Origin of the sequence: Marinomonas algae, assembly GCF_047525555.1 — a bacterium.
GTDB lineage: Bacteria > Pseudomonadota > Gammaproteobacteria > Pseudomonadales > Marinomonadaceae > Marinomonas.
Genome location: NZ_JBLIXK010000005.1, coordinates 1 through 115,343, shown reverse-complemented (window position 1 = coordinate 115,343; position 115,343 = coordinate 1). Strand labels below are relative to the sequence as shown.

Here is a 115,343-nt window from a genome sequence, read left to right as displayed (position 1 = left end):
GAAAGAACAAGGTTAAACAGCATTAATAAATCACACTGAGAAAAAATAATCAGTGAATCAAAAATAGAAAAAGGGGAACAACAATGACCAGTAAGTCTATTCAACAAGGCGAGTTTTATGAGTTAGAGGTCGATTCCGACCTCAAACAAAGCTCGGCATATAACGACGATTTAGCACCAACGAAAATCAAAGATCGTACTTGGAATAAATGGAATATCGCCGCGTTATGGGTTGGTATGTCAATTTGTGTACCGACTTATACATTAGGTGGTGTATTAACCGCTTACTTTGGTCTTTCCGTGATGGAAGCCCTTTTTACCATTTTGATTGCTAATGTGATCTTGTTGGTTCCACTAACATTGAACGCGTACCCAGGCACTAAATTTGGTATTCCTTTCCCTGTGCTATTGCGATCGTCGTTCGGCATTGTGGGTTCCAACATACCTTGTCTGATTCGTGGCTTTGTGGCCTGTGGTTGGTTCGGTATTCAAACCATGTTTGGTGGCTTGGCAATTCATTTATTCTTGTCTGCGATTTCTTCTGGCTGGGCAAGTTTAGGCGGCGTTGGTGAAGTGATTGGCTTCTTCGTATTCTGGGCGCTGCAAATGGTAGTGGTTATTCGCGGTTCTGAATCCATCAAATGGTTAGAGACTTTGTCTGCTCCACTATTGTTGATCGTCAGTGTTGGCTTGATGCTTTGGGCTGGCGGTAAAGTGTCTGTATCTGAAGTGCTTGCCATTCCGGCAAACCGCCCTGAAGAAGCGGGCTTTATGGGCTATTTCTTTGGTGGTCTAACAGCAATGGTTGGCTTCTGGGCAACCTTGTCTTTGAACATTCCTGATTTCAGTCGCTACGCAAAAACTCAAAAAGACCAAGTGATTGGTCAGATCATCGGCTTGCCTGTCACTATGTTCTTCTTCGCTGCTTTGGGTGTGATGTTGACAGCTGCTTCAACAACCTTGGTTGGCGAAACCATTTCTGACCCAATTTCTCTGATCGGTAAAATTGATAGCCCATTCTGGGTAGCAATTGCGATGGTTCTGATCATTATCGCAACGATTTCAACAAACACAGCGGCGAACATCGTTTCTCCAACAAACGACTTCCAAAACATCGCACCGAAATACATTAACCACACTCGTGGCGTTCTACTGACTGGTTTGGTCGGTATTCTGCTTATGGGTTGGGAACTGCTTAAGAAAATGGGCTGGTTGGAATCTGATGTGAGTGTTGAAAGCATGTACTCAAACTGGCTGTTGGGTTACTCAAGCTTGTTGGGGCCAATTGCAGGCATCATGATTGTGGACTACTTCTTCATCAAGCGTCAGCATTTGGATTTGGTCGCACTTTACACACCAAATAGCTTATACCCATCTTTCAACGTGGCAGGTTTAGCGGCTTTCGCCATTCCAGTTGCTATCACCATTCTTGCTTTAAACGTATCAGCATTAAGCTGGTTCTACAGCTACGGCTGGTTTACAGGCGCTTTCACTGGTGCCGTTGCTTATTTCCTACTTGCCAACATGCAAGCAGGCTCAGCAAAACAAGCTAGTGCAATGTCTTCTTAATGGTTTGTTCATCAGCGGCACCTCTGTGTCGCTGATTTTTATTATTAATAACCCCATTCATTTTTATTTAAAGAGGCGGCCATGAGTCTACTAATTAAAGGTGGCACTATCGTCACTCACGAAGAAACCTTCAAAGCGGATATTCTTTGTAAAGACAACAAAATCGTCGAAATTGGTAGCATTAGCAATATACCAAAAGACGCAGAAATCATTGATGCCACTGGCAAACTTATTATGCCGGGCGGTATCGATCCACACACTCACATGCAACTTCCTTTCATGGGAACTGTGGCGAAAGACGATTTCGCTTCTGGCACTGTCGCGGCCTTAGCTGGCGGCACCACAACCATTATCGATTTCGTGATTCCAAACCCTCAACAATCGTTATTGGAAGCCTACAAACAATGGCGCGAATGGGCAGAAAAAGCCCATTCCAACTACACCTTCCACGTGGCGATTACTTGGTGGGAAGACAGTGTTGCAGAAGAAATGGAAATCTTGGTGAAAGACCATGGTGTGAACAGCTTTAAACATTTCATGGCATACAAAAATGCCATTATGGCCACAGACGATATTCTCGTCTCAAGCTTTACTAAGTGCTTAGAATTAGGCGCTGTACCAACGGTTCATGCAGAAAATGGCGAGTTGGTGTATCACTTACAAAACAAATTGATGGCGGAAGGCATGACTGGCCCAGAAGCACATCCTCTCTCTCGTCCACCATCTGTAGAAGGCGAAGCGGCTAATCGTGCGATCAGTATTGCCAATACATTGGGCGCGCCAATCTATCTAGTACATGTCTCCACAGAAGAAGCCGTGGATGCAATTCGTTATGCGAAAAACAATGGTCAAACCGTCTTCGGTGAAGTCTTAGCAGGGCATTTAACTGTTGACGATAGTGTTTATCAAAACCCGGATTGGGCAACGGCGGCTGCGCATGTGATGAGCCCTCCATTCAGACCCAAAAAACACCAAGATGCGTTATGGCATGGCGTACAAAGCGGCACTTTGCAAACCACAGGAACCGATCACTGTGCTTTCTGTGCCGAACAAAAAGCCATGGGGAAAGACAATTTTGCCATGATTCCAAACGGCACCGCGGGCGTAGAAGAACGCATGATGGTGTTATGGGAAAAAGGCGTGAACGAAGGCAAAATCACACCGAACGAATTTGTGGCGCTCACTTCCACTAATACGGCGAAGGTTTTCAATATGTACCCAAATAAAGGCTGTATTCGTGTTGGCGCGGACGCGGATTTGGTCATCTGGAACCCAGAAGCTACCAAAACCATTTCTGCCAAAACTCATCATTCCAATATTGAACACAGTATCTTTGAAGGGATGGAAATTCATGGTGTGCCTGAAACAACCATCTGTAATGGCAAATTAGCGTGGCATAACAACACCTTGCTCGCTCAATCTGGTGATGGCAAATACATCGACAGACCAACTTATGCGCCTTTTTACGAATCATTGAGAAAACGTAAAGAGTTGAATAAACCTATTCCAGTGGAGCGTTAGGCCAAAAGATAAAGGGATCTGGTTAAAGTAATCAGATCCCTTTAAAACTAAAAAACAAAGTGCGCCAAGGCTTGTAGAACCACAAATGACATCAGGCCGGCTAAGATATCATCTAGCATGATTCCGAAGCCACCATGCACATGCTTATCTACCCAAGAAATCGGCCAAGGTTTTAATATGTCGAATAGGCGAAATAACACAAAGCCAAGTACGATATAAAACCAACCTGCTGGCGCGAGCCACATGGTGATCCAATATCCGACGAATTCATCCCAAACAATCCCAGAATGATCATGAACACCAAGGTCTTTAGAGGTTTTTCCGCAAAGGTAAATACCAACCAATGATGTCACAACAAGAATGGCGAGATATTCGACACTGGCTAAGTCTTGTAAAAAGAAGAAGTAAAGCGGCACGGCGGCCAAGGTTCCAAACGTTCCCGGTGCTTTCGGTGCGGCACCAGAGCCAAGGCCAAAAGCCAAAAAGTGTATCGGGTTACGCCACACCGATGCTGGAGCAGAGTTTGCCATGGGAATATCCTTTATAATGTATTTCGATAGATTTAGTCAGAGTACAACACGACTTTGGTTAGAAATGTTGCCATCCGCTGATCTCGCCATTGTACCCTTGAATACGAAAACCTTCTTCTACGATTTCGCCCACTTTGCTGCAAGGCAAGCTTAGTGTTTGAGTAATTAAAGCGATTTCAGCGGCTTGAGATTTTGGTGCGGTAAAACATAATTCGTAATCGTCACCACCCGTTAATGCCAATGTCATAGCGGCTTCTGGCTGCCATTTCATTAGTTCGGCGGAGATGGGTAAAGAATGCGCGTCTAGATTGGCACCAACGCCCGATGCTTTCAATATATGTTGAATATCCTGAGCAAGACCATCTGAAATATCCATCATGGCGTGGGCAACGCGTTTCAGCGCCATTCCGGCAATTAATCTAGGTTGAGGGCGCCAATAGCGTTCATAAAAATAATCAAATCGCTCACTCGATACTTGCAACTCACCAGTGACAATTGGCACGGCTGCAGCTGCATTTCCCAGTAAACCTGTCACGTAAATGTCGTCGCCGACTTTTGCGCCAGATCGTAAAACAGCCCTATCTGGTTCCACATAACCATGCACTTGAAGTGTAATGGTCAGCGGGCCTTTTGTTGTGTCACCACCGACCAAAGCCAAACCAATTGGCTCAGCCAATTCAGCCATGCCTTGTGCTAATCCGGCGAGCCATTGCGGGTCCGATTCTGGAATGGTTAATCCCAAGGTGAAAAAGGCGGGCTTGGCGCCCATCGCAGCAAGGTCGCTCACGCAAGTAGCTACTGCACGATAACCAATGTCTACAGGGTCTGCATCAAACGGGAAGTGACGGCCTTCTACTAAGGTGTCCATGGAAAACACCAAGCTCTGCCCTTGTGGTATTTCCACCTGAGCACAGTCGTCGCCAATACCTTGCAAGATATCGTCGCGCTGCTGGACGTTTGCCATGACGGAAGCTTGAAAGATGTTTTGTATTAACTCAAATTCTTTCAAACCGATATCCTCTACTCTCTCATCTATTACGCATTTTAATTTACCGCCAATGATAACGGGTTAAATGCAATTCAGCCATGTATAAAAAGCCCTGCTCCTAATAATGAAGCAAGGCTTAAATAAAAAATAAGACTGGGTAATACTTTCCTACATTGGGATAAACAACCTAAAAGCACATAGCATAGTGCCTTTTAAATACTCTGATAATTCAAAATTAATCTGTAATTGAATCAATTCTTTTAAACAAAAACAAATCGATAAGCCACGAGGAACAACAACATAGCCATTACACGATTCAACCACGCCATGACATTGGGGTTAGTTGCTATTTTTTTGAGACGTGAACCGCACAATAAATATGTACTTGGTGCTCCACAAGCCATGATTCCAATCACCAATGACCACAGCGCAATTTGCCCTCCTTCAACGGATATCCGAGGAAGCTGAATCGTCACAATGGGAACTATCGTCACCATCGACTTAGGGTTACAAAGCTGTAAGATCAGCCCCATTTTAAAACTCAGTTCTGTGGTTTTGCCGTTACTCGATTGCTGCTGAAAACTTGAGTGCATAATTTTCCCTGCAAGATAAGCAATATAAAGCCCTCCCAAAATAGAGATAATCGACTGATAACCTGCTGGGATGATCTCGCCGCCTAAATAACCAATTACTAAAAACCAGATAAGCATGGCAATACCAACACCTACACAATACAAAAATGCGCGCCAACCTTGCCCATTCACTCCAGCTAAAAGCGCAAGCGTATTCACGGGGCCAGGTGTGTACATAGTAACAAAGGCATAGATAATTATTTCAAGCATAAGAGTCCCTCAAATAGAATTTGATAAGCATTAGATAAAAGAAAAACGAAGTGTGTTAAGGAAGGTGCGAATAAGTTTTCTTAAGTCCGCAATAGATTGCGTCTAAATTGGTAAGGAGTGATACCAAATACAGGTTTGAAACGACGGTTAAAATAACTCAAATCACTGAAGCCAAAGGTGAATGCCACATCAGCTAATGACATACCTAACTCAAGTGCTTCTTTAGCACGATTAATACGATAATTTTGCCAATACTGATGAGGCGTCATTCCAAAATAGTCACGAAATCGACGTAGTAAATGGTACTTCGACATCTGCGCCACTTGGCTTAATTCATCAAGTGACACCTCTTCAGTGACATGGGAATGCAGATAGTCTCGAACACGTTCGAATACTGGGTCTTTAATGCGTGTTGTAGTGTCTGTTTTCAGCCTTTCTTTATGAGCAAGACATTCAGCAAATTCATACAATGCAGACGAATATTCTAAAGAAGAAACGTTATTCTCTACTAGGCCCGCCAAACCTAAGATATGCGACCTTAGTTGTGCGTCATCTTGTAAGACTTTCCCGACTCGAAAACTTTTTGCTTGATGCACACCCGCGCTCTCTAGCATCGGGACAAGCTGATCAGGGTGAATATAAAGCATTTTATAATGCAAAGTACTCTCACCACCGGAGTGCCCATCATGTGCGTCTTCTGGGTTAAAAACAATCACATTACCAGCATGGCTTTTGTGGTATTCCCCTAAAGCAAAAAAGTCTTGGCGACCAGACAAGGTGACGCCAAAAGAAAACTCTTCATGAGCATGAGTGCCATAAGAAAAATCACTCATAGAAGCCTTAAGCAACATGACTTCATCAAGAGCTGCACTTTTAGCAAACTGGAAACGATTCTCTGTCAACATCACAACCTTCTTTCTCTCATGACCTGAAACAATAAAGCTAGATTACCTAATGTAAGATATAAAAGATTGGACGATGTTGCGAAATTCAGAAAAGAATGAGCAAAGTGCAAACATCATATGGGGCTCCACCATCATCAAAATATTGATAGACGGTGGCTCCCTTTAATATTTAATATCTACACTTATTTAGGAATGTTAAGCATCCATCTCATTGATAGAGTCTGGGCGTTTAGTGCGAGTTTTTGGTGTGGCGATCACTTCAAGGTAAAACGATTTCCAATGCTGGCTCTGTGCTGAGCTAATATTGGTGTTGATATCACCTTCATGAATCACTCTGGCTTTGTCTTTTGTTTGGCCAAATTTGCAATTGAATCCCCAAAAGTCCGCACCTTCTGGCAAAGCTTTTGTACGCTCTTGTTTGATGTACTTCTTCACTTCATTCTTTGCTTCTTCAATGAGGCGCTGGTATGGCTTTTTTGGGTGAGACAAAACAAAGTTCTTTTTCATTATGATCCTAAAAGTATGAGACAAGCTTACATAGCTGCCTTGATACCTCGCATGATAACGGGTTCCCTGTAAAGCAGCCATCCATATCAAAGATAATCCGAATTTTATTCACTAAAAATCACCTCATAAAAATGCGGATTTTCAACACAGACTTCTAGCTTAAAGAGATGATCTAAAACCACCAGCTGCTCTAGGTCATCCACCTTCATCTTGATGCATTCTTCTCCCATTTCATTACGCTGAGTATCCATAGCGATGCCTTCCAGAGCCTCACCTGTTTTCATGGTTAAACGGATGGGATAACGGTGCATACAAACAATTTCAATCAGATCATATTCGTGACAACGGATCATTGTTGAATTCCTTCGGTCTATCCTATTCCAGGGAAGGTGCGAACAAGTCCACTGGCTTCAGCGTGTGGATAAACCTTTATTATTCGAGACAAGCTTCGCAGTCCAATATTGAACATATTGGCAAGAAGCTTAACAAAGAATAAAAAGGGTTTAGCCCACGCCCTTCGGGTCTTTCAGAGAAACGGTCTCTCTGATAAGACTGAAGTTCAGAAGACTTAATCTCACCTTCCCTAGCCATTGTACTCTTTTTTATCTAATGCGCTGCTGAGTGAAGCCTGATGAAGGCATGCCGATTCAAACGACACACTTCAATATCAACCTATGACGCTCAAAATATCATTAAGAATAGAGCGAAGCGTTTCGTTTTGTGCAGGCTTACGAATTGGTATAAATGTGGTTTTCATCGCTTTCTTGTAAAAAGAAGCGAGTTTCTACAAAAAATTAACGCTTAAATAGAACTTTCTTTAAAAAAATTTTGCTGGTGCATTAATACACAAAAACTACGTCCATAATGGGTCACTGCTTCCCATGCACAAGATTAAGCGTTCTTAACTTTTCTCCCCTTTGCCAATAAAAACAGTAGATTATCGCCATATAAAAAATGCGCCAAATTGGTGCGAAATTTTCATCAATATACTTTGAATCTTAAGTAAAAACCCTAAACAATCATTACCTTATCCACTGGTTCTAACAATTTTGATTTCTGGTTCTATTTGCTGCCAAAGATATACAGGCAAACTAATAATCGAGTGATAGATACAAATATCCAAACTGAACAAAGCACCAGAAACAGTCATGGAACGGCTTTCAGAATCGTACTTTATAAGCACTGTTCAAAAAGAATCAAACGACTAAAAAACTCGAACTGTAATAACCTATGAGGTAATAAGAAATGCATAAAAGCAGACTAGTAAAAGCGCTTTCACTGACAGCAGGTCTAGTGTTATCAGCAAACACTTTTGCAGCAACTTGGAAAATGGCAGTTGGTGACGGCGGTGGCAGTGCTCAAGAAGCATTGGGCTTAAAATTCTCAGAATTATTGTCTGAAAAAACAGACGGCAAATACAGCGCAGATCTTTTTGTAAACGGTCAACTTGGTTCTGAGCAAGCAACAGTGAACGATGTTTCTCTTGGCACATTGGACATGTCGATTCTTGGTAGCAACAACTTGGCGCCATTTAGCCCATCCATGGGGATCTTCTCTCTACCTTACATTTTTGAAAACATCGACCAAGCTGAAACCGTAATCAACAGCGGTATTACTGACGAGCTTGTAGAAGACGCGATCAACAATGCTGGTGTACGCGTAGTGGCATGGAGCTACTCTGGTTTCCGTATGCTTACAAACTCAAAACGTCCAGTGAAAACGATCGATGACCTTCAAGGTTTGTTTGTTCGCGTTCCTAAAAGTGACTTGATCATCAAAACTTACCAATCTCTAGGCATCAACCCAACGCCAGTTGCTTGGTCTGAAACCTTTACGGCTCTTCAACAAAAAGTGGTTGATGGACAAGAAACACCATACGCAGCGATCTACTCAATGAAATTCGCTGAGATCCAGAAGTACCTAACAGAGACTCACTACATGTTCCAACTTGAGCCTCTCATCATTTCTGAGTCTGTTTTCCAAGATCAATCTGCAAGTGTTCAAGCGGCTATCTTAGAAGCTGGTAAAGAAGCGACAGCTTACAGCCTATCTTGGATCAAAGAACAAGAAGCAGGCATTAAGAAAGAGCTTGTGTCTAAATACGACATGCAAATCGACCAGTTGGAAGACGAAGGCGAATGGGTAAAACGTGCGCAAGCAGGTGTTTGGCCTGAATTCTTCGACCAAGTTGGTGGTGTTGAAAAGATCAATGCGCTTCTTAACCTTTTAGGTCGCGAAGAAATCTAAAAAACGAAGAAGGCCAAGTGGTAACACTTGGCCTTTTTTCATTAGCGGTGCTTCGAATATAAAGCACTGATTTAAAAACACACTCTGTCCTTGTTCATCTATCACACTGATTCAATCCAGATTATTAGGTTATTGATTAGCACAACCCTCTCTTAATCTTATTCATGCAGGCGCTTTCCTTAAGAGGATTTCAATCATGCTCCAGATTAATAAAATTCTATACAGTACTGACCTTTCAAAAGGCGCTGAAGAAGCCTTTAAATACGCGGCTTTTCTTGCCAAAAGCACAGACGCTGAAATCCACATTTTACATGTCGTCGAAAAGCTTTCTAGCGAAGCAAAAATGACATTAGAAACCTATGTGATGGACGACTCTCAACGCAAAGACATGCTTAAGGCTCGTAAAGAGCAAGCAAAAGAAAAGCTACAACAAAGACAAGATGAGTTCTGGGAAAGCGTTCCAGCAGAAGACCGTATTGTACGCAACAAAATCAAATCCCTTGACGTCATTGAATCCTTCCCGATGGAAGCCATTTTGAAAAAATCACGAGAAATATCTGCAGACTTAATTGTTATGGGAACCCATGAAAAAGGCTTCGTGGAAACCTTTTTAGGAAGTGTGGCAAAAAATGTTTTATCTCGCTCTCGTATTCCCGTACTCGTCGTTCCCTTGATTAAAAAAGAAATCTGATAGCCCAAACAACAAGGCAACATACAGCTTTAATAAGGACACCAAATGATTATTAGTTTTCTTATCCTCGTCAGCAGTGACAACAGAAGGATGGCAAATATATGTTATTAATAATCCGTAAAATCGCCCTACCAAAACAACTGGGCATTGGAACCTTCATTTTTGTTTCCAGTGTTTTCATTGTGCTAATGATGTTCATCAATCAGCTTTTCAGTGCCAAGATCAACGACATAGTGACATCTCATCAACTGAAAGAAACGGAACTGGTTGCTAATCAATTATCCGAGGTTTACTACACCTTAGAATCAACTCTACAAGACAGCAGCGACTTCTTAAACAACCAATTAAAAGACTTACAAATTTTTGAAGACAAGCCAGTTCAAGTCCAAGGCGTTGACTTACCGTCACTGCAGCTTCGCTACCAAAAGCTGAACGGCCACAGCACCTTCATGAAAAACTTTGCCAAAACATCAAAACTGGGCAGCAGCCTTGTTTATAAAAAAGGCGACCAACTTTATCGTATTGCTCGATCTCAAGCAGACATTCCCGAAATACTAGACAGAAACGCACCTGCGTTTGCTGCGATACAAAAGAATGAAAAGTTCGTTGGCAAAGTATCTTTGAATGGGGCGGACTACATCGCGCTCTATTCTCCCCTATCTAACTTGTCTGGTTTTTACAGCGAAATGCTGGTTCCATACGCCCAAGTATTAACGCCACTGAAAGCGTCTGTGAGCAAAATGCTGTTTGGTAAAGACGGTTATATTTTTGTTTCTGACTCTGGAGCCCATAAAGGAGAGCTGCTGATTCACCCTTCAAATGAAGGTAAAAATCTTTTGGCTCTGCATCAAAACAATCCAGATATTCTCAATGCATTCAACCAAATGTATAAAAACACTGAAGGGGTTGTCACATATACATTACCGAACCAAGGCGCCAACTCAGCACGCGTTTCCAAAGCGATTTTCCAAACCGTACCGGGCTGGAATTGGGTGGTTACCTTGGAATCCTACCAAGATGAATATCAAGCCGACATTGACAGCATCGTCTGGCTCATCGCAGGCATTGCCGCGATTGCGTCTTTGGTTCTCACCAGTATTTTATGGTTCTTAATACGTCGAGCCCTGAAACCTCTGCAAGATATTTCCCGTGGTTTAGGACAATTAGGTCAAGGTAACCTTGCTTTCCATTTCCCTGCGCCAAGGGACAAAGACAGCCAAAACGAAATTGATATTTTGCAAAACGACACCATTCGCATGCGAGACAATTTAGTCGCACTGGTGACCAAGGTTCAGCGTTCTAGCCAAGCCTTATTAGCATCAACTCAGTCGATAACTGACGCCAATGTGGATTTGCGTAACAGCGCGACCAATAGCCAACACGCCAGCATTCAAGTGGGCTCTGCCGTCACTCAAATATCAACCGCCATACAGGACGTATCGCACAGCGCTCACCTTGTGTCGAAGGAAGCCCTAACGGTTCGAGAATCAACTGAAGAAGGCCACAAAGCGGTTAAATCGGTCGAAAACACAGTGAGCCAATTGTCTTCTGCTTTTGGGAAGGCATCCGACACCATTGGCGATGTTGCAGACAGCTCTAAAAATATCGGTTCTGTTGTTAATGTCATCAATGAAATTGCCGAGCAAACCAACTTACTCGCTTTAAACGCCGCTATTGAAGCCGCCCGTGCAGGCGAACAAGGTCGAGGTTTTGCGGTGGTTGCCGATGAAGTGAGAGTACTTGCACAACGTACTCAACAATCGACGGAGGAAATCAAAAAAGTCGTCGAAACACTTCAGAAAAACAGTCATTCTGCAGTGAAAGAGATGGAACAAGGACGAGGACAAGTATCGGAAAGTGTCGAATTAGCCATTGCTGCTGGCCAACTGTTAGATCGAATCAATCAGTCCATTAAAGCGGTTGAAGCGGGTGTTCATAACGTTGCTACCACAACCGAAGAGCAAAGTGTGGCGTCTAGCGAAATCCGCCAAAATGCTGAGTCTCTTCAAGCGGCATCAACGGAAACCTTAGAACAAGCCGATCAGACACAAGGCCACAGCAATAATATTCGCGCTATTGCGGAAGACCTGCAAACTGACTTATCCGCGTTTACTTTGAAATAACTTTGCTTTGAAGTAGCTTTTGCTTTGAAGTAAGTGAGACCAATCCACCCTTATGATCACGCTACAAGCTGTGATCATAAGGATGACAACTAATGGCTACTCTGTTGCTCCTCCTGCAGGGCTTCCTCTTCCGCTTGATGCTCTGCATTGTCTATCGCCCATTCGCTGGCGGCTTCAACGGCCACTGTTGAGGTTGTCGGTAAAACGCCAAGATAACTGTCTGTATCCTCTACTGCGACTTCCTCTTCTTGTTGAGCCATGCTATACACAGCAAAGCTCGCAATCCCTAAAAACGTCACGCCAATCACCAACCAGAAAGCACTAGGACCAAACACCTGCATGAACCAGCCACTCAATAATGGCCCTGAAATCGCACCGACACCAAAAGCAAAAACCAGTCCGCCGGATGCAGCTGGCATCTCACTAGGGGAAAGTGAGTCATTCGTGTAAGCGAGAAACAAAGCATAAAGTGGCGTTGAAACACCACCAGCAAAAAAGGCCGACGCCATAAGGGGCCAAAAGGCTTCTTGACTCATCCAACCAAAACCACAAGAGGCTCCGCCAATACAGGACAACCAGAAAATCAACTTGCTACGACTCACACGGTCAGACAACCAACCAATTGGATATTGCATCACCAAAGCGCCAGCAAACAACATGGCGACAAATAAAGCGATACTGTTTGCTGAAAGCCCTATTTGGCTACCAAAAACCGCTCCCATACCAGATTGTGTTGCATAAACACTGCCCAATAAAAAGATTCCCACCGCCCCCAACGGAGAGACCTTCAATAAAGCTAAAAGCGGCATGGGCTTAGCGACTTGTACCGCAGGAACGGCCGCCGCAGATAAAAGAATCGGAGCAAAAGAAACAGAAACCAGAATAGAAGCACAAATAAACAACACAGAAGTGCTCGCATCACCCAACGTTAATAACCCTTGCGCTCCGATAATGCCAAGCGTTTGAGCAATCATATAAGCCGATAAAACCTTGCCTCGTGTATCGTTCGTCGCTGAGTCGTTTAACCAGCTTTCTGCGGCGACATAAATGCCCGACATACAAAAGCCTATTAACAAACGTATCGGCGTCCAAGCCCAAGGGTCCGTTAACAAAGGGAAAGAGATTAAGCCTGCGGACATAAAGCTGCCCAACGCAGCAAACACGCGGACATGACCGACACGACGAATCAAGACAGGTGTAAAACGTGCACCCGATAAAAAACCGACATAATAACCTGATGTGATGATCGCCAGCTCAGCAGAAGAAAAACCCTCAATTCCGCCACGTAAGCCGATCAAGGTGAAATGCATGCCATTGCCAAGCATGAGAAGAACAATCCCAAGCAATAAAGCCCAAACTGTCGAAAGTACCTGAATCATGAACCACCCTCATGCTTTACTTTATCGCTAGATGTTCAATTGCCCTAAGAGAAACCGAGCAATATAAACGCGCTAAGTTAGGTGGTTTCACTTGCTACTACGCTATTCCTATTTCTCCTTATAAGATCAACCAAGACCGTCATAATATTGACCACAAACGTCATCAATTTATCTAAAACCACAACCTCATTTTTCAAACAATTAGACACAAAAAAGCCCCGTTATTATTTCTAATAACAGGGCTTGTTTTTGCTTTCCAGTAATCGTTACATCAAACTCGATGGATTACTTATTCGCTTCTCGACGTGCTGCAATTTCTTCACGACGAACGCGTTGTGCTAATTTGTCTAAAATACCATTAACGTATTTATGACTTTCTGTCGCGCCAAAGCCTTTTGCCAATTCAACGCTTTCGTTGATAGCAACGCGGTATGGCACGTCTAGACGTTCTGATAATTCAAATGCGCCAATACGCATCACTGCCAATTCAATTGGATCAAGTTCACTCAATGGACGATCAAGCAATTCTTCAAACAATCCGTCTAGCTTTTTCGCGCTGGCAGTCACACCTTGCAGAAGCTCACGGAAGTAAGATTTATCACAAGACGCCATGTCTTGATCCATCACGAATTGGGTTTCAATCTCACTCACGGAAGATTGGTTCATCTGCCATTGGTAAACCGCTTGTAATGCCAAACGACGAGAAGCACTGCGCATTTGCGAGCGCGAAGGCTTTTTCGCCTTCTTTTTCGGTGCTGGAGTTTGGTCGTTTGTTGTTTCCACTTCGCTCATTTTTTGCCTCAGTTATCCAGACTATACGGCCTTGTGGGCTAACGCTTTTCGTCTGTTTTGTAGTGCTTATGTTCGTCTGCTAGACAGTGCCTCAAGCCAATATGGCTCAAAGCACAAATATAGGTTTCATCTTGGCCGGCGATTATAGCAATTTTTATTCTACGTTTCTCTGCAAACTTCTCTAAAAATCACAAAGAAAACATCATTTTCTTGCTCTCAAGATCAAGAAGCGAGAAAAAGGCTTACAAAGCAATGTGGTTCGCCACCAGCCGCAAGAAAATTACTTTCTTTAACGACCTTTAAAACTCGTCATCTTCCAAATACGTTGGTTGATAAACCAAACGTAAATCTTGACCAACCTGACGCACAGATTTGAGTTCTAACTCCACAGCTTCATCCATCGTTTCTAAAGGCAGCTGGAACAAAGGACGCGCACTCGAACCCAATAATTTAGGCGCCATGTACACAACGATTTCATCCACTAATCCTGCTTGTAAAAAGCCACCAGCGAGTTCGGAACCTGTTTCAAGTAAAACTTCATTAATACCTGCATCAGCAAGTTGTTCCATCGCATCCAACAAATCCAAACGACCGTCTTCGCCAGGAGGGGAAAAACGCACAGTCACGCCTTTCTTCTTCAACACCTCTAAATGCTCTTCTTCGATTTCTTCTTCGATAGAAAAGACACACGCTTGAGACGTTGGATAAAGAATCTTAGCCTCAGGAACAATCGACAACGCCGTGTCCATCACAACCCGTAAAGGCTGGCGTACGGTTTTCGGGTCCGCTTCTTGGTCATCGCTGTCGATACGAACTGTCATGCTCGGGTTATCCGTCAACACAGAGCCAATCCCTGTGACGATGGCATCACTCTGGGCACGTAAACGCTGCACATCAAGGCGTGCATCGCTTCCAGTAATCCATTGGCTTTCACCAGATTCCATCGCTGTGCGGCCGTCCAAACTCATCGCTAGCTTCACTCGCACATAAGGCAAACCTTCACGCATGCGTTTAATAAAGCCAAGATTAAGCGCTTCACATTCCGCTTCTAAAACAGGGCCAATGACTTCGATACCGGCTTTTTTTAATTTTTCTAAACCACGACCTGATACTTCAGGGTTTGGGTCTTGCATGCCAAAAACCACACGACTCACACCCGCTTTAATCAAAGCATCGGCGCAAGGTGGCGTTTTGCCTTGATGACTGCATGGCTCTAAAGTGACGTAAGCGGTTGCGCCTTTTATTTGGTCTGACGCGTTATTCTTCGCATCCGCCAACGCATTAACTTCCGCATGACCTTCGCCAGTTTTGAGGTGAAAGCCTTGACCAATCAACTGATCGCCATTCACCAAAATACACCCAACACGAGGATTTGGATGAGTGGTATAAAGGCCTTTTTTCGCCAGTTGAATTGCCTTCGCCATCCAGTATTCGTGGTTATAAACTGTCATTCTTTCTCTTCTTTAGATTCGTATGCTTCCGCGCTGTTGCTTTCTAGGCGATCAATCGCTTCACGGAATTCACTGATGTCTTTAAAGCTTCGATAAACCGAGGCGAAGCGAACATAAGCCACTTGGTCGAGTTGCTGCAATTCATCCATTACCGCTTCGCCCGTCCAACGAGAAGGCAATTCTCGTTCACCTGTGGCCTGCATTTTTTCTTTAATTCGAGTAATGGCTGTTTCCACAGCTTCACTGCTCACTGGGCGCTTTTCTATCGCCTTGATGATGCCATTACGTAACTTATCTTCATCAAAGGTTTCACGGCTGCCATCGCTTTTAATCAGCTTTGGCATTTGTAATTCAGCCACTTCAAACGTGGTAAAACGTTCGTGACACTGAATACAAGTGCGGCGACGGCGTACTTGTGCGGCTTCCGAAACCAAACGGGAGTCGACAACTTTAGTATCTAGAGTTCCACAAAAAGGGCATCGCATGGCGCTTCCAATATCACTAATTTGGTGTAAGAATGCCTTGATAAAGGCCATCATTTTCTGGTTCAAATCATATCAATCCCGCCAACATATAGCTACAAACGTACTTTTCAAAAAAATGTACTTTTTCGATTCTTCTTGGCAGGGAATAAAGAGGAATTATGCCGTTTGCAGAATTAGCTGGCTTGGTTGCCGCATTGTGTTGGACTGTTTCTAGTCTCATGGCGCCCAGATTAATCGAGCGTTTTGGAAGCATGCGTTTCAACACGGTAAGAATTTCTATCGCCAGCCTAATATTGTTACTTATCTGTTTCGTTGGACAACGCTTTAGCGATCAGCTGTGGCAACATTCAGAGATGATTCTCCTCTCTGGCGTCGTGGGAATTTTTCTTGGCGACACCATGTTATTCAGCGCGGTACATCGCCTCGGCCCCAGACGAGCAGGTGTGTTGTTTGCAACCAATGCACCTATGTCTATTTTGCTTAGCTGGTTGTTTTTAGGTGAGTATTTATCGCTGAATCAATTATTCGCCTGCGGGCTGGTTTTAACTGGTGTTGTCATCGCTATATTATTTGGTAAACGAAACAATAACCACGCTTGGGAGCAAACTAAAGGCAAATTAAGTACCGGTATTCTCATGGCGCTGGGCGGTGCACTTGGCCAAGCCAGTGGCGCGTTACTCAGCAAACCAGCTTTATTAGATGGTGCAGATCCTATTGCGGTGTCTGCATTGCGCGTCAGCACTGGCGCCATCGCTCTCATTCTTGCTTATGGATTATTTTATCGACATAAACAATCGGCTGACGCCTTGCCTATTTGGCAATTAAAAGCAGCTGATTTTATCGGTGCTACTGCAATGGCTACAATTGGCATGGTGATCGGCATGAGCATTTTGGTGTGGGGAATCGGCAACGCGAATGTTGGCATTGTCACCACTTTATCGGCGGTCGTGCCTGTTCTTATTTTACCTGCACTGTGGATTACCACAGGTCAACGCCCTGCATTTGGTGCTTGGCTAGGCGCAATTTTAGTAGTCACAGGTGCGGCTCAGATTATTCTTCATTAGCCACAGCTGTGTTATTCTTACCCTACTTTCAAATCATTCAATAAGTGACTCATTTTATGGCTCAGTTTGTATACAGCATGAACCGCGTTGGGAAAGTCGTTCCTCCTAAACGCGAGATTCTTAAAGACATTTCTCTTTCTTTTTTCCCTGGCGCTAAGATCGGTGTTTTGGGTCTTAACGGCTCAGGTAAATCTACGCTTTTGCGCATCATGGCGGGCGTTGATAAAGAATATAACGGCGAAGCTCGTCCAATGCCGGGCATCAAAATCGGCTACTTGGAGCAAGAACCTTACCTTGATCCAACCAAAAACGTTCGTGGCATTGTTGAAGAAGCCTTTGCTGACGTCATTGACGCCATGGCGCGTCTTGACCAAGTTTACGCAGAATACGCAGAGCCAGATGCAGACTTCGATGCCTTAGCAAAAGAGCAAGGTCAGCTTGAAGCTTTGATCGAAGCAAAGGAAGGTCACAACCTAGAGCGTGCGCTTGAAGTGGCAGCCGATGCGCTTCGTCTTCCACCTTGGGACGCAAATGTTGAGCACCTTTCTGGTGGTGAACGTCGTCGTGTGGCTTTATGTCGTTTGCTATTAGACAAGCCAGACATGATTCTTCTCGACGAACCGACTAACCATTTGGACGCGGAATCCGTTGCTTGGCTAGAGCGCTTCTTGAAAGATTATCCAGGTACCGTTGTGGCGATTACCCACGACCGTTACTTCCTTGATAACGCTGCAGGCTGGATTCTGGAGCTTGACCGTGGCCACGGTATTCCATACGAAGGCAACTACTCTTCTTGGCTGGAGCAAAAAGACGCTCGTCTAGAGCAAGAAGCAAAACAACAAGCTTCTCATCAAAAAGCCATTAAATCGGAGCTTGAGTGGGTTCGCCAAAACGCCAAAGGCCGTCAATCTAAGTCCAAAGCACGTTTGGCTCGATTCGAAGAGATGAACTCACAAGAGTTCCAAGATCGTAACGAAACCAACGAATTGTACATTCCACCAGGGCCTCGTCTTGGCTCTAAAGTCATCGAGATCGAAGGCGTGAGCAAAAGCTTCGAGCATAAGATGCTACTAGAAGACTTCAACATGGTTGTTCCTCAAGGTGCTATCGTGGGTGTTGTCGGTGGTAACGGTGCTGGTAAATCGACTCTGTTCAAAATGATCGCAGGCATTGAAAAACCAGACACAGGCACAGTGACGTTAGGCGAAACCGTGCAACTGGCTTACGTTGACCAAATGCGTGAATTGGATGGTGACAAGACGGTATGGGAAGAAATTTCTGACGGTCAAGACATGATCACAGTTCACAACTACAAAGTACCTTCTCGTGCTTACATCGGTCGCTTTAACTTCAAAGGTTCTGATCAGCAAAAATTTGTTAAGCATTTGTCTGGTGGTGAACGTAACCGTTTGCACCTTGCAAAACTGCTTAAAGAAGGCGGCAACGTATTGCTACTGGATGAGCCGACCAACGACCTTGACGTAGAAACTTTACGTTCACTGGAAGACGCGTTACTGGCCTTCCCAGGTGCAGCGATTGTTATTTCCCACGACCGTTGGTTCCTAGACCGTATTGCCACGCATATTTTGGCGTACGAAGGCGATTCAAAAGCAGTATTCTTCGAAGGTAACTACGCTGAATACGAAGCCGATTACAAACAACGTACCGGCAACGAAGCCACACCAACACGTATCAAATACAAAAAAATCGATGCGTAATTCTATTTAATGGGATAGGTTGGTAAAGCAATGAGAAGCCGCTTTCAGAAATGAGAGCGGTTTTTTTATGATTAAGAAAACATATCATTTTCTAAAATGGAGTGAGGTCTTCTGATTCAGGTACTTCCTCATATCCAGACGCGACTCCATTCTCGTCTAAAATAGGCCTAACTCGACGTTTTTCCGTGTATAGGCACTGCGAGAAATTTGATGACTCTTCTATAAATTTAGCCTCCTCAATACGATATAAAGAATCTTGTTTTCCACGAAAACTTTCTGAAAGGCAAAATTTTTCGAGAGCATCTAAAACACTAAGCATTAAATAAAAATGGTTCTGAAAACGACCAGTCACATAACAACAATTATAGTCAAAAATAGATCGCCCACTCTTTAACTCGATGATGGATATACCACTCAAAATCCATCCGGTATAAAGACTTTGAGCAAGGTAGAAAAATTTCATATTTTCACAGCCCGTGAATCGATTCCAGCACTTTGAACAATTACTTAAAGTAAAATATATATAGTGGAAGTGGTTCTGAAAGTCATAAAATTCCTTCTCATCATTCATTAACACTAACTCTTTGTTAAGAGCCATTTCATCGGCATAATAAGTAAAGCGAATAAAGTCATTCTCACGAAATATTACTTCATATAATGATTGTTTTTCTGTGAATCTAACACCTAAAACCTTCTCTTGTTCTTCCAAATATGAAAAGAAAAGTTCCCTATGCTTTATATTATTTTCAAAAGCATTTTTTGCTTCTGTAACAGCTATTTGCTTATCCGTTCTTTCAATCTGTGCAGCAGTTTGAGCAGATCTATGGCTCGAAGCAATCAAAGCAACAGCGGGGAAAATAATAGCTGTGATGGCAATTGGAACTTTAAGGCGATTAACTGCGTCGTTAATACAACCTGATGTCCAACATGCAGTCATGGACTCAACAGAAAAAAGTCATTCCATGCAATAAAAAGAGCGGAACCAACCCCACACACTATAGGTATTAAAATAGCGGCCCAAAAAGAAGGTAACTGATAAAGTGTTTTATTGTGTGACATTAAGCATCCTTGTTTCGTTTATAAATCTCAATGACATTACCCTCTTTTTGCTCACCTGAAGGAAATCAAAAGGGGAAGGTACAAGCCAACTAAGCAATCACTTCGATTCCTTTTCGTTCAACAAGAGACAACATTTTCAGCGCCGCACCTCTGGGTTTGCTTTCGCCCTGTTCCCATTTTTTGACTAGCTTGTCACTGACATTGAGGTATTGAGCGAATACAGGTTGAGAAAGGTTGTTAGCCAATCGTAATTGGCGAACTTGTTCAGGTGAAAATTCATGAATAGAGGTTAGGCACAGCGCATCAAACTTTCGCATAGTGGTTTTATCTATTGCACCAGCTCTGTTCAACCCCTTAGCCGTTTTATGAACGGATTTTAAAATATCACTCATAACTATCTCCTTCCTCATCTACTTTAATAAGTTCACCAGTCACTATTAGATGATTAAGCGTTTCCAGATCAAAATCTATGAAAGTACGGGCCAACTCTCTCAACACAAGTTTTTCTTGGTGTGAAATATTTGATCGCTTGTTCTTGGCGAAGGCGTATAAGAAAAAGTACTTCTCACCAATAACGGCACCTATCAATGTACGAAAGCCACCGCTCTTACCTTTGTTGCCTATTGCGACTCTTTTTTTGTAAAGATGGCCTCCCAAATCAGCATCAACTAACCCTTGTTGAATTTCCCTGCAAGCTTTGACAAGATCTGCATCGGTCAGGCTTTCTTTTTTAGTCTGAGAACAAAACTCTTTTGTTTTATAAATCAAAGTATACCCTCCTTGGGTAGTATTTCAACAATACTCACAACGTCCTGTGTTTTACTTTTTTATCTATATCCCCATTACACCACTTTCGCTAAGCTTTTCGCTAAGTAAGGTACGTCTTTTTCTCCTAGCCCTGCGATGTTCATTCGGCCTCCGTCAACGAGGTAAATACCGAACTCTTCTTTCAAACGTGAGATTTGTTCTGCATTGGTTCCAAGAACAGAAAACATACCTTTATGTTGTTCAATAAAATCAAAGGCTTGGTTGCCTGTTTGTTGTCTAATCGCATCGGCTAACGAAGATCGAACACCTTGAATACGTTGTCTCATTGAAGTCACTTCCGCTAACCATGCATTTTTTAGTGCTTCGTCTTCCAAGATGATACGAACAATGGCGGCGCCGTGATCTGGCGGCATGGTGTAAGTACTACGCGCGCACTCCATAATGCGACTTTTAATACTCTCACTTTTGGCTAATGTATTCGCGACAACAACAGCAAGCCCTGTACGCTCGCGGTACAAGCCAAAGTTTTTCGAGCATGAACTCGCCACAAGATAAGCTGGAACGCGCTCTGCCAGATAACGGAAGCCCGCAGCGTCTTCTTCCATTCCATCGCCAAAGCCTTGATACGCCATGTCGATAAAAGGCAAGAAGCCTTGTTGATTTGCCAAATCCGTAATGGCTTGCCATGCGGCATAGCTCAAATCTGCACCTGTTGGGTTGTGGCAACAACCATGTAACAACACTACGTCGTTTTTACCGAGTGTCGCTAAGGTGTCTAGCATGGCAGGCTCGTTTACCAATTTGGTTTCAGGGTCAAAGTAAGGGAAATAGGCGACTTCCAATCCTGCTGTTTTCATAATTGGGGCGTGGTTTGCGTAACTTAAATCACTCATCCAAACCTTGGCTGATGGGTTCGCCATAGCGATGACATCGGCCAACATACGAAGTGCGCCACTTGCTCCAGGCGTTTGTACTGCAACAGCACGAGAGCGGCTAGAGTTGTCTCCCATGAGTAAGGTCATCATGGCTCGGTTGAAGCGTTCGCAGCCCGCTAAACCAACGTAAGCCTTCGTTTCCTGCATATCGAGTAAGCGCTGTTCAGCGGTTTTGACTGTCTCTAAAACAGGCGTTACGCCCTGCTCGTTTCGATAGACGCCCACGCCCAAATCCAATTTATTTGCGCGAGTATCTAACTGACATGCGATGGACAGAGACAAAATTGGGTCTTTTACTGCGGGAGTAAGACGCTCAAACATGATGTATTTTCCTTAAAATTCAATGATAAAATGACTTAATGTGATTTACGGGGCAACTTCACGATACCACTTGCTAGTACCACGCCAATGCAAACAAAACATAACCCTAAAGCCGCCGCCAATCCGATGGATTCTTGCAATAATGGGATCGCCATTATTGAGGCTAACACAGGCGTTAATGCGCCCATTGCAGCGGTTCGTTCTGCCCCTAATAAATTGATGGAGTAACCATAACTAAAGCCAGCGAAAAGGCCAACCAGAATCGCTTGCACGACAAACTGCCAAATCAATTCGTCCGTGCTTACTAAGCTAATTCCCGATGTCACGCTTCCAGTTACGAACATCACACATAAAGCCACCAGCGAAACAACACTCAATAAACCTGTTGCGGCCAAAGGAGGCAAACCGGCAACACGCAAACTTATAGTGTAAACCGCCCAAAAAAAGCTGGCGCCTAAAAAGAGTAAATCGCCTTTCCAAACATCCCCTTTGAGCGACCACATAGAGATGATTAACAAGGCCAATACACCAAACATAATCGCCAATAAACCAACAAAACGAGGGCGACTTAATGGTTCTTTAAAAACAAAAAACGCAATCGCCGTCACAAAAAGAGGAAAGGTTCCAGGTAGCAGCAAGCCCGCATGAGATACTGGCGCATAATGCATACCTTGTGAGCTTAAAAAGAAAAAGGGAATCCCTGCTCCCAAGACAATACCGAACAAAGCCCAAGCAGGAACCGCCAATAACTGCCGACGGGATTGATATAAGAAAGGCAGCAACACCAAAGCTGGTAAACCGTATCGCATTAAGGCGAGGTCAAAACTGGTTAACGCAGACTGCACGCCCATTTTGACGCTCACCAACCAGCTAGCCCAAATACATACCGTTATGAAGGCCGCTAACAAGCCAAGCTGGAATGTTTTACCTGTGGCGATATTCCGATAATGCGCTTCCGGTGTGTTTTTTGAATGAATGATATCCATCATGATTGCCCTAATAAGATACATATTAACAATGAGTCAGTATCTTCATTATATGGACTGAGCGATGAGCATGTCCTTGCCATTACTACTTCTAAAAACACCACTTTTGGCATAACCTACTAATAACTCGATTTAAATTTTACAGGTATGCTAATTTTGAAAATAGACTCTACCGATAACCAAATCCTGACCCATCTACAAAATGATGGCCGTTTGAGCAATGTTGAGCTTGCGGAACACATTCATTTATCTGCGTCTCCTTGTTTGCGACGCGTGAAGCAATTGGAAAATGCAGGCGTTATTAAGCATTACAGAGCTGCATTGGAGCGAAAGAAAGTCGGTTTATCCATGACTGTTTTTATCGAAGTAGGCTTAAATAATCACACCAGCGAAGCCAGTGAAGATTTTGAAAAAAGCGTAATGAATTTACCCAATGTCATCAGCGCTTATTTGGTGTCTGGCCATGCAGATTATCGACTGGAAGTAGTGGCAAAAGATCTCACGGATTACGAAGGCATTCTTAAAACTATTCAGAATTTACCTCATGTAAAAGATATTCACAGCAACTTCGCCATTCGAGCAATAAAGTCCGACGCGCCTTTACCTATCTAATTTCCGATGCTGAAAAGTGGCTTGAGTAAATCATAGGCAAAAAAAAGCGCTTACCTTATTGGTAAGCGCTTTGATGTATTACGAAGAGTCAATCAACCTAAACTTTGAAACTGCCCACTTGCTGGTCCAGTACTTTGTACAATTTACTGATGCCTTCAGACTGTTGCAAAATGGCATCCGATACGGATTGCACAGAATCTGTTTGGTCTTTCAAAGACACCATGTTCACGTTAATTTCATTAGCTACCTGAGATTGCTCTTGAGTCGCCTGCGCTGTTTGCGCCGCCATGTTTTGAACTTTAGAGAAAGACTCTTTTAGCTTGTCAAAAACCTGAGTCACTTCTTCGAAGTTTGCTACTGTAGAGTCTGCATTATCGCGGCTGTTTTGAATCGCATTAGAAGAGCTACTGACGTTTACTTTCAGTTGCTCAATCATGCTTTCGATCTCATTGGTGCTGTCCTGAGTTCGTGTCGCTAATGTACGAACTTCGTCTGCTACGACAGCAAAGCCACGGCCATACTCGCCTGCTCGTGCCGCTTCAATGGCAGCATTCAAAGCCAATAGGTTCGTTTGCTCTGCAATGTTTCGAATCACTTCCAGCACAGAAGCAATACTTTCTGAGCTTTTTTGCAGCTCGCCAGAACGCCCTTGTGCTTGGCCAATATCCGTTACCAATTCCTTGATAGCTTGTTGAGATTTCGTTACCGCCAACATACCGTTTCGGATCAAGTCACTGGAGTTCTGCGCTTCTTCTGCAGTATCTTTTGCTACCTCAGCCATTTCTTTGTTAGACATATCCATTTCATGACCCGCGCTCACAATAGACGCAGAAGCATTTGAAAGTGCAGAGGTAATCCCAGTCGTTTTGTTGGAAGCTTCATGCAACTGTGCTGTCATGGAACCAAGCTTATTCGACTGCTGATGAATATTGCCAATAATGCCTCGTAAACGATCTAAGAAACCGTTGAATTCTTTGGCCAAATCACCAAGCTCATCTTTCGTATCAAACTTAATGCGTTGAGTTAAATCGCCATCACCTTCTGAGATTTCACGGATACGGCTACCAAGATAATTCACCTGATCAGACAAAGTCTTCGGCGTTTTATAACTAAACCAAACGGCAACTAATAACCCAATAGCAACAATAATAAAGGCAAAGTTTTGGAAGCTATCAACTTGCGCTTCTATTTCTACTTTTTCAGCTTGCGCATGAGTCGTTACGGCCTCGCCTGCTCTATCCAAAATATCTCGAAGCGCATGAAAATCGGCATTTGTTTTTTCTGCTAAGGCATTGGAAGGAGCTTTAACCACAGCATTTGAAGAGGCTAACCAAGTATCAAATGCTTTATCAAAACCTTTTGTTGCAGCAACAACACTAGGTACTTCTGAAACATAACCACGGAAAAGGCCAACTCTATCTTTCACCTGCTGAGCATTCTCTAAGCGATCTTTTTCTTCATCTTCCGCCTTGCCTAGCTTCTGTGCAAGATGAATCTCAGCCACCTTTGCTTGATAAAGGTCACGGTCAGCATTCAGGATGGCTGCCACTGCTTTTTCGTATTTATCAACCTGGGTATCTAATTCATACCTTAGTTGCCCACTGATGTAGAACATTGAAAACAATGCAACAGCAAAGGTAATACTCATAATAAGGACAGGTAAGGAACTCTTTACCCGAATAGAATTGAAACGCATGACCCAATCTCCAACAGAAGCCGCCACATGCAGCATTGATATTGATAATAAAGTCGGCAGTCAGTGAAGATCAATTGGGATTAACAATTACCTACATTTATTTTGAGATAAGTCACTTAGAAACTAAGTGATACAAATTAAACACTTGCATCTAAAGCTACTCTCTTAATTTTTACTATTCTGCTTAATAAGACACATTTTATACTTGTATGTATCTCCTCGCTAAAGAGGAGGACATCTTAAAAGTGGAGAGACATCATGAGTTTTACAATTTACCTTTCAGGTGAAATACACAGTGAGTGGCGCGAAGAAATTAAACAAGGGATTAAAGAGCTTGCTCTAGATATAGAAATACTTTCACCAGTAACTAACCATGAAGCAAGTGATGCAGCGGCAGATCACTTGGGGGAAGAGCCTTCAAGTTTTTGGAGAGATCACAAATCCTCAAAAGTAAACGCAATCCGTACTCAGACTGCTATTAAAAAAGCCGATTTGGTTGTAATTCGATTTGGCGAGAAATATAAGCAATGGAATGCAGCATTCGATGCTGGCTATTGCGCTGCACTAGGTACACCTTATATCACCATGCACAATGAAAGCCTAATCCACCCACTTAAAGAGGTAGACGCCGCGGCGCTGGCTTGGACTCAGACACCAAGAGAAGTGGTTGAGATTCTTAAATATACGCTACAAGCGTAACGAATAGATTGTTCCATTCGGATATTCAAAAGCCAACTCACTCAGGTAAGTTGGCTTTTGCGTTTTTATCTTGCAATTCAGATGACGCTTTACGATGTCGTTCAATAAAATCCATCAACAAAGTTAATGTTTGACTGATTTCACCATTCAAAGCACGATGAAAGCGCTCAACCTCAACAAGCTTCTCATCGTTCGCTGCGCATTCCATTCTCTTTAACGTCGATGCTAATGCTTTAGCACCCATTGTTTCTGCAGCGCCTGCAAGCTTGTGCGCTTGTTCTGACACCTCAAACAAATCCGCAATTATCATGGCGTCATGAATCTTCGATTCCGTTGCAACTGCATTGTGCTTTAGCTCATTGGCGATTTTTTCGACTTTTGTAATACCCAACACCTTAAGATGCAAAGCGATCAAAGATTCATCTAAAACCGTATTATCTTCGTCAGTATGATTTGTTTGCCTGCTAGCTTTATCAGCAGGCGGAGCTGTCGGTTGTAAAACCTGCTGTATCGCATCGCGTAACTCACCTTGGATCAAAGGCTTAGGGACAACTGAGCTCATCCCCGCACGCTTATATTGCTCTACCTCTTTTGGCTGAACACTCGCGGTCAGGGCAATAATTGGTGTGTCTGTATTAACGGAATGGCTTTCTCGAATATGCTGGCAAACTTCAACGCCGCTCATTTCTGGAAGATGCACGTCCATCAAAATAAGGTCAAACTTTTGATCTTGCGTAATCTCCAGCGCTTCCTTTCCATCAACCACACAGAACACCTCGAACCCTTCAAGGGATAAAAAAGCTTCGGCGACTTGGCGATTAATACTCACATCTTCTACCAACAAAACATGAAGCGGTCGACTCTTTTTAGAAACACCGGCCGCATGACCTTTTAATGGTGTATTGGGTTCGATGGCTCCCATTGCTCGAATAGCAGTCGATGAGGTGTTAGTCATCGATATTCCTGCCCGATCTGCTGATATGCCTTCTTGTGTATCCAGTGTAAGCTCAAACCAAAAACGACTACCTTTGCCCTCTTCGCTTTTTACGCCCATTTTCCCACCCAGTGAATCGACCATTTTTTTACAAATAGCCAATCCCAATCCCGTTCCACCAAAACGTCGAGTAATACTTTCATCTGCTTGAGTAAAGCGTTCAAAAATACGAGTCTGCAAAACGTCAGGGATGCCGATACCGGTGTCTTCAACTTGAAAGCAAACACGCTGTTTTCCTTCGTACAGCCACACAGGAGAGACTGAAATTTCAACACTTCCTTCTTGGGTAAACTTCAGCGCATTCGCTAACAAGTTGGACAATATTTGCCTTAATGCCCCCACACTGCCATAACACATATTATGCATCGCAGGATCAATGTTGACGCTTAAGGATAAGTTCTTTTCCGTTGCCAAAGGCGTGAAGAGTAAAGCAACAGATTTGGAAAGTTCATCTATTCGAAAGGCCATACTTTCAGGAATATGCACGCCTTCAACCAGCTTCGCGTAATCGAGAACGTTATTAAGTGTTTCTAGTAAAATCGTGCTCGATTGATATATGCCCTCGATGTATTCACGATTTTTTCCATCAAGCTCTGAATTTAATAGAAGCTGAGCCATACCAATCACACCATTCAATGGCGTCCGTATTTCATGACTCATAGTTGCCAAGAACTGAGACTTTGCTTTGTCTGCCGTTTCAGCTACTTCTTTTGCGGATTGAAGGCTTTCAGTTCGACGCTTTACAATTTCCTGCAACTGATCTCGGCTGTATAAAAGCTTCTCTTGATCTTGTTCGCGTCGAATGATGTCTTGAAGGATGGCACTGCGCATTTCGTTAATGGCATCAACTACTTGATCTAATTCATCGGGCCGAGCACTGCGTGGTTTATGTTTTAACTCAAGTGGACCATTTTCTTCTCCTCGACCGATTTGGCGCGTATAAAGCGCCATCGCTTCAAGATAACGAGTCACTTTTAATTGCACTATGATCATCAGAGCAATGCTGATCAGAAAGATAAACAAGGTATTGGAAAATACAGTAATCAAACCGGTTCCCCATAAGCGTCCATACACCGCATCATAGTCAATATTGACAAACAAAGTACCGAGCAATTGATCGCCTTTCAACGGTGTGTGATGAATCAACTCAAACCTCGATGAATCATCGACAAAGTCCGAATTTTGAGGCACGGAACCCAAGATAATATTCTCGCTCCAAATATTCGACTCCAACCTCAAAAAGCGAATATCAGGAAAATTCAAAACGCCTTCCAACTGAATACGAACTTGCTCGCGGTCCAAATCCCATAAGCTTTTGGCCAAACTGTCCACATAACCACTACGAATCAACTCAAATCGACTTTCAATTTGAGCTACTTCTTTTCGATAGTCGTAATAAAGCTGAATTGTTGTAGAAATAAGAGTGAAAGAGAGGCTGAAAATCAAAATCCACAGCAGGATTCGACTGCCTAATGGATGATTATTTTTGTAGTTGAAAAAGAACTTAGGGTTATTCCAATGCAGCATGGTTTATTGGATCTCAATATTGGCTAAGAGGATTATAGGTTTTTGGCAGAATAGATTTGAATATAACGATCGGTTAAACGTTTCACGTCACCGCTTTTATGCATTTTCTGTAGCTCAGCATCGATTAAGTCAAGATACTGATTGAGGTCAGATTTCCGCGATACAGCGAGATAATACTGATTGGTTATCGCCAGATTAGGCAAGGCTACAATACGATCACTCAAACCAAATTGTTGGATAAGCAAATTCCCTGCATGCAAACCATAGGGAATAAAGTCAATGTGGCCACGTCCAAGCTTGCCGAAGTTCTGAGACGCTTTCGACACTCTTTCTATCACTAAATTATCAGCTAAAAAGTTGTCAAAAGAGTTGCCGACACTGTCACCCAACATCAAGCCTGTGGTTTTCCCTAATAAATCACTCCAGCTCTCAAAAGGAAAAGCGTGGTCTCGATTAACGAAAATGGCCATAGGATCGTCGATAACCGCTTCATGACTAAAATCAAAAAGGTTTTCTCGCTCTTGAGTTCGATACGCAACCGCCAAATCCACTCGCCCCAACTCTAATTCACGTAAGCAACGCTTCCAATTACCGACGGCTTTAGCATCAACTTTATAATCCAAATGCTGAAATATCTGCTTCACAATCGCGGGAGCAAGGCCAACAATTTTGCCTTCCTCAGCCCATGAAACTGGCGGGTAATCTGGATGTCCGCACAATACAATCTCTTTAGTTTCTGTAGGACGTAATTCTGCATCTCCTGTCTTTGCAAAAACAGTGTTATCAGAATCTGAAACGTTTTCCTCAAGAGTGATTTGAGTACTCTCTGCCAACGCAAATGGTAAGGTACTAAGCACACAAAAAATCGTATTGAGAAAGCGACGACGAATGTTCATCCGTCGTCTCTCGTGGCTTTAGAGTTAAACAAATAACCCGTACCATGCACAGTGATTAGAATATTAGGATCAGTAGAATCATCTCGGAGTTTCTTGCGAAGGCGACCAATCAATACATCAATGGTTCTGTCACTTGGTAGCCATTCGCGGTTTCGGATTTTGTCCATCAAATCATCACGTGTCATGGCCATATCCGCATGGCTAATCAAAGTCGCCAGTAATTGGCATTCTCCGTCCGTGAGTTGAACTTTCTCACCATCAAGATGAAGCAAACGACGCAAGTTCACATTCAAACTCCAGTCACCAAAGTGCTTCACGGTTTCTTCTTTCTGGGAGGATTGAGCCAATGTACGCAACTGTCGAACTCGACGAATGAGGTTTTTGGCTCTGGCAAGAATTTCTCTAGGGTTGAATGGCTTAGTAACATAATCATCAGCACCACACTCTAAACCAACAATTCGATCTATGTCGTCTTGTCTCATGGTTACAAGAATTATGCCGATGTCTGAACTCACTCTCAACTCACGAGTGAGCGTTAATCCGTCTTTTCCAGGCATGCGAATATCGAGTAAAACCAGATCTATGGTTTCTTTTTGCAGAATATCTTCTGCTTGTTCTGCTGTTTGAGCTTCTCGAACCAGATAACCTTCACTTTCAAAATACCCGACAAGAATCTGCCGAGAAGTCGGCTCATCATCTACGACAAGTATTATCGCATTACTCGACATTCTAACCCTCTACTTTATTTTAGAATCTATCCACCCTAAAAGGTTGGATATTAACCTCTGGTTCATTTTGGCTAATAAGATCCGCAATAATTTTCCCACTCACACCGGACAATGTCATACCAATATGACCGTGACCAAATGAATAAAAGACGTCTTTGTCTTTTGCTGATGGCCCAATCACTGGCATGGAATCCGGTATCGATGGTCGAAAGCCAGTCCATTCGGCATCGTGCTCTCCTAATTGCGGAAGCAACGTCTTAACCGTATCTGATATCAATTTAATTCTTTTAGGATTAGGTGGGTTCTTTAACCCTCCAAGTTCCACTGTGCCGGCTGCACGCAATGCTGTATCCATTGGTGTCATGTAAAAGCCAACATCGGCCCAACCAACAGGTCGGTTGAGTAAATCTTGTGCGCCGTTATACATAACATGATAACCCTGCTCTGTGTCTAGCGGCACCCTATCACCAACTTGCGAAGCAAATTGACGTGACCAAGCCCCCGCAGCTACAACAACCTTGTTTCCTTTCACATCACCACTTTGTGTCGCGATATTTATTTCAGTCGGACTAATACGTTGAATACTTAACGCTTTGCTCTTCACTATCTTGCCACCACGAGCAACAACAGCCGCACCCATGTTCTTCAATAATTGAAGTGGACTTCTAACATGGTAACCGTTCGTGAACATAATACCTTTATGGTAGATCGGGTTAAGGTTGGGTTCTAAGTCTGCGATGTCTCCGTGACTCAATTCCTCAACTGGAATACCATTGTTACGCCTTAATTCAATATCCGTACGTGCATTTCGAAAGCTTTCTTCGCTACTGTACAAATACATGGTGCCATTTATATCTAATAATTCCTGCGCGTTCGACTCCTTAAACAAAGGCTCAAACGCAGTATTTACATGGGACAATAAAATACCAAGCTCACGCGCAATGTTCTCGACTTTATTTGGCGTACTCGCCATAAGGAAGCGTATTAACCAAGGAGCTAATTGTGGTAAATAAGGCCAACGTACAGACAAAGGGCTTTGTGGATTTAATAACAAGTTCGGAATTTGCTTCAAAATCGCAGGCGTCGCCACTGGAATATTGGCGTAAGTCGCAATCGTACAAGCATTCCCGTAATACGCCCCTTCTACAAATGGATCAGGATCCACAATGGTTACTTTATGTCCTTGAATTTGCAGCCAAAGTGCCGTTGCAACTCCCACAAAACCAGCCCCAATAATAACAACGTCATGAGACTCACCTTGCATGTTTGGTGTGTTATTGTTCATTAATCTAACTCCAACAGTCTAATAAATTTTTCTGCACACTTTCAGATCACTCCAGTCCTAAAATTAAGCGTGGTAACGCCATCGAAAGATCCGGTAAGAAAGTGGTTAAAAGAACAACAGGTAGATACGCAAACAACACAAACACTAAGGTAGGCTTCAAGATTCCACCAAGCTTAACGCCCCCGACCATCGCAGCAAAATACAATATTGGCGCTGTCGGAGGAGTGATAAGCCCCATCCCCAAATTCACAGCAACAATTGCGCCAAAATGGATAGGATCCACTCCCAGTTTTAACATGATCGGCAACAACATCGGAGACACCAGCAAAATACCACTTACGTCGTCCATGAACATGCCAATCACGACCAAAAATAGGTTGATCATCAACAGAAGTAAGATCTTATTTTCCGTCACAGCAAGAAATGATCCCATCATATCTTGCGGCACATTTTCCATCGTAAACAAGCGCGCCAACATAGAAGCAAAGAAGATAAGCACCATCAGCACACCACTGGTTTGCGCTGACTTCCAAACGATGTCGTAGAAAGATTTCCAGTTCAGGTCACGGTAGATCAGGAAACCGACAGGAATGGCGTAAACCACCGCAATCGCAGCCGCTTCCGTTGGTGTTGTAACACCGCCGTAGATACAGCCCAAAATAATCAAAGGCATCGCCAAGCCAAACGCTGCACGCTTTGCTTTCACACTGGCGATTTTTGCTGCATCGACAAAGCCCACAGGCTCAGGTGCTTTGATTGGCATATTGCGCGTAAGCACTCTATTCCAAAACATAAACAACATGATCAGTAAGAAGCCCGGCAAAATAGGCGCTAAGAAAAGCGCTGTAATTGACGTATTCGTTACCCAACCAAAAATAATCATACTTGCACTTGGTGGAATCAGCAGCGCCAATACTGAGGAACATGCAACCAAGCTAACGGCATAGTTTCGATCGTAACCTCTCTCAACAAGGCGAGGAATCATAATGCCACCAATGGCTGCTACGGCAGAACTCGCCATACCAGAGATCGCGCCGAAAACCGCCGTCGCGATAATAACAACAACTCCCATACCGCCACGGAATCGCCCAGCAACACTTTCGGCAAAATCCACCAAGCGACCGGCAATTCCACCGTGACTCATTAGGCCACCGGCCAAGATATATAAAGGAATAGCAAGTAAGACGATGGAAGACAGCTTAGAATAACCTGCCGACACCAAAAACATAGGTGTGCCAAATTCACCCAACACAATTAACAACAAAGCGGCAGCCGCAAAACAAATTGGAACAGGGACGCCAATAACGAGCAGAGTCACCAACAGCAAACCATCTAAAATCACGTCATAACTCATAAGGTTTCTCTCTTACTGCTGACTTTTTTATACTGAAAAATTTGAAACAAACGTTCGAGGAAATCGATAAAAAAATACATGGTCATGAGCAACAGACCAAGGAAGATCGCACTGTGAACCCACCCCATATGAAGGCCAAGATCCACAGACACAGTCCCTCGTCTGAATGTCCACGAGAGGTAGTACCAACTCCAGCTAATCATCCAAGCACTGACCGAGACACTGATTAAACTTGCCAACATGCTAATCAGCATTTGCCCTAGCCCTTCTGGTAGAAAAACATCTACGAGGCTCGCGGAAATATGCTCTTTCTGATGAGCGCCATAAGCAGCACCAATAAAGTAAGACCAAACAGCAAGGTAAATCGCCACTTCCTCAATGCCATACAAAGGAACATCAAAGAAGTAACGCATGATGACTTGTATAAACACCAACAGAGTGACGCCCATACTGGTCACAAATAGAGTCCAGCGTTGCAGTTGAAGCTTAAAACGCCACAACGCGCACCCTACAGAAAGAATTGATTTAAAGAGAGACGACAACATAAACGGCTTCCAAGAAGAAACAAACTGACAGATACCAATAAGAAAAAAGAAAAGCGACCTGATTTACAGTCGCTTAGAACGCTGCATGACTAGAGTCTGTCTAGCCATACAGGTATTCGCTTCTTGTTACTAATCTAAAGAAAGCTCTTTCTTCAGTTTAGCCATTGCTTCAGGCCCAATCTCATCTGCGATTTCTGGCCATACTTCTTTACGTGTAATATCAGCGAACTCGGCTAACTCATCTTTCGTGAATGTCACTACTTCAACACCTGCATCACGCAAGTCTTGCAAGCTTTGCTCTTCTGCTGCTTGCACAGCATCAAAACGCTCTAAGCTCACTTCTTGAGCCACTTCTAAAATGGCATCTTGGTCTTTCTCGTCAATACTTTCAAAACGTTGCATGTTCATTACCAACCAAAGTGGCTCGTAGTGATCGTTGTATTGAACCCACATTTTCGTGATGTCTTTAAAGCCTTCAACGTGCTGAGTCGCTGTACCACCAATCATGCCGTCAACAACACCTGTTGATTGAGCAACATACAATTCAGACCAAGGCACTGGAGAAGTGTTAAAACCAAAACGTTCCATCAAAGCTCGGTGAGTTGTGCCACCTGGCCAAATACGGATTTTGGTGTTTTGACGTGCGTTTGGGTCACGAGGGTGAGGCAATTTTTTAACAAAACCAGCTCCGCCCATTCCAGCACCGTAAACACTCAATAATTTCAGATCTTGTTTTGCGATCGCATCGCCAACGATGTCGTAAACATAACCGCCTTTCGAGTAGGCTGTACGAGCACTGTCATAATCCTCAACCGCATACGGGAACCAAGCAAGCGCCAATGTTTTATCGAATTTAGTAGAAAGAGACTGAAGACCTATATCAACAGCACCTTGCATCAATTGTTCGTGAACTTCTGTCCAGTCACCCAATTGGCTTGCAGGATAGACATTAATTTTTACGCGCCCTTCCGTTGCGTCTTCTACACGTTCAGCAAAATCCAGTGCAAACAAATGTCCATCAGAATTAGGTTGAACCTGCGTTGACAAACGCAAAGTCGTTGCAGCAGAAACCGTCATAGCTCCACCCAACATAGAAAGTGAAAGTCCTAGTACCGCTCCTTTCAATAGCAGCCTACGCTTAAAATTAATTAATTTCATGTGATTCTCCGGTTTTCATCAATGTGTTGTGTATCTAAAAATCTACAGTAGATAAAAACGGTAAAATTGTATTTTTAATATTTAAAATTACTATTTTTGAATTAATATAAAAAACACAAAAAATCAAAAGAAAGGAATAAATAATAAATTGAGAAAACATATCTATTAACACCAAAAAAACACTAAAAGCGACACTGAAAATATATTTAAAATATAAAAAAGTCAGATATTTTCATCTGCCTTTTTAAATATGACTGAGTAAATTTAAGAGCAACTACATTGTGCTATGAGCGTGTTGATGTTGATGTTGATGTTGATGTTGATGTTGATGTTGATGTTGATGTTGATGGAAGCCTGTCAAGCTCACTCCTTCTCGTCGAACAATCTTTGGCGACACTGAAAAAGACGACTTAAAGACTTTGTTGAAATGCGCACTGTCGTAGTAGCCACACTCAAGAGCAATGTCTGTGATTTTCTGCTGAGTGTTCACTAGCAACCAATAAGCACGCTCTAAACGCAACTTACGCCAAACAAAAGACGGCGTCATACCCATATTAGACATAAATAAACCATCCAGCTGTGACGGGCTGGTCTCTAACTGCTCAGCCAACTCTTTCATTGACATGGGAACACTTAAATTATTTTCCATAAATTCAATCACTTGATTGATGTCTATATTGTATTTAGCTTCGCACTCAGCACTGCTTATGCCAGCATTCTTCCGTGTCTCCATCCGTTGTCTAGTCTGCTCTGGCAAATCATCAAAGTACTGGCGCATCAAAGTTGAAGCAAGATTTGATACGTCATCACCAGGACATGTAACTAACTGGCTGTCGACCACGAAAGGTTCGTAAGAAACGGTTTCGATTTCAGGATAAATCGAACGAAACTTCAGTTCACACAAAGCATCCACAGCACATTTTCTGCCATCCAATAAGTTATGGCTGGCCAAAACGTGACGACCAGACGCAATGCCAACCAAAGGGATTTTAGCTTGATGAGCTTCGGTGATGAATCGAGCCGCTTTCTCGCCCAAATCTTCAACGGAAGGCGTTGTTCCGCCAATGATCACAATACAGTCGTAATCGTCTGGGCGTTCAAAATCATTTCTAGGAAGTAAATCGATATGACAAGAGGAACGAATAGGTTTATTTTTTTCGCCTAAAACACTCCAACTAAAATCGTTCGTCTTTTTTCCTATTCCATCATTATTTATTTGATTCAATACATTTATAAAATCTGAAAAATATTTAAAAATAAAGTTTTCACATAATATAAATGCGACGGACACTTTTAAATCTTTCTGATGATTTTTTTTACACCCTGATGGGAATAATTCATCACAATTCATAAAACGACCCTTTTATCTGAAATATTTTAAATACGAAAGTAGAAATCTGAAATAAATATAAATATTTATGAGGAAAGTAAAAAATAACAAACCATTCGAATATTTTTAATAAACTAGCAAGTTAATGTGAACTCGATATAAAAAATACGTAAAAAATTGTGATCTAGATGTAAACAGAATTTCACATGTAAAAAGAGGGTATTTGATCAGAAAAGAAAGATGGTGAAGCTTGAACTTTGAGAAGTGCTTAGCGAAATTCATGAAAAATTGACCGGCAAGCAGTCAATTTAAAGAAGTATATAATGAAATGTGCACCAAAGATAGGCAGCACCTATTTTTCTGTTTAAAACAGAGAGCTCAACTACAATATTGACGATGATGAAGTTTCTCGAGCTTTTTCTCAATAGAATCATAGCAAGATGACATAAAAATGAATGCCTGCTCATTAGCCCTTCAAAAAAGACTCGACATGACAGTAAAGGGAAAAACACATAAACGGCGTATCGCACAAGAAGGTTGCATTCCACGCACAATATTGGCCACAGAGAGGAAACCGTACAATAGATAAGATTATAGGTTAGATTTAGAGAGAAGAAGAACTCTGATTCCGCGCCAGTCTTCTCTATAGAGAGTCACTTAGATGAACCTCTTATGTCAAGATTGTGTCAACTCAGAGTCTAGCCTAGCCTTAGTTTCATGCATTTTCTGCTCGCAGGCTTTCATCAAATGAACCACATCTGTCTCGTGCAAGCCGGTTGTGTCAATTGGATCGAGCATTTCTACGATGACTTTCCCATTATTCAAACGATTCAAATGCACTTGCTCATGCGTATTACTACAGACGATAGGTACAATCGGTACGCCAGCTTGAACAGCGGCATGAAAGGCGCCTCTCTTAAAAGGCAACCAACCTCTTCCTCGACTTCGCGTTCCTTCAGGAAACATCCAAATCGATAAGGTATCTTTTTTCATTTTTGTCACCACTTGGTCTATCGTGGCGATGGCTTTTTTGCGGTTGTCTCGATTAATCAGTATGTTGCCGCTCACCCAATATAAAGCGCCGAAAAAAGGGATCCAAAGTAAGCTACTTTTCCCCACTGTCACCACGCCTTTTGGTAGCACCTTCGCTAAAGTGAATAGATCAAAATTATTCTGATGATTAGCAACATACACAGCTTGTGGACTATGACTTGCAGAAGGCGCCACACGCCCTTCCACCGACAAACCGAATAACGGTGCCACCTTAGAGAATACTCGTCCAATATGGTACACGCGGTTATTCGAGCCTAATGTGAACAAACAAAAAACGATGCCACAAAGGGTAACCACAACAATGAGTAAGAACAGCAACAAGATTCGTAAAACAAACAACATAGTAAAGTAGACCTAAAAACTGCGGAGTATAAACTCAGTTAAGCTTTATGGAAGCTCTCACGCCATTCGAAAAACTCTTCAGCAACCAAAGGCTTAGAGAAAAAATAGCCCTGTATTTTATCACATTCATGCTGTTTCAAAAGCTCAACACCAGCAAGGTTTTCAGCACCTTCGGCCGTAACAGTGAATCCCAGTGCGTGAGACAAGTTAATCGACGCTTTGGCAATAAACTCATCACATTTGTTGCTTTCTATATACTGGATAAATGCTCGGTCTATTTTGACTTCATTCACCGGTAATTCACGCAGATAAGCCAAAGAAGACTGTCCTGTACCGAAGTCATCAATGGCTAAATGAATCCCCATATCTTGCAACGCTTGCAAGACACTAATCACTTTCTCTCGATCTTTCATTACCGCACTTTCTGTCACTTCGAGCGCTAACGCACGTTTCGGTAAATTGTTATCAATGAGTGCCTGTTCAATCATCTGAGGCAAAGACTCATTCACCAAATCATGGGCAGACAAGTTTACCGCCACACGGATTTCATGGCCTTGCTCCCACCATTGGCTAAGTTGGTACAAGACTCGGTTGATCATCCAGCGGGTTAACTCTTGAATACTGCCTGCATGTTCTAACAAGGCAATAAACTCATCCGGTGGAAGAAAGCCTAATTCTGGGTGAATCCAACGAATCAAAGCCTCGGCTTCCTGACAATCATTTTTCTCTACACCCACTTTGGGTTGGTACACCACAAATAATTGATTACTTGCCAGAGCAACAGGAAGATCTCGAATAATGGTTAACTGACGTTGATGGTTTTCATCTTGCCCTTGCTCGTAGAAAACACACACTCCGCTTTCTTCCCGAGCTTTGTCTGAAACAATATCCAAACGTCTCATCGCGCTATTTACATTGTCTGTAGCGTGTTCAAAATGAAGAATGGCAAGACTGACATCAAGGCGCATACAAGACCTTGCACCAAAGCACACTTCTGTTTCGAACTCTCTAACAAAAAGCCCGTTCAGCTCAAGGCAATCTTGCTCAGAAACATTTTGTTGCAGTATTAATAAGAACTTATCGCCGCCCAATCTGGCCAACATTTCTATGTCCTTATCCCACTCTTTCAAGCGCTCTGCGACTTTAGACAAAAGCAGGTTACCCACATCAATACCAAGCATGTTATTAATGCTCTTGAAGTGACGAATATTCACTAACAGCAAGCTGCCTTGTTTCTTGGGCAAAATATCCGCTAAGTGACGTTCAACAGCATTTTGGTTATACAAGCCGGTTAGCGCGTCATGAGAGGCGCGGAAAGACAATTCTTCTTCTCGATTCTTGATTGAGCTTTGCATGGTTTCCATCGTATTCGACAGAACACTAAACTCTCCGCTTAAACTTGGAGCTTGAACCTTCTCTTTACCCAAACCAATCTGTTGAGCGTATTCAACTAATCGATTGATTGGTAAGGTCATATTTCGAGCAAAAGCTGCCCCTAACAACAAAGCCAACGCCAACGCAGCTGAGAAGATTAAAAGTAATTGATTACGCGTGCTGTTATAGCTTGCTAACCAAGGGCCATAAGGCAAATGGATAATTCCCCATTGGTTCGGTAGCCCTAAATCGATTCCCAAAGACAGGTATTCATCGTTATTAGAGAAAACAGGTGTTTCGATCGCCGCCTCAAGACCAGCAATGTTTTTGATATCGGTTAAGAAGTTGGCTTTTTTATCGTCTGAAAGCGTCGAACCACCAGAGAAAGTGTGCGTATTGACTGTCTCATAGACAAAACTGATGTCTAAGCCTGCAACATTTTTGATTTGCTCTGCTAAAGCTTGATCCAAAAGAAATGCCATACCAACCCAAGCCACCACATTTGGCGCTCTAACTGGTACCAGCACAAACTGATAACCACGATCACCAAAAGCAATCATAGTACTGATAGAAGAACCGCCCGTTTTACGAGCCGCTAACACCAGCTCAGAAATTTTATCATTCTGCTCAAGAGTCTGAGTGGCCGTAATGATGTCGCCACTAGGAGAAACCAACAAAGAAATATCGGCATTAATTCGTGCGCCGTGATTCTGTAAAACAGATTGGATTGTGCCTGTTTCTCTGGTGGCAACGGCTTGCTTAAAAGCAAAGTCCGACGCCAAAATCTCGACACCTTGGGTTAACTGCTCAGCACGAGACTCTAAAAAGAGATCGAAGATATTTTTCGATACATCAATGGCATGCACACCTTGAGCGTAATTGTCTTTTTTTAATGATGACAAAACAGCCAGTGCGGTTCCTAGTTGAACCAACGCCAATAACACCAAAAGAAACACGATCAATCGCGCTTGAAAGCTTTTTAGCACCTTAAAACCTCTTTAATGGTTAACCCTAAAAGACCTTAACAAATAGACAGTTGGGCTTAAACAAAAACAATACGTGACTTTTAAGAATAGTCGATCTTATAACATTTTATGCAAGATTCACGTTAAAGTGCTTGCCTAATTGAAAACATTAACATAAGTTAAATTTTTAAACTTTTGTTAATGCCATTATGAAAGATCAAACTTATCGTGTGTATGAAGCCATCAAACTCGATCCATTAGCCTCTCAACAGGCTCTGGCAGACCGACTTGATATGAGCCGAGAATCAGTTGCAGGACACATTATGCAACTGACTCGACAAGGATATATATTAGGCAAAGGCTATTTATTGTCTGAGCAGAACACCTACATAGTGATTGGTGGTGCGAACGTGGACATTGGCGGACACAGCACATCTTTGCTCATACAAGGTGATTCAAACCCTGGCAGTATTTCACAAAGCCCCGGTGGCGTTGGCCGTAATATCGCCGAAAACCTTGCCAGACTTGGGGAAAATGTTCATTTAATTTCGCCCATTGGTTTGGATCAACGAGGTGATTGGCTAATAGAAAAAACACGTCTAAGTGGTGTGAATACACATAATGTTCTTCGTCACGACACCTTACCAACAGGCACATATCTTTCTATTAGTAATGAAAACGGTGAGTTACAAGCCGCCATTGCTGATATGCGCATTATCGATACATTAGACGAAGCAAAACTGGACTCAAAACAAGCTCTATTGAAAAGCGCTTATCGAATTATTGTCGACGCCAACTTGCCTGAAAACCTCATTAATTGGCTATCCAAACAGCCTTTATCAGCCGAGTTTGTCGCCGATGCCGTTTCTACCGCAAAAGCGCCTAGGCTAGGCTCTCTTCTCTCGCGACTCGCTTTATTAAAAGTGAACCAAGACGAAGCCAGAGCCATTCTTAATGTAGATGAAACAAGCCCTGAAAAGCTCGCACAAGCATTATTAGAAAAAGGCGTTCGAGAAGTTCTCTTAAGCTTAGGCAGCCAAGGCGTTCTTTACGCCAGCGCCAAACAACAGATCAAACAAGCTTGCCATCCAAGCCAACCAAGCAGCGACACAGGAGCAGGCGATGCTTTGCTTGCTGGATATTTAAGTGCATGCCAGCAAAATAAAGGCGTAGAAGAAGCACTTTCTTTCGCATTGGCTTGCGCTGCGCTCACATTAGAAAGCCCCCACGCGAACAACCCAAACCTTACCGTTCAAAATGTAACCCAATGGATAGAAAACCTATGAATCAGTACCTAGATATCAACCCAGATGTTGCGGCAGCCATTGCTGCTGGAAAACCAGTTGTCGCTTTAGAAAGCACTATTATTTCCCATGGTATGCCTTGGCCACAAAATGCAGACACAGCAAAAAAAGTAGAGCAAATTATTCGTGATAACGGAGCGGTTCCAGCAACCATCGCGATTATTGATGGTCGTCTTAAAGCGGGCTTGAGTAATGACGAAATTGACACTTTAGCGAAAGCGGGCTTGTCTGTTACTAAATGCTCTCGTCGTGATTTGCCTTTTGTTGTGGCGCAAAAACAACATGGTGCAACCACAGTTGCGGCAACCATGATTATTGCCGCAATGGCTGGTATTAAAGTGTTTGCAACAGGCGGAATTGGTGGCGTTCACCGTGGTGCGCAGCAAACCTTTGATATTTCTGCTGACTTGCAGGAGCTGGCAAAAACGGATGTCGCTGTTGTTTGTGCCGGTGCAAAATCCATTCTAGATCTTGCCTTAACTCGTGAATATTTAGAAACGCAAGGCGTACCTGTTTTAGGTTACAAGACAGATACTCTGCCTGCTTTTTATACTCGTGAGAGTGATCAAACCGTGGATTACAACTTGTCTTCTGCCAACGAAATTGCAGACTTTATTAAGGCGAAATGGGAAATGGAATTACACGGCGGTGCTATTATCGCCAATCCAATTCCTGAAGAGTTCGCTATGGACAAAGCAGCGATTGATTCAGCGATCAATCAGGCTTTAGCTGAAATGGAAGAGCAAGGTGTGGCGGGTAAAGAATCCACTCCTTTCTTGCTAGCACGCGTTGCCGAATTAACAGGTGGAGACAGCTTAGCCAGTAATATTCAGTTGGTATTTAACAATGCTCGACTAGCAGCCGCGATTGCAGCCGCTCTTTAGTCTTTCATAAAGCATTCAAACCGGAAGCTTTTCAGCCTGAAAAGCTTCTTAGCTTTGCCAATAGTTGTCTTTCCAATAGTCAATTTGATCGTTTTCAAGAAAGCTCCACGCGACAAATCGACTGATTTTCTGACCTTGAGCCATTTCGATGGTTTTCACCTGCCGAGCGCCAGCTTGCTTTAATGTGCGATAAATCGCCTCAAGATTCCCCTGACGTGCAACTAAGGAAGTAAACCAAAAGCAGCGATCACCGTATTGAACACTTTCTTTTACCATGCGAGTAATAAAACCCGCTTCTCCGCCATCACACCACAATTCCGGTGCAGTGCCACCAAAATTCAAAGTTGGCTTTTTCTCGTTCGTTTTACCTTTCACTCCGCGCCATTTACGCTGAGATTCATCAAGCATAGCGGATTCACTGGTATGAAAAGGCGGATTGCACAAGGTTAAATCAAAACGTTCTTTCTCTTTCCAAATGCCGCCAAACAAATTTTTTGGCTGTGATTGCAAACGAGTCGAAATCACACCTTTTAGGCAAGCGTTTGATTTAATAATGGTGTCACACGTCGCTACAGCAACAGGATTCACGTCCGAGCCAACAAACTGCCAGCCATATTCTTGATGGCCGATAATCGGATAAACGCAGTTTGCACCGACACCAATATCCAATACCTTCACGCCTTTTCCGCGAGGGATCACGCCATCGTTACTGGTTGCTAGTAAATCGGCCAAATAATGAATGTAATCAGCGCGACCAGGAATAGGAGGACAAAGATAGCCAGGAGGAATGTCCCAAAAAGAAACACCATAAAAGTGGTTAAGCAAGGCTCGATTAAGTGTTTTCACAGCTTCTGGATTGGCAAAATCAACCGATTCATTTCCGTATTGATTGAGCTGAATAAAGCGAGACAGTTCTGGGCAAGAATCCGCTAAGAGCGCAAAGTCATAACGCGCACGATGCGGATTACGAGGGTGAAGCTCTAATTTGTTCGTCCGTTTACTTTTCGTATTCTTACTTTTTAACACCACAGTCATGCCATTTATTGAAGCTAGAAATCGAGTATAACCGAATTATCTGGCACGGACTAAATAAGCCTCAAAGCCAGAGTAAAAAAGGCGCGATAGAAACACCAAGAATAAGTGCAACCGCAAACAGGGTGAAAAGAGCTTCCACAGGGTTTTGGCGAGCATGTTGTAAATAACCTAATATCCATTGTCCAAAGGACGGCGACACCATATCTTTCGCTCGTTCTATTTGATCCTCTCTAATTAGCTCTCTGGCTCTTAAGGCTTGCTCTTTGTCTTTCACCCACAATCCAGCCATAGAAACTTGCCAGCGACCTGCACTGGTTTCATAAAAAGGAATATCATGGTCGGTTAGCAATTGACGAACGTCGTCCGCTTCTTCATCGGGTACATATTTGAGTCGAAAAACCAGTGTCGCCATGGAGTGAAACCTTGAAAATCAAACAGAAGCGCTAAAGGGTAAGAGAAGCCTACCAAGAATACAATCTTGCATTGCTCTTGCGCTCTACTTCTGTGTTTTTTCTTTAAGCCACTGGATTATTTGGTCGCCGGGTAAAGGCACACTGAAGAAATAACCTTGAACACTGTCTACACCCAGTTCCGTGATGGCATCCAATTGCTCTTGCTCTTCAATGCCTTCTGCCACCACTCTCATATTCAATTCTCTAGCGAGTTTCGTGACTGACGTGAGTATCTGACGGGTAAATTGGTCGTCTTGGAAACTGGAGACAAATACTCTATCCAGTTTAAGAACGTCATAAGGAAAGCGTCGCAAGAAGTCTAAGCCGGAATACCCTGTACCAAAGTCGTCCACTGACAGCTCAATACCTAAGGCTTTAATGCGCTCAAACTGGCTAACCATAATAGGCAGCTCACTCATATTCAATGCGCTGGTTTCCGTAACTTCCAACCCAAGTCGCCCTTTTAATTCTGGATACTCAGCAAGAATTCGTTGCAGGTTCGGTATAAAGGATTCCTTAAGCAAACTATGGCGATCAACATTCACAGCAATAGAAACATCTGCCAGTGTCGCTGAGTTTTCACGATAAAAACGCCCGACTTTACGAATAACCATCCAAGTAAGGTTATCAATCACACCTAATCTGTCGGCCATTTCAATAATAGTTAAAGGTGACACTTGTCCATGATAAGGGGATTTCCAACGGATAAGAGCTTCCATATCACGGGCTTTTTGATCATTAAGGGAAATAATTGGCTGAAAATACACATCCATTGCTTCTTCTTTGATCGCTTTCTTTAGACTGTGCGACAGGGAATAGCGGTAATACAAAATGGTCCAATAAATTGCGCAACAACTCGCAAAAAGCAGAAACCATAAAACCGCGAATAATGGCATTGACTGACAAAAGTAGTCCCAATACAAGTAAGACGGTAACGAAACCACCAAAGACATTGTCCACTGATCTAATGCCACTGTTCTTTGACTTAACACACTGAAATCAGGATTCGCTTCTTGTGACGAAAAAATGCGTTTACCAACTGTTAGACTGTAAGGATATTGGCTTGAAAGTAATTGTTCTAACTCTACGACAAGACTTTTTGGCGGCGCGAGTCCGTTGACGCCTATGCCATTTTCACCTTGGTAAAAGGCAAAAAATGTTTGATGTCCCAAAGTATTGGACTGAACTAAGGAGACGGTAATACCATCTTTACTCTCTTTTATTCGCTTTGAAATGGAAGAATAGATGGTGAAAGTTTGAGGACCAAAATTACTGCAATAAACGCGGTAATCTTCATTGAACAAGCCATATTCTTTGAACATGGGAGAGTAAAAGCTTTTTTCGATTAAGTTCCTGACATCTGCTTTTTCACAAGACAAGGTGGCGTTTTGTGCAACGCCTTTTAACTCGACCAAAATAGTGTTCATTTTGTCGGTTAATATCGATTCAGCAGCGAGCGTTTTTTCCTCTAAATCTTTTAAAAGATATAAATACAAGCCAACACTGAAAATAACGAAACTGAGCAGTAGGGAAATAAATGCGGAGAAAGAAACAACTCTTATTTTAGAGGGCATTGGGGATTTAATGTTTTGATACATAACGCAACTGCTCCCCTTCTATACGTCATTAAAAAGCTAAAAAGCCATCACCGAGGAAGTTAATTAATGTATCTTCTCTAAGCCCTCCACTCATATTAAAGGGGAATTACCTACAAAAGGCAATTCCCCTGAAAAAAGCAGCACAATAAGAACTTAGTTTTTTACTTTTTGAATCACGATCGATAAATAACCCACTTCAAAACCAAATTTTGTCATCACAGATTCATTCATAACAACGCCGTCTTTCACCATGTACATCCGGTCATCGACTCTCACTTCCAACGTGTCGCCTTTGTAAGGTACTTGCAGAATATAATCCATAAACAAAGCGTTTCCAGAGATTTTTACTTCACCAAAGCCTGTTACATCATTCGCAGTGGCTATGTATTGTCCGTTCTCATCTGGAGTCATAGTCCAAGTTCGATTTTGGATTTCGCCATCATCAAACAAAAACTCTTCCGCAAGTGTTCCAACACCATTTTCCCAACGGCCTTCTAACGTCGCATTAAAATAGCGAATTACTTCGCCACTGCGATTTTTAAGAATGCCATGCGCGGTTAATGAGCCAGAAAAGAATTCTTCTAGCTCGAATTTAGGCTCATTGTTCGCATATAAAGAAACATCTGGAGCGGAACATGCCGACAACATAAATAAGCAGATCACAGCCAGTATTTTAGTTTTAATTGGTTGCCAGAGATTACGCATAATATTTCCTTTGAATCACATCATTTTAAATAACGATATTGAATGTCGACGCTTTCATATTTGCCTTCTGAGTTGGCAATATTTCCTCGTCCGGTAAAACGCAATAGTGTTTTTTCTGTGGCATCATAAGCCACCACAATGGGATCTACGGCCAATTTCACAAACCAAGAAATAGGCGACAATGAAAAGCACACTGCGCCTTCTTTTGTGCCACTTACACATGAAGAACGACTCAAACGAAACTGGAAGGTTGTCTGTTTACTAGGCACCAGAAAATCCACATCCAGTTCTTTTCTATCCATCAAAGCCGACCAATATTGCTGGATAAAACCATTAAAACCCGCGTCCACAACCATGCCAGCAGTCAGCTCTAATTGCTTCGTCTTTTGCTTCGCGGACGCATCTTCTTTGTAGTTCACAACGAGCTTGCTGCCTTCCTGAGCAACATCAATCGCTTCACCATTACGTTCGTTTAATTGGCTAAAACTTGGCGTCACAAAAGACTTGGAAAGATCGATGGTTTTGCGGCCGAAAACACTGCCGTCAGGTTCTGAATATTCCACTTTATGAAGTGTGTCTTCGATTTCAAAGTAGGATTCTCGATACAATAAATCCCCTGTTTTTAAACTGAAAGCACTGCCAACAATATGAGGATCAGCTGCTTGAGCCATGTTGTTAAGACCAAACACAGCGCAAACAAGAGCAACGGGAAGAGCAAGGTTTCTTTTTAACTCTGTCGATATCACAGCAGACACTCCTTTTCAGCAAACCTATTATGAGTCGTTAAACAAACGCCATTTTTCGCTGAGCCAAAAACCCAGTGGCAAGACAATCGACCAAATCCCGGCCACAACACACAAAGAAAGCCATAATGGATCCGCCAGTATAATGCCTGCTAATTTGGCGCCAGCAAAATAACTCATGGTGGGTCCGATTAAACCGAGAACCGAACTCAATAAATATCGAGATCTCAAAAACGCCAAGCTATGAGCGAATAAACTGGCGGTACAAACCCAGAGGCATAATAACCAGATAGGCGGCACAGCAACTGAACTAACTAAATCGTTGTTAAAAAAAACGCCAAGTCGAAACAAGGCGCCATCCACAATAAAACCTAACCCGACAAACACGCCCAATAAACGCCATTCTCGACGAGTATTCATGAAATAACGGTCATGCAAGAACAAGTACAAAAGCGTTGCAGGCAAAGCCCAAAGGCTACCACCGAGCAAACACACAAACCAGATAATCTGAAACAAAGCAGCATTTAGAAAACGTTTCATAGGATTCGCTACCTGTCTTTTCATCTGCACAAAAGCATTATTCGATCGTCAAGCGATGCTCTGGTTTGGCAAATACAAACTGCCCAGTACTGATTGCTCGCTCTTTAAAGCCGCCTTCACAGTAAGCAAGGTAGAAATCCCACATGCGACAGAAGACATCGTCAAAACCCATGTCCATCACATGATGACGCGCTTCATGGAAACGTGTGCGCCAGTCCGCCAGAGTTTTCGCGTAATGCTCTGTAATATCTTCTAGCCCCACGATTTGCATGTCTGTTTTAGAGGCAATTTTGTGGGCGATAACTTGGTTAGACGGAAGGCAACCACCAGGGAAAATATAGCGTTGAATGAAGTCAACTGAACGACGCGCGTAATCATAACGCTGGTCGGCAATGGTGATCGCTTGAATCACCATCACGCCATGAGGTTTCAATAACTCACTGCATTTTGAAAAGTAACTGTCGTAGTATTCGTGTCCTACCGCTTCGATCATTTCGATCGAAACCAGCTTGTCATACTGACCTTCCAAATCGCGATAATCCTCAAGCAGCAAGGTGATTTTATCTTGCAAGCCTTCGGCTTCTACTCGCTCTTTAGCGAACTCATATTGCTCTTTGGAAATGGTTGTTGTGGTGACTTTACAGCCATAATGTTTCGCGGCATGAATGGCCATACCACCCCAACCCGTTCCAATTTCTAACAGGTGATCTGCTTCTGTAAGCTGTAATTTCTGGCAAATACGATCTAATTTATGTACCGCGGCTTCTTCTAAAGGCGCGTCTTTTTGAGGATAAATCGCAGAGGAATACATCATGGTTGGGTCAAGAAAGAGGGAGAAAAAATCGTTGCCCAAATCATAGTGAGCAGAAATGTTATCTTTCGAACCTTTCTTAGTATTGGCATTCATTCGATGTACGATTTTGGCACCGATACGACTCCAAATAGGACGTTTCGCATCCATTTTGTTAATCAGATTTAAATTCGCCACCATCAAACGAATAACTGCAACTACATCAGGAGAGGTCCACCCGCCTTTCATGTAGGCTTCGCCCGCACCAATACTGCTGTTTAAAAAGACATCTCGGTAAGTATTAATGTCGTGAACTTGAATGTGTGCGATGTGCTGCGCACTGTCCTTGTCTTCACCAAAGAAGTAAGTACTGCCGTTTTCTTCTAGGATTAAATGACCAACTTCTAGTCGCTCTAACATGGAAAAAACCATTTTCCGAGCAAGTCTATCGAACCATGTCGTTGTGTGGTTTTTTCTCACTTTCTGATTATCCATACTTACGGAGTTCATACTTTTTCATCTCCTCAATGAGTTAACTGGTTTCTGGCCAACAATTAATGACTAGGGTGTGAGTGAAAAGGCACTTTTTTCGCCCATAATTTAAGTGCTTGCCAATAGATGCCAAATGCTACCTTCATCGTCATCACAGGATAGCTAAAGATCACTTTAGCCATAGAAGAAGACGTCATTGGCGTACGCGCCAAAGATAATGTGGCATCAAACACACATTGTTCACCAAGTAATTCTTTATTTTGCATGTGTACGGCAATTTTCTTCGCCGGATAATTGCTGCGCCAATCATAAAAATGATCCATCGGGTGGAATGGCGACACATGCATTTCCTTATTAAATTGAATACGTTGAGTAGACTGGTTTGGATCACATTTCAAAACGTAGGCAATTTTTTCGCCCCAAGGCGTATTCGTCACTTCCAATAACATTGCTTGTAATTGCTCGGTTTCATCGAAGCAGTAATAAATGGTGATGGGATTAATAATGAAACCAAAATAGCGGCAGTTGGTTAACATTCTCACAGGGCCAGAAAGGTTTAAATCTAGCCGCTGGTTTACTTCAGTTAAGACTGAATTCCTGATCGACACAGCCCCGCCGCCAAAATAATCGTTGCGTTTGAAACGAGCGAGCGACCAAGATTTCACTGACCACCAAGGGCTTAATGCCAAAGCAGAATCCAACTCATCTAAATCAAAGTACATCATAAAAACACGATATTTAAAGGCGTGTGATCGAGGCGAAAAACGACGATGACGCACAGTACCTTGGTAAATCGCACTGTGCTTTATCTCTTTCTGCTCATGCATGACTTCTGTGGGCTGACTCACCATGTCACACCCAATCCATTCGCCACACGAACGCCACTCCAACAACCATCTTCGTGGAAGCCGTTACGCCAATAAGCGCCACAAAACCATGTTTTATTGACGCCATTGATGTCAGACCAACGATCCTGTGCCTTGATGCCTTCCAGAGTAAAAGTAGGATGCGCGTATTTGAAACTGCCAAGAATCTTATCTGGCGCGATCATATCGGTTTGATTCAAGGTAACAACATAAGTTGTATCGCTTGAGAAATGCTGCAAGATGTTCATGTTATAACTGAGTGTAGCAGGCTTACTTTGATCTGTTCCAAGATGATAATTCCAGCTAGACCAAGCCAATTTCGCCTTTGGCAAAACACTCGTACCAGTGTGCAGCACCACATCGTTGTTACGGTAGGGAATCGCCGACAAGATGTCTTTTTCCTCTTGGCTTGGATCTGCCAACAAGGCCAACGCTTCATCGCTGTGGCAAGCAAACACCACTTGATCAAATACTTCTTCAGAGCCATCTTCTAGCTGAATCACCACATTGTCAGCCAAGCGTGTTACTTGCTTTATTTGAACACCTAGACGTATTTTGTCATGAAAGCTCTTAACCAAAGGTTCTAAATACGCAGAGGAACCACCTTCAATAACTCGCCATTGAGGACGATCATTCACGCTCAATAAACCATGATTTTTAAAGAAACGAACGAAGAACACCAAAGGAAACTCCATCATTTCATCCAAAGTAGACGACCAAATGGCGCTGCCCATTGGAATCAAATAATGGCTAGCAAAACGCTCCCCATAACCTTTCGCTTTGAGATATTCACCTAGCGTCACACCTTCTCGAAGATCGCCGTTTTCTAAATCCTGAATCGCTTCTTTGTTAAAACGAAGTATGTCTTTCAGCATGCCTAGGAAAGGAAAGTTAAAGAGGTTTCGACGCTGAGCAAACAAGGTATTTAAGTTATTTCCGCCATATTCCAGTCCGGTACGCTGGCAACTGACGCTGAAGCTCATTTCTGTCGCTCGAGACGAAACGCCAATTTCATCCATCAAACGAATGAAGTTAGGGTAAGTCCAGTCATTAAAAACAATAAAACCCGTATCAATTCCTCTGGTGCGACCTTCCTCTTGCACTTCCACTGTTGCGGTGTGACCGCCAATTCGTTGCGCAGACTCAAACACAGTCACATCATGTTCGCGCTGCAAAAGATACGCGCTGGTTAATCCTGAAATCCCTGACCCTATAATGGCTACTTTCACTTACTTGTCTCCTTAAAAATCAGCACCTTTTGTACTAGGCACGATATTGTATTCTGTCAGCTCTACTGCTTTCTGGAGTGTTATTTTTTGAATGTCTTTGTGTCGTTAGGTTTAGGCGCTAGCATCGAAAGCCACAATTTGGGGAAATGACGTCCCATCCAAAGCATCATGGAAAGCCGTTTTGGGAAAGCAAATTCATACGGACGAGACTGCAAAGCTTTGTACATTCGCTTTGCCGCTTCATCTGCGGACATCAGAAAAGGCATAGAAAAGGTATTTTTCTGGGTGAGTGGTGTATCGACGAAGCCAGGAAGTAAACAAGTCACATCAATGTTAAATTGTTTCAAATCCATTCTGAGGGACGACAAAAAATACCGCGCCGCGGCTTTGCTTGCGCCATAAGCTTCAGCTTGTGGGAAAGCGGCTTGTACTGCCTGAGAACTCACGCCAACCAAGTGCGGCTTTGGTGCTTTTTTCAATAGAGGTAAACAAACATCGACGCTGTTGACCAATCCAAAGAAGTTCACCGACATAACGCGATCCATCATTTTCCAATCAGGATCTTCCTCGTTGATGTCCAGATATTCACAGGTTCCGGCATTCAGCACAGCGCAGTCTAAATAATCCGTATAAGTCGCTAATAAATTACGAACCGACTCAATTTGTCGGTCATCAGACACATCAAAAGGAATGAACTTTAAGTTGTCTTCATGTTCTAGCAGTAGAGTCAGATCACCCTGTCGACGCGCACTGGCCAACACTTGCCAACCCGCTTTTAAATAGCATTGTGTTAAGGAAAAACCGATTCCTGAGCTGGCGCCTGTTATCCAAATCGTTTTCTGAGCTGTATCCTTCATGGCGACTTCCTTAGATTAACCCGCTAAACGTTTTTTTAAACCTTTCACAACTGTACCTAAAACCGGCACATGCTCGTAAATAAGCTGCCCAAGGTCATATACATCTTCATGGAAATAAATACGGTCATTAAACTGAACCTGACTCATGCCGCGCACGGTAATGGTTTTAGGCCCCAACTTTGGATGGATAAAATGCATATTCCATTTAATATAAGCCGTTCCGTCAGAAATGATTTGATCTAGATACTCAAAACGTCCATTTCGAACATTAAGGCTCATTTCAGATAAATAAGAATGGAGTACTTCAACGCCACGCAATTCATGAACAGGGTCTTTGAACAACACGTCATTTGCGTAAATGTCATCTATTTTGTCTAGCTGTGGATGCTTTACATCTTTATAAAAAGCCTTAAAGCTCTCTATTAACAGCTCGCCTTTTTGTGGCTCACTAGCCTGTTTCGTTTCCTGCGTTAGCACCTTTAACCTCCTTTGCTCGCCATCGCATCGAGCAGATAAATTCTTACGTTAATAAGTAAACGTAGCGAACCCACTTCTGGATCATTAATAAATTAAAAACCGTCTAAAAGCGCTTATCCGTGCTTTTTACTTTTCAATGCAAATAAAGTGATCCACACTTCAATGTGACTCGTATTCCTTTTATACACATTGAAACAGCGTCATACAGCCTTCCCTCTTTTCGGAGCTATTAATGGAACGCGCCACAGAACTAAAACACGACGATCAGCACCTAATGGACATTTTGGCCATTGCGGAGCACAGAGACCAAGCCGCACTGGTGCGCTTGTTTGATCACTATGCGCCAAAAGTAAGAGCTTTTTGCCTTGCCAAACAGCCAGGTGCCAACCTCATGGCGGACGATATCGCCCAAGAGGTGATGATTCGTATTTGGAACAAAGCACACACTTATAAAAAAGAGTCTGCTTCATTAAATACATGGGTTTTCACGCTAGCAAGAAATGCCCGCATTGATTACTTGCGTAAAAATAGCCGCCATCAGTCTGATATTGACCCTGAATATCTATGGCAAAACGTAGTAGATGAAAATGCAGACCCGTTCAAAGATGCTCAACAACACAGAGATCAAGAACGTATTAGAGAAGGTCTAGATAAATTGCCAGCCGATCAAAAACAGGTTTTGGCCAAAGTTTATTTAGAAGGCAAAACGCACAAAGAAGCTGCGGAGGAATTATCGCTTCCATTAGGAACGATCAAATCCAGAGTTCGCCTCGCCTTACACAAACTCACTATTTACATTAAGAGGTAGTATCGATGACTCTTTATCATCCATCGATTGAAATGCTAACTGACTATGCTGCTGGCTCATTACCTTTGGCACATTCATTATGCGTGTCTGCTCATTTAGAGCATTGTCGCGAATGCCAACAACAGGTAAGAAAGCTAGAAATGGTTGGCTCTCATCTTTTTGATCAAGCAGTAACAGATCATCACCATCTTAATTCACTGAAAGAAAGCCTGCTTAAGAAGCTAACACAAGCCGAAAGCAAGCAGGACGAAGAAGTGCTTCAAGCTACGATTGAGCCAAAAACCACAGAAGAAAAGTTTTGGGATAACTACAAAATCCCAAACAGCTTACGCCAATTTATCAGCAACAGTTATGAAGAATTAAACTGGATGCGACTGTCGCCTTCATTCAAAATTGCAACGTTACACAATGAAAAAGGCGGCGCTCAAATTGCCTTAACCAGAGTGAAAGCTGGCTCGCATATGCCTCATCACGCTCACACGGGTGAAGAGATCACCTTGGTTTTAGAAGGCGCGTTCTCAGATGAAAGTGGCGTGTACCGCAAAGGCGACTTTATTAGTCGTGATGCGAGCCATAAGCATAAGCCTATTGTCACCAAAGACGCTGAATGTATTTGTTTAACTGTGCTCGATGCTCCGATTGAATTCACTGGTTGGCTGGCTCGACTGCTGAATCCAATTATTCGCCGATATCACCCTTATTCCGGAGCCTAACAGCGAATAGTCGTGATTTTCACAGTAAAACAGTAGCTTATGTGGCTAAACACTAACCAATAACAGGCAAGTTGACTGAATTTCTGATATAGTCCTTGTTCACTCAAATAACAAGGACTATTTATTATGGCAACTAAAAAGAAACAGCCAGCTGCTTCGGAAACTTCGGAATCCATTGAAAAGCAGATGCAGGAGTTCCTTGCTCGCGGTGGACAGATAGATAAAATCGACTCAGGTGTTAGCGGTCAATCTCAACTAACAGGCTCACGTCATATCTCTCTAGGTAACAGTAAAACAAAGGCACAATAAGCATTTTGGATTCCCTAAACTTATTGGCTTTTTCCATTTGTACGCCAACTCTATAAACGCTGTTTTAGAGAAAACTCTAAACAAACAATAGGTTGGCGCATCAAATTTATAAACCGACTTTTTATAGAACGAAAATCAACCTATGCTAACAGAATCAGATCGCGCTTTTTTTCGCCCTAAATGGCGACGAGTCACAGCCACTGTATTTTGTGCTGCTTGGTCGGTTCTTGAATGGGTTTCTAACGAGCCATTCTGGGCAGTGGTTGCTGCCGGTTTTACCCTTTATTGTCTTTGGAATTTTTTCTACGCGTACAAAGACGAATAAGACTTTTTCTAAATAAACGATTCCTGCTCTTCTCGACTGTATTTCACATACAAACTGGTCACATTTTCGACATACAATTGTCACCTAGCTGTCACATTTTCACTCTACTCTCCTATAAAACATAAAAATTCTTTTCAGAGCGGAGCAACACTGTGATACAAGTCGAGCAAATGATTGCTAACAAATCACCTCAATTTTTCGACAAAAGCCCCCTTATTACACGCCCTACGTTAAGCGTCTTAAAACGCTTATTCCACGAAAGTGAAGTAAACCAATTCCTGGAAAAAAACGACGGCTGTGTCGGCTTCGAATTTATTGATCGTGTGTTAGATCATTTCAACTTTAGTTATCACGTTAGCCAAGTAGATCGCCGCAACATTCCTGCAAGCGGGCGCACAATGATCATTGCCAATCACCCTCTTGGCGCATTGGACGGATTGGCTCTGTTAAGATTGGTTGGCGAAATTCGCCCTGATGTAAAAATCGTCGCAAATGATTTGCTCATGGGATTTGATGGATTAAGAAATCTCGTTTTGCCTGTCGACAACATCGGCGGCAAAACAGGTCGTCAACAACTCAAAGCCATTATGAGTTGTCTGCACAATGAAGAAGCCGTGATTATCTTCCCTGCTGGCGAAGTGTCGCGTATTTCTCCAAGTGGTGTAAAAGACCAGAAATGGAATCAGAACTACCTCAAACTGGCACAAAAAACCAACAGCCCGTTATTGCCTGTTCACATTGGTGGCCGTAACTCTATGTTGTTTTACACCAGCTCAATTGTCTATCGCCCTCTTTCCACCATCCAACTTGCTAATGAAATGTTCCGTCAAAAGAATCGCAGAATTCCTATGCAAGTCGGTCAAGCCATTCCGATTCAAGAATTGGCACAGCTACCGCTTAGCGATAAAGAGAAAAACAAACTGGTTAAACGCCATTTGTACCGTATCGCAAAAGGCAAAAAACCATTACTAAAAACCGAGAAAACCGTCGAACACCCTCAAAATCGACAGTTAATCAAACACGAACTGAAACAATCCGAACACCTTGGTAGCACCAAAGACAACAAACAAATCTACCTTTTTGATTACGATCCAATGTCTGTCACCATGAAAGAAATTGGCCGTTTGCGTGAAATTGCCTTCCGCAAAGTTGGTGAAGGCACTGGCGAACGCTCGGATTTGGATAAGTTCGACCAACATTACCGCCACTTAATCCTTTGGGATGAAGAAGAGCTCGAAATCGTTGGCGCTTATCGCATTGGTGAAGTGGCTCGTTACATGAAAGAAGAAAAGCCAAATAAAATTTACAGTGCCGAGCTGTTCCAGTATTCCTGCGACATGGAACCTTACTTCGAACAAGGCATAGAACTTGGTCGTAGTTTCATTCAGCCGAAATATTGGGGCAAACGCAGTTTAGATTATTTATGGTACGGCATTGGTGCTTATCTAAATAAACACCCTGAAATTCGTTACATGTTTGGACCTGTCAGCTTGAGCAACAATTACCCTCAAGCAGCGAAGGACTTTATTGTTTCTTTTTACAGCTTATATTTTTCGGACAAAGAGCATTTGGCGCGCTCATTTACGCCATACCAAGTCAGCGCAGAGCATAAGGACATTATTTCAGGGCTTTTCTGTGGGAATAATTACGAAGAAGACTTCAAGGTTTTGAAAGAACAACTTGGTCACTTTGGTGCCAGTGTTCCTACTCTGTTTAAACAATACAGTGAGTTATGTGAGCCCGGTGGTGTACGCTTCTTAGACTTTGGCGTCGATGCTGACTTTGGCTACTGTGTAGACGGCTTGGTCTTAGTAGACTTAAATACGGTCAAAGAAGCGAAACACAAACGTTATCGCGGGCATAACTAAACTACCGTTTCGAATTATGATGGTGTCCATGTGCATGGTGATCTTTTTGATGATCATGCTCTGGACGGACAAAAAACGCCAAATAGACTATTTTCGCCACTAGCATCACGCTTAAAATAATTAGCACTATCATTTGTAAGCTCATACGACACTCCTCTTTTTGTTTTTGTTGTTCATTAATTGTAGTTGAGGCACAACAAAAGAATGTGTTTTTACGTCATTTCGGATGCTAAATTGCACCTATAAATGTGTCTTTTTGTTTATTTTTCGACCAACCTAAACGTAAAAACAAGCCTATTGGCGACACCTAAAAAAGCAAAATTGCCATTTCAGTGCCCTATTCCAAAGGATTCCTTTCCTTTAGCTGCCTTTCATTCACAAAGCGTGTAGAATATTTTTATTGAATAAGCGTTTAATAAAAAGAGGTTTACTAGCATGGCACATCAGCAGCAATACATTCATGGTCGCTATCATGCATCCACCAGCGGCGAACACTTTGAAACCATTAATCCAGCTACTGGCGAAGTCATTGCCACCGTTGAACATGCAGGCCAAGCAGAACTAGATGCCGCTATTGAATCGGCAAAGCAAGGTCAAAAAGTCTGGGCTGCTATGACAGGTGTTGAACGTGGTCGCATCCTGAAAAAAGCAGCAGAATTGCTGAGAGAGAACAATGAAGAACTTGCTCGCCTAGAAGTGCTAGACACAGGTAAACCTCTGCAAGAAGCCATTTGTGTCGACATTCAAACAGGCGCGGATGTGATTGAATATTACGCGGGCCTAGCAGACAAAATCCAAGGCGACTACCAAGACCTTGGCAACGGCAACTTTTTCTATACTCGCCGTGAACCGCTCGGTATTTGCGCAGGCATCGGCGCATGGAATTACCCTATTCAAATCGCTATGTGGAAATCTGGCCCTGCACTTGCTGCAGGTAATGCGATGATTTTCAAACCTTCTGAAGAAACGCCATTAACTACCCTTAAACTCGCTGAAATTTATACTCAAGCCGGTTTACCAAATGGTGTTTTTAACGTCATTCAAGGCGATGGTCGAACGGGTCAAATGATCACAGCACACCCAGAAATCGACAAAGTGTCTTTCACTGGTGAAGTCGGAACAGGCAAAAAAGTCATGGCCGCTTCTGCTCAATCTTTAAAAGACGTGACTATGGAACTGGGTGGTAAATCGCCTATGATCATCTTCCCTGATATGCCAGTCGATCAAGCCGTTTCTGCTGCTATGCTGGCAAACTTCTACACCCAAGGAGAAGTTTGCACGAACGGCACACGCGTATTTGTTCACGCCGACATAATGGAAGCCTTCACCAAAGAACTTAAAACACGCACAGAAGCCATGATTATTGGCGACCCAATGGACATGAACACACAAGTCGGTGCGTTAATTTCTAAAGGCCACATGAGTAAAGTCTTAGGTTACATCGAAGCGGCAAAAGACGCCGGCGCAACCTTGCTTTGCGGTGGTTATCAAGTCACAGAAAACGGTTTAGACAAAGGCGCGTTTGTTGCGCCAACGGTTTTCACAGATTGCACGGATGACATGCCACAAGTTCAAGACGAGATTTTCGGCCCTGTTATGTCGATATTAAGCTTCACCGATGAAGACGAAGCCATTCAACGCGCTAACGATACTAAGCTTGGCCTTGCGGCTGGTGTTTTCACGAAAGATTTCGCTCGCGCTCATCGTGTAATCAATCAATTACAAGCCGGGATTTGCTGGATCAATGCTTGGGGTGCTTCTCCTGCTGAAATGCCTGTTGGCGGCTACAAAGAGTCTGGCGTTGGCCGCGAAAACGGCATCGACACTTTATACAACTACACACAGACCAAGAGCGTGTTTGTCGATTTAAACGACATTCAAAACCCTTATTAAGCGGAAAATATTATGGCAAACGAACTATACGATTACATTATCGTGGGTGCCGGCTCCGCAGGTTGTGTGTTAGCGGATCGACTCACTGAAAGTGGCGAAAACAAGGTCCTTCTACTCGAAATGGGCGGCTCAGATAAAAGTATCTTTATCCAAATGCCTACAGCTTTGTCTTACCCAATGAACACAGAAAAATACGCTTGGCAGTTTCATACAGAAAAAGAGCCAGGCTTAGACAATCGCGAAATGCATTGCCCGCGCGGTAAAGTGCTAGGCGGCTCGTCCTCTATCAACGGCATGGTGTATGTTCGCGGTCACGCGTGCGACTTTGACCAATGGGAAGAAAGCGGCGCAAAAGGTTGGAATTACCAAACCTGTCTGCCTTATTTCAAAAAGGCAGAATCTTGGAAAGGCGGCGCAGATTTGTATCGCGGTGGCGACGGCCCATTGTCGACCAATAACGGCAACAACATGACCTACAACCCGCTTTATCAAGCCTTCATTGATGCAGGTAACCAAGCTGGCTACGGCGAAACAGCAGACTACAATGGACATCGCCAAGAAGGCTTTGCCCCAATGCACATGACGGTAAAAAATGGCGTTCGTGCGTCTACGTCGAATGCCTATTTGCGTCGTGCAATGTCTCGCTCAAACCTCACATTAAAAACTGGTGTTTTAAGCCACAAAGTTATTTTTGATGGCAAAAGAGCCGTTGGCATTGAATTCAGTAAAAATGGTCAAACTAGCCAAGCAGACGCCAGTAAAGAAGTCATTCTTTCAGCGGGTTCTGTTGGTTCTCCACAGTTGCTGCAACTGTCTGGTATTGGTCCAAAAGACGTACTGGAAAAAGCAGGCGTACCACTGGTGCATGAATTGCCTGGTGTGGGTGAGAACTTACAAGACCACTTGGAAGTCTATTTCCAATACAAGTGCAAAACGCCCGTCACACTAAACGGTAAATTGGATTTGATCAGCAAAGGTCTTATCGGTACCCGCTGGATCTTATTCAAAAGTGGATTGGGTGCGACCAACCATTTTGAATCTTGCGGCTTCATTCGCTCACGAGCCGGTTTGAAATGGCCTAACATTCAATATCACTTCTTACCTGCGGCCATGCGCTACGATGGTCAAGCTGCCTTTGAAGGTCATGGTTTCCAAGTCCACGTTGGACCAAACAAACCTGAAAGTCGCGGTAAGCTTTGGATTGAGTCTGCAGACCCAACCGCCAAGCCTCGTATTTTATTCAACTACATTTCCACCGAACAAGACAAACAAGACTGGCGTGATACGATTCGTCTTACTCGTGAAGTGCTTCAACAATCCGCTTTAGACGCATACCGTGGCGATGAAATTCAGCCAGGCATGCATATTCAAAGCGACGAAGACATTGATCAGTGGGTAAAAGAAAACGTAGAAAGCGCTTATCACCCATCTTGTACCTGTAAAATGGGCGATAACAGCGACCCAATGGCCGTCTTAGATGAAGCCTGTCAGGTGCGTGGTATCGAAAACCTTCGCGTGGTGGATTCGTCTATCTTCCCGACTATCACCAACGGAAACTTAAACGCGCCAACCATCATGGTGGCAGAAAAAGCGGCAGACATGATTTTAGGAAAAGACCCATTACCCAGTTTGGATGCGCCTGTTTGGATTCACCCAGAATACGAAACTAAGCAACGTTAATAAGGTAATTTGCGGACTTCATAAAAAAGCCTCAAGATGCCATTCATCTTGAGGCTTTTTGCTTTCAGAGAAGTATTAATAATCCTCATCATCAAAAGGGCTTTCGACCACCTTGTACTGTTTGCGTTTCACATCAAACCGATACCAAACCCCTTTACTGGTGAAATAGTCTTTGTCTTTGCGCCGCACGACTCTGTGTTCTTCAGGAATATCATCTACCCAAACACCCGGTGTTGGCGTAACAACCACGTAACCACGAGGTGTGTCTCGATAAAAAACACCATCGGAATAATAAGTGCGGTCATCAACCACAACATGGCGATGGGGCAAGGTCGTCAAAACTGAACCTATGGCAATGCCAGCGCCCAGAGCGAATAACCCAAAAGGCGCGCCGTGTCCTCTAGGCCCAACAGCACAACCAGACAAACTTAAGCAACAAACCAACACGAGAATCGAACGGGCAGCCATAAGCCTTCTCCTTGGCCTGACTTAACGATGTTGTGGTGGTTCTGGCATCTCATCTTCTGATAACGAGCCACTACCGTCTGCATCGAAGCGATCGAAATCGTCTAACAGTGGGCCTCTCAACTCGTCTTTCGTCAGAAGGTTATCACCGTTTTTATCTAGCTCTTGAAAAGAAGGTGGCTCGCCTGGAGGCGGCTGATTCGCGGCCATACTACTGACAGAAAAAAACGCCAAAGTGGCAACCGCCATCGCGGGAATGAATAAATTAGAGAATATCGATTTCATACATACTTCCTTCGGTGTTTTGCGAAACACAATTCAATAATGGAACGAAGAAAGTATATTTTGAAAGTTTGTATTCAGTATGGAGAAAGCGCTAATTAGGCGTCAAACTTATAGCCGACGCCGTATACAGAGCGAATGCAATCAGACGATGGGTCAACATCAGCCAACTTTTTGCGTAGGTTTTTGATGTGACTATCAATCGCTCGATCCGCAACCACACGATGATCAGTATAAATATTATCCATCAGCTGATCTCGGCTAAAAATCTTGCCTTTGTTTTTAAATAGGAAAGATAAAATTCTAAATTCAGCAGGCGTCAGCGACAAAGCCTTTTGGTGAAAAATAGCCGACATGGAAAGCTCATTAATCACTAGGTCACCTTGCTCTTCCTGAACCGGCGCATCATTACGGCGCAAGATGTTTTTTGCTCTAACAACCACTTCACGAGTACTGTAAGGCTTACAGATGTAATCGTCAGCACCAAGCTCAAGACCAATCAATCGATCAATTTCCTCTACTTTTGCCGTTGCCATAATCACAGGCACTTGGCTAAAAGTTCGAATATCACGGTAAATGTCTAAACCTCCTCGGTTTGGCAACATCAAGTCTAAGATGATTAAATCTGGAGCGTTTTGCTTCACAAAATCCACTACCACTGCGCCATCATCTAGGCTTTTCGCCTCAAAACCAGCGTGTTCAAAATATTCGCAAAGAATGGCTGATAACGTCGGCTCATCTTCGACGACTAGGATAAATTTCTTTTTCTCACTCATGCTTCACTCACTTTCTCTACTCTGATTTCAATTGCTAATCCGCCTAATGCAGAAGCTTTTGCTGAAATATGACCGCCATGCATCATGACGATGTTACGACAAATGGATAAGCCTAAACCCGAGCCGCCATGTTGTCGGCTACGGGATTTATCGACTCGATACAAACGCTTAAACAGGTTAGGCAAATGCTCTTCTCCAACACCTGGCGAAGAGTCTTCAACACGAATTAAAACCTGCTTAGGCTCTTCAATAATAGAAACCAAAATGCGCCCCGGAGCATCCGTGTAACGCAAACTGTTTTCCAATAGGTTAACAAAAAGTTGTTCTAAGGTTTTCTCATCGCCTTTTATAAACGCAATTTGATCAGGTTTATCTAATGCTATCTGCAAGTTTTTTTCGTCTACTCTTGGTTCAAACTGGCTGACTACCCGTTGAACCAAAGGCCCGATGTTAATCGTGCTAACTTCTATCTGATACACGCCAGAATCGGTTTTCGATAACACATAAAGGTCGTCTACTAAACGTCTTAGACCCATCACTTGATGATGCATGGAGTCGATTCTTTGTGTATCCGCCTGACGAATGCCGTCTTGAATGGCTTCCAGCTCGCTACGAAGTACCGCAATGGGCGTTCGCAGTTCATGAGAGATATCCACCAGCCATTGTTCGCGGCTTTCTTTTTGTTCTTTCAAACTGCCAATAAGAGACTGAAAACTGTCCGATAATTCACCAAATTCATCATTACTTCGTTGACCAAAAGAAAAATCATAATTGCCTTCTAGCAATGCGTTCGCGCCTTGCTTTAAGTTCTGCAACGGCGCAAGAAAATGGCGAACCAAGAGCGAAGCAACCAATAGAGACGCAAAACCCGCTAAACCAATAATCCAAAATAAGTTACTTTGTTGTTGCTCATAGAACTGAGTAACAAGTTCTCCTGACAGTAAGCTTTTCTGCTCTAAAACCAGCCAGCCAACGGCTTTCGAGTTTACAATTATTGGCACATCCAAACGCTCAGTTGAATCCTCACCTTGCGCCTTTAATGGAACACCCGTTATCCAGTGGCGTTGAGCATCTTCCAAATGAATGCGATGACTCAAAGGGCTTAGATTTTCTTCCATGGCATTGTCTCTACCAGAAGCCGCAAAATGCTCTTCACTCGGCACTGGCATACCGTCATTAGGAGGCGCAAAGCCATTTGGCGCGGGCATCATGAAATTGCCATTTGGCGGTTCAAAGCCTTCTCTTTCTGGTCGTGGAAAACCGTTATTTGGTGACGGAAAACCTTCTCGATCTGGCATTCCTCTTTCTTGTCTGGGAGGTAAAGGACTATTCATTTCGACAAAAAGATCTGCCCATACTTCAGGTCGCTCTCTGAGTATTTTCCAACCTTGTTCGCTGGAATAATATTGAGAAACACCTTCCGCTAACTCAACAACTTGCTTTTCTTCCTGTTTGTTGAGGTAAGTTTGAAACCCTGATTTGAAACTATAACTCACCAGAAACGCCATTCCGGTTACCAATAAAACACTGGTAACAAACAGGGAAATAAACAGCTTGGTGACAATTGGAATACGCACAGAAACAGTTTGCTCTCTTATTTTAGACAATATGAAGTTGATCATACTCTTTAAAATAGAGAGCAAATATGTAGATTCAATAAGAAAAGTAGAAAGGAAAAAGAAAATTGCCAAAAATCAATACAGAACCAAGAAGAGACACCTAGCAGTGCTCTTCTCAATTCTATATCAAATAAGCGTTTGGCTTATTTCATCTCAAACACAGCAAAGCCATTTTCATCTAAAGACTGATACGACATTTTGTCGCTTGCCATGTCTCTTGCTTTCGGAGACGTCACAAATTGTACTTTTGCTTTGCCAAAGTCCGTAAACGACCAGTTGTTATCTGCCGCTGGATTGATGGTTTTCTGGCTTAACAAATAATTCGCAACAACATCTCGGTTTTTATCTGGCGCGTCAATCACAATGGTGTCGCCTGATAAGTTAGGAAAATGGCCGCCACCAGTGGCACGGTAATTATTCGTCGCCACTAAAAAGTCATCTGTCATATTCAAAGCTTTGCCGTTGAACATGACACTCTTAATACGATGAGAGCTAGGATTGACCAATTTACCATCGCCGTCGTAACGTGCTGGCTGAGTTACATCAATACGATATGAAATACCATCAATGACATCAAAGTTATAAGTCGGGAAAGCCGCATTCACCAGACTCTGAGGCGCACTTGAAGCAGCATCGATTTGATTAAACTGACCAGCTGCAAGCTCTAACCACTCAACAACCTGTTCACCTGTTAATTTTACGACCTTCAAATCGTTTGGATAAATGTACAAATCACTCACGTTTTTCAGCGCAATATCACCCTTTGGCACATCAGTATAATAATCTGGACCACCTCGACCGCCCGCTTTAAAGGGAGCTGCAGCCGATAGAATCGGTAAGCCTTCATAAGATGTGCCACGCACAATGTTCTTCACATACCAAATTTGTGCGTTATTCACGATCTGAATCGATGGGTCGTCTTGAACAAGAGCAAAGAAGCTATTGATGTCTGCGGTGGACTCACCCACTTTACGACGCATGTACGCTAAAGTACCTTGGTGCTCGGTTTCAACAGCATCATTAATACTTGCATCGGCTTCTACCAAGGCAATGGTCTTACGCCCTTCTCTGCGTGATATAGCACGCACAGCGGCTTTACCATCCGCTACTTTCCAACCGTCACCAGAAGGCTCTAACGTCAGATCAATCACACCAAGGTGAGAACCCCAAAAGCCAGGCATAGTGGCGGGTTTTCCAAACACTGTGCCTTTTTCACCGTCTACACCATCAAATGCGTCTAATGCTTTGTCACCTGGAAAAATACGATGAGAGTGGCCGAACAGAATAGCGTCAATGCCATCTACTTTGGCTAAATGATAAGACGCATTTTCTTCACCTTTCATATAAGGCGAATTCATCATGCCACTGTGAGGAATCGCGATAACCAAATCTGCGCCTTTGGCTTTCATTTCTGGAACGTATTTATTCGCGGTTTCAACAATGTCTTTTGCGATTACTCGGCTGGTTAAATTGTCTTTATCCCAAGTCATGATTTGCGGCGGCACAAAACCAATGTAACCAATTTTCACCGTTTGCGTTTTACCATCAGAATCAACGAAGGTTTTGTCTTTAATAATGTAAGGCTGAAAGTAGGGTTGATCATTAGAAGGGTCGTTATCACCGTCATCAACATAGACATTGGCATTCACATAAGGGAAGTTCGCTCCGCTCAAACTCTTCATCAAAAAGTCTAAACCGTAGTTAAATTCATGATTACCTATATTACCCACATCATAATCAAGTAAGTTCATCGCTTTAAAAGCTGGATGTGTTTCACCAAAGCGCAGCACTCGTCCTTTTGCTACATAATCGCCCAGAGGCGTACCTTGCAATAAATCACCATTATCAACCAACACAGAGTTTGTCACTTCAGCACGAGCCGCTTTGATCAAAGTTGCCACACGGGACAAGCCAACTCCATCACTTTGCTTATCACCGTAGTAATCGTAATCCACTAAATTCATATGAATATCAGTGGTCTCCATGACTCGTAAGTCAATAGTGGCTGCTTGGGCAAGCGATGCAAAAAGAAGTGAAGAAGCTAAAACAGACGCCTTCCTAGGAAAAAACAATGTCATGACATTACTCCATAAAGCAAAATAGTTTTTGATGATAAATACTAACCAAAAAGTCAGCTTTCATAGTAAGGCGATTTTATGCGAACTTCATGCCTTTTTTGTGACAAGTCAAAGAGGGAAAAGGTTACTTAGATTAAGGAAGGTGCGAATAAGTCTTCTGAGATTCAATCTTATCAGAGAAACGGTCTATCAAGGAAAGAGTGAGCAGGAATGTTAATACCTTTCAATCACTCTTAACGCTTAAACCAGCGCCAAACAAATAGCACTCTCACCAAAGCCGCTGCAACGTAAGTCATTGCACAGGCAGTTAAGATTTTCTTCACTTTGGGTAAGTCTTCTTGGGGAATGTAATTTCCTTCAGCCAAGATAGGCAAGGCTTTATTAAAGCTGGCGTCCCATTCTTCAGGCAAGATTGCCAACTGAACCACTACAGCTAAAAGACCTGATAAACCAACGACAAGCGCATGCAAAGCAACCGCATAAGGCAAATGCAGTATGGCAGAAATCAGTGGCCAGCCGATGAGCAAGCCAGCCGTAATACGTCGAGCAAAATGCGCAAAGGGCAAATATCTTGAACTTAGGTGCGAGATTTTCTGTTTTTTCTCATGAGCAATTGCGTGACCTATTTCATGAGTCGCCACAGCAACCGCCGTTAAGGATCGACCACTAAAGACACTAGGACTAAGACGAACCACATGCTGGCCAAAGTCAAAATGATCTCGGCCTTCCTGTGTTGTCTCAACTTTGACGTCATCCAGCTCAAAACGTTTTACAAAGTGCTGCGCCAATTCGCCACCGGTTCCAGGTAGATCCGCACGATCGGTTGCATAGCGCTTCAAGGTAAACTTTACCCATGCACTCGGTCCAACCAGTAACAAAAGCGCGATGATAATGCCAATAACCCACAACATAAGTTTTGCCTTAACCTATTTCGAATCAATAAAAGATGACGGGTAACTTTGACCCTTTTCTGTTTCATCACATACACTGTATTAAACATACCAGCATAAGAGTGAGATATGAAAAACCCTTTAGTCGGACCGATTTTGGCGATTTTGAAAAAAAGCCCAAACGGAATTAGCGAGTTTGACATTCTAAAAGCACTAAAGGATCTCTTACCTGCTTTTAGCCAACTTGCTGATGATAGCAACCTGCAGTTGTTCCGACAGCACTTTCTCATTATGAACGCCTTATACCAACTGCAAACCAGTTTATGGCAAGAGGAAAACCTTGTTCTTGATATTACCGCCACACGCATTACTTTGTTTAGCGCCTCCCAAGTAAAGCTTTCTGGTAGCACTCATCTCAGTGACAGTGTCGATGCTAAACTAGCGGCTTATTACCTCGATTGGGATGAATACGAAAAAACAGATGCGGATGGCGTGTCTCGTCTACTCAATAGTTTTTTCAAAGGCATTAGTTTGACAGGAAGTGATAGAAATTCGGCTCTTAAAATCCTAGAGATCGACGCAGAAAATCCAACGAAAGCAGACATTAAACAACAGTACCGAAAACTGGCTCAACAACATCACCCAGACCGAGGTGGTGATCAAGACCGTTTTATCGACTTACGTCAGGCTTATGAATACCTCATGTATTAAAGTGTAAAACACGCCCTCTGTATATTGCTTTCCCTTTGATAAATACCCAAGATGAACCTGATGCTTTCTTTGCTGTCAGATTAGCTACACTATTTGATTTTATACATTTTTTTCGATTCGCATCGTCGACTTATTTTCATTTTTTATAATAACGAGCCTTTATGAATGTCATCTCTGTACTACAAATTTTCCGCTCTAAACAATCATCTTCCCATTCAAAAAACACACTCTACCAGAATCTGTTTCGTCCCTTTTTCATCGTCTCTTTCAGTACCTTTTTAATCAGTTGCAGTGTTTCTGAAATTGATAAATCCAATGACTTCGAAAACAATGGACGCGACATCACAGGACTAAAGCGAGACACCTTGTATTTACAAGAAAGCCTTCCGCCAGGCTTGCCTTACCCAGACGCTGAATTCCGATACGGTCTACAACAGCAAATCACTTATCTAAACAGAATTTCTGACAAAGAGTATGTGCTTGATAACACACAAACCTCAACCGAAGAACTAAGGACTGTTGCCAATGAACTCCAAGATTGGTTGGATAATCCAACAAGGCAACCAAAGCTAGTAGCACATCAATTAGCCGGACAAGATGAGCGAGGCAACGTTCAAATAACAGGTTATTACGTGCCTATTTTACCCGTTCGCCATTTTCCCGATGAAGAGTTCCGTTACCCCTTATATCGAAAACCAACCCAAAGAGACGAAAATGGCAACTTCCCTTCACGGGAAGAAATCGACTTTGAAAGTGCATTAGCAGGGCAAGGTTTAGAAATTGCCTACACATCAGATCTTGTCGATAATTTCTTTTTGCATGTGCAAGGCTCAGGTGTGGTTGAGTACGAAGATGGAGAGCAAAAGCTCCTTTCTTGGGGCGGTGTAAATGGCCATCCTTATCGCAGTATTGGAAAGGAATTAATCGAGCAAGGTGAAATAGATCGAGCCGACATCTCCGCTCAAAGTATCCGCCAGTGGCTAGCAGACAACCCAGACCGCATGAGAGACATTCTTTCGTCTAACCCAAGCTATTTATTTTTCAGTGAAGGCCCTCAAAATCCTGTCGGTGCGGCAAATGTACCACTCACACCATTGTATTCTGCAGCAGTTGATCCAAGTGTCATTCCTCTAGGCTCTATCTTATTAGCCCAAGTTCCCAAACTGGATTCCTATGGAAACCTAATCGGCCATGAATTTCGTCTCTTGTTGGCTCAAGACAAAGGCGGTGCGATTAAAGGTGCGGGACATATCGATTGGTATCAAGGCATTGGAGAAGAAGCGCATTTTCATGCAGGGCAGCTTAAACACTTTGGCAAGGTGTGGTTGTTATTACCGCAAAACACCACTACAGCACGCTAATATTAAAAACAAAAATGCCAAGCTTGTATCACTCAAGCTTGGCATTTTTAGAGACGTTGAATCACAGATTTGCGTATTAGAGGTCGCTTAACTTAAAAGATACAGGCAAGTTAATGCGTAACTCACTTTCCGTCATGCCTTCTTCAAACTTAGGTAAAGGCGTAGACTTTTTGATCATATCCAAAACCGCTTTGTCCAAACGCTTATAACCTGAGCTTTCTAATATTTTCACATCAGAAACCGAACCATCTGCGTGTGCCACAAAAGATAAGGTAACAACACCTTCTTCATTCCGACGTCTAGAGGCTCTTGGATAACGCTTGTTGTTTGCCAAGATAGATTTCAGTTTAGAGAAATAGCTGGCTTTCGCGCCTGGATTGCCTCCAGTTGTTACCGTATTTCCGGTACCTGTTGTGACTTTTTGATTCGCAGCAGAAGGCGGAGCTACAGGTTGTGGCGCTGCTTTTGCTACTGGCTTCTCAACTTTTTTAGGCTCTGGCTCTGGCTCTGGCTCTGGCTCTGGCTCTGGCTCTGGCTCTGGCTCTGGCTCTGGCTCTGGCTCTGGCTCAACAATAGGCTCTACTTTTTCAATTTCAATAGGCGACTCTTGCTTCACTTCAACCGGCTCAGGCTCTGGTTCAACCACAGGTTCAGGTTCTACAATTGGTTCTGGCTCGGGCTCTGGTTCAATAATAGGCTCAGGCTCAACGATCGGTTCAGGTTCCGGTTCAACAACTGGCTCTGGCTCCACAATCGGGTCTGGTTCAATAATTTCCGTCTCTTCGACTTCTTGCACTTCTTCTTGAGCAACACTCGTATCCGAAGCAACACCTAAGTCTCCAACCATTCCAAGGCCAAACTCGATGCCTTGATAACCAACATTCTCGCTGCCTTCTGGAACAGAATAAAAGGCAGCATAAAATGCGCCCGCATGAACAGAAACTGCTAGGCCACCAGCGATAATCCAATGACGTGTCGAAATCATTCATGACCTCGCGCATGCTGTGTCGCCAAGCTGACTTTTGTCAGGCCAGCTAAACGAACTTGGTTAAAGATTGGACGAAGCTCTTCCAGTGGAATATCGCCATCTGCTTTAACTTGAACCCAAAAACCATCTTTATCAGCGGAAGCTTCAAAGGCTTCTTCTAAATAGGCTTGTACGTTTTCAACGGTTTTCAACTCGTCATCAACATACAGAACACTGTCTGCACCAACGACAATTTCAACGTTCGGATCCGTCGCTGCCCTAGTATCATTCACTGAGTTAGGAGGTATAACCGCAATAGGATCTGCTTTTTTAATTTGCCCTGCGACCATGAAAAAGACCAACATCAAGAATACAACGTTGATTAAAGGCACCATGTTGTCATCGTTGCTCGCCGCTCTCGCTGCGTACTTTTGACCTATCTTCATTGTGCCTCCGGCATAGAAAAGGCGTTAGCAATCGAGACATTTTCAGCACCATTCAACTTTAAACGGTCTGCCAAGTTCATCAGGGTTTGGAGTGTGACACCTTCTTCCGCTTTGATAACAAAAGTTCCTTCATTGTAATCTGCGATGAGCGTTTGGAAATATGTTTGATCTGCAAGGTTCACCGCGCGATCTTCAACCCACACTTGACCATCATTCTGCTTTAACGTCAGGATGATGTTTTCTTTCTCTTCTGCTGGTTTTTCATCCGCAGAAGGAACAGATAAAGGTGTGTCTACGATGCGCCAAGGAACAAAGCTTGAGGTCAACATAAAGAACAACAATAGAATGAACACCACATCGATAAGTGGTGTCAGACTGATCGCATTCTTGCGTTTGGGTTGAGATAGATTAAGCGGCATGCAGCATCTCTTTTGCTGCTTTTTCAACAAGTTCTTTGGCTTCTTTGCTAGTAAAAACCTGAGTCACTGCGTCATTCATATTATGAGCAATGCGTTCTACTTTTCGCTCAAGCCAGCTTTGCAACGTCACGACAGGAATCGCAACAGCCAAACCAACCGCTGTGGTTAAAAGAGCCTGCCAAATACCACCAGATAATACCGAAGGATCCACTTGGCTGCCTGCGCCTTCCATTTGTTGGAACGCGGTAATCATACCCAATACGGTACCAAGCAAACCCAATAATGGACTCAAAGTGGCGATAATTTCTAATGGGCGAAGGAAAGAACGAAACAGGCTAAGTTGATTCATCGCACGACGTTCAACTTCTTCACGAATCAATTCAACGTTGCTTTTTGCTTCTAATACAGCACGCATTGAATAGCCAACAAGCGCATCAATTGGGCGCTTTTCATCTAATTTTTGTAGGGATTCTTCACGAGCACCATTTCGCCAATCATCCAACGCAAGTTGCGAGGTTTTCAAGCTTTCTGCGCGTAGCGATGAGAACTGCCATAATTTCAAGAGTACAATGGTTAAGGCAACAACAGAAAAAACCATTAGTATCCATACAACTGGGCCACCTACTTGCAAAAAATCAATTATTTTTTGCTGTACTGAATCTTCCACAACTCTCTCCAAAATAATAAAAAACAGTACACAAATGATATTCATTATCAGGAAGATTTTCAATGGATATTTAATTAGTTCATTATTTAGCAAAAGATATGAAAACTTAATTTGGATATAAAAATTCAGACATAAAAAAAGCGCCTCACGATGGAGACGCTTTTTAATTTCTTACCTGTTATTACTTATATTGACGATCATAAGCAGATTGATAAGCTTTCAGTACTTTGTCGTAGCCTAGTTTCTTAATTCGTGCGATGTAGTCATCCCACTCTTCATCAACATCGGCACTGCCTAGAATCCAACGCTGTTGCGCCTCTAACATGTAAGTTAGGATGCCTGGCCAGTACTTGTCATACACTAGACGCTCTGCAACCGTCATAGAAACACCGTTGAACTGCTCAATGATGTAATTGTTATCGGTATAAAGCTCAATGCCTTTGGCAGCAATTTCATTCGTCCATTGCCATTCGTAGTTGTAATCCTGGCGGAAGCCGATTGGAATCTGCGCACCAACACTCCACATTTGAGAGTTAACAGGTTGAGAATCTGTTAATACTTCTTGTGTATAAGTTGGCTTGCCATCCACCATATTCCAGTGAACACCTTCTACACCAAAGTTGGCAATATTGCGGCCTTTTTCAGTGAAGATGAAGTCCATGTATTTGATACTAGCAATCGGATCTTTGTTTGAATAAGTCAACGCCCAGCCATCCGGTTTCACTGTTGTACGGCCGTTTTCTTCCATTCTCACGCCAGACGGTGACGCAGGTGGCGCCATTGGAATCCAATCAAAGCCTGGAATGGTTTCTTTCAAGCTGTCGTTATAGCCTGCTGTGCTCGCAAACCAGTCATGAGTCATACCGCCAAGGTTGTTACCTAATAGGTATTCCCTAGCTTTAGAACCACGAGTAAATACTTCTTTATCGATCAGACCTTCTTTGTACCATTTCGCTAGATTACGAATACCTGTGCGGTAAGTTTCATCGACGTAACCGTGTTTCACTTTGTCGTGACCTTCAATGTAGAACTGGTGGTAGCTGTCTGTACCTGTTGTACGAGCATCCCAAAGCGTAACCATACGAATCATTTCTTCCCAATGACGGAAGAAAGCAGGCACTTCATCTTGCTTGCCGTTGCCATTTGGATCACGATCACGAAACGCTTTTAACACTTCATACAACTCATCAACGGTTTCTGGTTGCTCAAGACCTAATTTATCCAACCAATCTTGACGAATATAGTACGCTCGAGCCGCCTGACCATCAGGGAAATAAGCCATGTGGTAAATATTTCCGTCTGGCGCGGTAATGGCTTTCTTAATATCAGGGTTCTTTTCAAAATACGCTTTGATATTTGGCGCGTAGTTATCGATCAGGTCATTTAAAGGTAAAAATGCGCCTTCCATACCGTATTGGATAAAGCTGTCTTTCAGACTGTTACCGCCAACGATGTCAGGCAAGTTGCCAGAAACCAACATTAGGTTGAACAACTCTTGGCTATTCGTACCAATCTTAGACGCCACACCTTTCAGACGGACACCCGTATACTTTTCGTATTCTTTCGCGACAGGCCAGTTTTCATCCCATGCATACTTGTTACGGAAGTGCATGTGAATAGTCAGTTCTAGCGGCTTATCTGTCACTTTATATTTGTCATCATCACCTGCAGCTACAGATGCTCCTGACGTCGCAGCTAAAGCTAGCGCGATTGCAGTAGACGGTAGTATTTTATTTATCATTTTTTTCTCCATTTATTATATTTATATTTTGAAAAAACAAACCTTACTCTTTAACCCCACCCATCATAATACCTTTGTTGAAATGCTTCTGAAGGTATGGATAAACCAGAAGAACTGGAATGATGGAAACCACAATAATCGCAGCAACAATTGTTTCAAAAGAATAACTACTTGATAACAAAGTACTAGCGAATTCATCGTCCATGTTAGCTTCGATAATGATACGTTTTAAATATACCTGTAGAGGAATTTTGTCTTCCTCACGAAGCAAAATCATGGCCCAAAAATATCCATTCCAACGAGCAACAATACAAAATAGTGCAACGGTCACAATGGCTGGTTTTGAAAGTGGAATAAATACTTTCCACAGCAAACTAAAATCACCTGCACCATCCATTCGTGCTGCTTCTTCAAAAGATTTAGGAATCGCTTCAAAGAAGTTTCTTAAAAGAATGATATTAAATGCCGTACAAGCAAACGCAATTAATATACCGAATCTTGAATCTAATAAATCCAAATCTCTTAAGTTCAAGAAGAAAGGAATCATTCCGGCGTTGAACCACATAGTAAAAGCGATGAAGAAGTTAAAATATCTTCTGCCTACTAATTGAGGTCGGGATAACGCATAAGATCCAGGAATAATAATCGCTAAACTCACCAATGTACCGAAGATGGTATAGAAGAAAGTGTTCGCATAAGACTTCCAAAAAACCACATCGCTCAATACTTTATCGTAGGCGGCAAAGGTAATATCTTTCGGGAAAAACACCACCTGACCAGATGACACAGCAAAGCCAGAACTAATCGAAGCAGCAGCAATGTAAATAAATGGGTAAAGCGTACTAAGTACAAATAATGCAATAAGGAACATATTGGCATAGCCAAAAATCTTATCGCCTCGTGAATATAAATTAAAATCTGACATTTATTTTACCCCTACCACAAAGAAGACGATGAGTATTTACGGCTTAACCAGTTCGCTGCATATACCATTACGAAAGCAACAACAGCGTTAAATAAGCCAGCAGCAGTTGCAACATCATATTGGCTGCCCTGTAAACCTACTCGATAGATATAGGTACTAATGACATCTGCCGTTTCAAAAGTGGATGGTTGGTACAAAAGAATAATATATTCAAAACCTACCTCAACCATGTTACCTATTTTAATAATAAGCATGATCAAGATCGTCGGCAGAATAGTTGGCAAGGTAATTTTGTACATCATTTGAAAACGTGTCGCGCCATCTACTTTTGCTGATTCATATAAAGATGGGTTAACACTTGCAATGGCTGCAAGATAAACGATGGAATCAAAACCAGCTTCTTTCCATATATTACTTCCGATGAAAATTGCTCGGAAATATTCAGGGTTTGTTAAGAAATAGATCTTATCAAAACCTAAAGCATCCAATGTCAGGTTAACAATACCTGTTGTTGGAGATAGGAAGCTAATGACCAAACCTGCCACGATAACCACAGAGATAAAGTGAGGCAAATAAGCGATAGTCTGAGCCACTCGTTTGAACACGAAATGGTGAATTTCGTTAAACATCAAAGCGAGCATGATCGGAATAGGAAAACCGAAGATTAGCCCATAAAAACTAATCACGAACGTATTTTGGATTGCTCGCAAAAAGTTTTCGTCTTCAAAGAGGGTGTAAAAGTGTTCAAAACCTACCCAGCTACTGCCCGATATTCCACGGAACAAACTGAAGTCTTTAAACGCTATTTGTAATCCCCCCATTGGGACATATAAAAACACGATAAACCAAATGATCATTGGCGCCAGCAACACATATACTTGCCAATCTGCTTTTATTTTTCCTAATAAAGCAGCGAGAGGACTCATCGAAGAGGACGCTCCCTGCTTGTTAGTATCTAATTTATTCATATTGAACCTATTATTAGTATATTGAGTTTTCTGTTACGCCATCGAAAATGTGTAAGTAATCTAAATTCAGAAATATCTCTGAGCTTTCGCTCATTTCATCAATAGATGTATTACGACTATCCGTTTTAACAACAGCATCTTGTCCATCAAGCTTGATATGAAGCAAAGCTTCAGCGCCTAGTGGCTCAACAAGATCAACATGACAACTAATACGTTCAAAATTGTTTAATCCATTACTGCTTAGGTACATATCTTCTGGACGAATACCTAAATAAACTTTCTGACCTTCTGTAAAGGTGCAACCTTCTCGTGCTGGTACAGGTACTTTGGTATCTTTTAGCTTAATAAAGAAGCCTGCTTCCTCTTGTACCATTACACCTTTAATTAGGTTCATCGGTGGACTACCCATAAAGCTAGCAACAAAGGTATTTACAGGTTTAGTAAATACTTCCATTGGCGAACCAATTTGCTCAATCTTACCGTCACGCATAATCACGATACGATCAGCAAGCGTCATCGCTTCTACTTGGTCATGGGTTACATAAACTGTCGTCACACCTAAACGCTTGTGCAAACGCTTAATTTCAGCACGCATTTGAGTACGCAGTTTTGCATCAAGGTTAGATAGTGGCTCGTCAAACAAGAACACTTCTGGTTTACGAACAATAGCTCGCCCCATAGCAACACGTTGGCGTTGACCACCAGACAAGTCAGCTGGGCGACGCTCTAGATATTGATCCAGACCAAGAATAGAAGACGCCTCTTTCACGGAAGCTTCCACTTCTTCTTTGTTCGCTTTTCTTAGTTTCAAGCCAAATGAAATGTTGTCGTACACGTTTAAGTGTGGATACAAGGCATAGTTTTGGAAAACCATGGCTACGTCACGATCTTTCGGAGCAACGTTATTCACAACACGACCCGCGACACCTACTTCACCATCAGAAATACCTTCTAGGCCAGCGATCATTCTCAATGTTGTCGATTTACCACAACCAGATGGGCCAACCAAAACGATAAATTCTTTTTTCTCTATGGCAAGGTCGATACCTTTAACAACCTCAACGTCACCATAGCGCTTGTAGACTTTATTAAGAGTTACATTAGGATTTGAAGACATACTTTTTTAAACAACCTTTTTTTGTTTTTGTTAAATATTGGAGTGTTTTCTATTGTCACTGAATACATTAAGCCATCAGCGGCAGGTGAAACTAAGAGCTACCAAAGCTCCGCACAGAACAAGGCTGTACAGGTAAACTTAGAGGTAACTTAAAAGTATTAAGAGATAAGGCACTGACCATCCCAGCCTCTTTGCGCAAAGCAAAAAGCACCAAAAAATGAGAAAGTGAAAATAAGGAAAATACGTGCAAAGCAGACGAGATACGACCTGTTGCACAAGACTGTTTCATTGAAAAACAATCTCGAAAAGAGATAGGAGTGATGACGTGTTTATTCATTTTATTTATTATTTTTATCATATTAGCACCTTTTTCAGCCTTACCATTTCATGACAATGAAGATACGGAAAAGCCCAAATTTAGGTTGTTTATAGTTATTTGTCTTACAATATACACTCAATTTAAATCTTGAGTACAGCCTTTTTTTTCAATGAAATGAAAATTATTCCGTTCCTCAAAGTGCTATATCAATACAACTAATATGCAGACATCTAACTCGAACAGCCTAGTGTAAAAAAGTGTAATAGACGCGCTTTTTCTTCCTCCATAATCAGATTCTGTCTCTCTAATCACTGCCAATAAAAGCAAACTCTTGTTTTGTATGACAAATATAGAAAGGCTCAGAATAGAAAATAATTCGATATATAGACTCGTCTCGTATTTTTGCTACGAGCACTAGGAAGGGGGTTTATATACTGTTACAAAAGAAGCGATCTTTGCAGACCGCTTAATAAGAATGAGGAAAACAAAATCAGAGATCAAAGAACTGAGGAGTCAATCAAAAGCCCGTTTTATATAAGTAAATTCAATATATATTTTCACTTAATCGTTCTTTTCAAGCTTCTCTATAATGTGTTGATACATCCACCAAGCACATATTCCTGCTAGCAAGTTCCCAACTAACACGCCAATAAAAAGCCCTTTTAAGCCTGCCAATTCTGCTCCTATCCACAGACAAGGGATAAAGAAGGCAAATAAACGCAGTGCAGAAATAGTCAGCGCAGAGTACGAACGCCCCAAGGCATTTGATACAGACACCATCAGCATGCAAACACCTAACGCGCCTAAACTAATCGGCACCAGCATTAAATGCCAATTTAGGATATCTGATACGGCTTTATCACTCGCCATTAAGTGGGATAAAAAGCCAGACGCCAAAAGTGTTCCAATCGCAACAAGGAACTGAAAGACCAGTATGAAACGGCAAGCAAGCGATACGAGCTGACGAATGTCTTTTATTTCCTTCGCGCCAAGAAGTCGCCCAACCATAGGAGGCATAGACATAGTAAGCGCTAACACCACAACTATCGAAAAGAATTCGAATCTTGACCCTAACGCCCAAGCCGCTACTGCTGCCGTACCAAAACCAGCAATCAGTTTAGTCGCAAGCATGGAGGAAACCGGCGGCAACAATTGGCTTATCATCGCAGGCCCCATAATATGACCAATCGATAACAGGCTCTCCTTTACGTTCAAGTCTTTCCAATCAAAGGTCACCCAATCTCTTCGTTTTACAAGAGGAGCCACAACTAAAACCCCAACACTAAATGCGACCGTAGTCGCCATTGCTGCACCATTCAAACCAAGGCCAAGCGTAAAAATAAAAATCGGATCGAGTAATAAATTCAACACACTGGTCAGCACCATCATAATGCCGGGCAACAAGGTGTTTCCATTGGCTCGACATAAGCTGTAATAGAAATATATGAAGGCTCCAACCCAAGCACTCAATAACCAGTGAGGCCAATAAGACTCAACCACAGGAAACACAGCCTCAGGCGCACTTAACAAAAGTAAAATAGGTTCACGTAAAAGCCAAATCAGCACACAAAATAATGCGATACCAACACCGCCAATCATGAGAACCAATCCGCCCAACTGCCTACTATAGCGAATATTCCCAGCACCAAGCGCCCTCGCGATGATTGCCGTCGTGGCAATCCCCAAACCTACTTGCAACCCAATCACCACCATTTGAATGGGTAAAGTAAAGCCTTGAGCAGCAAGTGGAAGAACACCTAACTGACCAATAAAAGCACTATCGACTAACTGAAAACTCATCAGAGACAAAATGCCAAAAAGCATTGGCCAAGTCATGGAAAATAGTTGCTTCCCTAAAGAAGCAGATGAAGACACTTGGGAGGACATAAAAAACTCTAACGGTAAAAATTAGTGGTAATTTTACCCTATTTAAAAAGGCTTGGATAAATAAAGTCTATTTCAATCTGATGACGGGAGGATTGCAGGCTAAATGATAGCTGTGTGTATTGCAGCAGAGGAAAAATACAATCTGAGCTGCAATTTAGTAGCGCTATAAGATATTGAAATAACAAGATAACAAGCTGCACGGCTTGAGTAAATTTCGTATGATAATCTTTCCCCTTAGCCACCTCATTGATTTAGAAGGACAGCATGGAATTTACTTGGATTTTATTTGCGTTTGTCTGCGGCTTAGCAGTCAAAATGATCAATCTGCCACCGCTCATCGGTTTTCTATTAGCTGGCTTCTTACTGAATTATCTGGGGTTCGAAGCAAGCAGCACCCTGGATTCTCTTGCGAATATAGGCATTACCTTAATGCTCTTCAGTATTGGCTTAAAATTACACGTCAAAGACCTACTCAAACGAGAAGTCTGGGCTTCAACCCTGACTCATATGAGTGTTTGGACTCTGCTTTTTGGCGGAATCGCACTCACTCTCGGCACACTGAGCTTGCCTTACTTCGGTATTTTGGATGTTACCTCCGCAGCCTTAATCGGTTTTGCTTTGAGTTTTTCAAGTACCGTTTGTGTGATGAAACTGCTGGAAGAAAGTGGTGAATTAAAAACTCGTCATGGGCAATTGTCCCTTGGCATATTAGTTATGCAGGACATAGTTGCGGTGATTTTCCTCGTCGCGGCGACAGGTGAAATCCCTTCTATTTGGGCTCTTGGTTTATTCGGTTTGCTACTGGTTCGTCCGCTTATCAATAAAGTGGTCGATCGCGTTGGGCATGGGGAAATGCTGCCTTTAACTGGCATATTTCTCGCTCTAGGTGGCTACGAGCTATTTTATTTAGTTGGCGTTAAAGGCGATTTAGGCGCACTGATTTTTGGTATTCTCTTAGCGTCTCATCCGAAATCATCAGAAATGAATAAGTCATTAATGAACTTCAAAGACTTATTTTTAATTGGCTTCTTTCTTTCGATCGGCTTTACCGCTCTACCTACGTTCGAAATGATTGGCATGAGCTTAATTATTACGCTTGTTATTTTGGCAAAGTTCGCCCTTTTCTTCTTCCTATTAACCAAGTTCAAGCTTCGCGGTAGGACGTCTTTTTTGTCCGCTCTTATCCTTTCCAACTACAGTGAGTTTGGCCTTATTGTCGTGGCGCTGAGCGTTGCCAACGGTTGGTTAGAAAAAGAATGGTTGGTGATTCTAGCGCTTGGTGTCTCTTTCTCCTTTGTGATTACCAGCGTGATTTATCGCCAATCTCACAAGCTATATCGACAAAACAAAGAAAGTATTCGTCAGTTTGAAAGTCCACAATGCTTACCTGAAGATGTCTTCACTCAACCGAAAGACGCGGAAGTATTAATTGTCGGTTTAGGTCGAGTTGGGCGAGGCGCTTTTGAGTCAATCAAAAGCATCATTGGCAATAACCTTGCGGGAATGGATGCTGACAGAAGCCGAATCAAGCTCATGCAAGAAGCAGGAGAAAACGTATTTTATGGTGATGGTGAAGATGCCGACCTTTGGGAGCGCTTAGACACAAACGGCATACGACTCATTATGTTGGCTTTGCCAATTGCAGAGGACAGCACCAACATTGCGATACAACTGCGTAAAGCCAACTATCAAGGCCATATCGCTGCGATTGCACGCTATCAGGATGAGCGAGAAACCTTGTTGGCCTCAGGTATAGACAATGTTTTCAACTTCTACACAGAAGCAGGTACAGGTTTCGCGGAAGAAAGTTTGACTCTCATCCGACCTGCAAGCGCATAAACTCTTCTTCAAAATACGACATTCAACCGTATTTTGAAGGCAAAGCTATCAGACTAATTATTTGATAGCTTTGCCTCATCTATCTTAGCTTTCACAGCTTCAGCTTGTTCCGTTAACTCTGAATAGCCTTTTATGTCACCGCTACGTTGAGCTTGCATGGCTTTCTCCAATAACGCACCGTATTCTTTATCGAGTTTCTTGATCGGATCGGATTTCAAAAAGTTGAACATATTTAGCCTGCTTTCATGAGTGAATACTGTTTATACGCTAGAAGTAAGTACTTAGATCCTTTCCAAGATGAATAAGCATGATTAGGCACAAAAAAAACGCTGATCAGATGTCTCTGACCAGCGTTTTTTTAAAGCAAAGTGAGCTAAGACTTAAACGTCTAAGAAGTCCATAATGCCTTCAGCCGCTTTGCGGCCTTCATCAATGGCGGTTACCACTAAGTCAGAACCACGAACCATATCGCCACCAGCAAAGATCTTCTCGTTCGTTGTTTGGAACATGAATTTACCTTTTCTTGGCGCAACAACGCGTCCACGAGAGTCTGTTTCAATGCCAAACTTGTCGAACCAAGGTGCAGGACTCGCTTGGAAACCAAAGGCAACAAGAATAGCGTCAGCAGGAATGATTTGCTCACTGCCTTCAATGACTTCTGCGCTACGGCGACCATTTTCATCTGGCTCGCCCATTTGTGTTTCAACAACCTTAATGCCTTCTACTTTACCGTCACCAATAATTTCCACTGGCTGGCGGTTGAAAAGGAATTGCACACCTTCTTCACGAGCATTGGTTACTTCTTTACGAGAACCCGGCATGTTTTCTTGGTCACGACGATAAGCACAAGACACACTCTTCGCACCTTGACGAATCGCAGTACGGTTACAGTCCATCGCTGTATCGCCACCACCTAAAACAACCACTTGCTTGCCTTTTAGGTTAATGTAATCGGCTTCGTCTTCTTCAAAGTCTAGGCAATGATTAACATTGGAAATCAGGTAATCCAATGCGTCATGTACACCTGGTAAATCTTCACCTGGGAAGCCACCTTTCATATACTTATAAGTACCCATTCCAAGGAAAACGGCGTCGTATTCTTCTAAGATATGCTCAAAAGGAACATCGTCACCAACCGAAGTGCCTAAGACAAACTCAACGCCCATCTCTTCGAAAATCTCACGGCGGCGCGTCATTACACTCTTTTCCAGTTTGAATTCTGGAATACCAAATGTGAGCAATCCGCCAATCTCAGGATATTTATCAAACACAACAGGCTTGATACCGTTACGGACTAAAACGTCAGCACACGCAAGGCCTGCAGGGCCCGCACCGACGATCGCAACAGTTTTGTTCACTGGCACAACATTAGACATATCTGGACGCCAGCCCAAAGCGAATGCTGTATCTGTAATGTATTTCTCAACAGAACCAATTGTTACTGCACCAAAGCCGCCTTCGCCTAGCGTACAAGCGCCTTCACAAAGTCTGTCTTGTGGGCAAACTCGGCCACATACTTCTGGCAAAGAGTTAGTACGATGGCTCAATTCCGCCGCTTCTAAAATGCTGCCTTCGCTGACAAGTTTCAGCCAATTTGGGATGTAGTTGTGAACAGGACATTTCCACTCACAATATGGGTTACCACATTCCAAACAACGGTGCGCTTGGCTCTTTGCACCCGTTTCCTCAAAAGGTCGGTATATTTCGACAAATTGACCTTTACGCGTAATTAAAGGTTTTTTCTTAGGATCTTTACGATCCACTTCAACAAATTGAAATACGTTGTTCAAGCGCTCAGACATAAGCTGCTATCTCCTCGGCCAATTATAATAAAAGGCACTTCTCTCAAATGGGTCAAACTGATTTGTTTATGGCGCTTTGCTAACCATAGCAAAGCGCCATAACAGCGTGTTTTATTCCGGACGTTGACGAGTATTAGCCAATAGCGCGCCTAGGCTTGCTGCTTTTGGTTTTACTAGCCAGAACTTGCCAATGTAGTCATAGAAGTTTTCTAAGAGTTCATGGCCCCATTCGCTGTCAGTTTCTCGTACGTACTCTTCAAGTACAGAGCGAAGGTGTGAACGATATTCTTCTGTTAACTCTGTACCAATACGGTGAATTTCCACCAACTCATGGTTGTATTTATCAACAAAGGTGCGGTCCAAATCGAGAACGTAAGCAAAGCCACCCGTCATACCAGCACCGAAGTTATAACCCGTATTACCCAGTACCGTTACCATTCCGCCAGTCATATATTCACAGCAGTGATCGCCTGCGCCTTCTATAACTGTATGCGTGCCGGAGTTACGTACCGCAAAACGCTCACCTGCCGTACCTGCTGCAAACAACTTACCGCCAGTCGCACCATACAAACAGGTGTTACCAATAATGGCGGAGTCTTGAGACTTGAAGGATGAATTTTTCGGTGGACGAACAACTAACTTACCACCTGTCATACCTTTACCGACGTAATCGTTCGCATCGCCTTCTAGGTACATGTTCAAACCACCTGCGTTCCAAACACCAAAACTTTGACCTGCCGTTCCTTTCAGTTTCAAAGTTAAAGGCACATCAGACATACCTTGGTTGCCGTAGCGTTTAGCGATTTCGCCCGATAGACGAGCACCGATAGAACGGTCACAGTTGGTGACATTGAATTCGAACTCTCCACCTTCTTTCTCTTCTACTGCATTTTTCACAGCGTCCCACATGCGGATAGCATGCTCACCTTTATCGTGAGGAGGGTTGAAAGGTAAGTCGCAATATTGCGGCTTATCAGCAGGAATCGCGTCATTATTCAAAATCGGAGACAAGTCCAAGTTGCGCTGCTTGTCTGTTTCACCCGGTAGCGTCTTTAACAAATCCGTACGGCCAATCAGGTCTTGTAGACGAGACACACCCAATTTCGCTAACCATAGGCGAGTATCTTCGGCCATGAATAGGAAGAAGTTTTTGATCATCTCGACTGTGCCGATAAAGTGATCGTCACGTAGACCTTGGTCCTGAGTTGCAACACCTGTCGCACAGTTGTTTAAGTGACAGATACGTAAGAACTTACAACCCATCGCAACCATTGGTGTCGTACCAAAACCAAAACTTTCAGCACCTAGAATGGCCGCTTTCACAACGTCCAGACCAGTTTTTAAACCACCGTCCGTTTGCAGGCGAATCTTGCCACGCAAATCGTTTGAACGAAGTGCTTGTTGCGCTTCTGCCAAACCAAGTTCCCAAGGAGAACCTGCGTGACGAATAGAAGTAATCGGCGACGCCGCTGTACCACCGTCATAACCAGAAATAGTAATTAAGTCTGCATAGGCTTTCGCAACACCTGCCGCGATCGTACCTACACCAGGTTCAGAAACTAGCTTCACAGAAACCAAGGCTTCTGGGTTTACTTGCTTCAAGTCGAAGATGAGCTGAGCCAAATCTTCAATCGAATAAATATCATGATGCGGTGGTGGTGAAATCAAAGTCACACCAGGAACCGCGTAACGTAGACGAGCAATCAGGCCGTTTACCTTACCACCTGGAAGCTGACCACCTTCACCTGGTTTCGCACCTTGAGCAACCTTGATCTGCAACACTTCTGCATTAACCAAGTACTCAGGCGTTACACCAAATCGACCAGAAGCGATCTGTTTGATCTTAGAACGACGTTCTGTGCCATGACGAGCTGGATCTTCACCACCTTCACCTGAGTTTGAACGACAACCTAATTCGTTCATCGCTTGAGCAAGTGCTTCATGGGCTTCAGGAGACAAAGCTCCTAAAGACATACCTGCAGAGTCGAAGCGAGGAAGAATGTGTTCAACAGATTCCACTTCATCAATCGAAATTGGCTTGGCTTTGTCAGACAAAGTGAACAAGTCACGAATCATAGAAGCCGGACGCGTGTTCACCAATTCTGCGTATTTTGTGAAGTCTTCGAACTTACCAGAACCCACTGCGGTTTGAAGGTTGCGAACCACATCTGGATTAAAAGCATGGTATTCCGCGTCATGCACGTATTTTAAGTAACCACCGTGTTGGATCGGTTTACGCAATTTCCAAGCATTGTTTGCAATAGATGCTTGCTCGCGTTGGAAGTCTTCAAATCTAGCGCCCTTAATACGGCTCGAAACACCGCGGAAGCAAAGGTCAATAACAGCGGTATCCAAACCAATGGCTTCAAACAATTGAGCACCACGGTAAGACGCCATTGTAGAGATGCCCATTTTAGACAAGATCTTCATCAAGCCTTTGTTGATACCTTTACGATATTTCGCATGGCAAGAAATAGGATCGCCCATCACTTCGCCTTTATCGACCATATCGTTAATTAGGCGATAAGAAAGGTAAGGGTAAACCGCCGTTGCACCAAAGCCTAATAGAACAGCAAATTGATGAGGGTCACGGGCAAAGCCTGTGTCCGCAATGATGTTAGAGTCACAACGCAAACCAGCTCTAGTTAAATGGTGGTGAACAGCACCAACCGCCATAGGCGCAGGAATTGGCAAGTGCCCTTTCTGCAAGTCACGGTCCGTAAGAACCAAGATCACAGCGCCATTGCGTACTTCATCTTCAGCCTTAACTTGCAATGCTTTAATCGATTCTTCTAAAGACATTTCAGCAGGGTTGTAGTTTGTATCCAAACGAACTAAGCGGAATCTATGGTCATTCATCGCCAATAGACGAGTGAATTTGCGCGCCGAGAAGATAGGCGAAGATAAGATAATACGATTCGCGTGTTTCGGTGTTTCTTCGAACAAGTTGCGTTCTGAACCAATACACGTCTCTAAAGACATGACAACAGATTCACGCAATGGATCGATTGGTGGGTTTGTCACCTGCGCAAACTTCTGGCGGAAGTAATCACTTACTGGGCGAGTTTGGCTAGACATAACCGCCATCGGCGTATCATCACCCATAGAACCCACGGCTTCATGACCACTTTCTGCAAGTGGACGGAAGATTTGCTCACGCTCTTCAAAAGACACTTGGAACATCTTCTGGTAAGTGGACATTTCTTCTGGTGTGAAAGCAACAAACTCTTGGCTAGATTCAACAAGGATTGTTTCGATACGAATCGCTTCTTGCTTCAACCATTTTTTGTATGGATGCATGGATTTCAAACGTTTGTCGATATCATCCGTGTGAAGAACTTCACCTGTTTGAGTATCAACAACCAACATTTGACCAGGGCCAACACGGCCTTTAGCCACAACATCTTCAGGTTTGTAATCGTAAGTACCGATTTCAGACGCCAGTGTGATGAAACCATTTTTTGTTACAACCCAACGAGAAGGACGCAAACCGTTACGGTCCAACATACAAATCGCATGACGACCATCTGTCATTACCAAGCCTGCTGGGCCATCCCATGGTTCCATGTGCATTGAGTTGTACTCATAAAATGCACGCAACTCTGGGTCCATGTTTTCTACGTTTTGCCATGCCGGTGGAATGATCAAACGCGCAGCACGGAAAATATCCATACCACCCGTTACAAGGATTTCCAGCATGTTATCCATAGAAGAAGAATCTGAACCGGTTAAGTTAACCAATGGTTGCAGATCTTGTAATTCAGGGATCAAAGGTGAACGCAATTTGTTAGCACGAGCAAGAGCCCAGTTACGGTTACCTTCAATGGTGTTGATCTCACCGTTATGTGCCAACATGCGGAATGGCTGAGCTAATGGCCATCTTGGCAATGTATTAGTAGAGAAACGTTGGTGGAATACACAAATAGCCGTTTCTAGTTTCTCATTGCCTAAATCTTTATAAAAAGAAGGCAAATCCACGGGCATCATTAAGCCTTTATAAGACAACACCTTGTCAGACAAAGAACAAATGTAGAAGTTTTCATAATGAGCCAATGCCATTTCAGTTTTACGACGAGCAACGAATAAGCGAGTCGCAAAAGTACGAGCATCCATTCGGTTGCTGTCGATGAAAATTTGTTCGATGCGAGGTAAGCATTCTTCAGCAATTCGACCTAGACAAGAAGAGTCTGTTGGCACATCGCGCCAACCTACAACGTTTACGCCTTGGCTTTCTAACTGCTTTGTTAATTCGTCACGTTGTTCGCTTGCCAACGCTTCGTCTTGATCCAAGAAGACCATACCAATACCGTATAAATCCGATAAGGTATGTTTAAACAGTGATTCCGCCTCTGCGCGTAAAAAAGCATCTGGCTTCTGTATCAAAAGACCACAACCGTCTCCGGTTTTTCCATCGGCCGCGATACCACCGCGGTGCGTCATACATGTCAAAGATTGAATCGCTGTTTTCAACAATTCGTGGCTTGTATTGCCTTCCATATGAGCAATTAGACCAAAGCCACAGTTGTCTTTGAACTCGCCAGGACGATAAAGGCCTGCATTCATACACCAACTCCCAAAGTTGTAACCTAAATAAAATAAGTAAAGATAAAATCAAAATTTTGATGGCGGAATTAAGAAGCTGTACATATTGTTAAATGCGCTTCGAGAATGACTATCATTTATCCAAAAGGCCATCTAAATGGAAAGACATACTACCTCGCAGATGGGGACTACTCAAATTTACGCAAGCCCACTTTCTGTTATTTTGGCGGTTTTTATAGGGTATTTAGCGGTGAATAATCGGGAGTTAGAGAATTATCTATGGCTGGAGTTTTTTGAAACAGAAAATTCCACTGTTCATTCATGTTTTTCAGTGGATTACAGTTAATTTTACTAAATTGTATCTTTTTTTATACGAAAGCCTCACAAAAGGAGGCTCTCACAGTCTTATAAAGCATTATCCACAGTAGATTGATCTAAAAGTAATCTACAACGGAGGTTATTGCGCTTTCTTTATATCGTCTTGGATACCACGAGCACTTCTCGCCCATGGATTAAGGTCTCTTATGTCTCTAGGCAAGGTCTCCGATGCCGCAATGGCTTCACTGCGGTTTTGATATAAGCCGTATACGACAACATACCAATCTCGACCATTGTGCGTCGATTTAAAGTAACCAAACGCATCAACGCTGCCTTGATCTCGAATGAAGCTTTTGACTGTATTGATATTGTGCGTACCCAAAAGCTGCAAGGTGTAACGATTCGGATTTTGTGATTGCCACCACTGAGTCTTATCGAACGGATCTGGCGCCACAGTCACTGGCTCTGCTTTTGGCTGAACAACTTCAGGGGCAACGGGAGCGGGCTCAGCGGTTGGCACCTGTGTTCGTATCGGTGCCGTTGGCACAACTGGCTGAAGTGTTTGTGAACTAGGTTCTGCTTCTGGCGATGTTTCTGTGTTACCTAATGGACTAGACATACTAATCGCTGGCAAAGAGGTTTCTGTTGTCAACGCAGGCAAAACGAGTTCACCTTCTTGGCCAATTTTACGCTGCATGGCATCAATACGAGCAATGGTTTCCTCGGAAGACTGCCCTTGTCTAGGACTTAAAGGAATCACATTGCTGGTTCTATCCGCTACCGTATTTTCCTCTGGCTGATCAGAGAAAAGAACCGCCATCAAAATCCCCAACATAACGAGCGAAAGCAGAGCCATGTGCGCAAGAGGAAATCCCATCGCCAAGTTAAAGCGCATCTTTGCTTTACCTGACTTGCCTTTTCCCATCATGGTTTGGGCAATCGAATTAATGCGCCCTGGGTAACCACCAGACTCAAGATAAATTTGGGTGATTTGTTTTTCATTAAAAGGTAGGTTGATTCCGCCGCCTACCGCACGCACTCGATGCAATAAATAGGCACGAGTTTGCTCTAATGAATAGGGAGCCAAGGTGAATGAATGGCTCAACTGCTCATATCGAGAGCTTTGGAAAGAATCTAAATTTCGCGCCAGTGAATGCTCACTAAACAACACAATATGAGGAACGGTTTGATTCTCCGTTGCCAAAGACATCATGTCCAACAACATGGTCACAGCATCGGTATTTAACTCTTGTGCATTATCGACCAACACCAATGCCGCTTGGCCTTTTTCTTCCAAGTCATGGGAAAACTTAAGCAAAGGGCCAAAGGTTGTTTCATTAGGTGGCTGAGAAAAGTGACCAGCAAAGCCAGCGTATATGGCTTGCAATAGCTGGCCAGCCGTCATCAACATAGAGGCTTTTACGTGACTGACGATTGTGGATTCGTCTTGATGGCGGGCAAACTCCATCAAGAATCGACTTTTGCCGCTACCTTGTGGACCTTGTACAACAGAAAGCAAACTACTGTATCGACTTAAATGCTCTAGCAGAGCAAGCTGTTGATTGCCTTCTTCAGAAGCAAAGTAAACGGACGCATCCTTCGAGCCAAAAGGATCCCTCAGTGTCGATTTTGAGGGCTGATCGAGCGCATCCTCTAGGTCAAACTGAAAATCAGGCTTAGGCATAGTCGTCCTTCCACAATAGTCACTAAGAATAATTAAGTAAAAATCGCCTACTTACTTGCTTCAAGTGCATCCAAAATACATGCATTAAAATCGTCCATCGGGAAATCCGATGTCACCATAGCGTCACCCAAAGCATTCAAAAGCACTAGACGTAAACTGCCATCTAACACTTTTTTATCTAAGGCCATTCGCTCTATAAAGCTTTCTAGCGTCATATTTTTAGGGGGTAAAATTGGCAAATTAGCCGCTTCAAATAAAGCAATGGAACGACTCAAATCGTCATCCGTTACTTTGCCCATACGCCATGAAAGATCCAGCGCAAGAATACTACCCGCTGCCACCGCTTCACCGTGTAACCAATTTCCATATCCCATTTCGGTTTCTATAGCGTGGCCAAAAGTATGTCCAAGATTGAGAATCGCACGAATCCCGCCTTCTCTTTCATCTTGAGCAACAACGTTAGCTTTTGCCAAGCAAGAACGATAAATCGCTTCGCTTATTTTATCATTGTCTAGCGCCATTAATGGCGTCATCTCTTGCTCTAACCAATCAAAGAAAGGCGCATCGCAAATCAAACCGTATTTAATGACTTCCGCCATGCCTGCTGACAACTCTCGTTGAGGCAAGCTTTCTAGAGTTTCCGTATCAATAATAACGGCCTGTGGCTGATAAAACGCCCCTATCATATTCTTGCCTAGAGGATGGTTTACACCGGTTTTACCACCCACAGAAGAATCTACTTGCGACAACAAGGTTGTTGGCACCTGAATGAAAGGCACACCGCGTTGATAGGTTGCCGCTGCAAAGCCAGCCATGTCACCCACAACACCACCGCCTAATGCGATCACAGTCGTTGTTCTATTGTGCTTCGCCTCTAGTAACGCGGTCATAATCTGACCGTATGTTTCTAGTGTTTTGTAAACTTCACCATCCGGTAAGATGCAAGTATCCACTTTATAGTCTGCGGACAACATGGACACCATAGACTTCAGATACAAAGGAGCAATGGTCTCATTTGTTACTATCATGACCTGTTTGCCATGAATCGCCTCATCAAACAGCGCTTTTTGCTGACGAATACCATGGCCAATATAAATAGGGTAACTACGATCGCCAAGATCAACGGTTAACGTACGCATTAAGATACAGAGGTCTCCATGTCGAGATGTCGCTTGATCGCATCCAGCACCTTGTTGGCGACAGATTTTGGATGGCGCGAATCAGTTTCTATTACAAGTGTCGCCACTTCTCTATAAAGAGGGTCACGCACTTCAAAAAGTTTTCTTAAGGTTGCCCTTGGATCGCCGGTTTGCAAAAGAGGACGATGGGTGCTTTTAGACGTTCGGTAAAGTTGCTGAGCAACAGAAGCATATAGATATACCACTAAAGCATCATCGCGAAGAATGTCACGATTTTCCTCTCGCATTACAATACCACCACCTGTCGCGACAACAGAGTCACTTGTATCTGATTGAACAATCGACGTAAGCGCCTGTGTTTCTCGCTTACGAAAACCGTCTTCACCTTCCTTTTCAAAAATCCAAGGAATATCAGCACCAGCATTATCTTCTATGACTTTATCAAGGTCATAAAACTCTTTGCCCATTGATTGTGAAATCAAACGACCTATCGTGGTTTTTCCTGCGCCCATTGGGCCTACTAAAATAATATTGGGGGCTTTTGTCATTGTATTCAGTTACATCGGAATTAAGCAGAATCAAACTGCGGCCTAGTTACCTGACATTTGTAGCAGCTTTGGAGTAATAAATACAAGTAATTCAACCTTTTCTTGCTGTTCTGAGCGTCTTTTAAACAATGCACCCAGCAAAGGGATGTCACTAAAGAAAGGCACTCGACTTTCAGTTTCAAAGCTTTCTTCTCTGAAAATCCCACCTAAAATAAGCGTTTCTTCATTTTTTACTACCACCTGAGTTTTCAAGCGATTCGTTTCAAGGCTCGGAACGCCATTAACCAAATCACCAACCGAGTCTTGATGTATCGTTAATTGCAATAAAATACGATTGCCGTCTTTCACAAAAGGCGTCACTTCTAACATTAATGATGCTTGACGAAATTCCACCGTTACCGTTTCATCGCTGATGGTTTGATAAGGCACTTCTGTGCCAGATTCTATTTTCGCTACCAAGCCTTCTGAAGTTACTATTTTCGGCTTAGAGATCACTTCTGCAACGCCTTCGCTCTCCATCAAATCCAATGTAAAATCCAATAACCCAACGCTACCTGAGCTGGCAATATTTAAGCTTGTGGTGGGCACTAATGCGCCTAAATCGACCGCACCACCCACAGATGATCGAACATTGTCAGACAGTTTAGTTTGCCAATTCACACCGAATTGCGATTGCGCCGTCCGGCTAACTTGGGCAATTTGAGCACTGATTTCAATTTGCCTTAATGGCGCATCTAACCAAGCGAGAGTCTCTTGTAAGCCTTCTGGCAACTCACAAATATGCGCCACAATTGAGTTAGTTCGCTCATCAACCACCATAGAAATAGAAGGATATAAAGTTTGTAAGTGCCTACCAACCGAATCAGCCTTGGCATGCTTAATTAGCCAATAGAACCTTTGGCATTGCACTCTGCCCTTTTCGTGCTCAGTGACATCCACCAAAATTTCGGGCATTAATACGGCTACTCGACCTTGCCATTCAAGACGAATCCCTGGTTGTTGAGCAACGGCTTCCATAACATCCGTCCAATTAGCATCTTTAATCGATAACGTCAGCAAACCTTCGATATCTGGACTAATGACCACACTCTCATTCATCTGAGATGCAAGCCACGGCAACACCTCTTGCAAGGGGCGAGACTCAAAATACACATCCATTGCCGAAGAAGGACGAGACAACAAACATCCCACAAGAACACAAACCGGTATCAAAAACTTATTCGTTATTGGCGTTATCATTGCTCTCCCTCCTTTCCCTGAATTGCAGCGCAACTTGATCACCGTCTTTACTAACCAAAGTTACTCGATCAAAGGCGACGAGATCGACAGTCAGCCCCGCTGTTGGCAACCAACTCCCTTGACGAACCCAGTGCTGATTGTCCTTATGCTTCAATAATGCCGAAGCACTCGCACCAGCGCGCATGGTGGAAACCAGAGTCCACTCCTCCTCGACAAATCGCCCTATTTTTAAATTACTCGGCAACCAATTCTCATAAGCTCGATTCCTTTTCGGTTCTTGGATATCAAACAACAACCGCCCATGCCAAGTGCCGTCTTGCTCACTTTCCCAAGAGGCAGAAACAAGCTTTAACGCGCTTTTTTCCTGAACTTTTTCAAGTAAGACTTGCCACTCTTTTATCAAGGCACGGCCTTCTACTTGCCAAGTCGTGGCAGCACCTTGAACTTTATTTCCCACAGAATAAGTGGCCCAATCCACTTGGAGAAAATCCTTTTCTTCCATCATTCGAGATTGCACCTGTATTTTTTGCCAGGATGCACTAAGCTGCGTTTTACGTTTTATCTGACGCTCCACATCAAGATATTTTTCAGACAAAACGGGATACCAAGCCAATGCCTGCACCAAAATCAGTAAGCACACTCTAGAACCGCTAATGGCAAGCAAAGAGGCTCTATTCACTTTCAAAAACTGAGATAAAAACATCCAACACCTCCTTGCTCGATTCGAAAGGAGACAACACGTCATTAGATGTTTGGTGCAATTCAGAGACTTGCCAACGCCAATTCGGGAAACGCTGTTGCCAGCGAGCAAGCAAAGGCTCAAATTCTTCCTGCATTAAGGTCAATTGAAAATCGGCTTGCTGGTTTTGTCCGTCAAAAGAGACCAAACGCACTGACGTCGGCAGCGCTTGCATCAAGCGTAAAGTCGATAATACAAAGTCATTTGGTTCTTGATGTGACGCCCAAGCTGACTGCCTTTCTAATAGGACTTGCCGGTCTGTTAAAGACTGGTGAATACGTTGCTCTAGTGATAAAAAGTATCCATAAGCGATGCAGTGAATCGAGACACTAAAAAGCAACAAACAGAGCCAAAGACGTTTCATATGTTGACGTTTTTTATAGTCAGGTTGATAAGAAGAAAGCGCATATTTCGACAAAGCCGACCATGACCGTAAACTCGGTTTTGTGCTTTGCCAAAGACTAATCGGCACAATCAGGCAGGACACATTCTTCGACTGAAAAGGAGAGCTGAGCTGCTTCCTCCATTCCTCAGAACAAGCAAATACAGTCAGCTGAATTCGCTTATCTTCTAACAAGGCTTTTCGGAAACTAAACAAGACTGTTTCTGGTGCCGAAAACGTGCTTTCCACTGCGTACGATAAAGCCGCTAAAGGCAGTAACGACGATGGCGTCAAAGGATCTAAAACATGATTAGAAACAGATAACCAATGATCTGGAATCAGAATCACGACACGAGATGTTACCTTGCACTCACTAAGGGAAAGAGCCTTTTGAAGCAAGATAAGTTGGGAAGAATCAGGAATGAAATCGGATGATTGCAGCGAAGTATCAATCCATTTATCTATCTCATTTCTGTTATAGAGAGTGCATTGTTCAGCGCCATATAAAGCGACCGAATAGGGCTTAATTAGCTTCATCATTCATCCTTGAAATAGTAAGCAGAGATACAAGTTTTACTAATTGACTTCCATGCCAATTTTTTAACAAGATAACACGAATTCGTGCAAAGTTAAGCGCCAATTTTACCCGAATTTTAGGTATACTAAATTTTTATCTGCATTCATTGGATTCATATGGGCAAGGCATTCAAAATATTGTTTTTTCTAGGTCTCTTCGGTGCCATTAGCGCTGCAGCAATTACCTATGGAATTTATCACAGTGTGAAGGACCGCATTCCCACCGTAGAGGAATTGAAAGACATAGAGTTAAAAATCCCTTTACGTATTTATACCGCAGACAATCAGCTTATTGGTGAATTTGGTGACCAACGCCGCACACCAATAAAATATGCCGACATTCCACAAGGCTTAGAACATGCCATTTTAGCTGCTGAAGACACCAATTTTTACAACCACCCAGGCGTTGACATCATGGGCTTGGGACGAGCTGTTTTCCAGTTGGTCACAACGGGGGAAAAGCAAGGCGGTGGCAGTACCATCACCATGCAGGTTGCCAGAAACTACTTCTTATCTTTCGAGCAAACCTTCACTCGTAAATTCACTGAGATCTTCATCTCTTTAAAAATGGAAAAAGAGCTGACGAAACACGAAATACTCGAGCTTTACGTCAACAAAATTTATCTTGGTAACCGTGCTTACGGATTTGAAGCCGCTGCTCAAGTCTATTATGGCAAAAGCCTTGCTGAGCTAGATTTAGCTCAACTAGCCATGATTGCAGGCTTGCCGAAAGCCCCTTCTCGCTACAACCCTGTCGTCAATCCATCTCGCGCTTTAATTCGTCGAAACTGGATTCTACAACGCATGCTTTCCCTTGGCATGATAGATAAAACCGAATACCAAACTGCAGTCGAAGCCCCAATCACCTCTAAGAATCATGGCGTCACGCCGGATATCGAAGCTGGCTACATTGCTGAAATGGTTCGAGCTGAACTTTATAACACCTTTGGTGATGACCTTTACAGCACAGGCATGTCGGTTTACACCACCATAGATTCAGGCCGTCAGAAAGCCGCCAATTCCGCTGTTTTCAATGGCGTTTTGAATTATGACATGCGCCACGGCTACCGAGGTTCTATTGAAACTCGCGTGGACCTTGTTGAAGCGCCATTAGAAGAACAAGAACAAGCTCTTCAAGACATAGGCCGATTTGAAGACTGGCAGACGGCACTGGTTCTAGAAACAACAGACACAACAGCTGACGTTCGCTTATCTAACGGTGAGCGAACAACACTTCCTTGGGACGCTCTAAAATGGGCAAAGCCTTACATTGACGAAAACTCTCAAGGCGCTCAACCAGAAGTTGTCGGCGATGTACTTGTCCCTGGAGACATCATTCGCTTACGTCCAGACAATAAGCTTGGTTGGATGTTGGCTCAGAAACCAAATGTTCAAACCGCTCTGATTTCATTAAACAGCAAAGATGGTGCGATCCAAGCATTAGTCGGTGGATTCAATTTCTATGAGAATAAATTCAATCGCATCACTCAATCCAAACGCCAACCTGGATCGAACTTTAAACCCTTTGTTTATGCGAGCGCACTGAACAGCGGTTACACAGCAGCCAGCATTATTAACGATGCTCCTGTGGTTTTTAATGATTCAAACTTGGCTTCTGCATGGCGTCCAACTAATGATGGCGGTCGATTCTATGGACCAACGCGATTACGTCAGGCGCTTTATCGTTCACAGAACATTGTTTCGGTTCGCTTGCTTGATGAGCTAGGTATTCGCCCTACTCTAAACTTCTTACGCCGCTTTGGATTTGATCCAAATGAGCTGCCACATAACTTATCGTTATCATTAGGTAGCGCCAACTTATCACCTTTACAAATTGCGACTGGCTATGCGGTGTTCTCGAATGGCGGTTATCAAGTGCAGCCTTACTTAATTGATAAAGTCATTGATAGAAACAACCAGACCTTATTCCAAGCCAACCCCGTTACTGTTTGTACCACTTGTACTGCGCTCGAAAAAACGAGTGATGACGAACCTCAAATGGGGTTATTCGATACGCCTAACGGCATTCGCAGTTTACCGATTGCACCGCAAGTTCTTGACCCTGAAGTGAACTACATCATTTACGACATGATGCGCGATGTTATTAAGTATGGTACTGGACGTCGTGCATTGGTGCTAAAACGTGATGATATTGCAGGCAAAACAGGTACCACCAATGATGGCCGTGATGCTTGGTTTTCTGGCTTCAATGGCGACATAGTTACTTCGGTATGGAGTGGCTTTGATAACTCTTCACCATTGGGACGAGGCGAATGGGGTGGATCGGTTTCTCTCCCCCCCTGGATAGATTATATGCGCTATGCGTTGAACGGCACGCAATCGTCATTTGTCACCAAGCCCTCATCTTTGGTCACCGTTCGCATTGACCCAAAAACAGGTGAACGCGCTTTGCCAGGTCAATCAGATGCCATTTTTGAAATCTTCAGACAAGGCAATGTGCCACCTGAACGAGACATCAATCTGCCAGCCTTTAACAACAATGTGAGCAATGAATCTGAGGAAGAGCAGCAAGAAGACAACGCCTTAGAAAACCTATTCTAAAAAGCTCTCTCGTATTTCAGGGCGGAATACAGTCCAAAAAAAAGCGATATCTGAATCAGATATCGCTTTTTTTATATGGCGTATTTTACTTAAGCACCAAAGTGATCAAGATTTTCCAGAGGATAAAAATCTGGGTATGGAAGCGTAGCCACACCAGAGTCGACTGCCGCCTTTGCAACCGCTGCAGACACAGCTGTCAGCAAGCGAGCATCCATTGGTTTTGGCAAGATGTATTCTTTACCAAAGCTTAATGCTGCACCGCCATAGGCTTCAACAACATCTGCAGGTGCCGCTTCTTTCGCAAGATCTTTCAATGCATGAACCGCAGCCACTTTCATTTCTTCGTTAATCTTAGTCGCACGAACGTCTAATGCACCACGGAAGATGAAAGGGAAGCCAAGTACGTTGTTTACTTGGTTAGGGTAATCAGAACGGCCTGTCGCCATAATCAAATCATCACGAGTTGCACGAGCCAATTCCGGATTAATTTCTGGGTCTGGGTTCGAGCAAGCAAATACAATTGGGTTCGCCGCCATTTTACTAAGCTGCTCAGCAGAGAATAAATCTGGACCAGATACACCGATGAACACATCAGCGCCATCAATGGCATCATCCAATGTACGTTTGTCTGTATCGATCGCAAACATGGCTTTAAACTGGTTTAAATCATCACGACCAGAATGAATCACGCCTTTACGGTCAAGAACAAAAATGTTCTCACGCTGAGCACCACAAGCGATAATCAGCTTCATACAAGCCGTTGCCGCTGCACCTGCACCTAAACAAACGATCTTCGCAGTCGTGATATCTTTGCCTTGTAATTCAAGCGCATTAAGAAGGCCTGCAGCCGTTACGATCGCTGTACCATGTTGATCGTCATGGAAAACAGGAATAGAACAACGTTCAATCAATTGGCGTTCAATTTCAAAACATTCTGGTGCTTTAATGTCTTCTAAATTAATGCCGCCGTATGTATTCGCAATACGAGCGACTGTATCGATAAAAGCTTGTGGGCTTTCAGATTCTACTTCCACATCAACAGAGTTAATGCCAGCAAAGCGCTTAAACAACAGGCCTTTACCTTCCATAACTGGCTTACTGGCCAATGGGCCTAAGTTGCCTAAACCAAGAATCGCAGAACCATCAGAAATAACAGCAACCAGATTGCCTTTACCTGTGTATCGGTAAGCATTTTCTGGGTCTTTTGCGATTTCACGACAAGGTTCAGCAACACCTGGGCTATAAGCTAAAGAAAGGTCACGAGCGGTAGCCGTTGGTTTAGTAATAGTAACGCTCAATTTACCTGGAACTGGATTTTCATGGTAATCCAGTGCTGCTTGCATAATATCTTCTGCCATTATGATGTTTCCGTCTGTTTGGTGTTATTAGTATTGTGTTGGCCACATAGTACCTTGCTGATAATCCGATACTACAGAAGTCATAAGATTAAAAGGTGGTACATTATATTTGTGAATGTCGAGCATAATCTATCTGATTAATAGTTTAAAGCGACAAAGGCCTCGATTAGGCGAATTTAATTGCTAGCGCTGTTCAATCAACTGCAAATCGTTAGGGTGCCTAACGGAAAGTACCCAAGACTTAAATTCAGTATTGCGGTTCTTACGTTGATGTTGCCAGCCTCGAACTTCTACTTCTTTCCCTTCAAGATAAAACACTTTCTGGGCAAGCCAATAGTCCATAGCATTAGGCGGTAGGTTAATCACCAAGTCTTGACCGGTTTCTAACCACCAGCCGCCACGGTTTCGAGTAACGGAAGTGATGGTAACACGAGAGATTGCAAAGCCAGCTTTTGGCTGCCACTGCAAGGAGTGCTTCCACAGCCTTTTTTCAGACTGTCGCGCAAGCTCTTCTGCTTGCTGGAAGCACGATTGATATTCTAAATCTGGCGGAACGGCAATACGATAACCCAATCCTTCCGCCAATAGTTGGCTCGTCAATGACACGCCATTTTCATCAAAAAGATAATACAGGTAACGACCGTAACGGTCTCGACCACTTTTTGACGTTTGAATATACACGAATTGATCAAGAAGAGAACGAAGGAAATCCGTCGCTTCTTCAGCGTACAGATCATGACGACCATTTTTGTGATCAAGCTCTGGCGTATTAAGACCAACAAAGCGGACTTTTCGGCCATCTTCTAAATGCAGTGTATCGCCATCTACAATTCTTTTGATTTTTGCTTTTTCAAGCGGTCCGACTGCGGTACAGCTTTCTTCTGCCAATACAGCAAAGGACAAAAACAAAAAAAGCGCCAAGAAAACTTGACGCTTTTTTAATAAGATCACTTTCATGCCACCAATTACTTAGTAGTACGACGTGCTCCGAAACGCTTGTTAAAGCGATCAACACGACCACCAGTGTCCAACATTTTTTGTTGGCCTGTGTAGAATGGGTGACATTTGCTGCATACGTCGATGTGCATGTCTTTGCCTGCAGTTGAGTTTAGGTTCAACGTGTTACCGCAAGTACAAGTTGCAGTAAGTGCAGAGTAATTCGGATGGATATCTTGTTTCATAGTATTTACCTTATAGTTGGTGTGCCGCCACTTGATCGAAATGTTACTGGGCTTTCGCCTCGTCAAGCACCGCACGATTCGTTGTACAGACATTGTACAGTGGTACCAAGCGGCGTATTTTAGGGGGCAATGACATAATCAGCAACCTTTTTATTGCGCTTTATTAATAAAATTGCCTCTCGCACCCAACCACCACTCTAGCGTACACTTGATTCTTCACTGAAACACCTGACTAAACAAGGCTTAACCTAACGCATGCAAGAGGCGCTCCTAACTCCTTATCCTTTCATTAAAGTGGCTTTACCTGTCCCAATGCGCACTTTATTTGATTATAAGGTACCAAAAGCCATCGCCCTTCGGCATGAGCTAAAACCTGGGATGCGCATCAAGGTGCCGTTCGGGAAAAGCAGCCGTCTTGGCGTTATTGTCGCCCTGAGTGAAACCAGTGATTGGGACCCAGAACAAGTCAAACCTCTTACCTCTTTACATGATGAAAGCCCTGTTATCACTACAGAATTAATGGCGTTGTGTGAGTGGGCCGCCCGTTATTATCATCACCCTATTGGCGATGTCATTTTCCATGCTTTACCAGTGCTTTTACGCAAAGGTGAAAACGCCGAATTTCGTACAGAAAATTGGTGGCTAACCACACCGGAAGGACAAAACTTTCCACTAGAACAATTAAGCCGAGCACCTCGCCAGCAAGATTTTCTGCGCGCTGTACAACAACATCCAAATGGTCTCAGTCAGCATGCAGCTTCTGTTCTCGACCTTGCACCTGCGGCAGGAAAAAGTCTGGAAGAAAAAGGCTTATTACGCCGAGAACCTCGCTCCTTTAATAAAAGCGGTGAAAAGCATTCACACCAGACGCAAGTGCCACCAACACTCAATCCAGAACAAGCGCTCGCAACAGAGGAATTATTAGACTCTCGCCATCACTTCCATGTTTCACTATTGGATGGCGTGACAGGAAGCGGTAAAACCGAAGTGTTTCTGCGCCTTATGGAACGTCTGATAAAAGAAGGCAAACAAATTCTCGTAATGGTTCCGGAGATCGGCCTCACACCCCAGACACTCAAACGCTTTGAAGTTCGCTTCAATACTGACATCGTTTTAATGCATTCCAACATGAGCGATAGAGAGCGCTTGGATGCTTGGCTATTAGCCGCCAATGGTCATGCGAAAATCATTATCGGCACACGATCCGCCGCTTTTATTCCAGCTCCAAATCTTGGCCTGATCGTAATAGACGAAGAACACGACTCTTCCTACAAACAACACGAAGGCTTTCGTTATCATGCTCGAGATCTGGCGATCAAGCGAGCTCAGTCTCTGGACATTCCCGTCTTATTAGCGTCGGCCACGCCATCCTACGAAAGCTTAACCAATGCTCTGCAGAAAAAGTTCTCTTGGATAAAATTACGTCAACGCGCCGGAAACGCTCACATTCCCGAAATGGAAAGAGTGGATCTGCGGGGCAAAAGCCTTATTCATGGTTTTAGTGAACAAGCCCTTGCCAGCATGAAGCTCTGCTTAGAGCGCAAAGAGCAAGTGCTTATCTTCCTGAACCGCCGAGGCTACGCTCCGACGCTTATGTGTCATCAATGTGGTTGGATTGCCGCCTGCGATCATTGCGATGTAAACCTAACGGTTCACAAACGAGCCAACAAACTTCATTGCCATCATTGCGATACGCAAAAAGCATTACTGCACACTTGCCCTGAGTGTCAGTCAGAAGAGCTTTTTACTGTCGGCGAGGGCACAGAGCAAATAGAAACTCAGCTGCATACCTTGTTTAAAGACACGCCTATTTTGCGCATAGACAGAGACAGCACTCAGCGCAAATCAGCAATGGCAAAATTGACGCAAAAAATCCACGAACATGACCAAGCCATTTTAATTGGCACACAAATGCTCGCCAAAGGTCATCATTTTCCGAATGTTACTTTAGTGATCATCATGGACGCAGATGCCGGTCTTTTCTCTTCAGACTTTCGTGGCATGGAGCGAACGGCACAGCTTATTACTCAAGTTGCAGGACGAGCAGGACGAGCCAAAAAACCAGGGCATGTTTTGCTGCAAACCTACCATCCAGATCATGCAGCGATAGAATGTTTGTGCAACCTCGGCTACGAGCATTTCGCCATTGATGGATTAGCCGAACGCAAATCTTTGTCTTTGCCGCCCTTCTATCATCAAGTCATCATTCGAGCCGAATCCGCTAACGAGCAAGAGGCGATGCAACTTCTCGCCGCCATGAGAAACGACCTAGAACCTTACTTATCGAAAGATGTGTATCTTGTTGGTCCGTATGCTGCCATCATTGTCCGCAAAGCAGGACAACATAGAGCGCTTATCTCTCTTAAAGCGTCCCATCGAGCCCCTTTGCACCATGCTGTACAATTAATGAGTAACTGGCTTGAGCAATCCACTCGTCAGCATAAAATTCGTTTCGCAATCGACGTAGATCCACTGGAAACTTACTGATCGAGCAAGCATAATGTGCGCATTACACTCAGTGTCCCAACTTATGAAAAAATCAAAAGCCTAAACTATGTTGAACCCCATTCAAATTGCAGCAAAAGGCAGTCGCCCTAAAAAAGGCGCAACACGCCGTTCTACACCGCCACCAAAGCGCAACACACCTTGGTGGTTATGGCTTCTGGTTCCAGCGATTCTTGCTCTTTTCATCTACGGATTGACGCAACTCAACCAAGTCAAACCTCAGCCTAAACCTGTTGAAAAAGTAAAAGTTGCGCCAAAACCAGCACCAGTAACAAAAGCACCAGTGAAGAAAGAAGAAACGGCAGCAGCACCTAAAAAAGACACCTTTGAGTTTTATCAAATACTGCAAAACAGCGAAGTCGATACCAGTCACGTAGATGCGTACCAATCTACACCTCGTGGCGAGCAAGATTTCTATTACATGCTACAAGCTGCGTCCTTCCGTAATCCAGAAGATGCAGACCGAATGCGCGCACGATTAATCTTAGCGGGATTGGTTGAAACCGACATTCGTAAAACCATAGGTGAGAATCAGCAACCTTGGTATCGAGTCGTCCTTGGGCCATATTTGTCTCGCTCAAAAATGAACCGAGCAGAAGACAAACTCGCGTCGATGGAAATCTCCCCTTACTCTTATCGCATCAACAGAGAGTAATATCTGTCTCTAGATTGCACACAGAAAATGAAAACCATAACTGTGTGCAAGCCTTTCCTTGAAATTCTTTGGCTCGCCCCCACTTTGTTAGTATCGAAACTGGAGTAGACCATGACAACAATTCTTACTGTACGTAAAGGCAACCAAGTCGTCGTAGGCGGCGATGGACAAGTATCTTTAGGCAACACTGTGATGAAAGGCAACGCACGTAAAGTTCGTCGTTTATACCGCGGTGAAGTCATTGCCGGATTCGCAGGCGGCACAGCCGATGCTTTCACTCTTTTCGAACGATTTGAAGGCCAGCTTGAAAAGCACCAAGGCCATCTTGTTCGCGCAGCGGTTGATCTTGCGAAAGACTGGCGTTCAGACAGAGCATTACGCAAACTCGAAGCCATGCTAATTGTTGCGAACAAAGAAAGCACCTTAATTATCACAGGCACAGGCGATGTTGTAGAGCCTCAACACGGCGCGTTAGCCATTGGTTCTGGTGGTAATTACGCAGAAGCCGCAGCACGAGCTTTGATTGACAACACTGACTTAACCGCCAAAGACATTGTCGAAAAAAGCCTAGCCATTGCAGCCGACATTTGTGTTTTCACAAACCACAACCTAACAGTTGAAGAAATTACGATCGATCCGCAGCTTGAAGATAAATCGGCTTAACATTGCTGATAACCTTGCAGATTACATCACTCAAGAATATAGAAGAGACTGAATCATGAGCAGTATGACCCCAAGAGAGACGGTTAACGCCCTAGACAACCATATTATTGGCCAGCAAAAAGCTAAACGCGCCGTTGCCGTTGCTTTGCGTAACCGCTGGCGTCGCATGCAATTACCTGAAGACATGCGTGCAGAAGTAACCCCAAAAAACATTCTAATGATTGGGCCAACTGGTGTAGGTAAAACAGAAATCGCTCGCCGTTTGGCGAAGCTGTCAAACGCGCCTTTCATCAAGATCGAAGCAACTAAGTTCACCGAAGTGGGTTACGTTGGCCGTGATGTTGAATCCATCATTCGCGATCTAGTGGAAATGGCGATAAAAATGCTTCGTGAGCAAGAAACAGCGAAACTACGCCATAAAGCAGAAGACGCGGCGGAAGATCGTATTCTCGATGTGCTACTGCCACCAGCTCGCGGCGGTGATCCAGAATTAGAGAACAACAGCACTCGTCAAACTTTCCGTAAAAAATTACGCGAAGGCCAATTAGACGACAAAGAAATCGATATCGATGTATCAGATGCACCAATTGGCGTAGAAATCATGACACCGCCTGGCATGGAAGAAATGACTAGCCAGTTGCAAAATATGTTCTCTAGCTTTGGTTCGGACAAAAAGAAAAAGCGTAAGATGAAAGTCAAAGACGCTTTGCGCCAAGTTCGTGACGAAGAAGCCGCTAAGCTAGTCAATGAAGAAGAATTGAAAGCCCGCGCAGTTGAAGCAGTTGAGCAAAACGGCATTGTCTTCTTAGACGAAATCGACAAAGTAGCAAAAAGCTCTGAGCGTTCAAGCGGTGAAGTTTCCCGTGAAGGTGTTCAGCGCGACCTATTGCCTTTGGTTGAAGGTTGTACGGTTAGCACTAAATACGGCATGGTGAAAACCGACCACATTTTGTTTATTGCTTCTGGTGCTTTCCACCTGTCTAAACCATCGGATTTGATTCCTGAACTGCAAGGCCGCTTACCTATTCGTGTTGAGTTAGACGCATTAACCGTTGAAGACTTCAAACGCATCTTGGTTGAGCCAAACGCTTCTTTGACTAAGCAATATGTTGCCTTGGCAAAGACTGAAAACATCAACCTAAACTTCACCGAAGAAGGCATTCACCGTATCGCAGAAATCGCGTTCCAAGTGAATGAGAAAACAGAAAACATCGGTGCACGTCGTTTGCATACAGTGCTAGAGCGCTTGTTAGAAGAAGTATCTTACTCCGCCAGCGACATGCCAGATGATCAAACAGTTGATATCACCGCGGCTTATGTAGATGAGCAACTCGGTGAAATTGCTGAAAACGAAGACCTAAGCCAATACATCCTATAGGACGCTATGATGGCCACACCAACGCCAACACACATTCATTATCACAAACAGTCTCGTGAGTTGGCGTTGACCTTTTCTGACGGTCAAAGTTTTCGCCTCAGCGCCGAATACCTTCGTGTGCATTCACCATCCGCAGAAGTACGTGGACACGGTTTGCAAATGCCCATTCTACAATTCGGCAAAAAAGACGTGAGAGTGAACAACATCGAAGGTGCCGGCAATTATGCTCTAAAAATCTCCTTTGATGATGGGCACGACACTGGACTTTATACGTGGGAATACCTTTACAACCTAGGTAAAAACCATGATGAACTCTGGCAAATGTATCTAGATCGTCTTGAAAAAGAAGGTCAGAAGCGAGAAACTTCCGTTATCCAAATTCATCAGCTTTAACCGCTGATCTCAACCATTATCAGGAAAGCCTCATGGGTTCACTTAGCTTGTCAGCCATCAGCGCCATTGAAAGTGCTATCAATCTTGCCTTGAAACAAGACGCGCCTTCTCAAGATCGTTTGGCTAAGTTAGCAGGGCAACAGGTTTTTCTGTATATCGAAGACTTTTCCTTCATCCTACAAATTCATATTTTAGAAGAAGGCGTCATGCTGCACCGCCCAGAAAGCATGGACGAAGTGGAGCTTGATCCAAAACTAGACACGCTAGTACAAGGCCCAAGTTCAGCTTACCGAAAGTTGCTTGAAGGTGATGGATTCTTTGATGGTGACTTGCGTATTCAAGGTAACGCACAAGCCTTGATGACATTGCATAAAGTCATGGAAAACTTTGAATTCGACTGGGAAGGGTTACTCGCAGATTACATCGGCGACTTACCTGCCTCCGCTTTGGCTCGATTACTACGCGCCAAATGGTCTTGGAGCAAAGAATTCACCACAGCAGCACGCATGCAGCTTGTTCATCACCTACAAACCGACAGCCAGCTTCTACCAAGTAAAATCGAAGTCGAACACCATATCGACAACTTGGAGAAATTTGGCACTCAGCTTGATCGCTTTGAAGCCAAATTGAGAATGGCAGAAAAAAAGCTATCTAATTAGCTTTCGCCAGACTCAAATAAACGCCTGCAATGGTTATGATAAAACCAACAATCTGAATGGTGGTCATAGACTCACTAAACAAAAAATAGCTCTCTACTGCGGCTAAAGGTGGCGCAAGTAACAACATAGCCGAGACTTGAGATGCTCTCCTGCTCTTTCTTAGCAGTAAAACCATTAAGAAAACCCCACCGCCTGACAAGACGAAAATCCCCCACGCAACCAGCACGAAAGATTCCCACTGCATGACGAACAAACGTTCCCCAAGGAAGAATACAAAGCCAAGGGAAACCAAACTGCCTGCAAGGTTTTGTATCGCTAAAGAGCTAAAAATATCAGACGAGGAAATGGAGGTCTTTTGGTACGTGACGCCGAGAGACAGAACCAATATTGCACTGCACCCCAATATCAAAGTCAGTAATGATACGCCGCTATTTCCCATGTCGAGACCCAAAGCAGGACTCACCACGAGAACCAAACCAAACATTCCGATGAATATTCCAATAATGCCTTTGAGCGAGGTCTTTTCTTTAATTAACAAAAACGCCAACAGTGTCACTAAAGCAGGCTGTAATGCGCCAATTAACGCCATGATTCCAGCCGGAAGCCCTTTGGCAATCGCCACATAAGCCAAACCAAGATAGAGTCCATTCATTAAGCAGCCAGCAACAATATGCTTGGGTAGCTCCTTCCACTTAGGAAAAGGGCGGCGCAGCACTAAAGCGATTGCGGCAAATAATAAACCTGCGCACAAAAAACGAATGCTGAGATACACATTTGGATCAATCAGGCCAACGATAAATTTTCCCGTAATAAAACCCATCGACCAAATGAGTACTAAGAGCACATACAGAAATGCCATGTTACTTCCCTTTTACCTTGGCTGAATAAACGACCTCAGTCGCTAATATGATTTAACGATCAAAAATCCCACGAATTTCTCGGCTACTAAACCCTAAGCCAATCAAAAAGTGTAATTTGGCAAACGCCGCTTCATACGTCATGTCTCGACCTGACGTAACGCCAGCAGCAACCAGAGCGGAGCCAGCCGCATAAGCGCCTGCCACAACATTGCCAGCACCACATTGACTAACGTTAACAACCACCACGCCACGATCCGTTGCTGTTTTTAGGAGCGACAGTAGATCGGCATTTTTATCAGGCGCATTGCCTGCACCGTAACTTAATAACACGGCACCTTTTACATTCTCGTTTAATAGACCCTGCCAATGCTCAGCTTGTACGCCAGGAAAAACAGGCAGAATCGTCACTGCATCTTCCGCCATATCTGGAATCTGAACAGTTATGGAAGATATTTTCTGTGGGCTTTCTTGCCAACGCCAATCAATTCCTAAAACTCCGCGCTCCAAGCAATTTGGAGAGCTAAATGCTTGCCAATCGCTGGTGTGTGCTTTGTGTGCTCGATCACCTTGGATCAAACGGCCACCAAAGAATAAAGACACTCCCTTCGCTGCGTTTTCCTCTTCTGAAGCTTCACAAGCAGAGATAGCACCCAACACATTTATCATCGCGTCTGTGCGTGCCTTGAACATAGGAACCTGTGAGCCAGTAACTACGATTGGTTTATCACTATTCGCAAACATGAAAGATAAAGCAGCCGCTGTGTAAGCCATGGTATCTGTACCATGCAATACGATAAAAGCGTCGTATTCCTGCCATTTACTCTCAACATCACGAGCAATCATTGCCCAATCTTTTGGCGTGGCATTTGAAGAATCAATTAACTCTGCGTAACTCTCTATTACAAAATCATGAGTCAATTCGCTCGCTTCTGCTAGCTGCTTAGAAAGATGATCAGCAAACGCGGCATCTGGTATCAAACCATTTTCTGATGGTGTCATGCCGATGGTTCCGCCTGTGTAAGCGATGTAAATTTTCATCTATTTCTCTTCCTAGTTCTTTGTGTCTATTTTCAACCACAGGTTAAGTGATGCTGCATTATGACTAAAAAAGGCGCTTATCAAAGAGAAAAAGCGCCTTTTTATTATTCATCTATAAAACACACATTACATACGTTCTAGCGTTTCAATGCCTAGCAATGATAAACCTAACTTCAATGTTGACGCTGTATTCAAAGCTAATTGAAGACGACTAAGTTTCACATCTTCTTCTGCATTCAAGATTGGGCAAGCTTCATAGAACGTCATGAAGGTGCCAGCCAAATCGTATAGATAAGCACATAAGAAATGCGGCATACCGTCATTAGCAACCTGTTGAATGGCTTCTTCAAATTGGCATAGTTTAACCGCCAAAGCGCGTTCCTGATCTTCAACAATCGAAATATCACCCGTTAGGTTAGCCACATCGATTTCAGAGCGTTTCACGATACTTGCCACACGTGAATAAGCGTACAACAGGTAAGGCGCTGTATTGCCTTCAAAGCTCAGCATAGTATCCCAGTTGAACGCATAATCACTGGTACGGTTTTTCGACAGGTCCGCGTATTTAACAGACGCAATTCCCACAACGCGACCAATGTTACGCAACTCTTCTTCACTCATGTCAGCATTCTTCGACGCCACCAGTTTGTAGGCGCGTTCTTGAGCTTCTTCTAGCAAATCAGACAGTTTGGCAACACCACCAGAACGAGTTTTAAATGGCTTACCATCAGAGCCCATTACGGTTCCGAACGGCATGTGCTCCAATTGCGTTTCTGGTTTAACAAAGCCCGCTTTGCGAGACAAAGTGAAAATCTGTTGAAAGTGCAAAGACTGACGAGCGTCCACAAAATACAAAACACGGTCAGCGCCTAATGTATGTTGACGGAAGCGAACCGCTGCTAAATCTGTTGTGGCGTACAAGAATCCACCACCGGTTTTTTGCACGATAATTGGCGTGATCTCGCCTTCTTTATTGGCAAACTCTTCCATGAAAACACACTGTGCACCGTTTGATTCTTGCAACAAACCTTGCTCAGTTAGTTCGTTCACGACGTTTTGTAGATCATCGTTATAAGCACTTTCTGGCATCACATGCTGACGCTCCAAAGAAACACCCAACGCGCGGTAAGTTTCTTCACAATGGTTCAACGAGATGTCGATAAACTCGTCCCAAAGCGCCAAACATTCTTCGTCGCCAGATTGCAATGCAACCACTAATTCACGAGCGCGAGCAGCGAAGACTTCATCTTCATCAAAACAGTTCTTTGCAGCGCGGTAGAAGGTTTCAAGATCCGATAAAACCATGCTAATTTCAGCCGACTCAGAGCGTAAACGCTCCATGTAAGCCAACAACATACCGAACTGAGTTCCCCAATCACCTACGTGATTTTGACGAACAACACTGTGCCCAAGAAATTCCAGAGTACGTACAACCGCATCACCAATGACGGTAGAACGTAAGTGACCAACGTGCATTTCTTTCGCAAGGTTTGGCGAAGAATAATCAACAACCACAGTCTCAGGAGAAGCCACTTCGCTCACATCAAGACGTTCACTCTTACGCAGCTCAGCAAGCTCTTTACCCAACCAAGTGTTTTTCAAAAATATATTGATAAAACCAGGGCCAGCAATTTCGACCTTATCGGCGATGTCTGATAAGTCCAGCTTTTCCAAAGTCGCTTGAGCAAATTCTCGTGGGTTCATTTTCAAAGCTTTCGCTGCGCCCATGATGCCATTTGCTTGGTAATCGCCAAATTGTACTTTTGCCGATTGACGAACTAAAGCTGAAGCCGTGTCCGATGCGCCAGCAGCCACCATTGCAGCTTGAATACGTTGATTAAGAAGAGTTTGAATATTCACTAAAGAAACCTTTAAACAGTGTGAGTGTTGCCTTCATAACAACACACTAAAATCACACAGCCCTTTGACTACTTGTGCAATCAAAGGGCTGAATTTAATAAAATAATGGCGCTAATAATACCTGATTTTCACGCTTTTAGCGAAAGAACAGCTTGCAGGCGTCATTGTTATTTTCGTCTTGATAAGGGTAACCCAGTTCATCCAAATAATGGGTTACGTCAGTTTCTTCACCCACGGCTTGTAGGCCAACCAAAACTCGACCATAAGCATCACCATGGTTTCGGTAATGGAACATGGAAATATTCCACTGTCCACCCAACATATTCAGGAACTTCAACAAAGCACCTGGACGTTCTGGGAACTCAAAGCTGTAAAGCAACTCGCCTTTATCGCTGCGCAAATGCCCGCCAATCATGTGACGAACATGAACTTTTGCTGTTTCATCATCGGTTAAATCCGTGATTTCATAGTCTTTCAGATCATCCAATAATTCTTGACGACTATGAGGGCTGCCGCCCAAAGCAACACCAACAAAGATCACGGCTTGTCTGTCATCACCATAACGGTAATTAAACTCAGTAATGCTACGCCCCACCAAAGCCTGACAAAAATCTTTAAAGCTGCCTGGTGTTTCTGGGATTTTCACTGCGATAATGGCTTCTCGTTTTTCGCCTAATTCTGCACGTTCGGACACATGGCGAAGGCGGTCAAAGTTAACGTTCGCGCCACTATTGATGGCAATCAATGTCTGACCTTTTGCCCCTTCACGTTCAATGTATTTTTTCAGACCCGCTAATGCACAAGCGCCAGCCGGTTCTGTAATGGCACGGGTGTCATCGTAAATGTCTTTAATCGCCGCACACATTTCATCGGTTGTTACCGTAATAACTTCATCGACAGTGTCTTTTGCGATGTTAAAGGTGTTTTGACCTATTTCCGCTACGGCAACGCCTTCTGCGAAAATACCTACTTGTGCCAAACGTGTTGGTTCACCTTTTTCCAAAGCCACTTTTAGACAAGCAGCATCGACTGGCTCGACACCAATGATCTTAATTTCTGGACGTAAATATTTGATGTAAGCCGCTACGCCTGCGATTAAACCACCGCCGCCAACAGGAACAAAAATCGCGTCAATTTTTCCTTCGTGTTGATGAAGGATTTCCATGCCGATCGTGCCTTGGCCTGCGATGGTGTCTAAGTCATCAAACGGGTGAACATAAACTTGACCGGTTTCCGCCATGATTTCACGAGACTTAGCAGACGCTTCATCAAAAGCATCACCAAATAACACAACCTCTGCACCATGGTTACGAACAGCGCTAACCTTCACTTCTGGTGTGGTTGCTGGCATAACAATCGTCGCTTGAATGCCAAGCTTTTTCGCGGCCAAAGCCAAACCTTGGGCGTGATTTCCCGCTGATGCAGCGATCACACCTTTTGCTCGTTCTTCTGGCGTTAACTGACAAATTTTGTTGTATGCCCCACGAATCTTGAACGAGAAAACTGGCTGTAAATCTTCTCGCTTCAAAATAATCTCGTTGCCTAATCGATTCGATAATTGATTGGCGCGAGACAGTGGTGTTTCTACGGCAACGTCATACACGCGCGCCTGTAGAATCTTTTTAATCATGGAATGGGGCATAGTGCTTCCTAAACGAAATGTAAGCCGTCCGTACTCTTTTTATCTGGCATTTATTGCGATAGAAATACGGACTTGGCAAGTCAAAAAAAACCGAACATGAAATATACTCTTTCGACCCTCTTCACGCAAAGGCCGTTCCACGGAAAGCCAAGCAAAAGTGCAGGAATACATGACCAAACAGGGTAACAATCACAAAATGAAGCGCCTATAATAGCTTCCCTATCAGAGGCAATTTTGTCTTAAAGCAAGCAATGCCAAACAATAACTAAAGGCTGAACACCATGACTCAAGACGAACTAAAGCAAGCGGTCGCCAAAGCCGCTGTAGATTACATACTTCCTATGCTGGAATCAGACACTATTGTTGGTGTTGGTACAGGCTCGACTGCGAATTTGTTTATTGATGAATTGGCAAAGCACAAACTTGATTTTGATGGCACAGTGGCAAGCTCTGAAGCCTCTGCGGAACGCCTTAAAAAACACGGCATTCCTGTTTACGATTTGAACAGTGTTAATGCTATTCGAGTGTATGTCGATGGTGCCGACGAAACCAATGACCACTTACACCTTATCAAAGGCGGTGGCGCAGCTTTAACTCGTGAGAAAATCGTGGCAGCTTGCAGTGAAGAGTTCGTTTGTATTGCCGATGAGTCAAAATTGGTCAAGGTATTAGGTGACTTCCCTTTGCCAGTGGAAATCATCCCAATAGCTCGCGGTCATGTTGCAAGAGAACTAGTTAAACTTGGTGGCGACCCAGTCTACCGAGAAGGCGTTGTGACAGACAATGGCAATCATATTCTTGACGTCTACAACTTGGACATCCTTGATCCAACAAAACTAGAGCAAAGCATTGACGGAATTGTTGGTGTTGTTACGAATGGTCTTTTCGCAAAGCGTCCTGCTGATATTTTATTGCTTGCGACCAAAGAAGGTGTGAAAACACTGAAAAGATAATAACGCTCAAACCAAGGCTTGCTCTTTTGGAGCAAAGCCTTGGTTTATCAATGACAAAGTTAGAACCAACGGCTCTTTCTCATAAGCAAAAACTGACCACCGCCTAACACAACCAATACAGCACAAAACACCCAAAATGCCAGATCGCTGTCTGTTCCAGGCATACCGGCAATGTTGATCCCAAACAATCCCGTTAAAAATCCCAACGGCATAAAGATCCCAGACAAAATAGAAAGCACATACATTCGAGCGTTCATCTTCTCCGCTTGAAGGTTGGCGAACTCCTCCTGCATCAAGAGACAGCGTTCACGCAAAGACTCAAGCCCTTCTACATAGCGCGTGATGTCGTTGGCCGCTTCTTGCACCTGAGCAATTTGGTCTGTAGTCATCCAAGTTTGAGATTCCTGAGAAAGCTTGTGAATGGCCTCTTTTTGCGGCACAAGAAAACGTCGCAAACGAATAATCTCAAGGCGACGCTTCATCAACAAGTCTCGCTGCCCTGCTTCAATTTGTTCACTGATACTTTCTTCTAAATCCGACAGTTCGTCTTCCAAATTGGTAATAACAGATGCCATACGCCCCGTCAGCGTTTCGGTTAAAGTCGCCACAATATCAGCGGTACTCGTTGGCCCTTCGTTATTTTCAAGGTCTTGAACCACATCTCGAACCGACAACAGTTTCCGGCGACGCGTTGAAATAATAAAATTCGCAGTCACCCAAAGGCGCAAAGACACCATGTCTGATGGATTGGATTCAGGGTTCAAATTAACGCCTCGCAACGTCAACAATAAACCTTTGCCCATTCTAATAGTTCGTGGTCGAGTTTCTTCTGCAAACAAGGCTTCAATAACGGTTTCAGGCACACCTTCCAAAGTGGATAACCACTCTCGGCCTTCTTCCCCTAAACCATCCAAATGTACCCAGCGGCAACCATGGTCTGGTAAGGATTTTGGCAAATCAGAGTCGGCTAATGCTGTCGCACCGCCCTGACCGTCAAGCTCTAAGTTATATACGACAAACGCAGACATATCTTTCCCTCTCAATAGTTCGCGTAGATTAGCGGAAAATCCCAACTTTCCCTATTTATTTTAGTGCTAAATAGACAGCTTGGCTGACACTCTGTTTCTAGAATGGCATAATTTCTAAAACCCTAAATAATAAGGAAATGCCAGACCATGCAAAACCTATCAGATGTTTTAGCATCGAGCTCTACACCGCAAGCATTACAAACCGTTTTAACCGTTACAACTGATACCTGTATAGCGATTTCAGATGCGCTAAAACAAGGTTCTTTGGCGGGAATACTGGGCATGGCTGGCAATGAAAATGTTCAGGGTGAAGAACAAAAGAAGCTGGATGTCATTTCTAATGATATGTTGAAAGACGCGCTAGCAGCTTGCCCTGCGGTAAGAGCCATCGCATCAGAAGAAGAAGATTACATCGTTCCTGCGAACACTGATGGCGAATATTTTATCGCTTTTGATCCATTGGATGGTTCCTCAAATATCGATATCAACGCCATGGTAGGTACTATCTTTTCGATTTACCGCCAAACAGGTGATAAGCCAGCAACAGAAGCGGACTTTTTAATTCCAGGTAAAGAACAAGTTGCTGCAGGTTACGTACTTTACGGCCCATCAACCATGCTGGTGCTGACAACGGGCGATGGCGTCAACATGTTCACCTTTGACCCGACCAAAAACGTGTTCGTACTTACTCATGAAAACATCCAAGTAGCTGAAGAAACAAAAGAATTCGCGATCAACATGTCAAACCAACGCTTCTGGTCTGAGAACATGCAAAGCTACGTTAATGACTTAGTTAAAGGTAAAGACGGCGCTCGCGGAAAAGACTTCAACATGCGCTGGGTAGCTGCCATGGTTGGCGATGTACATCGTATTCTTTGTCGCGGAGGTGTCTTTATTTACCCTTGGGATAATAAAGATCCTTCTAAAGCCGGCAAACTGCGCCTAATGTACGAAGCGAATCCAATGGCAATGTTACTCGAACAAGCCGGCGGTAAAGCTCATACACACACACAACGTATTTTAGACATACAACCAGAAGCGATTCACCAACGTGTCGCCGTCATTCTTGGCGCAGCAAACGAAGTGGATAAGTGCTTAAGTTATTAACACTTAAAAAGCATTGAATGATTTTACATTTAGTGTGGATAAATAAAAAAGGAGCCTAGACAAGGGCTCCTTTTGTTTTTCTGAACAAGTAGAAATACATTAACTCAAGTAAGCATTCAAAAACGCTTTAGTCCGCTCTTCCTGAGGCTTGGTAAATATGTCTTCGGGCTTTCCTTCTTCCACAATACGACCTTCATCAAAGAAGCAGACTCTGTCACTCACTTCCCTTGCAAAGTACATTTCATGAGTCACCAGCAACATGGTGAAACGCTGCTCTTTTGCGAGGTTACGAATCACATCCAGCACTTCATCCACCAACTCGGGATCGAGCGCAGAGGTAATCTCATCCAACAATAATATAGACGGTCGCATGGCAAGCGCTCTAGCAATACCAACCCGCTGCTTCTGTCCGCCTGACAAGTCGTTTGGGTAACTGTCCGCTTTATCCGATAAACCAACTAGCTCCAGTAATTCTTCCGCACTTTTTTCTGCCTCTTGCCGAGAAATACCTTTTACTCGCATCGGTGCTTCTGTGATGTTTCGCTTCACTGTCATATGAGGAAACAAGTTAAAATGCTGAAACACCATCCCAAGATGATCTCGCATTTTATGCAAATGCTTATTAGAAGCTGGCACATAGCTTCCTTGCCATGGCATATGCCAAAGAGACTCATCAGCGACATTAATATAACCGCCATCGATCCCTTCAAGAGTCATCAAGATTCTGAGTAAAGTACTTTTGCCTGAGCCGCTTGGGCCGATGATAGAAACAATCTCATTTTCTTCCACTGAGAAATTAAATTGCTTAAAAATTTGAGTATCACCAAAACGCTTTTCAACATTTTTAAATTCGATAATTGGCTTCTTCATTGTAAATTGATTCCTTCTCTGGGAAAGCGCTTCTCCATAAGATGGATGCCATAAGCCGCCACCAAACTAAAAATTAAATACAAAATTCCGACCATGGTAAAAGGCTCTAAATAACGGAAATTTTCCGAACCAATAATCTTGGCTACCTGCAACATTTCTAATAAGGTAATTGCGGAAAGTTGAGGCGTTTCCTTGAACATCGCGATAATGTAATTACCCGTAGCAGGTATCATTGGACGGATGGCTTGAGGCAAAATAACATCTCGATAAGTATCAAACCGGCTTAGGTTCAAGGCACGAGACGCTTCCCATTGACCTTTATCAATGCCTTCTATGCCACTACGAAATACTTCCGATAAATAAGCGCCATAATGCAACCCAAGAGCAAACACACCCGTCGCAAGCGGCGACATGCTGACACCAAATTCAGGCATCACGTAATAAAGAAAGAATATCTGGACCAATAAGGGCGTACTGCGAATAAACTCGACAACCCAATAGCTCGTCAGACGTATGCTTTTGTGATTGTTTCGGCGTAATAGCGCAAAAGCTAAACCAAAGAAAATCGCTAAAACACTGCCTAATAAAGTCGCTAACAAGGTAACCTTCGCGGCAGACAGCAGCATCGGCAAAGTCATCCAGGTAAATGCCCAATCCCAGTCTAGTGCGACCATTATTGAATCCCACCTCGGCCTAAACCCTTACTGAGCTTTTTCTCAAGAAGACGGAAAAATAATGACAACACCTGCGCCATAACAAAGTACAGCACCAAAACCACACCGAAGATCTCACCAACTTGCAGCGTCATATCCGCTAAAGATTTTGCCTTGAAGGTCAAATCAGCAATCGTAATTAACGACACCAAGGATGTTGCTTTCACTAATTCAATGGCTAAATTGCCAAAAGGGGGAATCATATTCACCAAGGCTTGAGGCAACATGATACGCCAAAGCCTTTGAGTTGGAGTAAAGTTTAAAGCGACGGCCGCTTCATATTGCCCTTTAGGTAAAGACTGAATCGCACCGCGTACTACCTCAGTACCATAAGCGCCGATATTTAAACCCAAGGCAATCACACCAGCAGTCATCGCATCAATAGATAACCCGAATAACGGCAGAACAAAATACATCCAATACAATTGAATTAAAGCCGATGTTCCACGGAAAAACTCTATGTAAAAAATCGCCAGTTGTTTAATAGGAAACCCGCCATATAAGCGGGCTATCCCGAAAATAAATGCCATAATGGCAGCTAATGGCAACGCCATCGCAACGATTTTCAACGTCACAACTGCGCCACCCAATAAAACGGAGACTATCTCTCCAAATTCCATGCTTTGCTTCCTCGTATTACTGACAAAGCTTCGCAGCAGTCATGCCTTTAGGTAGCGTATGCTTACCAAAGCCATATGGCTCAACCATCGCTAAATGACTATCAGAACCGATAAAGCCATCTAATTTAGCATTGAATGCATCACGCAAGGTTTCATCACCTGGGCGGAAGCCAAAAGCACCATAACCTTTAACTGATTCACCTTTGATGATCAAAGCATCAAAAGGCTGGGCCAATTCCACATTAGAATCTTTAGACGCAAGCGTCGCCATTGTTAAGCTTGTTCCAGCTAAAGCATCAATACGACCAGACTTAAGCGCCGCTACACCAGATGGATAGTCCGGCAGAGTGACCACTTTACTCATATCAATACCAAACTCACGAGCATAGCCATATTCAACCGCACCAGACATAACGCCTAACTTCACGTCTTTTTCTTGAATATCACCATAGCCATTTAAAGATTCTGGATTCCCGTTTTTAACTAAGAAGCCTTCCCCAATGCTATAAGTAGGATTTGAAAATAGAACTTGGCGACATCTCTGTGGAGTAACGTACATACCAGCTGCGATCACATCAAATCGACCTGCTCGCAACCCTGGAATTAAAGAACCGAACTCGGTGACAACAACCTCAACGTCAGTAACCCCCATTTCGTTTAGGAGATGTACCGCGATACTTGGTGCTTCGCCTGCAGGTTTACCATCTGAAGTCGTGTAACCGTAAGGAACTTCATTCGCAACCCCAATGGTTACCTTACCGCTTGCTTTGATATCAGACAAAGTATCGGCATAAGCTGAAACATTAAAAATAGAAAAGAAAAATATAGTTAGAGATATAACTTTATTTCTTATAGAAAAGCACATAAAAAGCCTCTTGCAGTGTGTAATAATAGATTAAAGTCCTAATAAATCCTTATTTACCTTATACAAAAGAAAATAGTTATTCAACTAAACATTAGTCATCTAAATATTTTAGCTGTTATCAATTACTCTAGATACAAAACCCTATCTCCTCTCAGATTTAATACAAGCCCTCAAGTCAACAGCTAAATATCAGCGCACCCTAACCCTAAAACTGAGTATAAAATCACTCAAAAGAAGCATCAGCCACAATAAAAGCCATATTCACAGAAGGGTATATGAGGAAAAATAGCAAAGCTTAAAAAGAGCGATTTAACCTCTTAGTTGAAACACCCAAAAAATGAGAAGGTGTAGCTTTTCATTAAATGCAGATACCTAGAAGGAGGAGAAAAGCGAAGTAGTAGAGCGCCTTAGTTACCATTTACACAGACGCATCGAATCACAAGGCAGCGTGGTAGTAGAGTGTCTTCGTGGTCATTTACGCAGACGCGTTGAGGTACGAAACAAGCGCAAGTAAATGACCACTAAGACGCTCTTGTTTCTAAATCAGACTTTCCATTTCCAAATGAGCCAAAACGAAAAAGCCCGCTCTGCGTTAGCAGAACGGGCTGCTCTTAAATATAAGCTTAACGATGCTTATCCCCTTTGCGGGACAACCTGCTCTCACATACGTGTCTGCACACTACCTTCAGCGATGGCGAGCGCCTGCGGCGGATAAAGAGTCACTTCTGAGTTCGGGATGGGATCAGGTGGTTCAACGCCTTTTTAATCCATTTCTATCTCTGTTCCAAATCAGACCTTCCATTTCCTACAGACGAAAAAAAGCCCCGACAGCTTAGCTATCAGGGCTCTCTTAATTAGAAGCTTGACGACGACCTACTCTCACATGGGATCTCCCACACTACCATCGGCGATGGCGCTTTTCACTTCTGAGTTCGGGATGGGATCAGGTGGTTCAACGCCTCTATGATCGTCAAGCAATTC

The 115,343-nt window shown here is 43.4% G+C and carries 105 protein-coding genes and 1 rRNA gene (1 of these 106 running past the window's edge); 32 read left to right on the top strand and 74 right to left on the bottom strand.

Annotated features, from left to right (window positions below):
• From ACMUMQ_RS09350 to hydA, 3 genes are all read left to right on the top strand, one after another.
• Positions 1 to 16, top strand: the end of a protein-coding gene (locus tag ACMUMQ_RS09350) for a Zn-dependent hydrolase (RefSeq protein ID WP_414681722.1). Its footprint begins 1,226 nt before the window's first position; only the last 16 of its 1,242 coding nucleotides appear in the window; its start codon lies beyond the left edge, outside the window; it ends in the stop codon at positions 14 to 16.
• A gap of 67 nt (positions 17 to 83) precedes the next feature.
• Complete coding sequence (locus tag ACMUMQ_RS09345) at positions 84 to 1,568, top strand: NCS1 family nucleobase:cation symporter-1 (RefSeq protein ID WP_414681721.1); 1,485 nt, start codon at positions 84 to 86, stop codon at positions 1,566 to 1,568.
• A gap of 81 nt (positions 1,569 to 1,649) precedes the next feature.
• Positions 1,650 to 3,089 (top strand): dihydropyrimidinase, encoded by a 1,440-nt coding sequence (hydA, locus tag ACMUMQ_RS09340; RefSeq protein ID WP_414681720.1) that lies wholly within the window; start codon positions 1,650 to 1,652, stop codon positions 3,087 to 3,089.
• 47 nt (positions 3,090 to 3,136) lie between these two features.
• On the opposite strand, the gene ACMUMQ_RS09335 is transcribed toward hydA, so the two are convergent.
• From ACMUMQ_RS09335 to ACMUMQ_RS09310, 6 genes are all read right to left on the bottom strand, one after another.
• On the bottom strand, positions 3,137 to 3,619 hold the full coding sequence (locus ACMUMQ_RS09335) for a phosphatidylglycerophosphatase A family protein (RefSeq protein WP_414681719.1): 483 nt from the start codon (positions 3,617 to 3,619) through the stop codon (positions 3,137 to 3,139).
• Between the two features lie 58 nt (positions 3,620 to 3,677).
• A complete protein-coding gene (thiL, locus tag ACMUMQ_RS09330; RefSeq protein WP_414681718.1) occupies positions 3,678 to 4,628 on the bottom strand; it encodes a thiamine-phosphate kinase in 951 nt (316 codons plus the stop codon).
• A gap of 239 nt (positions 4,629 to 4,867) precedes the next feature.
• Positions 4,868 to 5,449, bottom strand: coding sequence for a LysE family translocator (locus tag ACMUMQ_RS09325; RefSeq protein ID WP_414681717.1), 582 nt, complete (start codon positions 5,447 to 5,449; stop codon positions 4,868 to 4,870).
• An 80-nt stretch (positions 5,450 to 5,529) separates the two neighbouring features.
• Positions 5,530 to 6,354: an AraC family transcriptional regulator gene (locus ACMUMQ_RS09320; RefSeq protein ID WP_414681716.1), complete on the bottom strand. Its 825-nt coding sequence runs from the start codon at positions 6,352 to 6,354 to the stop codon at positions 5,530 to 5,532.
• Positions 6,355 to 6,549: 195 nt separating this feature from the next.
• A complete protein-coding gene (locus ACMUMQ_RS09315; protein WP_414681715.1) occupies positions 6,550 to 6,861 on the bottom strand; it encodes a DUF6172 family protein in 312 nt (103 codons plus the stop codon).
• A 104-nt stretch (positions 6,862 to 6,965) separates the two neighbouring features.
• Positions 6,966 to 7,214: a Rho-binding antiterminator gene (locus ACMUMQ_RS09310; protein ID WP_414681714.1), complete on the bottom strand. Its 249-nt coding sequence runs from the start codon at positions 7,212 to 7,214 to the stop codon at positions 6,966 to 6,968.
• 892 nt (positions 7,215 to 8,106) lie between these two features.
• Here ACMUMQ_RS09310 and ACMUMQ_RS09305 point away from each other — a divergent pair.
• The 3 genes from ACMUMQ_RS09305 to ACMUMQ_RS09295 all read left to right on the top strand — a co-directional run bounded on the left by ACMUMQ_RS09305 (position 8,107) and on the right by ACMUMQ_RS09295 (position 11,922).
• Entirely contained in the window at positions 8,107 to 9,108 is a 1,002-nt protein-coding gene (locus ACMUMQ_RS09305; protein ID WP_414681713.1) for a TRAP transporter substrate-binding protein, read from the top strand.
• A gap of 196 nt (positions 9,109 to 9,304) precedes the next feature.
• Positions 9,305 to 9,799 carry a universal stress protein gene (locus tag ACMUMQ_RS09300; RefSeq protein WP_414681712.1) on the top strand — a complete coding sequence of 165 codons (495 nt, stop codon included), beginning with the start codon at positions 9,305 to 9,307 and terminating at the stop codon, positions 9,797 to 9,799.
• A 101-nt stretch (positions 9,800 to 9,900) separates the two neighbouring features.
• The gene (locus tag ACMUMQ_RS09295; protein WP_414681711.1) at positions 9,901 to 11,922 is read left to right on the top strand and encodes a methyl-accepting chemotaxis protein; all 2,022 of its coding nucleotides are present in this window, start codon (positions 9,901 to 9,903) and stop codon (positions 11,920 to 11,922) included.
• An 89-nt stretch (positions 11,923 to 12,011) separates the two neighbouring features.
• On the opposite strand, the gene ACMUMQ_RS09290 is transcribed toward ACMUMQ_RS09295, so the two are convergent.
• On the bottom strand, positions 12,012 to 13,301 hold the full coding sequence (locus ACMUMQ_RS09290; protein WP_414681710.1) for an MFS transporter: 1,290 nt from the start codon (positions 13,299 to 13,301) through the stop codon (positions 12,012 to 12,014).
• A gap of 11 nt (positions 13,302 to 13,312) precedes the next feature.
• On the opposite strand from ACMUMQ_RS09290, the gene ACMUMQ_RS09285 reads away from it, so the two are divergent.
• A complete protein-coding gene (locus ACMUMQ_RS09285; RefSeq protein ID WP_414681709.1) occupies positions 13,313 to 13,477 on the top strand; it encodes a hypothetical protein in 165 nt (54 codons plus the stop codon).
• Positions 13,478 to 13,586: 109 nt separating this feature from the next.
• On the opposite strand, the gene nusB is transcribed toward ACMUMQ_RS09285, so the two are convergent.
• From nusB to nrdR, 3 genes are all read right to left on the bottom strand, one after another.
• The gene (gene nusB / locus ACMUMQ_RS09280) at positions 13,587 to 14,093 is read right to left on the bottom strand and encodes a transcription antitermination factor NusB (protein ID WP_347984197.1); all 507 of its coding nucleotides are present in this window, start codon (positions 14,091 to 14,093) and stop codon (positions 13,587 to 13,589) included.
• Positions 14,094 to 14,392: 299 nt separating this feature from the next.
• A complete protein-coding gene (gene ribD, locus ACMUMQ_RS09275; RefSeq protein ID WP_414681708.1) occupies positions 14,393 to 15,544 on the bottom strand; it encodes a bifunctional diaminohydroxyphosphoribosylaminopyrimidine deaminase/5-amino-6-(5-phosphoribosylamino)uracil reductase RibD in 1,152 nt (383 codons plus the stop codon).
• On the bottom strand, positions 15,541 to 16,029 hold the full coding sequence (nrdR, locus tag ACMUMQ_RS09270) for a transcriptional regulator NrdR (RefSeq protein WP_414681707.1): 489 nt from the start codon (positions 16,027 to 16,029) through the stop codon (positions 15,541 to 15,543). The genes ribD and nrdR overlap by 4 nt, the downstream gene beginning before the upstream one ends.
• A gap of 158 nt (positions 16,030 to 16,187) precedes the next feature.
• On the opposite strand from nrdR, the gene ACMUMQ_RS09265 reads away from it, so the two are divergent.
• Both ACMUMQ_RS09265 and ettA read left to right on the top strand, forming a co-directional pair.
• The gene (locus tag ACMUMQ_RS09265; protein ID WP_414681706.1) at positions 16,188 to 17,093 is read left to right on the top strand and encodes a DMT family transporter; all 906 of its coding nucleotides are present in this window, start codon (positions 16,188 to 16,190) and stop codon (positions 17,091 to 17,093) included.
• A 56-nt stretch (positions 17,094 to 17,149) separates the two neighbouring features.
• The gene (gene ettA, locus ACMUMQ_RS09260) at positions 17,150 to 18,811 is read left to right on the top strand and encodes an energy-dependent translational throttle protein EttA (RefSeq protein WP_414681705.1); all 1,662 of its coding nucleotides are present in this window, start codon (positions 17,150 to 17,152) and stop codon (positions 18,809 to 18,811) included.
• A gap of 91 nt (positions 18,812 to 18,902) precedes the next feature.
• On the opposite strand, the gene ACMUMQ_RS09255 is transcribed toward ettA, so the two are convergent.
• The 5 genes from ACMUMQ_RS09255 to ACMUMQ_RS09235 form a co-directional block, all read right to left on the bottom strand.
• Positions 18,903 to 19,748 (bottom strand): hypothetical protein, encoded by an 846-nt coding sequence (locus tag ACMUMQ_RS09255; RefSeq protein ID WP_414681704.1) that lies wholly within the window; start codon positions 19,746 to 19,748, stop codon positions 18,903 to 18,905.
• Between the two features lie 211 nt (positions 19,749 to 19,959).
• The gene (gene relB, locus ACMUMQ_RS09250; RefSeq protein ID WP_414681703.1) at positions 19,960 to 20,262 is read right to left on the bottom strand and encodes a type II toxin-antitoxin system RelB family anti-toxin transcriptional regulator; all 303 of its coding nucleotides are present in this window, start codon (positions 20,260 to 20,262) and stop codon (positions 19,960 to 19,962) included.
• Positions 20,255 to 20,638, bottom strand: coding sequence for a type II toxin-antitoxin system RelE/ParE family toxin (locus tag ACMUMQ_RS09245; RefSeq protein WP_414681702.1), 384 nt, complete (start codon positions 20,636 to 20,638; stop codon positions 20,255 to 20,257). The genes relB and ACMUMQ_RS09245 overlap by 8 nt, the downstream gene beginning before the upstream one ends.
• A 74-nt stretch (positions 20,639 to 20,712) precedes the next feature.
• On the bottom strand, positions 20,713 to 21,894 hold the full coding sequence (locus ACMUMQ_RS09240; RefSeq protein WP_414681701.1) for an amino acid aminotransferase: 1,182 nt from the start codon (positions 21,892 to 21,894) through the stop codon (positions 20,713 to 20,715).
• 35 nt (positions 21,895 to 21,929) lie between these two features.
• Positions 21,930 to 22,883, bottom strand: a complete 954-nt coding sequence (locus tag ACMUMQ_RS09235) for a DMT family transporter (RefSeq protein ID WP_414681700.1) — start codon at positions 22,881 to 22,883, stop codon at positions 21,930 to 21,932.
• A 144-nt stretch (positions 22,884 to 23,027) separates the two neighbouring features.
• Between ACMUMQ_RS09235 and ACMUMQ_RS09230 the strand changes: the two genes are divergently transcribed.
• A complete protein-coding gene (locus tag ACMUMQ_RS09230; RefSeq protein WP_414681699.1) occupies positions 23,028 to 23,492 on the top strand; it encodes an Lrp/AsnC family transcriptional regulator in 465 nt (154 codons plus the stop codon).
• A gap of 97 nt (positions 23,493 to 23,589) precedes the next feature.
• Here ACMUMQ_RS09230 and ACMUMQ_RS09225 read toward each other — a convergent pair whose 3' ends face one another.
• A complete protein-coding gene (locus ACMUMQ_RS09225; RefSeq protein WP_414681698.1) occupies positions 23,590 to 25,188 on the bottom strand; it encodes a methyl-accepting chemotaxis protein in 1,599 nt (532 codons plus the stop codon).
• A gap of 258 nt (positions 25,189 to 25,446) precedes the next feature.
• On the opposite strand from ACMUMQ_RS09225, the gene ACMUMQ_RS09220 reads away from it, so the two are divergent.
• Complete coding sequence (locus tag ACMUMQ_RS09220) at positions 25,447 to 25,887, top strand: YtoQ family protein (RefSeq protein ID WP_414681697.1); 441 nt, start codon at positions 25,447 to 25,449, stop codon at positions 25,885 to 25,887.
• Between the two features lie 37 nt (positions 25,888 to 25,924).
• Here ACMUMQ_RS09220 and ACMUMQ_RS09215 read toward each other — a convergent pair whose 3' ends face one another.
• The 10 genes from ACMUMQ_RS09215 to ACMUMQ_RS09170 all read right to left on the bottom strand — a co-directional run bounded on the left by ACMUMQ_RS09215 (position 25,925) and on the right by ACMUMQ_RS09170 (position 39,459).
• The gene (locus tag ACMUMQ_RS09215) at positions 25,925 to 28,408 is read right to left on the bottom strand and encodes an ATP-binding protein (RefSeq protein WP_414681696.1); all 2,484 of its coding nucleotides are present in this window, start codon (positions 28,406 to 28,408) and stop codon (positions 25,925 to 25,927) included.
• 32 nt (positions 28,409 to 28,440) lie between these two features.
• Positions 28,441 to 29,304, bottom strand: coding sequence for a substrate-binding periplasmic protein (locus ACMUMQ_RS09210; RefSeq protein WP_414681695.1), 864 nt, complete (start codon positions 29,302 to 29,304; stop codon positions 28,441 to 28,443).
• Positions 29,301 to 30,032 carry a response regulator gene (locus ACMUMQ_RS09205; RefSeq protein WP_414681694.1) on the bottom strand — a complete coding sequence of 244 codons (732 nt, stop codon included), beginning with the start codon at positions 30,030 to 30,032 and terminating at the stop codon, positions 29,301 to 29,303. Before ACMUMQ_RS09205 ends, ACMUMQ_RS09210 begins: the two co-directional genes overlap by 4 nt.
• 19 nt (positions 30,033 to 30,051) lie before the next feature.
• Entirely contained in the window at positions 30,052 to 31,317 is a 1,266-nt protein-coding gene (locus ACMUMQ_RS09200) for an NAD(P)/FAD-dependent oxidoreductase (RefSeq protein WP_414681693.1), read from the bottom strand.
• Between the two features lie 46 nt (positions 31,318 to 31,363).
• Complete coding sequence (locus ACMUMQ_RS09195) at positions 31,364 to 32,671, bottom strand: TRAP transporter large permease (protein ID WP_414681692.1); 1,308 nt, start codon at positions 32,669 to 32,671, stop codon at positions 31,364 to 31,366.
• Complete coding sequence (locus ACMUMQ_RS09190; protein WP_414681691.1) at positions 32,668 to 33,216, bottom strand: TRAP transporter small permease; 549 nt, start codon at positions 33,214 to 33,216, stop codon at positions 32,668 to 32,670. Before ACMUMQ_RS09190 ends, ACMUMQ_RS09195 begins: the two co-directional genes overlap by 4 nt.
• A 129-nt stretch (positions 33,217 to 33,345) precedes the next feature.
• Positions 33,346 to 34,374 carry a TRAP transporter substrate-binding protein DctP gene (gene dctP / locus ACMUMQ_RS09185; protein WP_414681690.1) on the bottom strand — a complete coding sequence of 343 codons (1,029 nt, stop codon included), beginning with the start codon at positions 34,372 to 34,374 and terminating at the stop codon, positions 33,346 to 33,348.
• Positions 34,375 to 34,648: 274 nt separating this feature from the next.
• On the bottom strand, positions 34,649 to 35,599 hold the full coding sequence (locus ACMUMQ_RS09180) for a GlxA family transcriptional regulator (protein ID WP_414681689.1): 951 nt from the start codon (positions 35,597 to 35,599) through the stop codon (positions 34,649 to 34,651).
• Positions 35,600 to 36,379: 780 nt separating this feature from the next.
• Positions 36,380 to 37,099 carry a 1-acylglycerol-3-phosphate O-acyltransferase gene (locus ACMUMQ_RS09175; protein WP_414681688.1) on the bottom strand — a complete coding sequence of 240 codons (720 nt, stop codon included), beginning with the start codon at positions 37,097 to 37,099 and terminating at the stop codon, positions 36,380 to 36,382.
• Between the two features lie 38 nt (positions 37,100 to 37,137).
• The gene (locus tag ACMUMQ_RS09170; RefSeq protein WP_414681687.1) at positions 37,138 to 39,459 is read right to left on the bottom strand and encodes a putative bifunctional diguanylate cyclase/phosphodiesterase; all 2,322 of its coding nucleotides are present in this window, start codon (positions 39,457 to 39,459) and stop codon (positions 37,138 to 37,140) included.
• Between the two features lie 188 nt (positions 39,460 to 39,647).
• Here ACMUMQ_RS09170 and ACMUMQ_RS09165 point away from each other — a divergent pair, with 188 nt between their 5' ends.
• Positions 39,648 to 40,724 (top strand): carbohydrate kinase, encoded by a 1,077-nt coding sequence (locus ACMUMQ_RS09165; protein WP_414681686.1) that lies wholly within the window; start codon positions 39,648 to 39,650, stop codon positions 40,722 to 40,724.
• Positions 40,721 to 41,626 (top strand): pseudouridine-5'-phosphate glycosidase, encoded by a 906-nt coding sequence (locus ACMUMQ_RS09160; RefSeq protein ID WP_414681685.1) that lies wholly within the window; start codon positions 40,721 to 40,723, stop codon positions 41,624 to 41,626. The genes ACMUMQ_RS09165 and ACMUMQ_RS09160 overlap by 4 nt, the downstream gene beginning before the upstream one ends.
• Positions 41,627 to 41,674: 48 nt before the next feature.
• On the opposite strand, the gene rlmF is transcribed toward ACMUMQ_RS09160, so the two are convergent.
• The 11 genes from rlmF to ACMUMQ_RS09105 all read right to left on the bottom strand — a co-directional run bounded on the left by rlmF (position 41,675) and on the right by ACMUMQ_RS09105 (position 51,410).
• Positions 41,675 to 42,655: a 23S rRNA (adenine(1618)-N(6))-methyltransferase RlmF gene (gene rlmF / locus ACMUMQ_RS09155; RefSeq protein WP_414681684.1), complete on the bottom strand. Its 981-nt coding sequence runs from the start codon at positions 42,653 to 42,655 to the stop codon at positions 41,675 to 41,677.
• Positions 42,656 to 42,722: 67 nt separating this feature from the next.
• Entirely contained in the window at positions 42,723 to 43,073 is a 351-nt protein-coding gene (locus tag ACMUMQ_RS09150) for a DUF6164 family protein (RefSeq protein WP_414681683.1), read from the bottom strand.
• 84 nt (positions 43,074 to 43,157) lie between these two features.
• Positions 43,158 to 44,711: an EAL domain-containing protein gene (locus tag ACMUMQ_RS09145; RefSeq protein WP_414681682.1), complete on the bottom strand. Its 1,554-nt coding sequence runs from the start codon at positions 44,709 to 44,711 to the stop codon at positions 43,158 to 43,160.
• 153 nt (positions 44,712 to 44,864) lie between these two features.
• Positions 44,865 to 45,416, bottom strand: a complete 552-nt coding sequence (locus tag ACMUMQ_RS09140; RefSeq protein ID WP_414681681.1) for a DUF3833 domain-containing protein — start codon at positions 45,414 to 45,416, stop codon at positions 44,865 to 44,867.
• A gap of 20 nt (positions 45,417 to 45,436) precedes the next feature.
• The gene (locus ACMUMQ_RS09135; RefSeq protein WP_414681680.1) at positions 45,437 to 46,162 is read right to left on the bottom strand and encodes a hypothetical protein; all 726 of its coding nucleotides are present in this window, start codon (positions 46,160 to 46,162) and stop codon (positions 45,437 to 45,439) included.
• Positions 46,163 to 46,189: 27 nt separating this feature from the next.
• Positions 46,190 to 46,699, bottom strand: coding sequence for a DUF2878 domain-containing protein (locus ACMUMQ_RS09130; RefSeq protein WP_414681679.1), 510 nt, complete (start codon positions 46,697 to 46,699; stop codon positions 46,190 to 46,192).
• A 37-nt stretch (positions 46,700 to 46,736) separates the two neighbouring features.
• On the bottom strand, positions 46,737 to 47,999 hold the full coding sequence (locus tag ACMUMQ_RS09125; protein ID WP_414681678.1) for a class I SAM-dependent methyltransferase: 1,263 nt from the start codon (positions 47,997 to 47,999) through the stop codon (positions 46,737 to 46,739).
• A 44-nt stretch (positions 48,000 to 48,043) separates the two neighbouring features.
• Positions 48,044 to 48,832: a DUF1365 domain-containing protein gene (locus ACMUMQ_RS09120; protein ID WP_414681677.1), complete on the bottom strand. Its 789-nt coding sequence runs from the start codon at positions 48,830 to 48,832 to the stop codon at positions 48,044 to 48,046.
• Complete coding sequence (locus tag ACMUMQ_RS09115; protein WP_414681676.1) at positions 48,826 to 50,076, bottom strand: NAD(P)/FAD-dependent oxidoreductase; 1,251 nt, start codon at positions 50,074 to 50,076, stop codon at positions 48,826 to 48,828. Before ACMUMQ_RS09115 ends, ACMUMQ_RS09120 begins: the two co-directional genes overlap by 7 nt.
• Positions 50,077 to 50,156: 80 nt before the next feature.
• Positions 50,157 to 50,933: an SDR family NAD(P)-dependent oxidoreductase gene (locus ACMUMQ_RS09110; RefSeq protein WP_414681675.1), complete on the bottom strand. Its 777-nt coding sequence runs from the start codon at positions 50,931 to 50,933 to the stop codon at positions 50,157 to 50,159.
• 15 nt (positions 50,934 to 50,948) lie between these two features.
• On the bottom strand, positions 50,949 to 51,410 hold the full coding sequence (locus ACMUMQ_RS09105) for a nuclear transport factor 2 family protein (protein ID WP_414681674.1): 462 nt from the start codon (positions 51,408 to 51,410) through the stop codon (positions 50,949 to 50,951).
• 232 nt (positions 51,411 to 51,642) lie between these two features.
• On the opposite strand from ACMUMQ_RS09105, the gene ACMUMQ_RS09100 reads away from it, so the two are divergent.
• The 7 genes from ACMUMQ_RS09100 to betA all read left to right on the top strand — a co-directional run bounded on the left by ACMUMQ_RS09100 (position 51,643) and on the right by betA (position 59,006).
• The gene (locus tag ACMUMQ_RS09100; protein WP_414681673.1) at positions 51,643 to 52,218 is read left to right on the top strand and encodes a sigma-70 family RNA polymerase sigma factor; all 576 of its coding nucleotides are present in this window, start codon (positions 51,643 to 51,645) and stop codon (positions 52,216 to 52,218) included.
• Positions 52,219 to 52,223: 5 nt separating this feature from the next.
• Complete coding sequence (locus tag ACMUMQ_RS09095; protein WP_414681672.1) at positions 52,224 to 52,931, top strand: ChrR family anti-sigma-E factor; 708 nt, start codon at positions 52,224 to 52,226, stop codon at positions 52,929 to 52,931.
• Between the two features lie 126 nt (positions 52,932 to 53,057).
• A complete protein-coding gene (locus ACMUMQ_RS09090; RefSeq protein ID WP_024025667.1) occupies positions 53,058 to 53,240 on the top strand; it encodes a PFL_1563 family small protein in 183 nt (60 codons plus the stop codon).
• A 142-nt stretch (positions 53,241 to 53,382) separates the two neighbouring features.
• Positions 53,383 to 53,565 carry a hypothetical protein gene (locus ACMUMQ_RS09085; RefSeq protein ID WP_414681671.1) on the top strand — a complete coding sequence of 61 codons (183 nt, stop codon included), beginning with the start codon at positions 53,383 to 53,385 and terminating at the stop codon, positions 53,563 to 53,565.
• A gap of 152 nt (positions 53,566 to 53,717) precedes the next feature.
• A complete protein-coding gene (olsF, locus tag ACMUMQ_RS09080; RefSeq protein WP_414681670.1) occupies positions 53,718 to 55,433 on the top strand; it encodes a bifunctional ornithine lipid synthase OlsF in 1,716 nt (571 codons plus the stop codon).
• 435 nt (positions 55,434 to 55,868) lie between these two features.
• Entirely contained in the window at positions 55,869 to 57,326 is a 1,458-nt protein-coding gene (gene betB, locus ACMUMQ_RS09075; protein ID WP_414681669.1) for a betaine-aldehyde dehydrogenase, read from the top strand.
• Positions 57,327 to 57,338: 12 nt separating this feature from the next.
• Complete coding sequence (gene betA, locus ACMUMQ_RS09070) at positions 57,339 to 59,006, top strand: choline dehydrogenase (protein WP_414681668.1); 1,668 nt, start codon at positions 57,339 to 57,341, stop codon at positions 59,004 to 59,006.
• 75 nt (positions 59,007 to 59,081) lie between these two features.
• Here betA and ACMUMQ_RS09065 read toward each other — a convergent pair whose 3' ends face one another.
• The 6 genes from ACMUMQ_RS09065 to ACMUMQ_RS09040 all read right to left on the bottom strand — a co-directional run bounded on the left by ACMUMQ_RS09065 (position 59,082) and on the right by ACMUMQ_RS09040 (position 65,137).
• Complete coding sequence (locus ACMUMQ_RS09065; RefSeq protein ID WP_414681667.1) at positions 59,082 to 59,474, bottom strand: DUF6515 family protein; 393 nt, start codon at positions 59,472 to 59,474, stop codon at positions 59,082 to 59,084.
• A gap of 21 nt (positions 59,475 to 59,495) precedes the next feature.
• Positions 59,496 to 59,756: an EF-hand domain-containing protein gene (locus tag ACMUMQ_RS09060; protein ID WP_414681666.1), complete on the bottom strand. Its 261-nt coding sequence runs from the start codon at positions 59,754 to 59,756 to the stop codon at positions 59,496 to 59,498.
• Between the two features lie 95 nt (positions 59,757 to 59,851).
• Positions 59,852 to 60,529, bottom strand: a complete 678-nt coding sequence (locus ACMUMQ_RS09055) for a response regulator (RefSeq protein ID WP_414681665.1) — start codon at positions 60,527 to 60,529, stop codon at positions 59,852 to 59,854.
• Positions 60,526 to 62,151, bottom strand: a complete 1,626-nt coding sequence (locus ACMUMQ_RS09050; RefSeq protein ID WP_414681664.1) for an ATP-binding protein — start codon at positions 62,149 to 62,151, stop codon at positions 60,526 to 60,528. The genes ACMUMQ_RS09055 and ACMUMQ_RS09050 overlap by 4 nt, the downstream gene beginning before the upstream one ends.
• Positions 62,152 to 62,291: 140 nt before the next feature.
• Entirely contained in the window at positions 62,292 to 64,226 is a 1,935-nt protein-coding gene (locus ACMUMQ_RS09045) for a bifunctional 2',3'-cyclic-nucleotide 2'-phosphodiesterase/3'-nucleotidase (RefSeq protein ID WP_414681663.1), read from the bottom strand.
• A gap of 233 nt (positions 64,227 to 64,459) precedes the next feature.
• The gene (locus tag ACMUMQ_RS09040; protein ID WP_317005311.1) at positions 64,460 to 65,137 is read right to left on the bottom strand and encodes a zinc metallopeptidase; all 678 of its coding nucleotides are present in this window, start codon (positions 65,135 to 65,137) and stop codon (positions 64,460 to 64,462) included.
• Between the two features lie 108 nt (positions 65,138 to 65,245).
• Between ACMUMQ_RS09040 and ACMUMQ_RS09035 the strand changes: the two genes are divergently transcribed.
• Positions 65,246 to 65,827, top strand: a complete 582-nt coding sequence (locus ACMUMQ_RS09035; RefSeq protein ID WP_414681662.1) for a DNA-J related domain-containing protein — start codon at positions 65,246 to 65,248, stop codon at positions 65,825 to 65,827.
• A gap of 161 nt (positions 65,828 to 65,988) precedes the next feature.
• On the top strand, positions 65,989 to 67,188 hold the full coding sequence (mltA, locus tag ACMUMQ_RS09030) for a murein transglycosylase A (RefSeq protein ID WP_414681661.1): 1,200 nt from the start codon (positions 65,989 to 65,991) through the stop codon (positions 67,186 to 67,188).
• A 76-nt stretch (positions 67,189 to 67,264) separates the two neighbouring features.
• Here the strand turns inward: mltA and ACMUMQ_RS09025 are convergent, their stop codons facing one another.
• The 9 genes from ACMUMQ_RS09025 to ACMUMQ_RS08985 form a co-directional block, all read right to left on the bottom strand.
• Complete coding sequence (locus ACMUMQ_RS09025; protein WP_414681660.1) at positions 67,265 to 68,173, bottom strand: energy transducer TonB; 909 nt, start codon at positions 68,171 to 68,173, stop codon at positions 67,265 to 67,267.
• Positions 68,170 to 68,601, bottom strand: a complete 432-nt coding sequence (locus ACMUMQ_RS09020; RefSeq protein WP_414681659.1) for an ExbD/TolR family protein — start codon at positions 68,599 to 68,601, stop codon at positions 68,170 to 68,172. Before ACMUMQ_RS09020 ends, ACMUMQ_RS09025 begins: the two co-directional genes overlap by 4 nt.
• Complete coding sequence (locus ACMUMQ_RS09015; RefSeq protein ID WP_414681658.1) at positions 68,598 to 69,020, bottom strand: ExbD/TolR family protein; 423 nt, start codon at positions 69,018 to 69,020, stop codon at positions 68,598 to 68,600. The genes ACMUMQ_RS09020 and ACMUMQ_RS09015 overlap by 4 nt, the downstream gene beginning before the upstream one ends.
• On the bottom strand, positions 69,010 to 69,687 hold the full coding sequence (locus ACMUMQ_RS09010) for a MotA/TolQ/ExbB proton channel family protein (protein ID WP_414681657.1): 678 nt from the start codon (positions 69,685 to 69,687) through the stop codon (positions 69,010 to 69,012). Before ACMUMQ_RS09010 ends, ACMUMQ_RS09015 begins: the two co-directional genes overlap by 11 nt.
• Positions 69,688 to 69,868: 181 nt before the next feature.
• Positions 69,869 to 71,428, bottom strand: coding sequence for a type 2 periplasmic-binding domain-containing protein (locus tag ACMUMQ_RS09005; RefSeq protein ID WP_414681656.1), 1,560 nt, complete (start codon positions 71,426 to 71,428; stop codon positions 69,869 to 69,871).
• Between the two features lie 43 nt (positions 71,429 to 71,471).
• Positions 71,472 to 72,353 carry a carbohydrate ABC transporter permease gene (locus ACMUMQ_RS09000; RefSeq protein WP_414681655.1) on the bottom strand — a complete coding sequence of 294 codons (882 nt, stop codon included), beginning with the start codon at positions 72,351 to 72,353 and terminating at the stop codon, positions 71,472 to 71,474.
• An 11-nt stretch (positions 72,354 to 72,364) separates the two neighbouring features.
• Positions 72,365 to 73,321: an ABC transporter permease gene (locus tag ACMUMQ_RS08995; RefSeq protein ID WP_414681654.1), complete on the bottom strand. Its 957-nt coding sequence runs from the start codon at positions 73,319 to 73,321 to the stop codon at positions 72,365 to 72,367.
• Positions 73,322 to 73,334: 13 nt separating this feature from the next.
• Positions 73,335 to 74,438 carry an ABC transporter ATP-binding protein gene (locus ACMUMQ_RS08990; protein WP_414681653.1) on the bottom strand — a complete coding sequence of 368 codons (1,104 nt, stop codon included), beginning with the start codon at positions 74,436 to 74,438 and terminating at the stop codon, positions 73,335 to 73,337.
• 880 nt (positions 74,439 to 75,318) lie between these two features.
• Complete coding sequence (locus ACMUMQ_RS08985; protein ID WP_414681652.1) at positions 75,319 to 76,644, bottom strand: MATE family efflux transporter; 1,326 nt, start codon at positions 76,642 to 76,644, stop codon at positions 75,319 to 75,321.
• 264 nt (positions 76,645 to 76,908) lie between these two features.
• Here ACMUMQ_RS08985 and ACMUMQ_RS08980 point away from each other — a divergent pair, with 264 nt between their 5' ends.
• Complete coding sequence (locus tag ACMUMQ_RS08980; protein ID WP_414681651.1) at positions 76,909 to 78,483, top strand: cation:proton antiporter domain-containing protein; 1,575 nt, start codon at positions 76,909 to 76,911, stop codon at positions 78,481 to 78,483.
• Between the two features lie 53 nt (positions 78,484 to 78,536).
• Here ACMUMQ_RS08980 and ACMUMQ_RS08975 read toward each other — a convergent pair whose 3' ends face one another.
• From ACMUMQ_RS08975 to ACMUMQ_RS08935, 9 genes are all read right to left on the bottom strand, one after another.
• Positions 78,537 to 78,713, bottom strand: coding sequence for a DUF6435 family protein (locus tag ACMUMQ_RS08975; RefSeq protein ID WP_317005327.1), 177 nt, complete (start codon positions 78,711 to 78,713; stop codon positions 78,537 to 78,539).
• A gap of 150 nt (positions 78,714 to 78,863) precedes the next feature.
• Positions 78,864 to 80,285 (bottom strand): glutamate synthase small subunit GltD family protein, encoded by a 1,422-nt coding sequence (locus tag ACMUMQ_RS08970; protein ID WP_414681650.1) that lies wholly within the window; start codon positions 80,283 to 80,285, stop codon positions 78,864 to 78,866.
• A gap of 111 nt (positions 80,286 to 80,396) precedes the next feature.
• Complete coding sequence (gltB, locus tag ACMUMQ_RS08965; RefSeq protein ID WP_414681649.1) at positions 80,397 to 84,848, bottom strand: glutamate synthase large subunit; 4,452 nt, start codon at positions 84,846 to 84,848, stop codon at positions 80,397 to 80,399.
• A gap of 436 nt (positions 84,849 to 85,284) precedes the next feature.
• Entirely contained in the window at positions 85,285 to 86,829 is a 1,545-nt protein-coding gene (locus ACMUMQ_RS08960; protein WP_414681648.1) for an SPOR domain-containing protein, read from the bottom strand.
• A 47-nt stretch (positions 86,830 to 86,876) separates the two neighbouring features.
• Positions 86,877 to 87,968: a 3-dehydroquinate synthase gene (gene aroB, locus ACMUMQ_RS08955; protein ID WP_414681647.1), complete on the bottom strand. Its 1,092-nt coding sequence runs from the start codon at positions 87,966 to 87,968 to the stop codon at positions 86,877 to 86,879.
• Complete coding sequence (locus tag ACMUMQ_RS08950) at positions 87,968 to 88,516, bottom strand: shikimate kinase (protein ID WP_414681646.1); 549 nt, start codon at positions 88,514 to 88,516, stop codon at positions 87,968 to 87,970. The genes aroB and ACMUMQ_RS08950 overlap by 1 nt, the downstream gene beginning before the upstream one ends.
• Before the next feature lie 42 nt (positions 88,517 to 88,558).
• The gene (locus ACMUMQ_RS08945; RefSeq protein WP_414681645.1) at positions 88,559 to 89,755 is read right to left on the bottom strand and encodes a secretin GspD/PilQ domain-containing protein; all 1,197 of its coding nucleotides are present in this window, start codon (positions 89,753 to 89,755) and stop codon (positions 88,559 to 88,561) included.
• On the bottom strand, positions 89,733 to 90,458 hold the full coding sequence (locus ACMUMQ_RS08940) for a hypothetical protein (protein ID WP_414681644.1): 726 nt from the start codon (positions 90,456 to 90,458) through the stop codon (positions 89,733 to 89,735). Before ACMUMQ_RS08940 ends, ACMUMQ_RS08945 begins: the two co-directional genes overlap by 23 nt.
• On the bottom strand, positions 90,427 to 91,416 hold the full coding sequence (locus ACMUMQ_RS08935; protein WP_414681643.1) for a hypothetical protein: 990 nt from the start codon (positions 91,414 to 91,416) through the stop codon (positions 90,427 to 90,429). The genes ACMUMQ_RS08940 and ACMUMQ_RS08935 overlap by 32 nt, the downstream gene beginning before the upstream one ends.
• A gap of 153 nt (positions 91,417 to 91,569) precedes the next feature.
• On the opposite strand from ACMUMQ_RS08935, the gene ACMUMQ_RS08930 reads away from it, so the two are divergent.
• Positions 91,570 to 94,014: a penicillin-binding protein 1A gene (locus ACMUMQ_RS08930; RefSeq protein ID WP_414681642.1), complete on the top strand. Its 2,445-nt coding sequence runs from the start codon at positions 91,570 to 91,572 to the stop codon at positions 94,012 to 94,014.
• An 89-nt stretch (positions 94,015 to 94,103) separates the two neighbouring features.
• On the opposite strand, the gene ACMUMQ_RS08925 is transcribed toward ACMUMQ_RS08930, so the two are convergent.
• From ACMUMQ_RS08925 to rpmE, 3 genes are all read right to left on the bottom strand, one after another.
• A complete protein-coding gene (locus tag ACMUMQ_RS08925) occupies positions 94,104 to 95,372 on the bottom strand; it encodes a malic enzyme-like NAD(P)-binding protein (RefSeq protein ID WP_414681641.1) in 1,269 nt (422 codons plus the stop codon).
• Between the two features lie 183 nt (positions 95,373 to 95,555).
• Positions 95,556 to 96,329 carry a thermonuclease family protein gene (locus ACMUMQ_RS08920; RefSeq protein ID WP_414681640.1) on the bottom strand — a complete coding sequence of 258 codons (774 nt, stop codon included), beginning with the start codon at positions 96,327 to 96,329 and terminating at the stop codon, positions 95,556 to 95,558.
• Positions 96,330 to 96,337: 8 nt separating this feature from the next.
• Positions 96,338 to 96,553: a 50S ribosomal protein L31 gene (gene rpmE, locus ACMUMQ_RS08915; RefSeq protein ID WP_414681639.1), complete on the bottom strand. Its 216-nt coding sequence runs from the start codon at positions 96,551 to 96,553 to the stop codon at positions 96,338 to 96,340.
• A gap of 255 nt (positions 96,554 to 96,808) precedes the next feature.
• Between rpmE and ACMUMQ_RS08910 the strand changes: the two genes are divergently transcribed.
• The 6 genes from ACMUMQ_RS08910 to ACMUMQ_RS08885 all read left to right on the top strand — a co-directional run bounded on the left by ACMUMQ_RS08910 (position 96,809) and on the right by ACMUMQ_RS08885 (position 102,806).
• On the top strand, positions 96,809 to 99,040 hold the full coding sequence (locus tag ACMUMQ_RS08910; protein ID WP_414681638.1) for a primosomal protein N': 2,232 nt from the start codon (positions 96,809 to 96,811) through the stop codon (positions 99,038 to 99,040).
• Positions 99,041 to 99,107: 67 nt separating this feature from the next.
• Positions 99,108 to 99,713 (top strand): SPOR domain-containing protein, encoded by a 606-nt coding sequence (locus ACMUMQ_RS08905; RefSeq protein ID WP_414681637.1) that lies wholly within the window; start codon positions 99,108 to 99,110, stop codon positions 99,711 to 99,713.
• Positions 99,714 to 99,824: 111 nt separating this feature from the next.
• Positions 99,825 to 100,376 carry an ATP-dependent protease subunit HslV gene (gene hslV / locus ACMUMQ_RS08900; RefSeq protein WP_317005346.1) on the top strand — a complete coding sequence of 184 codons (552 nt, stop codon included), beginning with the start codon at positions 99,825 to 99,827 and terminating at the stop codon, positions 100,374 to 100,376.
• Between the two features lie 55 nt (positions 100,377 to 100,431).
• The gene (gene hslU / locus ACMUMQ_RS08895; RefSeq protein WP_414681636.1) at positions 100,432 to 101,754 is read left to right on the top strand and encodes an ATP-dependent protease ATPase subunit HslU; all 1,323 of its coding nucleotides are present in this window, start codon (positions 100,432 to 100,434) and stop codon (positions 101,752 to 101,754) included.
• Between the two features lie 9 nt (positions 101,755 to 101,763).
• Complete coding sequence (locus ACMUMQ_RS08890; protein ID WP_317005913.1) at positions 101,764 to 102,147, top strand: gamma-butyrobetaine hydroxylase family protein; 384 nt, start codon at positions 101,764 to 101,766, stop codon at positions 102,145 to 102,147.
• A gap of 32 nt (positions 102,148 to 102,179) precedes the next feature.
• Positions 102,180 to 102,806 (top strand): ubiquinone biosynthesis accessory factor UbiJ, encoded by a 627-nt coding sequence (locus ACMUMQ_RS08885; RefSeq protein WP_414681635.1) that lies wholly within the window; start codon positions 102,180 to 102,182, stop codon positions 102,804 to 102,806.
• Here ACMUMQ_RS08885 and ACMUMQ_RS08880 read toward each other — a convergent pair.
• The 4 genes from ACMUMQ_RS08880 to ilvA all read right to left on the bottom strand — a co-directional run bounded on the left by ACMUMQ_RS08880 (position 102,799) and on the right by ilvA (position 108,206).
• Positions 102,799 to 103,665, bottom strand: a complete 867-nt coding sequence (locus ACMUMQ_RS08880) for a DMT family transporter (protein ID WP_414681634.1) — start codon at positions 103,663 to 103,665, stop codon at positions 102,799 to 102,801. The genes ACMUMQ_RS08885 and ACMUMQ_RS08880 overlap by 8 nt on opposite strands.
• A 52-nt stretch (positions 103,666 to 103,717) precedes the next feature.
• Complete coding sequence (locus ACMUMQ_RS08875; RefSeq protein ID WP_414681633.1) at positions 103,718 to 104,704, bottom strand: type I asparaginase; 987 nt, start codon at positions 104,702 to 104,704, stop codon at positions 103,718 to 103,720.
• A 126-nt stretch (positions 104,705 to 104,830) separates the two neighbouring features.
• Complete coding sequence (gene argS, locus ACMUMQ_RS08870) at positions 104,831 to 106,564, bottom strand: arginine--tRNA ligase (RefSeq protein WP_414681632.1); 1,734 nt, start codon at positions 106,562 to 106,564, stop codon at positions 104,831 to 104,833.
• Between the two features lie 136 nt (positions 106,565 to 106,700).
• Positions 106,701 to 108,206 (bottom strand): threonine ammonia-lyase, biosynthetic, encoded by a 1,506-nt coding sequence (gene ilvA / locus ACMUMQ_RS08865; protein ID WP_414681631.1) that lies wholly within the window; start codon positions 108,204 to 108,206, stop codon positions 106,701 to 106,703.
• 281 nt (positions 108,207 to 108,487) lie between these two features.
• Here ilvA and rpiA point away from each other — a divergent pair, with 281 nt between their 5' ends.
• On the top strand, positions 108,488 to 109,159 hold the full coding sequence (gene rpiA, locus ACMUMQ_RS08860) for a ribose-5-phosphate isomerase RpiA (RefSeq protein ID WP_414681630.1): 672 nt from the start codon (positions 108,488 to 108,490) through the stop codon (positions 109,157 to 109,159).
• Positions 109,160 to 109,218: 59 nt separating this feature from the next.
• On the opposite strand, the gene ACMUMQ_RS08855 is transcribed toward rpiA, so the two are convergent.
• A complete protein-coding gene (locus ACMUMQ_RS08855) occupies positions 109,219 to 110,187 on the bottom strand; it encodes a zinc transporter ZntB (protein WP_414681629.1) in 969 nt (322 codons plus the stop codon).
• Positions 110,188 to 110,334: 147 nt separating this feature from the next.
• Between ACMUMQ_RS08855 and ACMUMQ_RS08850 the strand changes: the two genes are divergently transcribed.
• Positions 110,335 to 111,294 (top strand): class 1 fructose-bisphosphatase, encoded by a 960-nt coding sequence (locus ACMUMQ_RS08850; protein WP_414681628.1) that lies wholly within the window; start codon positions 110,335 to 110,337, stop codon positions 111,292 to 111,294.
• A 99-nt stretch (positions 111,295 to 111,393) separates the two neighbouring features.
• Here the strand turns inward: ACMUMQ_RS08850 and ehuA are convergent, their stop codons facing one another.
• The 5 genes from ehuA to rrf form a co-directional block, all read right to left on the bottom strand.
• Entirely contained in the window at positions 111,394 to 112,164 is a 771-nt protein-coding gene (gene ehuA, locus ACMUMQ_RS08845; RefSeq protein ID WP_414681627.1) for an ectoine/hydroxyectoine ABC transporter ATP-binding protein EhuA, read from the bottom strand.
• Positions 112,161 to 112,838, bottom strand: a complete 678-nt coding sequence (gene ehuD / locus ACMUMQ_RS08840) for an ectoine/hydroxyectoine ABC transporter permease subunit EhuD (protein ID WP_414681626.1) — start codon at positions 112,836 to 112,838, stop codon at positions 112,161 to 112,163. The genes ehuA and ehuD overlap by 4 nt, the downstream gene beginning before the upstream one ends.
• Complete coding sequence (gene ehuC, locus ACMUMQ_RS08835) at positions 112,838 to 113,497, bottom strand: ectoine/hydroxyectoine ABC transporter permease subunit EhuC (protein ID WP_414681625.1); 660 nt, start codon at positions 113,495 to 113,497, stop codon at positions 112,838 to 112,840. Before ehuC ends, ehuD begins: the two co-directional genes overlap by 1 nt.
• 16 nt (positions 113,498 to 113,513) lie before the next feature.
• Positions 113,514 to 114,362, bottom strand: coding sequence for an ectoine/hydroxyectoine ABC transporter substrate-binding protein EhuB (ehuB, locus tag ACMUMQ_RS08830; RefSeq protein WP_414681624.1), 849 nt, complete (start codon positions 114,360 to 114,362; stop codon positions 113,514 to 113,516).
• Between the two features lie 860 nt (positions 114,363 to 115,222).
• Positions 115,223 to 115,337, bottom strand: a 5S ribosomal RNA gene (rrf, locus tag ACMUMQ_RS08825).
• Positions 115,338 to 115,343 lie beyond the last annotated feature (6 nt).

Coding starts and splice junctions, on each gene's coding strand:
- hslV (WP_317005346.1), top strand. CDS start 99,825: ATGACAACAATTCTTACTGTACGTAAAGGCAACCAAGTCGTCGTAGGC.
- aroB (WP_414681647.1), bottom strand. CDS start 87,968: ATGCGTACGTTAACCGTTGATCTTGGCGATCGTAGTTACCCTATTTAT.
- ACMUMQ_RS09020 (WP_414681659.1), bottom strand. CDS start 68,601: ATGAAGATAGGTCAAAAGTACGCAGCGAGAGCGGCGAGCAACGATGAC.
- rpiA (WP_414681630.1), top strand. CDS start 108,488: ATGACTCAAGACGAACTAAAGCAAGCGGTCGCCAAAGCCGCTGTAGAT.
- ACMUMQ_RS08970 (WP_414681650.1), bottom strand. CDS start 80,285: ATGTCTGAGCGCTTGAACAACGTATTTCAATTTGTTGAAGTGGATCGT.
- ACMUMQ_RS09025 (WP_414681660.1), bottom strand. CDS start 68,173: ATGATTTCGACACGTCATTGGATTATCGCTGGTGGCCTAGCAGTTTCT.
- ACMUMQ_RS09230 (WP_414681699.1), top strand. CDS start 23,028: ATGCTAATTTTGAAAATAGACTCTACCGATAACCAAATCCTGACCCAT.
- ehuA (WP_414681627.1), bottom strand. CDS start 112,164: ATGAAGAAGCCAATTATCGAATTTAAAAATGTTGAAAAGCGTTTTGGT.
- mltA (WP_414681661.1), top strand. CDS start 65,989: ATGAATGTCATCTCTGTACTACAAATTTTCCGCTCTAAACAATCATCT.
- ACMUMQ_RS08880 (WP_414681634.1), bottom strand. CDS start 103,665: ATGGCATTTCTGTATGTGCTCTTAGTACTCATTTGGTCGATGGGTTTT.
- ACMUMQ_RS09085 (WP_414681671.1), top strand. CDS start 53,383: ATGCTAACAGAATCAGATCGCGCTTTTTTTCGCCCTAAATGGCGACGA.
- ACMUMQ_RS09045 (WP_414681663.1), bottom strand. CDS start 64,226: ATGACATTGTTTTTTCCTAGGAAGGCGTCTGTTTTAGCTTCTTCACTT.
- ACMUMQ_RS08975 (WP_317005327.1), bottom strand. CDS start 78,713: ATGTTCAACTTTTTGAAATCCGATCCGATCAAGAAACTCGATAAAGAA.
- ACMUMQ_RS08875 (WP_414681633.1), bottom strand. CDS start 104,704: ATGAAAATTTACATCGCTTACACAGGCGGAACCATCGGCATGACACCA.
- ACMUMQ_RS08855 (WP_414681629.1), bottom strand. CDS start 110,187: ATGTCTGCGTTTGTCGTATATAACTTAGAGCTTGACGGTCAGGGCGGT.
- betB (WP_414681669.1), top strand. CDS start 55,869: ATGGCACATCAGCAGCAATACATTCATGGTCGCTATCATGCATCCACC.
- ACMUMQ_RS09300 (WP_414681712.1), top strand. CDS start 9,305: ATGCTCCAGATTAATAAAATTCTATACAGTACTGACCTTTCAAAAGGC.
- ACMUMQ_RS08940 (WP_414681644.1), bottom strand. CDS start 90,458: ATGTTTTTATCTCAGTTTTTGAAAGTGAATAGAGCCTCTTTGCTTGCC.
- ACMUMQ_RS08935 (WP_414681643.1), bottom strand. CDS start 91,416: ATGATGAAGCTAATTAAGCCCTATTCGGTCGCTTTATATGGCGCTGAA.
- ACMUMQ_RS09285 (WP_414681709.1), top strand. CDS start 13,313: ATGCTTTACTTTATCGCTAGATGTTCAATTGCCCTAAGAGAAACCGAG.
- ACMUMQ_RS08950 (WP_414681646.1), bottom strand. CDS start 88,516: ATGACAAAAGCCCCCAATATTATTTTAGTAGGCCCAATGGGCGCAGGA.
- ACMUMQ_RS09005 (WP_414681656.1), bottom strand. CDS start 71,428: ATGATAAATAAAATACTACCGTCTACTGCAATCGCGCTAGCTTTAGCT.
- ACMUMQ_RS09335 (WP_414681719.1), bottom strand. CDS start 3,619: ATGGCAAACTCTGCTCCAGCATCGGTGTGGCGTAACCCGATACACTTT.
- ACMUMQ_RS08910 (WP_414681638.1), top strand. CDS start 96,809: ATGCAAGAGGCGCTCCTAACTCCTTATCCTTTCATTAAAGTGGCTTTA.
- ACMUMQ_RS09205 (WP_414681694.1), bottom strand. CDS start 30,032: ATGTCGAGTAATGCGATAATACTTGTCGTAGATGATGAGCCGACTTCT.
- ACMUMQ_RS08995 (WP_414681654.1), bottom strand. CDS start 73,321: ATGAATAAATTAGATACTAACAAGCAGGGAGCGTCCTCTTCGATGAGT.
- ACMUMQ_RS09065 (WP_414681667.1), bottom strand. CDS start 59,474: ATGGCTGCCCGTTCGATTCTCGTGTTGGTTTGTTGCTTAAGTTTGTCT.
- ACMUMQ_RS09190 (WP_414681691.1), bottom strand. CDS start 33,216: ATGTTGTCGTCTCTCTTTAAATCAATTCTTTCTGTAGGGTGCGCGTTG.
- ACMUMQ_RS09175 (WP_414681688.1), bottom strand. CDS start 37,099: ATGTTGTTTGTTTTACGAATCTTGTTGCTGTTCTTACTCATTGTTGTG.
- ACMUMQ_RS08920 (WP_414681640.1), bottom strand. CDS start 96,329: ATGAAAGTGATCTTATTAAAAAAGCGTCAAGTTTTCTTGGCGCTTTTT.
- ACMUMQ_RS09090 (WP_024025667.1), top strand. CDS start 53,058: ATGGCAACTAAAAAGAAACAGCCAGCTGCTTCGGAAACTTCGGAATCC.
- ehuD (WP_414681626.1), bottom strand. CDS start 112,838: ATGGTCGCACTAGACTGGGATTGGGCATTTACCTGGATGACTTTGCCG.
- ACMUMQ_RS09210 (WP_414681695.1), bottom strand. CDS start 29,304: ATGAACATTCGTCGTCGCTTTCTCAATACGATTTTTTGTGTGCTTAGT.
- ACMUMQ_RS08945 (WP_414681645.1), bottom strand. CDS start 89,755: ATGATAACGCCAATAACGAATAAGTTTTTGATACCGGTTTGTGTTCTT.
- ehuC (WP_414681625.1), bottom strand. CDS start 113,497: ATGGAATTTGGAGAGATAGTCTCCGTTTTATTGGGTGGCGCAGTTGTG.
- gltB (WP_414681649.1), bottom strand. CDS start 84,848: ATGAATGCAGGCCTTTATCGTCCTGGCGAGTTCAAAGACAACTGTGGC.
- ACMUMQ_RS09315 (WP_414681715.1), bottom strand. CDS start 6,861: ATGAAAAAGAACTTTGTTTTGTCTCACCCAAAAAAGCCATACCAGCGC.
- ACMUMQ_RS09095 (WP_414681672.1), top strand. CDS start 52,224: ATGACTCTTTATCATCCATCGATTGAAATGCTAACTGACTATGCTGCT.
- ettA (WP_414681705.1), top strand. CDS start 17,150: ATGGCTCAGTTTGTATACAGCATGAACCGCGTTGGGAAAGTCGTTCCT.
- ACMUMQ_RS09060 (WP_414681666.1), bottom strand. CDS start 59,756: ATGAAATCGATATTCTCTAATTTATTCATTCCCGCGATGGCGGTTGCC.
- ACMUMQ_RS09305 (WP_414681713.1), top strand. CDS start 8,107: ATGCATAAAAGCAGACTAGTAAAAGCGCTTTCACTGACAGCAGGTCTA.
- nusB (WP_347984197.1), bottom strand. CDS start 14,093: ATGAGCGAAGTGGAAACAACAAACGACCAAACTCCAGCACCGAAAAAG.
- ACMUMQ_RS09100 (WP_414681673.1), top strand. CDS start 51,643: ATGGAACGCGCCACAGAACTAAAACACGACGATCAGCACCTAATGGAC.
- ACMUMQ_RS09160 (WP_414681685.1), top strand. CDS start 40,721: ATGAATCAGTACCTAGATATCAACCCAGATGTTGCGGCAGCCATTGCT.
- ACMUMQ_RS08850 (WP_414681628.1), top strand. CDS start 110,335: ATGCAAAACCTATCAGATGTTTTAGCATCGAGCTCTACACCGCAAGCA.
- ACMUMQ_RS09130 (WP_414681679.1), bottom strand. CDS start 46,699: ATGAAACGTTTTCTAAATGCTGCTTTGTTTCAGATTATCTGGTTTGTG.
- ACMUMQ_RS09320 (WP_414681716.1), bottom strand. CDS start 6,354: ATGTTGACAGAGAATCGTTTCCAGTTTGCTAAAAGTGCAGCTCTTGAT.
- ACMUMQ_RS09200 (WP_414681693.1), bottom strand. CDS start 31,317: ATGAACAATAACACACCAAACATGCAAGGTGAGTCTCATGACGTTGTT.
- ACMUMQ_RS09225 (WP_414681698.1), bottom strand. CDS start 25,188: ATGCGTTTCAATTCTATTCGGGTAAAGAGTTCCTTACCTGTCCTTATT.
- ACMUMQ_RS09165 (WP_414681686.1), top strand. CDS start 39,648: ATGAAAGATCAAACTTATCGTGTGTATGAAGCCATCAAACTCGATCCA.
- ACMUMQ_RS09015 (WP_414681658.1), bottom strand. CDS start 69,020: ATGCCGCTTAATCTATCTCAACCCAAACGCAAGAATGCGATCAGTCTG.
- ACMUMQ_RS08925 (WP_414681641.1), bottom strand. CDS start 95,372: ATGGCAGAAGATATTATGCAAGCAGCACTGGATTACCATGAAAATCCA.
- ACMUMQ_RS09120 (WP_414681677.1), bottom strand. CDS start 48,832: ATGGTGAGTCAGCCCACAGAAGTCATGCATGAGCAGAAAGAGATAAAG.
- ACMUMQ_RS09040 (WP_317005311.1), bottom strand. CDS start 65,137: ATGTTGTGGGTTATTGGCATTATCATCGCGCTTTTGTTACTGGTTGGA.
- ACMUMQ_RS09215 (WP_414681696.1), bottom strand. CDS start 28,408: ATGCTGCATTGGAATAACCCTAAGTTCTTTTTCAACTACAAAAATAAT.
- ACMUMQ_RS09295 (WP_414681711.1), top strand. CDS start 9,901: ATGTTATTAATAATCCGTAAAATCGCCCTACCAAAACAACTGGGCATT.
- ACMUMQ_RS08905 (WP_414681637.1), top strand. CDS start 99,108: ATGTTGAACCCCATTCAAATTGCAGCAAAAGGCAGTCGCCCTAAAAAA.
- ACMUMQ_RS09290 (WP_414681710.1), bottom strand. CDS start 13,301: ATGATTCAGGTACTTTCGACAGTTTGGGCTTTATTGCTTGGGATTGTT.
- hslU (WP_414681636.1), top strand. CDS start 100,432: ATGAGCAGTATGACCCCAAGAGAGACGGTTAACGCCCTAGACAACCAT.
- ehuB (WP_414681624.1), bottom strand. CDS start 114,362: ATGTGCTTTTCTATAAGAAATAAAGTTATATCTCTAACTATATTTTTC.
- ACMUMQ_RS09195 (WP_414681692.1), bottom strand. CDS start 32,671: ATGAGTTATGACGTGATTTTAGATGGTTTGCTGTTGGTGACTCTGCTC.
- ACMUMQ_RS09140 (WP_414681681.1), bottom strand. CDS start 45,416: ATGCGTAATCTCTGGCAACCAATTAAAACTAAAATACTGGCTGTGATC.
- ACMUMQ_RS09145 (WP_414681682.1), bottom strand. CDS start 44,711: ATGTATCAAAACATTAAATCCCCAATGCCCTCTAAAATAAGAGTTGTT.
- nrdR (WP_414681707.1), bottom strand. CDS start 16,029: ATGCGATGCCCTTTTTGTGGAACTCTAGATACTAAAGTTGTCGACTCC.
- ACMUMQ_RS09055 (WP_414681665.1), bottom strand. CDS start 60,529: ATGAGTGAGAAAAAGAAATTTATCCTAGTCGTCGAAGATGAGCCGACG.
- ACMUMQ_RS09035 (WP_414681662.1), top strand. CDS start 65,246: ATGAAAAACCCTTTAGTCGGACCGATTTTGGCGATTTTGAAAAAAAGC.
- ACMUMQ_RS08985 (WP_414681652.1), bottom strand. CDS start 76,644: ATGTCCTCCCAAGTGTCTTCATCTGCTTCTTTAGGGAAGCAACTATTT.
- ACMUMQ_RS08885 (WP_414681635.1), top strand. CDS start 102,180: ATGGGTTCACTTAGCTTGTCAGCCATCAGCGCCATTGAAAGTGCTATC.
- relB (WP_414681703.1), bottom strand. CDS start 20,262: ATGAGTGATATTTTAAAATCCGTTCATAAAACGGCTAAGGGGTTGAAC.
- ACMUMQ_RS09325 (WP_414681717.1), bottom strand. CDS start 5,449: ATGCTTGAAATAATTATCTATGCCTTTGTTACTATGTACACACCTGGC.
- ACMUMQ_RS09150 (WP_414681683.1), bottom strand. CDS start 43,073: ATGGCGACACTGGTTTTTCGACTCAAATATGTACCCGATGAAGAAGCG.
- ribD (WP_414681708.1), bottom strand. CDS start 15,544: ATGACAGTTTATAACCACGAATACTGGATGGCGAAGGCAATTCAACTG.
- ilvA (WP_414681631.1), bottom strand. CDS start 108,206: ATGCCCCATTCCATGATTAAAAAGATTCTACAGGCGCGCGTGTATGAC.
- ACMUMQ_RS09310 (WP_414681714.1), bottom strand. CDS start 7,214: ATGATCCGTTGTCACGAATATGATCTGATTGAAATTGTTTGTATGCAC.
- ACMUMQ_RS08990 (WP_414681653.1), bottom strand. CDS start 74,438: ATGTCTTCAAATCCTAATGTAACTCTTAATAAAGTCTACAAGCGCTAT.
- dctP (WP_414681690.1), bottom strand. CDS start 34,374: ATGAAATTAATTAATTTTAAGCGTAGGCTGCTATTGAAAGGAGCGGTA.
- ACMUMQ_RS09265 (WP_414681706.1), top strand. CDS start 16,188: ATGCCGTTTGCAGAATTAGCTGGCTTGGTTGCCGCATTGTGTTGGACT.
- ACMUMQ_RS09000 (WP_414681655.1), bottom strand. CDS start 72,353: ATGTCAGATTTTAATTTATATTCACGAGGCGATAAGATTTTTGGCTAT.
- rpmE (WP_414681639.1), bottom strand. CDS start 96,553: ATGAAACAAGATATCCATCCGAATTACTCTGCACTTACTGCAACTTGT.
- ACMUMQ_RS08980 (WP_414681651.1), top strand. CDS start 76,909: ATGGAATTTACTTGGATTTTATTTGCGTTTGTCTGCGGCTTAGCAGTC.
- hydA (WP_414681720.1), top strand. CDS start 1,650: ATGAGTCTACTAATTAAAGGTGGCACTATCGTCACTCACGAAGAAACC.
- ACMUMQ_RS09235 (WP_414681700.1), bottom strand. CDS start 22,883: ATGATGGATATCATTCATTCAAAAAACACACCGGAAGCGCATTATCGG.
- betA (WP_414681668.1), top strand. CDS start 57,339: ATGGCAAACGAACTATACGATTACATTATCGTGGGTGCCGGCTCCGCA.
- ACMUMQ_RS09050 (WP_414681664.1), bottom strand. CDS start 62,151: ATGATCAACTTCATATTGTCTAAAATAAGAGAGCAAACTGTTTCTGTG.
- ACMUMQ_RS09255 (WP_414681704.1), bottom strand. CDS start 19,748: ATGACTGCATGTTGGACATCAGGTTGTATTAACGACGCAGTTAATCGC.
- ACMUMQ_RS08930 (WP_414681642.1), top strand. CDS start 91,570: ATGGGCAAGGCATTCAAAATATTGTTTTTTCTAGGTCTCTTCGGTGCC.
- ACMUMQ_RS08960 (WP_414681648.1), bottom strand. CDS start 86,829: ATGCCTAAGCCTGATTTTCAGTTTGACCTAGAGGATGCGCTCGATCAG.
- ACMUMQ_RS09220 (WP_414681697.1), top strand. CDS start 25,447: ATGAGTTTTACAATTTACCTTTCAGGTGAAATACACAGTGAGTGGCGC.
- ACMUMQ_RS09240 (WP_414681701.1), bottom strand. CDS start 21,894: ATGTTTGAGCGTCTTACTCCCGCAGTAAAAGACCCAATTTTGTCTCTG.
- ACMUMQ_RS09125 (WP_414681678.1), bottom strand. CDS start 47,999: ATGAACTCCGTAAGTATGGATAATCAGAAAGTGAGAAAAAACCACACA.
- ACMUMQ_RS08890 (WP_317005913.1), top strand. CDS start 101,764: ATGGCCACACCAACGCCAACACACATTCATTATCACAAACAGTCTCGT.
- ACMUMQ_RS09110 (WP_414681675.1), bottom strand. CDS start 50,933: ATGAAGGATACAGCTCAGAAAACGATTTGGATAACAGGCGCCAGCTCA.
- ACMUMQ_RS09345 (WP_414681721.1), top strand. CDS start 84: ATGACCAGTAAGTCTATTCAACAAGGCGAGTTTTATGAGTTAGAGGTC.